The sequence below is a fragment of the Amycolatopsis tucumanensis genome, from assembly GCF_021654135.1.
In the GTDB taxonomy this organism is placed as follows: domain Bacteria; phylum Actinomycetota; class Actinomycetes; order Mycobacteriales; family Pseudonocardiaceae; genus Amycolatopsis_E; species Amycolatopsis_E tucumanensis.
Map to the genome: position 1 here is coordinate 1 of NZ_JAKGSD010000023.1, position 112,983 is coordinate 112,983.

Here is a 112,983-nt window from a genome sequence, read left to right on the forward strand (position 1 = left end):
AGCTAATCAACTGGCTTTAGCTCATCAATACACTGTTGAGTTCTCAAACAACACGAAGCTGCTGCTTCTATAAAGCTTTTGTGTTCTCGCGGAGGGCGTCAGCAACCCTACTGGTTTAGTAGTAGTGGTTGGCGACCCACCCGCGGGCCGACCAAGAACTTTACCCGGTTCGGTTCGCGGTGTCAACACCGCCCGACCCTGGTCCGTCCGCCGGGGCTTTCGGCCCCGTCGTCCCGGTCTCCCTGGCGACGAAGAGAAGATTACATGCCCCGGAACCCCCCTGAAACAGGGGGGTCCCTTAACGGCATTTCCCCTGGTCAGAGCACCGGCAGGAGCGTCTTGAGCTCGTACGGCGTGACCGAGCGCCGGTAGGCGTCCCACTCGGCGCGCTTGTTCCGGAGGAAGAAGTCGTAGACGTGCTCGCCGAGCGCGTCGGGCAGCAGCTCGGACTTCTCCATCTCGGCGAGAGCCTCGCCGAGGTTCTGCGGCAGCTGGTCGTACCCGGCCGCGCGGCGCTCGGCGTCGCTCATCGACCAGATGTTGTCCTCGGCCGCCGGCGGCAGCTCGTAGCCCTTCTCGATCCCCTTCAACCCGGCGGCGATCACGACCGAGTACGCCAGATAGGGGTTGCAGGCGGAGTCGATCGTGCGGATCTCGACCCGTCGCGACGACGCCTTGCCCGGCGAGTAGTTCGGCACCCGCACCAGCGCGGACCGGTTCGCCCGGCCCCACGACACCGTGGTCGGCGCCTCTCCCCCGCTGATCAGCCGCTTGTACGAGTTCACCCACTGGTTGGTGACGGCGGAGATCTCCCGCGCGTGGTGGAGCAGGCCGGCGACGAAGGCCTTGCCCGTCTCGGACAACTCGTACGGGTCTTCCGGGTTGTGGAACGCGTTGCGGTCGCCCTCGAACAACGACACGTGCGTGTGCATCCCCGAGCCGGGCTGCTCGGTGAACGGTTTCGGCATGAACGTCGCACGCACCCCCTGGGTCAGCGCGACCTCCTTGACCACATACCGGAACGTCATGACGTTGTCGGCCATGGTCAGCGCGTCGGCGTAGCGCAGGTCGATCTCCTGCTGCCCCGGCGCGCCCTCGTGGTGGCTGAACTCGACCGAGATGCCCATCGCCTCCAGCGCCTCGATGGCGTGGCGGCGGAAGTGCGTCGCCGTGGCGTGACTGGCCTGGTCGAAGTACCCGCCGTTGTCCGCGGGCTCCGGCTCGCTGCCGTCCGACGGCAACGACGAGAGCAGGAAGAACTCGATCTCCGGGTGCACGTAGCAGGTGAACCCGGCCTCCCCCGCCTTCGACAGCTGGCGCCGCAGCACGTGCCGCGGGTCGGCCCAGGACGGCGACCCGTCGGGCATCGCGATGTCGCAGAACATCCGCGCGGAGTAGTGCCCGCCCTCCGGGGTCTCCCAGGGCAGCACCTGGAACGTCGACGGGTCGGGCTTCGCGACCATGTCCGATTCGTAGACGCGCGCGAAGCCTTCGATGGCCGATCCGTCGAACCCGATCCCGTCGCTGAAGGCGCCCTCCAGCTCGGCGGGGGCCACCGCCACCGACTTCAGGAAACCGAGTACGTCGGTGAACCACAGACGGACGAACCGGATGTCACGTTCTTCCAGCGTGCGCAGCACGAACTCCTGCTGGCGATCCATGGCCGCACCCTACGCATGGCGTGTTAACGGCATGTTTCGTGGTTCCGGTGTTGCCCTGACGGAGGGAATGACCAGCGACATCACCGCAGCCAGCGCGCACAATCCGCCCGAGATGTACCACGCGAGGTCGTAACTCCCGGCGTGGTCGTGGATCAGGCCGGCGCCCACCGCGGCGATCGACGCGCCGACCTGGTGGGACGCGAAGACCCAGCCGAACACGATGGGACCGCTCAGGCCGAAGTGCTCACGCGCCAGCGCCACCGTCGGCGGCACCGTGGCGACCCAGTCCAGGCCGTAGAAGATGATGAAAGCCCACATCGGCGGCTCGGTGGTGGGCGCGAACAGGTGCGGCAGCACGATGAGCGACGCGCCGCGCAGGAAGTAGTACACGCCGAGCAGGATCCGCGGGTTGACGCGGTCGGTGAGCCAGCCGGAGGCGATCGTGCCTGCCACGTCGAAGATGCCGACCAGCGCGAGCAGCGAGGCCGCGGTTGTCGGCGGCATCCCGTGCTCGTGCGCCGCGGGCACGAAGTGGGTCTGGATCAGGCCGTTGGTGGAGGCCCCGCAGATCGCGAACCCGCCGGCGAGCAGCCAGAACGCCCGCGTCTTCGCGGCCTGCCCCAGCACCTGCAGCGCGCGCCGGGCCGCTCCAGTCGACGGCGGCAACTCCTCGGCCTCGGTCGCGCCGTACGCGGTCAGGCCGATCTCGCTCGGGTGGTCGCGCAGGAAGATCAGGGTGATCGGCACGACCGCGAGCGCGGCGAAGGACACCACCAGCGACGCGGTCCGCCAGCCGTCGTTCGTGGCGATCGCGGCGAGCAGAGGCAGGAACACCAGCTGCCCGGCCGCGCCCGCGGCGGTCAGGATGCCGCTGACCAGGCCGCGGTGGCGGACGAACCAGCGCGCGGTCACGGTCGCGACGAACGCCAGCGCCATCGAGCCGGTCCCCAGCCCGACCAGCACGCCCCAGCACAACAGCAGCTGCCAGCTCGCGGTCATGAACACCGTCAGACCGCTGCCCGCCGCGACCAGGACCAGCGCGCCGGTCACGACCTTGCGCATGCCGAGGCGCTCCATCAGCGCAGCGGCGAACGGCGCGGTCAGGCCGTAGAGCAGGAGGTTGATCGACACGGCGGCCGAGATCGTGGCCGTCGACCAGCCGAACTCCTCGTGCAGCGGGTCGATCAGCACGCCGGGGGTGGCGCGGAACCCGGCGGCGCCGACCAGCGCGACGAAGGCCGCGAAGGCGACGAACCAGGCCGGGTGGATGCGCGACTTCGTTCTTGTCACCGGTACATGCTCGCCGACCGCGATCACCCGGACGAGTGGCCGGAGCGCCAATATGTGCAAGAATCCGGCCATGCACCGGGTTGTGGTCCTCGCGGTCTCCGAAGTGGTCGGGTACGACCTGAACATCGCGCCGCTCGTGTTCGGCACCGCGGCACAGGACGGCGAACCGCTCTACGACGTGCGGGTTTGCGGGGTCAACGACCGGCCGGTGCGGGTCAGCCACGGCTACGACGCGCAGCTCGGCCACGGCCCGGAAGCACTGGAGGACGCCGACACCGTCGTCATCCCCGGCACCCGCGTGCACGGGCCGCGGCGCGATGGCGTGCTGCCGCCCGACCTGGCCGCGGCGCTGGCCCGGATCCCGTCATCGGCGCGGCTCGTGTCGATCTGCACCGGCGCCTTCGTGCTGGCCGCCGCCGGCGTGCTCGACGGCCGCCGCGCGACCACCCACTGGGCGCACGCGCCCGCCTTCCGGCGCCTCTACCCGCAGGTCGACCTGGACGAGAACGTGTTGTTCGTGGACGACGGCGACGTTCTGACCTCCGCGGGGCTGGCCGCCGGCGTGGACCTGTGCCTGCACCTCGTGCGGTCCGACCACGGCAGCGCGGTCGCCAACCACGTCGCCCGCTACTGCGTGGTGCCGCCGTGGCGCGACGGCGGGCAGTCGCAGTTCATCGAGCAGCCACTGCCCGAGGCCGACGGCAGCACCGCCGCGACGCGCGCGTGGGTGCTGGAGCGGCTCGGCGAACCGCTCGACCTGGCCGCGCTCGCGAAGCACGCGGGCATGAGCGTGCGCACCTTCAGCCGCCGCTTCCGCGCGGAGACCGGGCAGTCGCCGCGGGCATGGCTGAACCAGCAGCGGGTGCTGCACGCCCGCCACCTGCTGGAGACCACGGATCTGCCCGTCGACCGGGTCGCGGCCGAGTCGGGGCTGGGCACCGCGGCTTCGCTGCGGCAGCACCTCAACGCGGCGATCGGCGTCGCTCCGCTGGCATACCGCCGGACCTTCGCCCGCCGCTGATCGCTACCTTGGACGCATGCTCCGCCGACGCACCGCCGGTGTCCTCGCCCTGGTCCTGGCGCTGTCCACCGCCTGTTCGGCCGCGCCAGAGGAACCGCTCCCCGACGGGCGCGCGCTCGTGGACGCCGCCGAGACGAGCCTGAACGGGATCCGCAGCGTGCGGTTCGACTTCAGCGTCAGCTCGACCATCCCCGGCCTGGACATCCGCGAGGTCAAGGGGCAGGCCAGCAAGGACGGCGGGCCGCACGGCACCGCGATCGGGCAGGCCGACGTGCAGGCCTCGGCGGACCGGTTCGAGCTGGACTACGTGCTCGTCGGTGAGACGCTGTTCCTCACCGACACCAAGGGCCAGCAGCGGCAGGCCCCCGTGCCCGCCGACTACAACCCGATGACGCTGCTCGACTCCGAGCGCGGCCTGCCCAAGCTGATGTCGGAGGCGACCGCGCTGAAGACGGAGACGAAGGAGGACGTCCTCGGCGTCGAGGCCTACCGGGTCACCGGCGAGCTGGCGAAGGACGTCATCTCCAGCGTCATCCCCGGCATCCAGGCCGACGTGGACATCAAGTTCTGGGTCACCAAGGCCGAGCCGCGCAACCTGGTGCGCGTCTGGATCCAGGTGCCGCCGCGGCAGCCGAACGAGGGCGCCATCCAGCTGGAACTGGCGCTGTCCGACCAGAACGTGCCCGTCGGGACGTCCACCGGCGGTTAGGCCTGGCAGCGGGTGCCCGGGGCCGGCTGGGAGCCGTCCACCAGGTAGTCCAGTCCGGCGACGTCGACGCACATGTTGCCGTGCAGGAACGCGGTGTGCTGGGTGCCGTCGACGGTGAGCAGCCCGCCGTGGAAGAGGTTCGCGAGGGTGACGCCGGCCTGGTACGGGGTGACCGGGTCGCCGGTCGTCGAGATGACCAGTGGTGGCGCGGCGGAGGTGACCGTCGGCCGGTGCGGCTGGGACGTGCTGGGCACCGGCCAGCTCGCGCACACGTCGAGTTCGCCCTGGTCGGGGCGGCCCCAGCCGAGGAACGGCGCGGCGTCGACCATCCGCTGCCGGGACACCGCCGGATCGACCGCACGCGGGTTGTCCACGCAGCGCACGGCGTAATAGGCGTCCTGCAGCGACGAGTACCGCCCGTCCGCGTCGCGCTCGTAGTAGCCGTCGGCGAGCCGGAGCAGGACCGAGCCGTCACCGCCGCGCAGCAGGCCGAGCCCGGTGTTGAGGAACGGCCAGGACTGGCTTGAGTACATCGCCTCGACCACGCCCGTGATGGCGTCCCGGTAGGACAGCCGCCTGCCGTCGCCGGTCTTCGCCGGAGCGCCGACCAGCGGCTGGACCAGGTTCTGGAACTCGGCCGCCGCCTTCGCCGGGTCCCGGCCCAGCGCGCAGCCGTCGTGGCGCGCGCACTCGGCGGCGAACTCGCCGAACGCGCGGGAGAACCCGGCGCCCTGCGCGACCAGCGAATCCGGATCGGTCGCCGCCGGGTCGATCGCGCCGTCCAGCAGCAACGCGCGGACCCGCTCCGGGAACGCCTCGGCGTAGCTGTAGCCGATCTGGGTGCCGTAGGAGTAGCCGAGGTAGCTCAGCTTCGCCTCGCCCAGCGCGGCCCGCAGGACGTCGAGGTCTTTGACCACGTCCCGCGTGCCCATGTTCGCCAGCATCGCGTCGCCGTGCTCGGTGCGCTGGGCGCACTTCGCCGCGAAGTCCTTCGCCTCCCCGGTCCACGCGGCGTCCGAGGCGCCCGGGTTGCCCGCCCGTTCGGCGTCGCGTTCGGCGTCGGTCAGGCACTGCACGCGCGGCTGGCTCGCGCCGACCCCGCGCGGATCGAAGCCGACGAAGTCGAACCGCAGGCCGATCGCGTTGTTCGACACCGTCGGCACCAGCCGGGCGGCCGCTTCCATGCCGGAACCGCCAGGGCCGCCCGGGTTCATGACCAGCGAGCCGATGCGGTGGGCCGGGTCGAGCGCCTTGTGCCGCAGCACGCCGACGGTGATCGTCTCGCCGCGCGGGTTCGCGTAGTCCAGCGGAACGGTCAGCCGGGCGCACTCCACACCGGGCGTGCGGAACGCCTCCGCGCTCTGCTGCCCCGTCGCGTACGCCGCGCAGTCACCCCACGCGAGCCGCTGGTCGTAGAAGCGGTCGAGCGCGTGGACGTCCGCCACCGGCGAGGGTGACGGCGGCGGCGCGGTGGCCTGCGTGGTGCACGCAGTCAGCGTGACGGCCAGCAGGCCCGCGGCGAGCAGCCTCCGGCGGCGGGGAAAACGCATCTCTCACATCGTGCCAGTCCGGTCACCGAGAGGTACAGCGCGCGCCTTCCGCAGGCAGGGTCCCGTCGATCAGGTAGGCGGTGCCGATGTCGTCCACGCAGTCGACTCCCTGCAGGAAGACGGTGTGCTGGGTGCCCTCGAACGTCAGCAGCGCGCCCTTCATCGCCTTCGCGAGGTTCACCCCCGCCTGGTACGGGGTGGCTGGATCGTTCGTGGTCGAGATCACCAGGACCGGCGGCACGCCGGCGACGTTCGGCTCGTGCGGCTCCGAGGTGTTGGGCACTGGCCAGAACGCGCACGGGTCGAGCGCGGCACCGTTGGGCCTGCCGTCGTCGAGGAAGGGCGCCACCTGGTCGTAGCGGTTCTCCGCCTCGAGGATCTCGGCGCGGTCGGTCACCGGCGGGTCGTCGACGCAGCGGATCGCGGTGAAGGCGTCCTGCGTGTTGGCGTAGTTGCCGCTGGCGTCGCGCTCGTTGTACTGGTCGGCCAGCGCCATCAACGTGGTGCCCTGGCCGCTCTTCAGCTCGTTGAGCCCGGCGTTCAGCGGCGCCCACAACTGCTGCGAGTACAACGCCTGGATCGCGCCGAGCGTGGCGTCGTCGTAGCTGAGGACCCGGCCGTCGCGGAGGCGGACCGGGTTCTCGATCAGCGGCCGCACCAGGTTCTGGAAGGCCCGGGTCGCGCCGGCCGGGTCGGTGCCGAGCGCGCAGTCGCGGCGGGCGGCGCACCACCTGGCGAAGTCGTTGAACGCGACGCCGAAGCCCTGCCCCTGCGCGACCAGCGACTCGACCTCGTCCTGGCTCGGGTCCAGCGCGCCGTCGAGGACCATGGCGCGCACGTTCTGTGGGAACGCTTCGGCGTAGGTGTAGCCGATCCGCGTGCCGTAGGAGTAGCCGAGGTAGGTCAGCTTCTCCTCGCCCAGCGCCGACCGCAGGACGTCCATGTCCTTGACGACGTCGCGGGTGCCGAGGTTCGCGAGCATCGCGGTGCCGAACTGGGTCCGCTCGGCGCACTTGTCGGCGAATTCCTTGGACTCGGCGTCCTGCCTGGCCACGCCTGCCGGGCTGCCGTCGGCCTCGAGGTCCTCGGCGCGCTGCTCGTCCCGCTCGGCGTCGGTCAGGCAGGTCACGTCGGGTTCGCTGGCGCCGATTCCGCGCGGGTCGAAGCCGACGATGTCGAAGCGCTTGCCGAGGTCGGTGTTCGCGACCCGCGGCGCGAGGCCGGCGGCGGCGTACATGCCGGAGGCGCCGGGGCCGCCCGGGTTGAGCACGAGCGCCCCGAGCCGGTCGCCCGTCGCCTTCTGCCGGAGCACGCCGATCGTGATCGTGTCGCCCTGCGGCTTCGTGTAGTCCAGCGGCACGGTCAGCCGGGCGCACTGGAGAGCATCAGCGCGGAAGGCGGACCTGATGTCGTCCGAAGTCGCGTAAGGTGCACAGTCGCCCCAGGTCAACGGCTGTGCGTAGAACCGCTCCAGCCCGGCGGGCACCACCCCGGCCGGGCCGGCCGACTCGGTGGTCGCCGTCGGCGCGGGAGCCGGCGCGGGCTCCGGCGAGGTGCAGGCCGCGACCGGCACCAGCAGGCAGGCGCCGAGGACGGCGGCTCGTATGGACCGGGACCTGGCTCGCTGAAGGAAGCGCACGTCGTGATCGTGCCATCCTGAGTGGGAACACAGGTGCACCGCCACCTCGTTGGCTGGTGGGTTGCGCGCGAGAAGGACAGGAGACCACGGGTGCCAGCACTGATCAGCCGGATGGGCAAGCGGCTGCGCAAGCTCATCGAGCGGCCAGGCAGCGTCGAGCTGACCAAGTACGAGGCGCTGCTGCCGGACATCGAGGCGCTCGAACCCGAGCTGGAGGCCCTGAGCGACGCGGAGCTGACCGAGCGCGCGGGCAAGCTCCGCCTGGAGGCCGAGCTCGGCGACTCGCAGCTGGTGGAGCTGTGCGCGCTCGGCCGCGAAGCCGCGCGGCGGGCGCTGGACGAGCGCGCGTTCGACGTGCAGCTGCTCGGCACGATGGGCCTGCTGTCCGGGCACGTCGTGCAGATGCAGACCGGTGAGGGCAAGACGCTGGCGGGCGCGCTGGCCGCCGCGGGGTACGCGCTGCAGGGCAAGCGCGTGCACGTCATCTCCGTCAACGACTACCTGGCCCGCCGCGACGGCGAGTGGATGAAGCCGGTGTACGACCTGCTCGGCGTCACCGTCGGCTGGGTCGACGGCAGCCTCACCCGCGAGGAGCGGCGCGCGGCCTACGACGCCGAGGTCACCTACGGCGCGGTCAGCGAGATCGGGTTCGACATGCTGCGCGACCGGCTCGTCACCCGCGCCGAGGACGTCGTCCAGCCCGCCCCGGAGGTCGCGATCATCGACGAGGCCGACTCGGTGCTCGTCGACGAGGCGCGGGTGCCGCTGGTCATGGCCGGTTCGGTGGACCAGGCGGTCGCCGACACCGAGGTCGCCAACGTGGTCCGGCGGCTGCGGCTGGGCCTGCACTACGAGACCGACACCGACGGCCGCAACGCGTGGCTGACCACCGCCGGCGCGTCCGTCGTGGAGAAGGCGCTCGGCGGGGTCGACCTGTACAGCGAGTCCGGCTCCGAGCGGCTGGCGGCCGTCAACGTCGCCCTGCACGCGCACGCGCTGCTCACCCGCGACGTCGACTACCTGGTGCGCGACGGCAAGGTCGAGCTGATCAACGCCTCCCGCGGCCGGGTCGCCGAGCTGCAGCGCTGGCCGGACGGGCTGCAGGCCGCGGTCGAGGCGAAGGAGCAGGTCGCGCCCACCGACCGCGGCGAGATCCTGGACTCGATCACCGTGCAGGCCCTGATCGCCCGGTACCCGCAGGTCGCGGGCATGACCGGCACCGCGGTCGCGGTCGCCGAGCAGCTGCGCGAGTTCTACCAGCTCGAAGTGGCGGTCATCCCGCCGAACAAGCCGAACGTCCGCGAGGACCTCGACGACCGGATCTTCGCCTCGCCGTCGCACAAGCTGCGCGCGATCGTCAAGGAGATCCGCGAGGTGCACGAGACCGGGCGGCCGATCCTCGTCGGCACGCAGGACGTCGCGGAATCCGAGGAGCTCGCCGAGAAGCTGGCGAAGGCCGACCTGCCGTGCGTCGTCCTCAACGCGCGCAACGACGCCGAGGAAGCCGCGATCATCGCCGAGGCGGGCAAGTTCGGCGCGATCACCGTGTCCACCCAGATGGCGGGCCGCGGCACCGACATCCGGCTGGGCGGCGCGGACGGCAAGGACCGCGAACGCGTCGCCGAGCTGGGCGGTCTGCACGTCATCGGCACCGCGCGGTACCCGTCGAGCCGTCTGGACGGCCAGTTGCGCGGCCGGTCCGGCCGCCAGGGCGACCCGGGCAGCGCGGTGTTCTTCGCGAGCCTGAACGACGAGCTGGTCACCTCGAACGCGCCGGACGTGCCCGATGGCATCGACGCGGACGACTCGGGCGAGATCACCGATCCGGCTGCCAAGCGCCACATCGACCACGCGCAGCGCGTCGCCGAGGGCGTGGACCTGGAGATCCACCGCAACACCTGGCGCTACACGCGGCTGATCGAGCACCAGCGGCGCGAGCTGCTGGAGTACCGCGACGAGCTGCTCCGGACCGACGCGGCCGCGGAGGCGCTGTCCGGCGAGAAGCGCTACGACGAGCTGACCGAGAAGGTCGGCGAGGAGAAGGCGAAGCAGGTCTGCCGCGAGATCATGCTGTACCACCTGGACCAGATGTGGTCGGACCACCTCGCGTTCCTCACCGACGTGCGGGAGAGCATCCACCTGCGCGCGCTGGCGCGGGAGACGCCGCTGGACGAGTTCCACCGCATCGCGATCCCGGAGTTCCGCAAGATCGTGCCCGCGATCAAGGAGCGGTCCGCCGAGACGCTCGCCGACGTGGAGATCGGCGACGACGGGATCGACCTGGCGGCCTCCGGCGTGCGGCGGGCCAGCTCGACGTGGACGTACCTGGTGCACGACGCGCCGTTCGACGCGGGCTTCGAGGAGACGCTGCGGCAGGTGCGCAGCCTCTTGCGGCGCAAGAAGAACTGAGCGGGCATCCGGGGCGTGGCCGACAATGAGGTCATGCTCCGGATCGCGCTGGCCCAGGTGAACCCGACCGTCGGCGACCTGACGGCCAACGCGGCGCAAACTGTGACGTGGGCCCGCAAGGCCGCCGAGGCGGGGGCGCACGTCGTCGTGTTCCCCGAGATGTCGCTGACCGGGTACCCGGTCGAGGACCTCGCGTTGCGGCGGACCTTCGCGGAAGCGTCGCGCTCCGCGTTGCGGGCGTTGGCTGCTTCGCTGGCGGACGCGGGTTGCGGCGAGCTGCTCGTGTACGTGGGTTACCTCGACCTGGACGACGTCGGTCCCCGTGACGCGGCAGCCGCCCTGTGGCGCGGCGAGGTGGTCGCGCGCCAGTTCAAGCACCACCTGCCGAACTACGGCGTGTTCGACGAGCAGAGGTGGTTCAAGGCGGGGCGGACGCTGGACGTGCTGCGGTTCCACGGCTGCGACATCGGCATGGTGATCTGCGAGGACCTCTGGCAGGACGGCGGGCCGGTGTCCGCGCTCGGGGCGGCCGGGGTCGGCGTGGTGGTGTCGCCGAACGCCTCGCCGTACGAACGGTCCAAGGACGACATCCGGTTGCCGCTGGTCGCGCGGCGGGCGGCAGAGGCCGGCGCTCCCTTGGTCTACGCGAACCAGGTCGGCGGGCAGGACGACCTCGTGTTCGACGGCGACTCGTTCGTGGTCGGCGCGGACGGCTCGCTGCTCGCGCGGGCGCCGCAGTTCGTGGAGCACCTGCTGGTGGCGGATGTGTCCGTGGACGCGGTGGAGTGCGTGCCGGGGACGTACGAGGGGCTCGAGGTGCGGCGGCGGGTGCTGTCGGCGGATCCGGCGCCGGCGTACGAACCCTTGCCCGCTGCGGTGCGCGAGCCGTTGTCCGACGAGGCGGAGGTGTGGTCGGCGCTGGTCGTCGGGTTGCGGGACTACGTGCACAAGAACGGGTTCCGCTCGGTGATCTTCGGGTTCTCCGGCGGGATCGACTCCGCGGTGACGGCGGCGCTGGCGGTGGACGCGCTGGGGGCGGACTCGGTGCACGGGGTGTCGATGCCGTCGCGGTACTCGTCGGCGCATTCGCGGGACGACGCGGCGGAACTGGCGCGGCGGCTGGGATGCCACTTCCGGGTGGAGCCGGTCGAGGAGATGGTGCGGGTCTACGTGGATCAGCTCGGACTGTCGGGCCTGGCGGAGGAGAACATCCAGGCGCGGGTGCGCGGCATGCTCCTGATGTCACTGTCCAATATGGAGGGACATTTGGTGCTGGCGACCGGGAACAAGACCGAGCTGGCGGTCGGGTACTCGACGATGTACGGGGACGCGGTCGGCGGGTTCGCGCCGATCAAGGACGTGTTCAAGACGCAGGTGTGGGCGCTGGCCCGGTGGCGCAACGCCGCGGCCGAGAAACGCGGTGAGGTGCCGCCGATCCCGGAGAACTCGATCGCGAAACCGCCGTCGGCGGAGCTGCGACCGGGGCAGCTGGACACGGATTCCCTGCCGGACTACGGGTTGCTGGACGACATCCTGGACGACTACGTCGAAGGCGACCGGGGTTACGCGGAGTTGGTCGAGGCCGGGTTCGCGCCGGAAACGATCGATCGGGTGATCCGGATGGTAGACCGTGCGGAGTACAAACGCCGCCAGTACCCGATCGGTACGAAGATAACTTTTAAGGCTTTCGGGCGAGATCGACGGCTGCCCATCACGAATTGCTGGCGCGGAGGGGAGTTCTGAGCCGGAAACTGTCGGACCCGGGTGCCATCATTCCCTCCATGCCCCTCCTGGAAGGAACTGTTGTCATGGCTGGGAATGTCCGTCCGGTGGCCGACGAGCGCGACGGCCTGCTCGCTTTTCTCGCGCAGCAGCGTTATGTCCTGCGTCTCGCGGCCCGTGGTCTGACCGACGCGCAGGCGCGGCTGACGCCCACGCGGAGCGCGCTGAGCATCGGCGGGCTGATCAAACACGTGACGAGCACCGAGCGACGGTGGATGGCGGCGGTGCGCGGTTCCCCTGTGGACAGCGATGGCGTGGCGGATTTCGTTGTGGGTGAAGGGGAAACGCTGTCCGATGTGCTGACCGCGTACGACTCGGCGGCCAGGGAGACCGAGGAGATCGTCGCCGGGATCCCGGATGTCGGGCAGCCGGTGCGGGTGCCGTGGCTCCCGGACGAAGTGGACGCGTGGACGGTGCGGTGGGTGCTGCTGCACCTGATCGAGGAAACCGCGCGGCACGCCGGGCACGCGGACATCCTGCGCGAACACATCGACGGCGCGACCGCGGTGCCACTGATGGCCGCGGCGGAGGGATGGCCCGTCAGACCGTGGCTGACGCCCCGCGCCCCCAGCGGCTGACGACGCTGCTGCGGTTGCGCTCGCTGGCGATGCGCTCGCAACCGAGCGGTTGGCGGCGCCTGTTTCCGCCGCTTCGGTCGCAGGCCCCGCCGGGAGCAACGTGCACCCCTCCCGACACGAGCCCGCCGCACTCGCACGCAAGAACACGCCAGCCGCCCCGACGGATGCGCGCCGAGCGCCCCTTGAAACCCGTACGCGACCGCGGCCACGGATAACCCGTCGGGCCATGACCCGACACGATGCCCGGCACCCTCCCACGGAAGGCTGCCATCCCACGCAAGAGGGTCACGCAAGAACCGAGCCTCCCACCGCCAAGCCCAGGCCCGGGCTTCACGACCCGGTCCCGAGCCAACTCCAAAGGAGATCCCTTGAACCGCAACCCACACGCCAGCCACCCCACCGGACGCACTCCCCCGGGCGCGCCGAATACCCGCTGAAACCTAACGCGAGCGCGGCCACGGATAACCCGTCGGACCGTGACCCGACACGACGCCCTCCCACAGAAGGCCGCCGTCCCACACGAGAAGGCCACGCAAGAACTCGCCTTCCCACCACCGCGCCCAGTCCCGCGCTTCGCAAGCCGGTCCCGAACCAACGTCAAAGGAGACCCCTTGAACAACAACCCACACGCCAGCCACCCCGTCGGGCGCGCTCCCCCGGGCCGGGCGCGCCCGCGTCAGAAGAGGGTCGGCTGGACGTCCGCGCCTTCGATGATGAGCATCTGCCGCTTGGTCTCCACCCCACCGCGTGCGGAGAACCCACCCATGCGGCGCCCGGCGGCCAGCACCCGGTGGCACGGCACGACGATCGGGAAGGGGTTGTGTCCCAGCGCCTGGCCGACGGCCTGCGCCGAACCCGGCATGCCCAGCCGGTGGGCGATGTCGCCGTAGGTGAGGGTCCGTCCGGGCGGGATGTTCCGCGCGATCTCGTACACGCGGCGGTTGAACTCCGGCACGCCCTGGTAGTCGAGAACGATCCCGAGCAGGTCCCGGCGCTCGCCGCGCAGGAGTGCGGTGATCTCGTCGATGGCGGCCTGGATCTCGTCCGGCGGCGTCGACTCGGCGGCCTCGGGGAAGGCGGCCCGGAGGCGGGCCCGTGTGGTGGCGGGGGCGCCGTCGGGCAGGCGGACGCCGGTCACACCGTGCTCGCCCCAGGCGATGCCGCAGTGACCGATCGCGGTGTCGAAGAGCGCGTAACCCAGTGCTGTCATGGTGTCCCCTCAGGCCGGGAGGGCCTGTGCCTCCAGCGTCTCCTTGATGACCGCGGTGCCTTGCTCCATCAAAGCACCGGTGCGGGCCGCGAGGGTTCCGGGGAGGAGGTCGGCGACCCAGACGAACCGGGTCCGGCCCGGTCCGTCGGCGAACACCTGCGAGACGCCGTTGTGGTGGCTGTAGGGCCCGCCGACGACGGACCAGACGAGCCGGTGCGCGTCGTCGTCGAGGTCGACCAGCACCTCGCGCACGACGGTGCCGTCGAAGAAGGTGACGATCCGGTCCGTGCCGTCCAGGCGCGTGTCGGTGACGAAGCCGGGGGCGAGGCGTTCGTGCAGCGCGCCCCAGTCCCGGAGAGCTGCCCAGACCACGGCGAGAGGAGTGTCGATCAGGGTTTCCGTACGTATCGAAGCCATGCGGTCAGCGTGCCGCGCGGCCGGCCCGGGGTCTTGAAGATTCTTGCGCTGCCCGGCGGGTACCCGGCGTCATGGGCACACTGCGGGTCGGCGTGGTCGCGTCGTTCGACTTCACCAGGGACGACGAGATCCGCCGCTGGCTGCCCGACGGAGTCGAGCTGGAGGTGCGCCGGACGGCCGAGGCCCCGGCCGACGACAACCTGACGATGGTGTCCGCGCTGGCCGATCCTGCGTACCTGACGGCCTCGGTCCGCGCGCTGTGCGACACGGGCGCCGCGGCGATCGCCTACGCCTGCACGGCCTGCAGTTTCGTGGGCGGTGAGGCAGGCGAACGCGCCCTGCGGCAAGCCATGGAGGCCGCTGGCGCACCTCGGGCGCTGACCACGTCCGGCGCGGTCGTCGACGCACTGCGGAGCGTCGGCGCGTGGCGGTTGGCCGTGGTGCACCCGTACGCGCCCGCGGTGGGCCGGCGCCTGCACAAGTACCTGACGGCGCACGGGTTCGAGATCACCAGGATCACCGGTTTCGCCCTGGCGGTCGACGAGGTCCCCGACGTCCAGCCCGAGGAGGTGACGGACCTGATCCGCGAGGGCGACACCCCCACGGCCGACGCGGTGTTCGTGAGCTGCACCGGCCTGCCCACTTACGACGTGATCGCGCCGCTGGAGCGGGAGCTGGGCAAGCCCGTGGTCACCGCGAACCAAGCCACGATGTGGGCACTGCTCCACAGCATGGGCGAAAAGGCCCTCGGCCCGGGACAACACCTGCTGGCGAGCTGACCCCAGCCGACGGCGTAGCCCTGAGGCGCGCCGCCGGCCGCGCGCGAACGGCCGGGCGCAACAAAGTGCCACGACGTTGGGGGTAGAGCGTCGGGCACCGGGGCGGGAGGCTGCGAAGGCCGTGTGGTTCGGGCCGCAGAGCGCCGCGGGCCCGGCCCTTTGCACCGCGCAGTGCCCGGGCGCCGGGGCGGCTGGCGCCCTGAGCACCCGGGGCCCCGGGTGCCGGAGCGGCAGGGTGCCCAGCGGACGCCCGGGTGACTGAGCACAGGGAAGCCCCGGATGCCGCGGCCAGGGCCTAGGGTGCCTGGGCGCTGCGGTGCCTGGACCCTGCGGTGCCTGGGCCCTGCAGTGCAGGGGCCTTGCGGTGCCGGGGCGCCTGGGCGGTAGGGCGTCGACCTTCGCGGGGCGCGGCGCCAATGGCGTCGGAACTGCAGAGCGGCAGTGCCTCCAGCCTCGCGCGACGCGGCGCCAAGGGCGCCGGACATGTGCACCGGAGCGGCACAGCGTCCGGGCGTCGAGCCTCAGGGGCGCGGCGGCAAGGGCGCCGGGACAAGAACGCCCGCACCAAGGCGCCCGGAATTGTCGTACCTGCGGGGTACCGTCGCGCGCATGGTGGCCGTTCTCTCGATTGCCTCGCGCGCGGGTGTCGTGGTGCGGCTTGTGCGTTGTGGGGGCGGGCATCGCGGGTGGTCGGCTCCTGAGGGGCGCTCCTCGCCGGAACTGGTGCTCGTTCGGCGCGGCTGGTTCCGGCGCCGGACGTGCGCCGGGGTCTTCGAGGCCGATCCGGCCGTCGGCTACCTCTCGCTGCCCGACGAGGAAGAGACCTTCGCGCATCCCGGCGGCGGTGACGTGTGCACCGCCATCCAGTTCGCGCCCTCGCTGTGGGCCTCGCTCTTCGGGGAACACCGGCCGGCCACCCCGGCGGTCTACGTCGACGCCGCGCTCGAGTTCGCCCATCGGCGGTTCATCGCGTCGACCCGGCAGGCCGACCCCGACTACGCGTTGCCGGAAAGCCTGCTCGCCCTCACCCGGGCCGCCATCGGGCCCGCGCCCCACCTCGGCACCCAGGCCGCGCCTCACCCCGGCGCCCGCGTCACCGACCGGGACATCGTCGCCAGGGCGCGCATCGCCATCGTCGAACGGCACCTGGCCGCCGGCACCCTCCTCTCCCTCGCCGAACTGCTCCACGTCTCACCGTTCCGGCTCAGCCGCGCCTTCACCCGCGAGGTGGGCGTGCCCCTCACCCGCTACCGCAACCGGATCCGCGTCGGCCTGGTGCTGGAACGCCTCGAAGCCGGCGACACGGACCTGGCCGGACTCGCGGCCGACCTCGGCTTCGCCGACCAGGCCCACCTCACCCGCACCGTCAAGGAACACGTCGGCCACCCGCCGGCCGCCCTCCGGCGCCTGCTCGGAACCACCGGCGTGTGAAGCTCATCGCAGCTCCTTGGGCTGCCTCACGTCCTGGTGTCACGCTGGGTTTCCCAGATCCACGACCCGGGGACCCGACGAGGGCCTCGAGGGAAGGACGGTCGACGAAGATGTCCACCACCAGCGGCGAGACCGCGGCCCCGTACGGCTCCGGCCCGGCTTCCGGCGCCCCGGCCAAGAAGGTCCGCATCCCCCACCTGCAGGAACTCAAGCGCCGCGGCGAGCCGTGGCCCATGCTCACCACCTACGACATGTACACGGCCGAACTGTTCGACGAGGCCGGCATCCCGGTGCTCCTCGTCGGCGACTCGGCCGCCAACAACGTCTTCGGCTACGAGACCTCGCTCCCGGTGACCGTCGACGAACTGCTCCCCCTCGTCCGCGCCGTCACCCGCGCCGCGAAACGCGCGCTCGTCGTCGCGGACCTGCCGTTCGGCTCCTACCAGCTCTCCCCCGAACAGGCCCTCGCCACCGCCGTCCGCTTCATGAAGGAAGGCCGCGCGCACGCGGTCAAACTCGAAGGCGGCCGCCGGTTCGCGCCGCACGTCGAGGCCCTCACCGGCGCGGGCGTGCCGGTCATGGGCCACATCGGCTTCACCCCGCAGAGCGAGCACAACCTCGGCGGCTACCGGGTCCAGGGCCGCGGCGAGGCGGGCGCCGACCTGATCGCCGACGCGCTCGCGCTCCAGGAAGCCGGCGCGTTCGCCGTCGTCATGGAGATGGTGCCGGCCGAAGTCGCGAAGCAGGTCACGCACGAGCTGAAGATCCCGACGGTCGGCATCGGGGCCGGCCCGGACTGCGACGCCCAGGTGCTGGTGTGGCAGGACATGGCCGGCCTGCGCCGCGGCAAGGCGCCCCGCTTCGTCAAGCGGTACGCCGACCTCGCCGGTGCACTGTCCGGCGCCGCGGCCGCCTTCGCCGACGAAGTGCGCCGCGGCGAGTTCCCCGCGCCCGAGCACGCCTTCCACTGACGGCCCCTGCCGCCCGCCGTCCGCGGCGGGCGGCAGTCACGCCAGGAAATACGCGAGACTCCCCAATCCGGCGACCACGCAATAAATCGCGAACGGCGTCAACGTGCGGGTCTCGAAATAACGCGTCAGGAATCGCAGCGCCAGATAGGCGGCGACCCCGGCCACCACGCTGCCCACCAGTGCCGGACCGAGGGAGGCCTGGTTCGCCGGCGTGAACAGCGACGGCAGCTTCAGCACCCCCGCGGCCAGGATCACCGGCGTGGCCAGCAGGAACGCGAACCGCGCGGCGTCCTCGTGCGACAGACCCCGCCGCAGGCCGGCCACCATCGTGATGCCGGACCGGCTGATCCCGGGGAACAACGCGAGGATCTGCGCCGCCCCGATCAGCACCGCCTCACCGACGCCGAGCCGCGCCAGGCGGCGGTCGGCGGCCTCCTCGGCGCGGATGATCCGGATGGGCATCGTGATCTCCGCCGAGAAGTCCCGCGTCACCTCGGACGGCTCGGGCACCGGCGTGACCGGGACCGGCCGGCGGGAAGCACGCGCGGACCGCTCCACGGCCAGCAGCACGAGCCCGTTGAGCGCCAGGAACACCGCGGTCGGCACCGGCTTGCCGAGGAAGTCCCGCAACACGCCTTCCAGCAGCAACCCGGCCAGCCCGACCGGGATCGTCGCCAGCACCAGCAACCACGCCAGCCGCTGGTCGGGATCGGACACGCGGCGGTCACGCATCGAAGTCCACAACCCGCGCACGATGCGCGCCCAGTCCCGCCGGTAGAAGACCACCAGCGCCAGCGCGGTCGCGACGTGCATCGCGACCAGCACCGCCAGGTACGGCGACTCGCCGCCCATGCTCAGGTCCCGAGCCCAGGAACCGCCCAGCAACGCCGGGATGAGGATGCTGTGCCCGAGGCTGGACACCGGAAACAATTCCGACACGCCTTGCAAAGCGCCGACGACAATCGCCTCGAAATATGTCACAGCGGACATCGCGGACCTCTTTTCCGACCGCCGGAAACCGTCCGTCGAAAATACCTGAGGCGCTACAGCCGCCCGCCGCTGGCCGTGTCACCGGACAGCCGCTGCGCGAGGTACACCGGGACTGTCGACACCACGATCAGCACCGCGGCGACCACGTTGACCACCGGCGCCTGGTTGGGCCGGAACAGGTTGTCGAGGATCCAGATCGGCAGCGTCTGCAAGCCGGCACCGAGGGTGAACGTGGTCACGATGATCTCGTCGAACGACAACGCGAACGCCAGCAGCCCGCCCGCGAGCAGCGCCGACCGCAGCATCGGGAACGTGACCAGCCGGAACGTGGTGATCCCGTCCGCCCCGAGGTCCATCGACGCCTCTTCGAGGTTCCCGCCCATGCGCCGCAGCCGCGCGACGACGTTGTTGAACACCACGACGATGCAGAACGTGGCGTGCGCGACGATCGCGGTGAACAGGCCGAGGTCGACGCCCAGGATGGTGCGGAACGCGTTGTTCAGCGCGATTCCGGTGACGATCCCGGGCAGCGCGATCGGCAGGATGATCAGCAGCGACACCGTGTCCTTGCCGAAGAACCGGTACCGCTGCAGGGCGAACGCCGCCATCATGCCGAGCACCAGCGCGATCGCGGTGGCCGCCAGCCCCGCCTGCAGGCTGGTCCACAACGCCCGCAGCACACCCTCGTTCTGCGCAGCGCGGCCCCACCACTCGAGCGTGAACCCGGACGGCGGCCAGCCGAACGTGGTGTCGCTGTTGACCGAGTTCAGCAGCACCACCAGCAGCGGCACGTAGATCACGGCGAGCCCGAGCACCAGCGCGGCGAGCAGGACGTACTTGGTCTTCTTGGACAGCATCATCGGAAACCGCCTAGAGGTTGTCCAGCGCACCGGTCCGGCGCACCGCGGCGAGGTAGACGAGCATGATCACGACCGGCACCGTCGCGACCGTCGCCGCGAACGGGAGGTTGTTCGCCGCGCCGATGTTGTCGTAGACGACGTTGCCGAGCATCTGGCCGGCGCCGCCGACGATCTTGACGGTGATGTAGTCGCCCAGCGTCAGCGAGAACGTGAAGATCGACCCGGCCACGATCGCGGGGAACGTCAGCGGCAGCACCACCGAGCGGAACGTCCGCCACGACCGGCCGCCCAGGTCGCTCGACGCCTCGACCAGCGAGTTCGGCAGCCGGTCCAGTCCCGCGTAGATCGGCAGGATCATGTAGGGCAGCCACAGGTAGGACAGCGTGAGGATGGTGGCGGTCAGGCCGTAGCCGGGGGTGGCGCCGAAGAGCCACCCGACCAGCCCGTTGCCCGACAGCATGACCCGCCACGAGTACGCCTTGACGAGGTAGCTGGCCCACAGCGGCGTCATCACGGCGATCACCAGGATCCGCTGCGCCCGTGGCGAGGCGAACTTGGCCATGTAGAAGGCCATCGGGAAGGCGATGACCGCGTCGATCACCGTGACGGCCACCGCGATCCCGAGGGTGCGGAACGTGATCGTGCGGTAGACCTCGTCGGTGAACAGGGTGGCGAAGTTGTCCAGCGACCACTCGGTGACGACCTGGCCGGTGAACGTGTCGGTGTGCCAGAAGGCGGTGACGAACAACGCCGCCAGTGCGCCGAGGTAGGCCAGGCCCAGCCAGAGCAGTGGCGCGCTGAGCAGCATGCCCAGCCGCAACCTGGGTTTGCGGTAGAGGAATCCCGACACACTGGCGGCGATGCTCATGTCAGCCCTTGATCTCCGTCCACGCGCGAGTCCACTCGCCGTAGTCCTTGCACTTGACGTCGGTGCGGCCGTCGACGCACTGGGCGATCGGCGTGGTCCAGTACCAGATCTGGCCGGCGTAGGCGGCGTCACCGGCGTGGTAGGTCTCGCAGTGCTTGGCGTCCGCGGTCAGCGAGCAGGCCTTCGGGTTGGCCGGGGCCTCGCCGAAGTACTCGGCGACCTTCGCGTTGGCCTGAGGGCTGACGATGTGGTCGAGCCACTTGTAGGCGCAGGTCTTGTGCGGCGACTTGGTGGCCACCATCCAGGTGTCCGACCAGCCGGTGGCGCCCTCGACGGGCAGGGTCGACTCCAGCGGCGCGCCCTCGGACTTGGTCAGGTTGACCGTCACCTGCCACGCGGTGCCGATGACGGCGTCGCCGTTCTTCAGCGCCTGGCTTTCCTTGAGGTAGTCCGACCAGTACTCCGACACCAGCGGGCGCTGCTGCTTGAGCAGGTCGACCGCGGCCTGGAACTGCTTGTCGTCCAGTGCGTAGGGGTTCTTGATGCCCAGTTCCGGCTTGGTCTTCATCAGGTACAGCGCGGCGTCGGCGATGTAGATCGGCGAGTCGTACGCGGTGACCTTGCCCTTGTACGGGGAGTTCGCGTCGAACACCACGGACCACGAGGTGGGCGCGGGGCTGACCTTGTCGGTGCGGTAGGTCAGGACGTTGGCGCCCCAGCCGTGGGGCACGCCGTAGGAGACGTTGTTCACGCTGTTCCACGGCTTGTTCTTGAGGAAGTCGAAGACGTCGGCGTAGTTCGGGATGAGGCTGGTGTTGACCGGTTCGGTGTCGCCGGCGGCGATGAGCCGCAGCGAGGCGTCACCCGAGGCGGAGATGACGTCGTACTGGCCGGTCTTCATGAGGCTGACGGCCTCGTCGGAGGTGCCGAAGGTCTTGACGTTGACCTTGCACCCGGTGGCCTGCTCGAACGGGGTCACCCAGTCGACGTTGGGGTCGTTGGACCCGTTCTCCGCGTAACCGGGCCAGGCCAGGATGTTCAGCGCGCCCTCGGGCTGACCGAGCTGGGAGAGGGCTTCGAGCTTGGGCGGGGTGAAGCCCTGCCCGCCCGCGCTGGACGAGCTGGACGAAGTGCTCGACGTGCCGCAGGCCGCGACCGCGGTCCCCGCACACATCAGCCCCGCGATCAAGCGCAGGGTCCGGCTGTTGCGCATCTGGATGGCTCCTTCGGTTGGTTCTTACGGCAGCGCAGGCAACTTGCGCCGCCGCGGGTTTCGAGTCGGATCTGCCGCGCGAAGCGCGTCCGTTGAGGGTTGTGGCGGGTGACGGGCGGGCGGCCTCTCGCGAGGACAGCGCCGACGTGGTGAAGGGCGCTGCCGCGCGGAGCGCGTCCGCAGGGGTGGTGGTCGGGCCGGCGGGCGGGGTTTCATGAGGAGGCGATCCCACAGCGAGAGGCCGTCTCGAAGGGGGCCGCCACGCGAAGCGTGTCCGTTGACGGTGGTGGTGGGCAGGCGGGAGGGGCCGCTACATGCACCGCCACGCAGGCCGCTGCTCATGTGTCTTTGATGCGGAAGTTGTGCTCTTGCCGCCAACACAGGCGGACTCGGTTGTCGGCAAGTTCGAGGGGTGCGCCGGCGTTCTGCCGGACCACCGAGAGCTGCCCGCCGACGTCCAGCGCCACCACGTAGCGAACCGTGGCGCCGGCGTAGGAGGTGCTGGTCACCGTGCCCGTCGCGGAGATCTCGCCGACCGCGGCCGGCTGCGACAGGTCCGGATCGATGCGGATCTTTTCCGGCCGGATGCTGAACACGCCGCGCGTGCCGAGCACCGCCTCGGCGCTGTCGCCGGACAGCAGGTTCGACGTGCCGACGAACCCGGCGACGAACGCGGTCGCCGGCTCCTCGTACACCTCGCTCGGCGTGCCGACCTGTTCGATCCCGCCGGTGTTGAACACGGCGATCCGGTCGCTCATCGTCAGCGCCTCGTCCTGGTCGTGCGTCACGAAGATGAACGTGATGCCGACGTCGCGCTGGATCTGCTTCAGCTCGGTCTGCATGGCGTGCCGCAGTTTCAGGTCCAGCGCGCCGAGCGGTTCGTCGAGCAGCAGCACCTTGGGGCGGTTGACGAGCGCGCGGGCCAGTGCGACGCGTTGCCGCTGACCGCCGGAGAGCTGCGTGGGTTTGCGGCCCTCGAACCCTTCCAAGTGGACGGTCCGAAGCGCCTCGCGGGCGCGTTCCCGGCGTTGCGCGCGGGGCACCTTCTTGACCCGCAACCCGTACTCGACGTTCTGCTGCACCGTCATGTGCGGGAAGAGCGCGTAGTCCTGGAACACGGTGTTGACGTCCCGCTCGAACGGCGCCAGCCGGGTGACGTCGCGGCCGGCCAGTTCGACCGTCCCGGACGTGGGCAGCTCGAACCCGGCGATCATGCGCAGCACGGTCGTCTTGCCCGAGCCGGACGGGCCGAGCATCGAGAAGAACTCGCCCTGCGCGATGTCCAGGTCGACGCCCTCGACGGCGACCACCGAGCCGAACTCCTTGCGCAGGCCACGCAGCCGGATCGCGCTCGTGGTCTCCGCCGGGGCGGTCTTCTCGGCCAGTGCGGGAGCTTGGTTGGGCGACATGTCGATCACCAGGCCGTCATGACGTGCTTGACGCGGGTGTAGTCCTCGAGCCCGTACAGCGAGAGGTCCTTGCCGTAGCCGGACTTCTTGAACCCGCCGTGCGGCATCTCGGCCACCAGCGGGATGTGCGTGTTGATCCACACGCAGCCGAAGTCGAGCTTCGCGGACAGGCGCATCGCGCGGCGGTGGTCGGCGGTCCAGATCGACGACGCGAGCCCGTACTCGACACCGTTGGCGGCGGCCAGCGCCTCGTCGTCGCCGCTGAACCGCTGCACCGTGATGACCGGACCGAACACCTCGTTCTGCGAGATCTCGTCGTCCTGCCGGACCCCCGACACCACGGTGGGTTCGAAGAAGAAACCTTCGTCGCGGGCGCGCTTGCCGCCGGTGTGGACGGTCGCGTGCGCGGGCAGCCGTTCGATGAACCCGGCGACCTTCGCGAGGTGGGCGGCGCTGTTGAGCGGCCCGTAGAGCACGTCCGGGTCGTGCGGCAGTCCGGTCTTCGTCGCCTCCGCGTGCCGGGTCAGCGCGGCCACGAACTCGTCGTGCACGTCGTCGTGGACCAGCACGCGGGTGGCGGCCGTGCAGTCCTGGCCGGCGTTGAAGAACCCGGCGCCGGCGATGGTCTCGGCCGCGTCCTCGATGTCGGCGTCCGGGAAGACGATCACCGGCGCCTTGCCGCCCAGTTCCAGGTGGACGCGCTTGAGGTCGGCGGCCGCGGAGCCGGCGACCTCGATGCCTGCCCGGACCGAACCGGTGATCGACACCATCGCCGGGATGTCGTGCTCGACCAGCGCCCGGCCGGTCGCCCGGTCGCCGCAGACGACGTTGAGCACGCCCGGCGGCAGGAACTCCGCGGCGATCTCGGCGAGGAGCACAGTGGACGCCGGCGTCGTGTCGGACGGCTTGAGCACCACCGTGTTCCCGGCCGCCAGCGCCGGCGCGATCTTCCAGATCGCCATCATCAGCGGGTAGTTCCACGGCGTCACCTGGGCGCACACCCCGATCGGCTCGCGCCGGACGTAGGAGGTGTGCCCGGTGAGGTACTCGCCGGCGGCGCGGCCCTCCAGCGCGCGGGCGGCCCCGGCGAAGAACCGCAACTGGTCGACGAGCACCGGGATCTCCTCGGCCGTGGTCACGGCCAGCGGCTTGCCCGTGTTCGCCGACTCCACGCGGACGATCTCCTCGGCGCGGCGCTCGACGGCGTCGGCGATCTTCAGCAACGCGGCCTGGCGGTCGCCGGGCGTGGTCTCGCGCCACTGCTCGAAGGCCCGGGCCGCCGCACGCAGGGCGCGGTCCACGTCCTGCGCGCCGCCTACCGGCGCGGTGCAGTACGGCCGTCCGGTGACCGGATCGATGATCTCGGCGACGGCGCCGTCCGCGGAATCCGCGGGTTCGCCGTCGATGAAGTGCTTCAGCTGGTGCACGGGCAGGCTCCTGGCTCAGCGGGGACGGTGCGGGTCGGTACCCCGATGGCCGGAAAACATATAAGACCATATTTCATAGGACAAGTCTTTGAGGCAGGATTGTTCGCGGCGGTACCCGAAAGAAGGAGCCCGATGCGAAGGCCGTTGACGTCCCCCAGCGCGCGATCAGTCCTGTTCGCGCCCCTGGACCAGACCGGGCGGGCCGAGCTCGTCGCCCGGCGGCTGGTGGACGCGATCACGCTGGGTGTCCTCGCCGACCAGGAGCAACTGCCGAGCGAGGCCGAGCTCGCCGAGCAGTTCGGGGTGTCGACCGTGACCGTGCGGGAGGCGCTGGTGGCCCTGCGGCAGCAGGGTCTGGTGCAGACGAAAAGAGGCCGCGGTGGCGGCAGCTTCGTCTGCGCGCCGCCGGAGGAGAACGACGAGACGTGGCGGGCGCGCCTGCGCGAGGTCTCGCTCAGCGAGCTGCGGGACATCGGCGACGACTACGTGGCGATCGCGGGCGCCGCGGCCCGGCTGGCGGCCGAGCGCAGCTCCACCGAGGACATCGCGCGCCTCCAGCTCGCCGCCGAGGACATGGACGGCGCGGCCGGCACCGCGGCCGCCCGCGCCGAGCGGCAGTTCCACCTGGAGGTCGCCGCCGCGTCCCAGTCCCCGCGCCTCACGCACCAGGAGATCCGGCTGCAGAGCGAACAGGGCGCGCTGCTGTGGCTGCCGCTCGGGCACCACGATCCGGTGACGGCGTGCACTGAGCACCGGGCCATCGCCGCCGCGATCGCCCAGGCCGACGGCGAACTCGCCCGCAAGCTGACCGAGCAGCACATCCTGGACACCATCGACCGATTGGGTGAGGTGCATCTTGACCTACTCGGGTCCTAAGCTTCGACACCTCGACTACACCAGGGGCGGCAACGTGAACGACACGCTGGCCGGCGAGGACATCGCCGAAGAGGTGTCCGGCATCGTCGAGGGCGTCTTCGGGCGGCTCGCGCCCGCGGTCGCCGCGGCCACCGCGATCCTCGGCAGACCGGGCCCGGTCCGCGCCGCCGACCTGGACGCGCTGCGCCCGGACGTGCTCGCGGCGCTCGGCGAACGGGTGGTGGGCGCCGGTTTCATCGCCGCCCCGGACGCACTCGCCGACCAGCGCTTCGGCTTCGAATGGTGGACCTGCACACCGGGCGGGCCGCCCGCGCAGCTGTTCATCAGCCTCGACCCGGCCAGCGACCACTTCCTGGACTACACGCGGCAGTCGTGGTTCACCGTGCCGCGCGATTCCGGCCGCCGCCACATCACCGGGCCGTACGTCGACTACCTGTGCACCGACGAGTACACGCTGACCTTCACCGTCCCGGTGCTGCGCGACGGCGCGTTCGCCGGGGTCGTCGGCGCGGACGTGTTCGTGCACGAGTTCGAGCGGCTGCTGCTGCCGAAGCTGCGGCGCGTCGACGGACGGGCGGCGGTGATCAACGCGCAGGGCCGCGTGATCGCCGCCAACACCGCCCGTCAGGCGACCGGTTCGCTGGTGCGGGATCCGGACATCGCGTCCTGGTGGAACGGCGGCGCGCAGCCGGTGCACGACGCGGACACGGTGCTGCTGCGCTGCGGGGACGCGCCGATCGCGCTGCTGGTCACCAGGCGCTGAACGCCGCAGACAGCTCGCGGTGGGCGTCCACGAGGGACGGTCCGTACCAGGTCAGGTAACGGCCGGAGACCAGCACGTACGGCACGTCCGGGAACGCCTCGGGGCCGTCGATGTCGGTGAACAGGTACGGCTCGTCGGGCAGCACCAGCAGGTCGGCGCCGTCGGCGAACCGCGCCCGCAGCTCGTCGATCTTCGGGCGCGGGTACCGGTCTTCGTGGTCGGCGTAGACGTTGGCGACCCCGAGGCGGTGCAGCAGGTCGCCGCCGAACGTGTCCCGGCCGAGCACGATCCACGGCTTGCGCCACACCGGAATCACGGCACGCACGCGCTCGGGAGCCGCCTCCCGCCACAGCTCCTCGGCGGTCACCAGCCAGTCCGGTTCGGACACCTCGAACGCCTGGGTCAGCAGGCGGCGCAGCGACGCCAGCGCGTGCGGAACGGTCGCCGGCGCCTCCATCACCCACACCGGAATGCCGTTGGCGCGCAGGCGTTCCACGTCCTCCGGCCGGTTTTCCTCGGAGTTGGCGAGCACCAGGTCCGGACGCAGCGCGAGGACGTCGTCGACCTTCGGGTACTTCGAGCCGCCCACCCGCGACACCTGGAGGCTGTCCGGGTGGGTGCAGTAGTCGGTGGCGCCGGCGATGCGGCCCGGCACGGTCGCCTCGACCGCTTCCGTCAGCGCCGGGACCAGCGAGACCACGCGCTGGGGCGCGCCACGCAGCGGCACGTCCTCGCCGAGGTCGTCGAACAGCGTCATCGGTCTCCTTCGAGGTGTTCCAGCAGGACGTCGCCGTGGCAGGGTTCCGGCGCGCACCAGCAGCCCAGCGCCCGGCCGGACAGCTCGCCGAGCCGGTCCAGCAGGTCCGGCCGCCCGTCCAGGTACTCGCGGTAGTGCCGCACCATGGCGGCGCGGTCGGTCTTGCCCTCCTTGACGAACGGGTTCGCGAAGTCGGACTCCGGCCAGGAGTGCCGGTTGCCCCGGTGCCCGATGTAGGTGATCAGGTCGTTCTCCACGAGCCACGGCACGAGGTGCTTGTGCGGCCCCGATTTCCGCACGTTGACGACCACCGCGTGGCCGTCGCGCACGCGCTGCGCCAGCTCGCGTTCCTCGTCGGTCCAGTCGCTCATGCCCGCTCGAACGACACCTTCCGCTTGTCGACGTCCACCGCGGTCAGCCGGACGCTGATGCGGCGGCCCTCCGGCAGGTTCTCCCCCGCGCACCGCGCCATCACCGGCGGATCGGCCAGCAGGATCTCCGCGCGGTTCTCCTCCGCCCGCAGGACGACCGCCTCGAAGGTCTCGCCGACGCGGTCGGCCAGCATCCACGCCTCGACCTGGTCCAGGCAGGCCTTCTCGACCCGTGCGGCGAGCAGGTCCGACGCGTTCATCAGACCGGGCAGCTCGGTCAGCGCGGCGCGGGCCCACGCGGGAACCGGCTCGCCGGCGTTGACGGCCAGGCAGACCTCGGTGGCGAAGCGGTCGGCCAGTCGCCGGATGGGCGCGGTGACGTGCGCGTACGGGGCGCCGATGCCGGCGTGCGTGACGACCTCGGGCAGTTCGCCGTCGAAGGTGGTGTAGCCGGCGCCGCGCAGCAGGCGGGTGGTGTCGGTGTAGAAGGCCATCGACTCCGGCTGGGCGGGGTCGAGCCCGGCGAGCAGCTCGGCGACGCTCGTCCCGGCGGGCCAGTCGATGCCCAGCGCGCGGGCCGCGCCGCGCAGCCACTGGAGCGTCTCGGCGTCCGGCTCGGGCAGGGTGCGCAGCAGGCCGATCTTCGCGTCGATCATCATCCGCGCCGCGGCCATTCCGGTGAGCAGGGAGATCTCGGCGTTCCAGGCCTCGAGTCTCGTGCGCGGCCGCATGCCGAGCACCCAGTCGCCGCCGTTCGCGCCGATGATCCGGTCCGGCAGCTGCGGTTCGACCGCGCCACGGCGCACCGCCAGTTCACGGCGGAGCGTGCCCAGCTCGGGCAGGGCGGCGATCGACGGGTGCGGCGCGGCCGGGTCCTCGGTCGCGTAGTCGAGTTGGTCGGTGGAGCGGACGAGCGCGCGGCGCACGGTGGCGTGCGTGAGTTCGCCGTCGCGGTCGAGGTCGAGGGTCCACAGCACGGCGGGCCGGACCTCGCGCGGCAGCAGGCTCGCCGCGCCCTCGGACAGCACCGGCGGGTGCAGCGGCACGGTGCCGTCGGGCAGGTAGAGGGTCTGGCCGCGGCGGCGGGCCTCCCGGTCGATCGGGCCGCCCGGCGCGACGAACGCGGCGAGGTCGGCGATCGCGTAGTGCACGAGGAAGCCGCCGAACCGCCGCTCGATGAGGACGGCCTGGTCGAGGTCCTTCGCGCCCGGCGGATCGAGCGTGACCAGGGGCAGGTCGGTGGCGTCGGCGCGGTCGGCGGCCAGTCCGGACGGATCCATCACGACGCCCTCGGCCTCGGCCAGTACGGCCGGGTCGAAGTCCTCCGGCAGCTCGAACTCGGCGCGCAGCCGGGCGAAGCCGCCGTCCGCCGAGTTCGTGCTGGTCACGACGTGGGGCACACCTAGACCCTAACCCGGTATGGCCGTTCCGGTCGCCCGTTCGGGGTTGAGCCGGACGGGTGTATCTTGCCCGCACACCGTCGAAAAGCGATATCGTTTTCATCTATATGAAGGGTGCGCACACTGTGAAAGTCGCCTTTGTCGGCAAGGGCGGAAGCGGGAAGACGACGCTGACCTCGCTGTTCGCCGCTTATCTCTCCGGTTCCGGCCACCCCGTACTGGCCATCGACGCCGACATCAACCAGCACCTCGCCGTCGCGCTGGGCGCGTCCGCGGAGGAGGCGGCCGCGCTGCCGACGCTCGGCGAGCACCTCCCCCTGATCAAGGACTGGCTGCGCGGCGACAACCCGCGGATCACCAGCGCCGAGGCGATGATCAAGACGACGCCGCCGGGGCGCGGGTCGCGGCTGGTGCGGCCGTTCGAGGACAACCCGGTCTTCGCGGCGTGCTTCCGCGACGTCGCCGGGGTGCGGCTGGGCGTGACCGGGCAGTTCACCGAGGACGACCTCGGGGTGGCCTGCTACCACTCGAAGGTCGGCGCGGCGGAGCTGCTGTTGAACCACCTGGTCGACGACGCGGGCGAGTACGTCGTGATGGACATGACCGCGGGCGCCGACGCGTTCGCCTCCGGCCTGTTCACCCGCTTCGACGTGACGTTCCTGGTGTGCGAGCCGACGCTGCGCAGCGTCGGCGTGTACCGGCAGTACGCCGAGTACGCGCGTGACTTCGGCGTGCGGCTCGCGGTGGTCGGGAACAAGGTCACCGACGACGAGGACGTCGAGTTCCTGCGCGAGCAGCTGGGTTCGGACCTGCTGTGTTGGCTGTCCGGGTCGTCGCACGTGCGCGCCGCCGAACGCGGCCGGGCGCGGCCGATCACCGCGCTGGAGCCGCACAATCTGGACGCCCTCGCCACCATCCAGTCCACTGTGGATGCCACGCCGCGGGACTGGGCGAAGTTCCACCGCCAGGCCGTCGAGTTCCACCTGCGCAACGCCCGGTCGTGGGGCAACGAGCGCGCGGGACAGGACCTGGCCGAGCAAGTGGACCCCGAGTTCGTGCCCGGCCCGCCAGCGCTGGCCGGGGCGTAGGAAGAAATCGAAAGGAGCACGATGTCCCTCGATGTACCCGCCGACCTGCTCGCCCGCGCCGAATCCGGTGAGGTGAGCGACGCCGAGTTCGTCGCCTGCGTGCGCGACTCGCTGCCCTACGCGTGGCAGGTGATCAGCGAAGTGGCCGCGGACCTCGAGGGCGGCGCCGCCGACTTCGCCGACCACGCGACCCCGCCGCCGAGCGAGAAGGAGCGGGGCCAGCTGCTGCGGGCGCTGGCTTCGGACGCGATCCGCGGCGGGCTGGAGCGGCACTTCGGCATGAAGCTGGCGTTCCAGAACTGCCACCGGGTCGCGGCCTTCCGCCCGGCCGCCGTGGACAGCGACGCGTACCGGGAGTTCATCTCGCCGGCCGGCCAGCTGCGCAACCAGAGCCCCGCACTGCGCGACTGCTGAGGTTTGTTCGAGAAGGGCCCCGGACCGGTCGCGGTCCGGGGCCCTGTCACGTCAGCGCCACTTGGCGTCTTCCTCGTCGGCCTTCTTGGTGCGCTCACGGGCGATCTCGAGCGCGCGCTTGGCCGTGGCCTCGTCGGGGTAGGGGCCGAGGAGGTCGATGGACCGCGACCGCTCGAGGTGCTCGACCTCGCCGGTGCGGGTGTTGTAGTACCAGCCCTGGTCCGGGTTCGGGTCCTTGCTCTTCGCCATAGAGCGAGCTTCGCACCCGGCGGCGGGCGGCGCCAGCGGCACCGCGCCGGTCAGGGGCGGTAGCGGTACGGCAGCTCCGTCGGCTGGCCGGTCGGGCCGAACTCGTGCTCCGGGTTGTCCGGCTCGAACCAGTCGCGGTTCACCTGCGGCGTGCCGCGCGGCGGCGTCGGCTCCGGGTCGGTGGGCCGGGTGAGCGGGATGCCGGCCGCCGGGGTCGGCTGGGGTTGCGGGGGCAGCGGCTCGGTGAACCGGGGCGGCTCCTCCGGGGGCTCCATCGCGCGCCAGGCCTGCGGGTTCGTCACCCGCTGCGGCTGCTCGGGCGGCGTGCCCGGCATCGCGGCTCCAGCCGGGGCAGCGGCCGGACCGGTCTCGGGCGCGGCGGGGCCGCTTCCAGGCGACGTGCCCTGGCCCGGTGCCGCGCCTCCCGCCGGCGCCACAGCCGGGCCAGTTCCAGGCGACGTGCCCTGGCCAGGCTGCGCACCTCCTGCCGGAACAGCGGCCGGGCCGGGCACCGCGCCTCCAGTCGGAGCGGCCGAACCGGCTTCGGCCGGGCCCGTTCCGGGCGGTGTGCGTGGCGCGGCGAGCTTCTTCGGCGGCTCCGGCAGCGGCGGCACCTCCGGCGACGGCGTGGTCGGCGTGGTCCGCCACACCGGCGCGGGCGGGATGATCATCGGGGCGGCGCGGGGGACGTCCGCGTCCGGGGTGGGCGCCGCCGCGTCCCGGCGGGCCTGTCCGCGCGGCGGGATCGGGTCGAGGCAGGGCACCAGGACGGTCGTGTTCTCCGGCTCCTCGACCTTCCGCCCGCTGCGCTCGCGGTAGACCATGTCGCCGTCGGCGTCGATCTCGACCAGGTAGCCGACCTCGGCGAGCTGCTCCTCGTCCAGGTCGACGAGCTTCTCGTAGCGCGACGGCACGGTGCGGTAGACCGGCCACGACAGCGTCCGGTGCGTCTGGTGGAACTGCGACAGCAACCCGGCCATCTGCTGCTGCCATGGCAGCGACATCGACTCCGCCAGCGAACGCGGCAGCACGACGTAACCCTCGTCCACACCCGGCAACCCCTGCGACAGGTAGTCGGCCAGGGGCGTGCTCGACGCGGGCGGGCCCGGCCGCGGCGGGGGCGGCGGGGCGCCGAACAGGTCGTTGAGTTGCGCCGGCTTCTTGTTGCGCTTACCGAACTTCTTCGCCACGGGGCACCACCTTCTACACGCCGGGCCGGACTGCCTGCGGCACAAGCTCGTCTTCGTTCCAGGAGACCTTCCGGGTGTGCACCGGCACGCCGGTCTGCTGGGCCTCCACGATCTTCCCGTCGCCAAGGTACATCGCGACGTGGTGGATGGTCGCCGGGTTCGACGGGTCGTACGCCCAGAAGAGCAGGTCACCGGGCTGGGCGTCACGCACCGGAAGCATCGCGCCGTTCTTGTACTGGTCCCGCGACACCCGGCTGAGCGTGATGCCCGCCGCCTCGTAGGCGCGCAGCATCAGTCCGGAGCAGTCGTAGGAGTTCGGCCCGGTCGCGCCCCACACGTACGGCTTGCCCTGCTCCCCCAGCGCGAACTGGATCGCGGCGGCCGCGGCGTTGTTGGGCGGCAGCACCAGGCCCGCGCTCTGACCGCAGCCGACCATGTCCGCGACCTGGCCCAGGTTCTCCACCAGGTGGGCCGCCATCTGCTCCCACTTGTGGTAGCGCTCGGGGAACGCCGACCGCTCCACGTCCTGCGCCGACGCGCCGGGACGCTGCTTGTCCCAGTCCGGCACGGTGAGCAGGACGTTGTAGAACTTGTTGATCTGGTACGGGATGTCCTGCAGCTGCGCGGGCGTGCCCCAGCCCATCGACGGGCGCATCTGGAAGATGCCCAGCGAGTCGCGGTCGCCGTAGTTCAGGTTCCGCATGCCGGACTCGGTCATGCCGGCCTGGATCGCGATCTGCCACGCGCGCGGGGAAAGGCCGCGCTGCTTGCCGATCTCGATGATCTGGCTGATGATGTAGCGCTGCTCGTCGTTGAGCTTCGCGGCCTGCGCGGCGCCGTGGTCGGTGCCCGGCACGCTCGGGCCGATCGCCGCGTCGCAGCTGACGTTGGTGTAGGCGGCCTGCATCTGGGCCTGCTGCTGGTCGCTGACGACCTTCGTCACGACACCGACGGTCGCGACCCCGGCGAAGAGAACGGCGACGAGAACGCCGACGAGGACACCCAGCCGCATGGGTCAGCTCGCCTGGTCGTAGCCGGTGACGAGCCAGCCGGACGGGGTCTTCGCGACGGTGATCGACAGCTGCGGGCCGTCGGTCGGCACGAGCACCTCGACGGAACTGGTGTAGGACTTCGTGACGGTGGGTTCGCCGGTGACCCTGGTGGCCGGGATGTTCGCCGGGTCCACAGTGGACATCTCCGGCAGGTACTCCTCCGTCGTGAGTGGACGGAGGCCCTCCAGCCATTGCGCGTTGGTCATGCCTGCCGGGTGGGTGGCCCACGCGGTGGCCCACTGCTTCGCGGTCTGCAGGGCCGCCGGGTCCGGCGCCGCGGAGGTCGGCTGCAGCAGCGGCGCGGTGAGCCGGGTCGACATCGGGGCGGGCGAGGAGCCCGCGCTGGTCGGGCTGCTGCTGGCGCCGGGGTCCTGGATGCGGACCGGCGTCGGCCCGGAGCGGTTCGGGTTGCCCAGGAGCTGCGGCACGACGATGCCGATGGCCACGATCAGCGCGATCACCGCGACGGCGGTGCCGACGAGGTGGGCGGGCGAGCGCAGCGGGAAACCCCAGATGCGGCGGTAGACGGCGGCGCGGCCGCGGTTGGTCCGGATCGGCATCTACATCACCGCACGATCCGGTCGGTGTCACGGGAGTCGTCGCGCACCTCGAGCCCGCGCGAAGGCCGGTACAGCACGTGGACCGGCTTGCCGCCGACGAGTTCCTGCCCGGCGCGGCGCGGTTCCGGCCGCTGGGCGGGGGTGGCGCTCATGCCCGGCCGCGAGATGCGCGACGGGACGACGACGGGGTCGGGTTCGTCCCAGCCGCGGTCGTAGACGGGCGAGGTGTCGACGCGGCGGCTGGGCCGCTGCGCGACCGGCGGCATCCAGCCGTCCGCGCGGCGGGTGGTGCCGGGCGGGGCGGAGTAGACGAACGCGTCCGGGTCCGCGCCTTCCGGTGCGTAGCCGGCGTACGCGGGCTGGTGGCCGCCACCGGCGGGCAGGCCCGGCCTGGTGTGCCCGGGCAAGGCGGGCCCACCGCCGGGCCAAGGCGCGCCGGACCAGGCGGCGGCGGGGCGGGCGGCCATGGCGCCGGCGCCGTCGAGACGCTGGGCCGTGGCGAAGACGGTCGCCTCGGGACGCCCACGGCCCGCCGACCCGGTCGGGCTGGCGACCTCGCTCTCCTCGCCCTCGCGGACGCTCTCCCAGAACTCGTCCTGCGGCGTCGGCCCCTGCTTCTTCCGGAAGCGGCTGAACAGGCCGCCACTCGGGGCCGGAATGGAGGACCCGACCATGCCGACGGACATCTCGACCATCTGCCACAGGCGGCGAACCGGCCTGCCGACGAGGAACAGCAGGATCGTGACGAGACCCGCCAGGATCATCTGCGTCAGGATGGACAACCGGGCGGCCGGCGAGAAGATGGCCTGCAGCAGCAACGCGTGCACACCGGCCAGGACCGACAGCACCAGGAGGTTGAAGCCGACGCCACCGAGCACCCGCGCAACGCGGCGCAGGAGGTCGTGGTGCAGCATCGCGATCAGGCCGATCAGCGGTGCGGTCAGCACGAACAGCCGGATGATCACCTGGGCCAGGAGCACCGAAGCCTTCGCCAGCAGCTGGAACAACGCGTAGGCGAGGCTCTGCCCCAGCGCGAGGAAACCGGAGCCGGTGCGGCTGCCGCCTTCCCCGGTGAAGTACGGGGTGGCGGGGCCGAGCTGGGTCGCGATGTTCTTGTAGGCGGCCTTCTTCGCGTCGACCACGCTCTGGTTCGCGTCGTCGCCGTTGTTGAGCTGGTTCCAGGTGAACGCCTGGGCATCGAGCAGCGGCCGGCCGAACTGCTGCGCCTGCGGGGAGTCCGGCGATCCGAACTCGCCCCGCAGCCAGTTGTTGTAGACGACCTGCGTGTGCAACTCCGTCGGCAGGATCTCCCACGGGTACTGCCCGGAGGAGTCGTCGATGAATCCCGCCTGGATGTTCGTCGTCGTGTCGACGATCGCCTTGTCGAGTGGATCGAGGTAACGCAACATCGCCAGCGAGGAAGCGGCGAGCCAGACCGCGGCCAGCGCGTACAGGCCCCGCTTGCTCAGCGCCGCCAGGTCACCCCGCCAGATGTTCCGGAACATCATGATCGCGAGCAGGAGCGCGACGAGCCCGAACAGCTGCGCGTAGATGTTGTTGTAGACCTTCTCCGCCCCGGCCTTCACGGCACCGTAGATCGGGTCGAGCAACCCACCCTGCAGGATCGTGTAGTGGAGCGAGTTCGTGGCGCCGACCAGGTTCTTGCCGACGTTGAACGCCTGGTTCCCGGCCCACGTGTCGATGGTCGTGTTCGGGCTCGTGATCCCCGACAACGGTCCGCAGTCCGTCTGGTAGACGTGCCAGACCATCCCTGCGTAGCTGTAGTCGAGGTAGGCGCTGCCCGCCAGGCCGTGGCTACGGGACTGGTCCAGCGCGCCGACGAGGCCCGAGCCCGGTCGCTCCGGGATCGGAGCGTCACCACACGCCGCTGCTGAGGCGGATGGCGCCATCACCGTCGTCTGGAAGCCCATCAGCAGTGCGACCGCCACGACGGCCGCCCAGCGGGACGGTCTCTTTCGCCGGCTGCCGCGGTTCTTCAAGCCCCTCCGCAGCGCGTGCCAGCCACCGGCCAGCGCTAGCACGCTCAGGATCGTCACGAGCGTCATGCGGCGTCCCAGCCGCCGCGCTTGCCCGCACCGGCTCGTTCGCCCTCGGCGGAGCCACCGGAGCCACCGGAGCCCGCCGCGCCCGCCGAGCCGCCGGAGCTCCCGGAGCCCGGCACGTCCTCGGCCAGGATCTGCTCCTCCGTCAGCCCCAGATCGCGCTCGGCGGCCAGCTCCAGGTCCGGCTCGAGCTCGTCGTCCGGTGGCGGGGCCGCCACGTGCTGGCGCGGCGGCTCCGCGTCCCGGGCGTGCGTGTCCGCGGGCAGGGCGTCCTTCGAGCCCGGCGTCGTGTCCAGCGACGCGCGCAGGTGGGCCAGGTGCGGCCCGGAGAAGTCCACCCGGATCCGCTCCACGCCACCGGCGCCGTCGCCGAAGATGAACTGCCTCGGCTCGCGGTCGCGCTCCAGGCCGCGCTGCGCGCCGGGCCGCCTGCCCAGCGACGCGACCACCTGCTCGTACCCGACCCCGACCGGCACCTTCAGCAACCGCAGCGCGTCGGCCTGCGCCTCGTCGTCGTCCAGGCGCCCGACGAACACCGAGTCGAGCAGCGCGACGAAACCCTGGATCTTCAGGAAGTCCGCCGGGATCTGCGAGGACAACAGCACCCGGACGTTCCACTTCCGCGAGTCACGCGCGAACCGGTTCATCAGCACGCGACCGGTCGGCACCTCGGACAGGAAGAACGCCTCGTCGATCCACACGCCCTTGCGCAGGTCCTTCGGCTTCTCGTACACCGACCGCTGCGTCAGCCACGCCGCCAGGTTCAGCATCTCGACACCGAGCGCCTCGGCGTCGGTCCAGTGCTCGCGGCCGACGCCGTCCTTGGGCAGCGTCAGCCCGGCCATCGTCAGGACCGTCAGCCGGTCGTCCCGCGTCTCCGAGTACGGGTCGGCGTCGTTCTCGGGGATCAGCAGCGACATGCGCTCGCGCATCTCGTCCAGGAAGTCCGCCACCACGACCGCGTGCTCGTGGTGCTCGCTGGAGTCCCGGCGCAGCGCGTCGATCACCTGGCCGGGGTCGGCGTCGTACCGGCCGCCGACGGCCCGCACCGCCCGCAGCAGCACGATCCGGCTCTGCGGCATCCGCGCGACCTCGTACGGCAGCACACCGGTGAGCACGTCCAGCACGAGCCGCCGCCGGGTCGCGCCGGCCAGCGCCCGCTCGCGCCGCCACGCCCGCTCCGGGTCCTCCTCGTCCATGAAGTGCTCGAGCAGCGGCTCGGCCACCACCCGGTACGGGTTCAGGATGCCGGGTTGTGCATTCAGCAAGTTGATGGGCCGCGCGTACGGCCGGATCTCCGGCAGGTCGCACAACCGGGACAGCGGGCCGGACGGGTCCAGCAGCGTCCAGTGCGCCCCGGCCCGCAGCGTCTTGTAGACGATGCCGCCGCCGAGGAACGACTTGCCGCCACCGAGACCGGCGACCATCGCGGTCAGACCGGAGCCGTCCCGGATCTCCTGCGCCATCCACGGGTCCCAGGCGACCGGGCGCCGGGTGGCGGTGACCGTCTCGCCGAGCAGGATGCCCCGCCGGTCGCCGACCTCGGCCGTCGCCGTCGGCACCGCCGCCGCGGCCCACACCACCGAACCGCGGCGCATGTACGCCGACGAGGACAGCGGCTCGCCCGGGATGAACTCCCGCGCCAGCGCGTACTGCGCCTCCGGGTGCTCGATCGCGATCTTCGGCTTGTACAGGTCGAGCAGCTGCTGGGCCAGCCGCAGCGCCTCGCGCTCGCTGTCACCGGACACCGCCAGCCGCCACCACGACCGCACGCGCGTGGCCAGCGCGGTGAAGCCCGACGTCATCTCGTCGTCGATCTCCAGCACGCGGGTCGCCTGCCGCGCCAGCGACTGCGGCGGCTCCAGCTCGTGCTCGTCGGTGTAGTGCTTGACCTGCGAGCGCACCTTGTTCATCTGGCGCTGCAGCTCGCCGGCCACCTCCTCGGGGCGGCGCACGTAAATGCGGGCCGACCACTCCACCGAGGCGGGCAGCCGGTCCGCGTGCTGCACCCACGGGTCGTCGACCTCGGGGATCTGCAGGCCGTGCATCTGGCCGACGGTCAGCACCGCGAGGTGCCGTTGCACCCCGGCGTTCGACCCGGTGCGGCCGCGCACGGTGAGCGTCGGCGCGTACGGCTCGGCGTGGAAGTCCGCCGCGTCGGTGAAGCTGGCCAGGTCCTCCGGCTCCCACGCCGCGCCGGGCACGGCGGGCAGGTGCCGTGGCGCGGGCAGGCCGAGCGAGCACGAGCGGTGCATCAGCCAGGACATCTCCTCGGCGTGCACCGGGCGGCCCTCCAGGCCGGACGATCCGATCACCTGGTCCAGGTGCTCGACCTCGGAGTCCAGCGCGGCCAGCTCGGCGTCGACGGCCTCGGGCAGGATGCGGCGCAGCAGCGGGGCGGCGCGCTCGACCGCGCGGTCGACGACCCGCCTGGTCTGCACCTGCACCCCGATGTAGACCTCTTTTTCGGCCATCGACCGGCCGAGGAGCTGCTGCTGCTCGCCGATCAGGTAGTCGTCGAACGACAGCGCGCCGGGCACGTCCGGCGGGCGGCGGATGGCGTTGTGGACGTGCGCCTCGGCCCACATCCGGATCGGGTACGGGCGGGTGGTGACGCGCAGGTGCAGCCAGCGGCCCTGCAGCTCGGCGTACTGGCCGGCGATCGCGGCGATCAGGTCGCGCCGCTGCGAGTCCGACCGGAACGACCACCGCTGCGGCGCCAGCCGGTACCAGGCGTAGACCTCGTTCTCGGTGCGCACCAGGTGCCCGTCGATGGTTCGCAGGGAGATCGACGGGGTATAGCTGGGAATCGCCTGCTCACCGGGGAGCCGGCGGCCCTGCTTGCCGGGGGCGCGACCCGGCTGCGGCGGCCACTGCGCAGCCCCGCTCGGGTCGGACTTCCCGGCCTTCCGGCGTCCGCCGCTTCCGAACAACCCCTACCTCCTACCGTGGCGCCGAAGTGCGCGCGCCACGCGGTCGTGCTGGCTGGTGGTGAGGATGCGACCCCGCCGGAGCGAGGTGCCGTTTGTGCTTGGGCAGCGGCCGCTGGTTCCGCACGCGGATCTTCGTGGCCGTGACCGCACCGCCCTCTCCGGAGGTCTTCTCGCGGGGCGTCTGCAGCTCGCGCAGCCACATCGTCATGACGGCTCCGAGCGGACGCTCGTGACTGATCTTGGCGGTGATCATCCGGGTGATCAAGATCGTGATGACGAACGCCCACGCGGTGGAGAAGAAGCCGAACCCGAAGCCGAGCTGCCGCTCCACCGCCAGTACGACGAGGAACACCGGGATGCCGACGCCCCAGGCCACGTAGCGGGCCCGCCACGGGAACGTCGCCTTCGGCGGGCCGAGCCATACCGCGTCGACCCGGTAGACCTCGTCATCGGTTCGAATCCGCACGCGCGCTACCCCGCGCCGTCAGCTGGTGAACAAGCCGGCGATCCACTCGCCGACGTTGACGCCGAGCCCGCTCACGGCGAGGCCGACGATCGCGAGCGCGATCACCACACCGGCCAGGCGGCGCATGACGCCGGCGTTGTCGCCTTTGCCGCCACCGAGCCAGAGCAGCAGCAGCGCGACGGCGAGCAGGACCAGGGGGATGATGTTGTCGAGGAGCCACTGCTGGACTCCACGGGTCCTGATCTCGCCCTGCGCCAGCTGCTGCACAAGTGTCATCATGGTCATCGCGTACTCCCAGGTGCGAGGAGTGTGGGTGTCGGGTGGGTCGGCGCGGGGCAGGCCCACGAGGTCGGAAAGTCCGGTCCGGTCTGTCTAGCCCATCATGGCGTCACAAGCTGTGACGGTCAAAGCGCTCTCTGTCGAACGGCAGTCCATCCACACCAGGCACAGTACGGCCACTTCTCCTGAACTCGTCGCCCTCCATCATCGTGGCAAGACCGCTCAGGGTTAACCCCCTGCACCCGGATTTCCTAGTGTGGGTAGGGACTCACCCACAGGCGCAGTCACGCTTCACTCTGGGTGCGCGGTATCGCTCCTCGATGGCGCGGACAACAGTGTGGCATGCCCCGATCGGCCGCATGGCACGTACCCGGGCGTGACGACTTCTCCGGGCGAGTCGATCATCCGATTCGGCGATCGCGCTCACGCAGCGCCCAGGTGGACCCGTTTTGCCCTCACGATCCGTGATCGGTACGCACTTTCGGGTGGACTCAGGTGTAAGCGCTCACTGCCGGGGGCGCCGCGGTGGGACGCGGTGGTCCGGAGGGCGCGGTGAACAGCGGGTGATCGGGATCTGAACCGAGGTGGCGGACAGTTGGGCAGCGCTTTCCGGCGGCGCGGCGGTGACGGAGGGCGAGCGCGAACGCTTGCTTCCTCACGGAAGGTGAGATTTCAGGGCGGCGGATCGTCGGCGAGCGGTGGCTCGAACCAGGGTCAGGCGCTGTCGCCATCCGGGCAGCGCTGGCGCAACGCCCTGCTGCGGCAGGGCCATTGCCCCAGGGCGGACCCGGGGCCGACTCCAGGGTTCGAGGGGGCCGGCCACTGTGCGCACCCCGGGAAGGTGTCGTGCGGGCGTAGCGCCGGCTCCCGCAGTCACGTGGACGCGCGTTGGGCAGGCCTCAGCGAGGGCAGCCGCGGCCGAGACCGGGCTCAGGCCCGCGCCGTCGCGAAGATTCCGTCCGGGAAGGCTCCGTGGGCGACGGCGTGCCGCGCGAGTTCGCGGGCCAGCTCGTGCAGCCGGGCGGCCTTCTCGGCGCCCAGGTGGCGCCACGGGGCCGTCGCGGAGGCGTTCGTCTGCTCTTCGAGGCTCTGCCGCAGCACGGTGCCCTCCGAGGTGAGCCGGCCGTCGGCGTCCAGCAGGCCCTGCTCGCGCAGCTCCTCGACCCCCGCGGCCCACTGCTCGTCGGACCAGCCGCGCGTCGCCTTCGCCACCGGCTCCACGAAGCCCTTCCCCGTCGCCGTGTAGGTGATCAGCGCGGCCAGCCCGCTCAGCCCGTGCCCGACCAGCGCCGCGATGTGCCCGTCGCCGCGGTACTCCCGCAGCAGCGTCGCCGCGTGCCAGAGGACCAGGTGCGGCTCCGACGGCCACTCCAGCTCCGCGTGCCCGGCGTACAACGGGCGCCCCTCCGGGCTCAACACCGACGCCGCCGAGCGCGCCAGCTCCGCCGCCTCCGCGAGCCGCGGCGAGGTGATCAGCTCCTCGCCCAGCACGCGGCGCAACCCGCCGTCGGCCGCGGCCAGCCGAGCCGCCAAGATCTCCGCCGGCGCGGCGAGCGTCCACGCCCGCGGGATGTGCCTGGCGACCAGCTCCGGGTTGAAGTTGTAGAAGGTGGCGGCGACGACGCCCGGGCCGACCGGGCCCATCGGCGCGGCCCGGCTCGCGAAGTAGCACATCCGGCCCGGCCGCAGCCCGGCCGCGGTCAGCGCCTGCTCCGCCTCGGGCGCGAAGTAGACGAACGAGTGCAGCGGTTCGAGCACCCGGTGGCACCGGAACGCGACGTCGCGGGCTTCTGCGTGATCCACGAGCCCGACCGTAGGCCACCGGCGGGCCGGCGGGAAAGGGGCGGACGAGTTGGCCTGTAAGCCGGATCCTGTTCCGCGGCCGGAACCGCGGCGGCGGCCATCCATCTAGGCCTGCCGTTGCCGGCAGGCTCGAGCGGCCTACCCGCAGGCATCGGACGGGCCGCCCTCGATCGCCTGCGCAGGCGCCTCGCGGCGCCCTCTTGGCCTTGCTCCGGGTGGGGTTTACCTAGCCACCCCGGTCACCCGGGGTGCTGGTGGTCTCTTACACCACCGTTTCACCCTTACCCCGGCGGTGAAGCCGGGGCGGTCTGTTTTCTGTGGCACTGTCCCGCGGGTCGCCCCGGGTTGCGGTTAGCAACCACCCTGCCCTGCGGAGTCCGGACTTTCCTCGAGGGAGTGACCCCTCGCGACCGCCCGGCCAACTCGTCCGCCCACTCAGGGTAACCGTTCCCACGCCGTGGACGTCGGTTGCCCCTCCCCCTGCCCGCCGCTTTACTCGGAATCAGATCGCGCGGCCGTCGACGCACAATTCCCGAAACCATTTCTGTGGAGCCTTCATGCCCGCACCACTCAAATTCGCCTATTGGGTGCCCAACGTCAGTGGCGGACTGGTCACCAGCCGCATCGAACAACGCACCGACTGGGGTTACGACTACAACCGAGAACTCGCCGTGCTCGCCGAGAACAACGGATTCGAGTACGCACTGACCCAGGTCCGCTACACCGCCAGCTACGGCGCCGCCTACCAGCACGAGTCCACCGGGTTCAGCCTGGCGCTGCTGCTCGCGACCCAGCGTCTCAAGGTCATCGCGGCCGTCCACCCCGGACTGTGGCACCCCGGGGTGCTGGCGAAGTTCGTGGCCAGCGCGGACGTCCTGTCCGGCGGCCGGGCCGCGGTCAACGTGGTCAGCGGCTGGTTCAAGGACGAGTTCACCGGACTCGGCGAGCCGTGGCTGGAACACGACGAACGCTACCGGCGGTCCGAGGAGTTCATCCGCGTCCTCAAGGAACTGTGGACCAACGACGCGGCGGAGTTCCGCGGCGACTTCTACCGAATCCACGACTTCGACATCAAACCCAAACCGCTGTCCACACCGGACCGGCCGCACCCGGAGGTGTTCCAGGGCGGCAACTCGACCGCGGCGCGCAAGCTGGCCGGCCGCGTGTCCGACTGGTACTTCAGCAACGGCAAGGACTTCGACGGCTTCAGCGAGCAGGTCGCCGAGGTCCGCGGGTACGCCGCGGAGCACGACCACCACGTCCGCTTCGGGCTCAACGGGTTCGTGATCGCCAGGGACACCGAGGCCGAGGCGCGGGACGTGCTGCGGGAGATCGTGGACAAGGCCGACGTCCAGGCCGTCGAGGGCTTCCGGTCCGCGGTCCAGCAGGCCGGACGGTCGACATCGGACAAGAAGGGCATGTGGGCGGACTCCGAATTCGCCGACCTGGTCCAGTACAACGACGGGTTCCGCACCGGACTCATCGGCACGCCGGAGCAGATCGCGCGCCGGGCGGTGGAGTACAAGCGGCGCGGGGCGGACCTGCTGCTGCTCGGTTTCCTGCACTACCACGAGGACGTCGAGTACTTCGGCCGCGAAGTGCTGCCCATCATCCGTGAGCTCGAAAAGGAGCTCGACGCCACCGCCGCCACCCCCGAACCCGTAGGGAGCTTCTCGTGACCGACTGGATCACCCGCGCCCGCGAGGTCGCCGCCCAGCTGGCGGTCGACGCCGTCGAGCGCGACCGGGCCAACGAGACGCCCTACGCCGAAGTCCAGCTGCTCAAGGACAACGGCCTGGTCACCCTGCTCGGGCCCGCCGAGCACGGCGGCGGCGGGCAGACCTGGGAGACCGCCTACCGCGTGATCCGGGAGATCGCCAAGGCGGACGGCTCGATCGGCCAGCTGCTCGGCTACCACTACCTGTGGGCGTGGGCGGCGCGCCTGGTCGGCACCGACGCGCAGATCGCCGCGGTCGAGGAGCTGTACACGAAGAACAACTTCTTCTTCGGCGGCGCGGTCAACCCGCGCGACTCGGACCTGAAGATCACGCAGGACGGCGACGAGCTCGTCTATCACGGGCACAAGTCGTTCTCCACCGGCAGCAAGGTGTCGGACCTGACCGTGCTGGAGGGCGTCCTGGAAGGGACCGACGAGCACGTCTTCGCGATCGTGCCGTCGAAACAGCCGGGAATCGTGTTCCACGACGACTGGGACAACATCGGCCAGCGGCTCACCGAATCGGGCAGCGTGACCATTTCCGACGTGCGCGTGCCGTGGTCGGATGCCGCCGGATACGTGGACCGGAAATTCCAGCCGCTCGTCTACAACACGCTGAACGTGCCGACGATCCAGCTGGTGTTCACCAATTTCTACCTCGGCATCGCGCAGGGGGCGCTGGAGTCGGCGCTCGCCTACACGCGGGAGCGGACGCGCGCCTGGCCCTACGGCGGGGACGACAAGGCCGCCGCCACCGAGGAGTGGTACGTGCTGGAGGGCTACGGCGACCTGCAGGCCAAGCTGTGGGCGGCGGAAGCACTGGTGGACCGGGCCGGCGCGGCGATCTCGCCGCTCCTGCACGCGCCGCGGGAGGAGCTGACGCCCGAGGCGCGCGGCGAGGTGGCGGTGCTGATCGCCGCGGCCAAGCAGCGGATCGTCGACACCGGGCTGGAGATCGGCACGAAGATCTTCGAGCTGACCGGCGCGCGGGCGAGCGCCACGAAGTACGGGCTGGACCGGTTCTGGCGGAACCTGCGCACCCACTCGCTGCACGACCCGCTGCCGTACAAGCGGCGGGAGGTCGGCGACTACGCGCTGAACGACCGGCTCCCCGAGCCGACCTGGTACACGTAGCCACCTGTTGCCGGAAGGCCACCCCCGCAGCGCTCGGGCGCGGGGGTGGCCTTCACCCGTGAGCGGGGCAGCTAGCGTTGGGGACGTGGTCGCGGCGGTCGGGAGTCTCGGGGCGCTCGCTGCCGTTCTCGGGTTCGCCATGGCGCGCCCGCGCGGCCTGCCGGAGGCGCTGGTCGCCGTGCCCGCCGCGCTCGTCGTGCTCGCCGTCGGGCTGGTCTCGCCCGGTGAAGCGCTGGCGCAGGTCACCGCGATGGCGCCGACGCTCGGGTTCCTCGCGGCGATCCTCGTGCTGGCCGACCTCGCCGACCGCGAGGGCGTGTTCCGGTGGCTCGGCGCCCGGCTGGCCACTGCCTCCCACGGCCGGCCGCGACGGCTGCTGGCGTTGACCTTCGCGGCGGCCGCGGGCACGACCGCGGTGCTGAGCCTCGACGCGACCGTCGTCCTGCTGACGCCGGTCGTCCTGGCCACCACGCGGACGCTCGACTTGCCGCCCAAGCCGCACGTCTACGCGTGCGCGCACCTGGCCAACTCGGCGTCCACGCTGCTGCCCGTCTCGAACCTGACCAACCTGCTGGCCTTCGCGGCGTCCGGGCTGACCTTCACCGGGTTCGCCGCGCTGATGGCCTTGCCGTGGCTGGTCACCGTCGCGGTCGAGCTGGCGGTCTTCGGGTGGTTCTTCCGGCGCGACCTGGCCGGGTTCGCGAAGCCGCCCGCCGTGGACCGGGCCGCGCCGGTCTTCGCGCTGGTCGTCATCGGGCTGACGCTCGCCGGGTTCGGGGTGGGGCCGCTCATCGGGCTCGCGCCGGGGTGGGTGGCCGCGATCGCCGCCGCCGTGCTGGCCGTGCGGGCGCTCGCGCGGCGCGAGACCAGCCCGCGGCAGCTGGTGGTGGCGGCGAACCCGCTGCTCAGCCTGTTCGTGCTCGGGCTGGCGATCGTCGTGCAGGCGGTGTCGGACCACCTGCTCGGTGGCCCGCTGCGGGCGTTGCTGCCGGACACGGCCAGCCTGCCCGGGTTGCTGCTGGCGGCCTTCGTGGCGGCCGCGCTGGCCAACCTGGTCAACAACCTCCCGGCGACGCTGATCCTGCTGGCGGCGCTCGGCCCGCACCCGGCACCCGGGGTGCTGCTCGCCGTGCTGCTGGGCGTGAACATCGGGCCGAACGCCACGTACCTCGGCTCGCTCGCGACGCTGCTGTGGCGCCGCGTCCTCGGCCGGGACGCCCCACCGCTCGGCGAGTTCACGCGACTCGGGCTGGCAACGGTGCCAGTGAGCCTCGCGGCGGCGACCGTCGCGCTGTGGCTGGTGCTCTAGGCACGAGAGCGAAATCGCCGCCCCCATCGTCAGTAGCGCACCGTGCCGGCGGCCAGCGGTGGGTACACCCTCGAGGGCTCTCCGTCGACCGTGGTGCCGGCGAACTGGAGCATCGCCCGCTGCTCGCCGTGCATCGCGGCCGGGTAGGCCAGCTCCGGGGCCGACACCTCGTCCAGGGTGCGCACGTGCTCCGGCGGCAAGGTGACCTCGTCGAGGTTGTCCTCCAGGTGCCCGAGGCGCCGGGCGCCCAGGATCGGCACCACTCCCCGCGCCCGCAGCCATGCCAGCGACACCGCTGCGGACGTCGTGCCCAGTTCCTCGGCGATCGCGGCGACCGCCTCGATCACCGCGTAGTCGGACTCGGCGGGACCGCCGACGAACGCCGCCCGGGCGGAATCGGCCGGTGCGGCGCCGCGGCGGTACTTGCCGGACAGGAAACCGTTCTTCAGCGGGCTCCACGCGACCAGCCCGAGGCCCTGGTCGGCGGCCAGCGGCGCGATCTCGCCCTCGACCGTGCGCGCCAGCAACGAGTACTCGACCTGCAGCGCGATCAACGGCGTCCAGCCGCGCAGCAGCGCCGTGGTCTGCGCCTGCGCGGTGACCCAGGCAGGCGTGTTGGAGAAGCCGATGTAGCGGACCTTGCCGGCCCGGACCAGGTCGTCGAGGGCCCGCAGCGTCTCCTCGACCGGGGTGCTGCGGTCCCAGTTGTGCAGCCAGTACAGGTCCACGTGATCGGTGCGCAGGCGGCGCAGCGACTCGTCGAGCTGGGCGATGACCGACCGCCGTCCGGCACCGCCGCCGTTCGGGTCGCCGGGGTGCATGTTGGTGAAGAACTTGGTCGCCAGCACCACGCGGTCGCGGCGTCCCGGATGGGCGGCGAACCAGTCGCCGAGGATCTTCTCGGAATGCCCGTTCGTGTAGAAGTTCGCGGTGTCCACGAAGTTCCCGCCGCGGTCGAGGTAGGTCGCCAGGATCTTCTCCGACTCCTCGACGCCGCACCCGGCGCCGCCGGGATCGTCGCCGAAGGTCATCGCGCCGAGGGCGTACGGGCTGACCCGCAGGCCGGATCGGCCCAGGGTGACGTAGTGGTCGAGCGGCATGGGAGGTGCTCCTCGTGTCGGTCCGGATGGTCCTCCCATCGAAGCCCGCGCGAGGTGTTTCAAGGTAGACCGATCCGCGCTGCCTCTTGCACGATCCTCTCGGCTCCGCCCGGATCGGGCTTGTGCTTCCTCGGCCCCGGGTGGTTCCGTCGAGAGGTGCTCAACGAGATCCGCGACCTCATCGCGGCCCACGCCCGCCCGGACCTGCGGACGCCGGTCGACGGCCTGCTGCTGTCCCGGGTGGACGACACCGAGCCGGAGCACTCGCTCACCGAACCGCTGCTGGTGCTGATGGCCCAGGGCGGCAAACGGCTGCTGCTCGGCGACCGGGTGTTCGAGTACCGGGCGGGCCAGTTCCTCCTGGTCACCGCCGCGCTGCCGGTCACCGGCCGGTTCCTGGCGGCGCCGTCGCTGGGTGCCGGACTGGTGCTGCGGCCGTCCGCGATCGCGCCGCTGCTGCTGGAGGCGCCCGCCCCGCGCACCCCGGCCGGCCCCGCCATCGCCACCGGGGACGCCGACGCCGACCTGCTCGACGCCGTGACCCGGCTGCTGCGGCTGCTCGACCGGCCCGCCGACGTGCCCGTGCTCGCCCCGCTCATCGAGCGGGAGATCCTCTGGCGCCTGCTCACCGGCCCGTGCGGGGCGACGCTGCGCCAGATCGGCCTTGCCGACAGCAGCCTGAGCCTGGTCGGCCGCGCCATCGCCCGGATCAGGGAGAACTACGCCGAGCCGATCAGGATCGCGGAGCTCGCGCGGCTGTGCGGGCTGAGCGCATCGGCGTTCCACCGGCACTTCCGCGCGGTCACCGCGATGAGCCCGCTGCAGTTCCAGAAGCGGATCCGGCTGCAGGAGGCGCGGTCACTGCTGCTGGCCCGGCCCGACGACGTCGCCGGTGTCGGGCACCTCGTCGGCTACGACAGCCCGTCGCAGTTCAGCCGGGAATACCGCCGCCTGTTCGGCGCGCCACCCGGCCGGGACGCCGCGCGTCTGCGGGCCTCGGCGCCCGCCTTGCCGTGAGAATCAGGCCAAGTGCGAGATGTCGTTGACCAGGCGCACCGACGCGTTGCCGTCCGGGTAGAACTCCACGATCGACAGCGACGCCAGGTCCAGGTGCAGCCGGAACAGCAGCGACGGGCCGGCGTCCAGGCCGAGCCGCAGCAGGGACTTGATCGGGGTGACGTGGCTGACCACGATGATCGTCCGGCCGGCGTGGCTCTCGACCAGCTCGTCCCGCGTGCGGCGGACCCGCTGGTGCACCGCGTCGAAGCTCTCCCCGCCCGGCGCGGGCACCGACGGGTCGCGCAGCCAGCGGCCGTGCAGCTCGGGATCGCGCTGGGCGGCCTCCGTGAAGGTCAGCCCCTCCCACTCGCCGAAGTCGGTCTCCAGCAGGCCGGGGTGGGTCTCCACCCGGGCGCCGAGCGCGTCGGCGACCGACTGGGCCGTCTGCTTCGCCCTGGTCAGCGGGGACGCCACGATCGCGGTGTCCGTGCCGAGGTCGGACAACGCGGCGAGGCGCTTGGCGGCCGCGGCGGCCTGCTGCAGGCCGTGCTCGGTCAGCGGCACGTCGCCGCGTCCCGAGTACCGGCGGTCGACCGACATCGCGGTCTGCCCGTGCCGCAGCAGCATCATCCGCGTCGGTGTGCCCTGCGCGCCGGTCCACTTCTGCGGCGTCGTGCGCTCCGGGCCCGCGCCCTTGCCCGCCTGGGTGTCCATCGCCTCGTTGGCGAGCCGGTCGGCGTGCGCGTTCTCGGCGCGCGGGATCCACTCGTAGCGCACCGCCGCGAAGCCGGCGGCCAGCTCGCGCGCCTGCTCGGCGAGCGGCTTCAGCGCCTCGTGCTTGATCTTCCAGCGGCCGGACATCTGCTCGACCACCAGCTTCGAGTCCATCCGGACGTCGACCTCGGTGGCGCCCGCCTCGGCCGCCGCCCGGAGCCCGGCGATCAGGCCCGAGTACTCGGCGAAGTTGTTCGTCGCCACCCCGAGCCCCTCCTGGCGCTCGGCCAGGACCGCGCCCGTCTCGGCGTCGCGCACGACCGCCCCGTACCCGGCCGGCCCGGGGTTGCCCCGCGAACCGCCGTCGGCCTCGACGACCACCCTCACAGGCCCGACTCCACCGTCCGCACCAGGATCGCGCCGCAGTTCTCGCACTGCACGACCTCGTCCTCGGCCGCCGCCTTGAGCTCGGACACCGTGTTGCGGTCGAACTCCATGTTGCAGGCCAGGCACTTGCGCGCCCGCACCAGCGCGGCGCCGATGCCCTTGTGCGCGCGGACCCGCTCGTACAGCTTCAGCAGCCCCTCCGGGAACCGCGGCACCAGCTTCGCGCGGTCCTCCTCGCGGCGGGCCTTCGTGGTGTCCAGGTCCTTGAGCGTCTCGTCGCGGCGGCCCTCGACGTCGGCCAGCGCCTGCTCGGTCTTGTCGACCTCGGCCCCGGTGCGCTGCACGTCCAGGCCGAGCGCTTCGCGGCGCTCCATCAGCTCCAGCAGGTCGTCCTCGAGCGCGCTCTGGCGCCGGGCCAGTGTCTCCAGCTCGTGCTGCAGGTCCGCGACCTGCTTGGCGGGCAGGGTGCCGCCGTCGATCAGCTTGCGGTCGCGGTCCTCGCGGGCGCGGACGGACTCGATCTCCTTCTCCTGGCGGGCGATCTCGCGGTCCAGGTCGGAGGCGGCGGTCTCGTGCCGGATCGCCGTGTCGCGCAGCTCGCGCAGGGTCTTCTGGATGCCCTCGATCTCGGCGAGCTCAGGCATGGTCCGGCGGCGGTGCTCGACCCGGGACAGCTCGGCATCCACTTTCGCGAGCTCGAGCAGCTGACGCTGGACGGCTGGCTCTGCCTTCACTGGTACTCCCTCGGATTACGCACGGATGGTCCACGGATCGGTTCGGCGCGCGGACACGTGAACGTTGACGTTACCCGCAAAGGCGTCCCGCAGGACGGCCGAGGCTTGACCGCACCACGGCCACTCGCTGGCCCAATGGGTCAGGCCGACCAGTGCGGGCGCGTCCGCGCCGGTTTCCAGGTGCTCGCCGGCGGGGTGGTGCCGCAGGTCGGCGGTGACGTAGGCGTCCACGCCGGCCGCGGTCGCGGCGCCGAGGAAGCTGTCCCCGGCCCCGCCGGACACCGCCACCGTCCTAATCAGACGGTCCGGGTCGCCCGCCCCGAGCACGCCCGGCTCAGTGGCGGGCAGGGCGCCGGCCACCCGGCGCACGAACGCGGCGAACGGCTCCGGCTCGGGCAGCTCGCCGATGCGGCCGAGGCCGGTGGAGCCGTCCGGGTGCGGGTCGAGCGGGCGGAGCACCCGCAGCCCGATGGCCTCGGCGAGCGCGTCGGACACCCCGGGGTTCGCGGAGTCGGCGTTCGTGTGCGCGCAGTAAAGGGCGATGCCGGCGCGGATGAGGCGGTGCACCAGCGCGCCCTTCGGGGTGTCGGCAGGCACGCCGTGCACGCCGCGCAGCAGCAGCGGGTGGTGCGCGACGACCAGCTGGACCCCGGTCTCGATGGCCTCGTCGATGGTGGCCGCGACCGGGTCGACGCAGATCAGGACGTCGGTGACCGGCTCGGCGGGGTCGCCGCAGACCAGGCCGACCGCGTCCCAGCTCTCCGCGAGCGCGGGCGGGTAGGCGTCCTCCAGTGCGGCGATCACTTCGGCGAGGGCGGGCATGGGGGGATCTTCGCATGCGGCGTGGGGCAGACTGCGGGGTGTGACCGAGCCGAGCCTGCACATCTGCTTCGTCTGAGCCAGGCGTCAAGATAACATATTTGGGTGACGCACAAGGTCGGGATCTACTGCCGCATCAGCCGGGACCGCATTGGTGCTGGTCTGGGGGTTGAGCGGCAGGAGGAAGACTGCCGCGAGCTGGCCGAACGGCTGGGCGGGGACGTGGTCGACGTGTACGTGGACAACGACATCAGCGCCTATAGCGGCAAGCGGCGGCCAAACTACGAGCGCCTGTTGGCCGACGTCGAAGCTGGACGGGTGACGGCCGTTGTGGCGTGGCACACGGACCGCCTCCACCGGGCACCGATGGAGCTGGAGCGGTACATCACGGCCTGCGAGCCGAGGAACGTGCCGACCTACACCGTCAAGGCCGGTGAGCTGGACCTCACGACCGCCGCCGGGCGCATGACAGCCCGCATCACCGGCGCTGTCGCGCGTCACGAGAGCGAGCAGAAGAGCGAGCGGCTGGCCCGGCAGCGGCGCCAAGCGATGGAGCAAGGCCGCTGGATCGGCGGACGGCGCCCGTTCGGCTTCGAGGACGACGGGATGACCGTGCGCGCGGTGGAGGCGGACGCCCTGCGTAGCGCGGCCCGCCGGGTCCTCGCGGGTGACACCGTCCGATCGATCTTCCGCGAATGGAACGCCGCTGGCCTCACGACGGTGACGGGCCAGCCGTGGACGGGGTCATCTTTGCGAGAGGTGCTACTCCGGCCACGGAACACCGCCAAGGTCGGCAAGCTTCGTCGGCCATATGGCGATGTCGGCGCGGCCCTGGACAAGATGCCGGACGCCCAGTGGCCCGCGATCCTGGACCGGGAGCTGTACCGGGCGCTGGCACAGAAGCTGGTGGACCCGGCCCGGACCGCCCACAGGGGCGTCTCTCGGCGCCTGGTGGGGTCCTGGCTGTACCGGTGCGAGTGCGGACAGCCGTTACGCTCGGGCGGCCTCAGCAGCACTGGGAAGCCGCGCTACATGTGCTCGGAGATGCACCTGGTGCGGACCGCGCAACCCCTAGATGAGCTGGTGCTGGGCATGACGGCCGCAATCCTCGACCGCGAGGGGACGGCCCTGCTCGCCCCGGCCGTCGACCTCACCCCGCACCGAGAGCGACTGGCCGTGCTCCGCGCGAAGAGCGAAGAGCTGGCGAGCCTCTACGCCGACCCTGACGGGGGTATGACCATCGAACAGTTCCAGGTGGCAAACAAGCGCCTCCAGGGGGGCATCAAGCACCTGGAAACTGAGATCGCGCGCCACACGGCCGGTGATGCGCTCGCCGGTGTCGCGGACGCCGCTAGACCCGGAGAGACGTTCCTGGGCCTGGACATCGACCGGCAACGCGCCATCATCGACTGCCTGATGACGGTGACGGTTAAGCGGATCGGCCGGGGGCGGCCACAGAACACATTCGACCCTGGCTCCGTGGTCATGACTCCGAAGCGGTAGCCACCCCCGGCATCCGTCACGCGGTGATCGGGGCCTGGGCCTCGCCGGTCGGCGCGAGGTTCTGGAACACCACGCGCAGGGACTCCACACCGACGAACGCGGCGGCCTCGAACGTCTCCACGAACGTCTGGAACCGGTTCCGGGCGTTCAGCTCGCTGTCCCGCACCACGCCGAGATCCAGGCGCCCACCGTCGAGGTACAGCCAGTCGCCAGTCCGGAACAAAGCCGTGTCCACCGACGTCGGCCACGCGGGGAGGGGCTGGCCGGCAAGCGCGGCGGGGAACGTCTGCGCGGGGATGGTCAGGGCGCCCACGGTCTGCTGGGGCAGGCCGTCCAGGTGCCACACCGGCGTGACGTGCCGGACCGCGAACCACCGCTCGATCTCCGCATCGGCCTCCGCGAGGGCCTGCGCGGTGTCGGCACTGGCCTGCTGGCGGACGATATCGGCACGGATCTCATCCCGCAGCCACACGGGCGCGATCCACGTCAGCGGCGGCTGGACCGCCAGACGGCGGCGACTGCGGTAGTAGCTCACGGCCTGATCGAGACCGGCCAGAATGTCCCGCGCCGCGCCCAGCCGCTTCGGGACGGTCACCAGCGTGGACCCGGCCAGGATGTCAGCCAGCAGTTCGTTCTCGGCGACGCGGGCAGCCGCGATCAGGCTGGTCTCCACCGCAGCCTGGGCGTACTCCCGGTCGAACCGGGCCATGAAGTTCGCCAACTCCAGCACGGAGTAGATCGCGCGCACCGCCACCGTCTCCACGGGCGGGCAGTCGAACTGCTGGACGGTCTTGCGCGCGCCGTCGGGTGCGTCGGCGGCCACGTCGTCGTCAACGGTCCACACGCCAGCCGTCAGGCTGCTGGCATCGATCGCGCGGCGGAACTCGATACCACCGTGCTCAGCCTGGAACCGGTTCAGCGCGTCCCTGACGGGCCGATCGGCCACGCCCACCACCGGAATGTCGTAGATCGTCTCCAGGGGCGCACAGAGGCCACCAGCGGCCGTCAGCGCGTCCAGGGAGCGCGTCGCGTCGATCCTCGGCATGATGCCTGCGGAGGGCACGCTGGTCTGGAGCATCCGCGCTTCCGGATAGGTGGTGTTCACCCGCATCAGCACATTTCTGCTCGGCGCCGGGGCGCCAGACATCCCTGTTGCCGTGCGCTGGAGGGCGTCCGCCACGTGTTCCACGAGGGCGTCCTGGGTCTTGACGGCGCCCTGGCCGGGGATGATCACCTCCGCGCGGATGGGCGTCTGGGCGGCCTCCAGGTGTGCCTTCTGGGCGAGCACCTCCTGTTTGGTGGCCGCCAACTGCTCCAGCGTCCGCACGGCCTCCTCGGTGTACTGCCCTCGGTACTTAGCCGCCGATCGAGCGAGGTTTGCCAGCACCTCGTCAGCCTGCTTGATAGTCGTCACCCGCATTGGGTGTGCCTCCTTGGTAGGGGTTCCGTGGACTCCCCAGCCGGGCTAGGCCTCCGGCGCTGTGTCTGTCCGTTCGAGGTGAGCCGGGCTAGGCCCTGCGCGCACGCACCCACTGTCGGCCCTACGCGCGATGGACGCGACCAGCACGCCCCCGGCTATCTGTCGTGCTGCACGGATCACACTACGGCCGCGATCGCGTTTTCCCTGGTCACGCACCAGGTTTACCCCCCGATATGGGGTAAACATGTTGTGCCACAAGGGATACCCGGGGAAGGACGGTTGCTGACCGTTCTCTTGTTCCGGAAGGATCAAGACCGTCCGAAGTAAAACAAGCGCACCGGAACGACTGAACAAGGAGAATCCACCGCGCACCGACTGGGCCGGGACACCGGCCCGTGAAGGAGGTGCGGTCTCCTTGACCGTCCGTGGTGATAGCAGCACGATCCATCACCTGCGCGCCCGCGTGGCGAACGCCAAGCGGTGGAACCGACCGGAGGCGGAGGATCTCCAGCGTGAACTCCGCACGGCGATCCTCCAGCGGCACATCACCGATGCCCTGGCGACGTGGCCGCCGCTGACCGACGAGCAGCGCGCCCGCCTGGCGGCCCTGCTTTCCCCCTCGACGGGGGGTGAAATCCGGTGAAGACAAGGGAAAGCCGCCCCGGGGGCAACGGGGCGGCCACGGAAACCCTTGCTGGGAGGACGTTTCCTACCGGAGATTCTACCCCTTCCGGGGGTGCATCGTGAGCTACCAGGCCGTCGAGTGGGTGTTCCGCGAGGCTCCGATGCCCAAGACCGACGCCGGTAAGAACCACACCACCGCACGCCTCGTGCTCGCAGCGCTTGCCGATGCGGCGGATGCGGACGGGACCAACGCCTACCCGGCTGTCTCCGAAATCACCTGGCGCACCGGACTGTCGGACAAGCCTGTCCGCAACGCCCTCAAGACGCTTGAGCAGGCCGGGCTGATCGTGCGGAACGGAACCAAGGGCGACGGAGTCACCAACTGGACGTTGCGGCTCCATCTCAAGCGCCCTCCGGAGGAGCGCGCCGCTCACGACGCCAAGGTCAATGCAGAGCGGGAAGCCGCCCTGGAACGCATGACAGCCGCGCGGAGGAAGCGTGCAACGGACCACCAGGTGAACACGTTCCGGTCGCAGGAACCGGAACCTCGGGGCCACGCTTCCACGGCGTTCCGGTCGCAGGAACCGGAACATGGACTTGGTGAAGGCCGTACGACTGCGTCGTTCCGGTCCCTGCGACCGAACGTTCCGGTTCCTACGACCGAACGTTCCGGTTCTTGCGACGGGGATACCAGTCCTTACCAGTCCAAGGACCAGTCCTTCTCCCCCCTCCGCCCCCCGCTGGGGGGAACGCGCTCCACCGGCCGCGCGGCCTCGTCCACCGCGAGCGGCGGACAGCCGACGGGCGAGGCGGGGAGCGAGGTCGAGCAGGACACCCCGCCGGACGCCTACGACTGGGCGGACGAGCTGGCCGACGCCGAGGCTGACGCGCCCCCCTCACGGTCCGTGCCGTCCCCGACAAAAGACGCTGAGGACGAGAGGGCGACCGACCGGGAGCACCGCTCGGACACCGTGCCGTACCCGATCGAAAAGAGGGCTGAGGACGCCGAGGACGGCCTTTCCGGGCCGGAGTGGACGGAGATCCGGAACACGGATGGTTGGGCGGCTGAGGCACACAAGAGGCTGGCGCCCGCCTACCACCGGCGTTACGCCAAGCCCGAGCCGTTGGCACGCCTCGCTCGACGCGCCAACAAGGGCGATCGGGACGCACGTCGAGCGCTCCACGACCTCGGACTGGTCGCATCATGACCGCCCGCGTCCGCGCCGACATCGCCGAGACCGTCCGCACCGGCCTCGCCGCCCTCGCCGAGATCACCGCCCACTACCCCGAAGCGCTTCCGGCCCTTGCCGAGCAGGCCCGGCAGATCACCGCACAGACAGGAGACCATCATGCCGAAGTCCACCCGTGAACTCGTCCTCGCGCCGTTCCCTGGCCTGATGAGCTACCAGGAGGCCGTGGCTCAGGCGCAGTGCCCGGATTGCGTCAGCACCGTGGAGCCGCACACCAGCGACGACGACGGTCCCGGCGTGGTGTTCGCGGTGCGCCACGACCCGATGTGCGTGCACGGCCGCAAGCTGGACCTCCAGCGGCGGAAGGCCCGCGCCAAGCGCAAGGCGGACAAGGCCAAGCGCACGGCCGCCAAGCGCGCCCGGAAGGCAGCCGGCCAGTGACCGCCCCCGAGATGCCCGAGCCCGACTACCCCGAGCAGTACGGCATGGTGTGCCGCTCGCTGGTGATGTGCCGCGAGGTCGTCTACCCCGCCGCTGTGGTCGAGGACACGCCCGCGCTCACGTTCGCCTACCTGTGCCCGAACTGCGGCACCGAGTGGACCGCCTACTTCCCTCAGGAGCCGACCGATGGTTGAGATCAACCCCTACGCGCAGCCGCAGCAGAACACCCCCCGGCCCAGCACCATCGTGGACGTCATTGCGGAAACCAAGCGCATCGTGGACGCCGCCGCACGGTCGAACCCGCTGCGAAACGCGATCATCGACGACGGGGTGGTGCGCTGGCGTGGCAACTACACCGACGCCACCACGGGCGACCGCTCGTACTACGTGCGCATCGGGGAGCTGGACGACGTGGAGCAGGACCCCGTGTTGGGCAAGCCCCAGCGGGGGTTCAGCATCCGCCGCGACGACCCCAGCGGCAGCATCGCGTTCCAGGTCGCCGACTGGGATGCGAACTGGCGACCCGGCGGCCCCCTCCGGCAGCGGGTCCGCATGTACGACCGCAACGGCAAGCCCATCTTCGAGGAAGGCTTGAACGGGGGCCTGGCGTGGCCGTGGACGTCCGTGTGCCTGTACTCGATGTCCGACACCACCCGGCCGTACACGATCGCCACCACCACGACCGCGTGGCAGCTCGTGGCGTTCGCGGAGGTGTACGCCCACGGCCCCATCGTCGAGGCTATGGGCCAGATCTTGATGGGCTTGAACTACAGCATGGACCTCCGGCTGAGCGTCGGCGCCTTCCTCACCCCCGGCGGGTCCGAAACCATCCAGACCGGCACCATCGCCTCCGGCACCGGGGCGGGAAGCTGGTATCTGAGCCTCGACACCGCCCAGAGCGCCCTGTGGGCGAACAACCTGGGCCGGTACCGCATCTACGTGGAGGCGCGGCTCACCAACGCCAACGGCAACCCCACCGGACCCGACCTGAACGCGTTCCTCCGTCCGAACTGGAGCGGGATCGCGGCATGACCTCCCCCGACCCGCAGCCCGAGCGCACCGAGTTGGTGCGGGACCTCGACGCACCCGGGTGCCCGATCGTGGCGCGGCGGGTCATCGACACCGAGGTACAGCAACTGCTCGCGGTGATCGCCACGGACACGGACCTGGACGACCTGCTGGGGCTGCTCGCGGACAGTTCACCCCCCGACATGGGGTGACCGCGCGAACGTCGTGACCGGAGGGCGCGACAGGCCCCCACCACACCGAAAGCGCCCTCCGGTCCGCACCTGACCAGCGCCGATGCGGTTTACCCCCGCACTGGCGGGACATGGCAGGCGTGCATTCCGTGTGCATCCGCCAATCCGGCCACTCGTAAACAATTAGCCCAGTTCATTTAAACCGCAGGTCAGAGTGATATGGTGCCCGAATGAAGCTCGTCGCCTACCTCCGCGTGTCCACTGCTAAGCAGCTCGACGGGTTCGGCCTCGACGTCCAGCGCAAGGCCATCCAGGAGTGGTGCGCTGCCAACGGCCACAAGGTCGTGGCGTGGTGCGAGGACCCGGCGGTGTCCGGCGCCAAGGACGCTGTGGACCGGCCCGGCCTGACGGAAGCGCTCCAAAAGCTCCGGCATCCGGGCCTGAGTGGCGCACGGCGCGCTCCGGAAGCCGAGGGCCTTGTGGTGGCCCGGCTGGACCGCCTGGCGCGTGCTCTGACCGTTCAGGAGGCAATCCTGGGCCTGGCGTGGCAGCACGGGGCGCACGTGTTCACGGCCGACACCGGCGAGGTGCTGCGGGACGACCCGGACGACCCGATGCGGACCGCCATGCGCCAGATGGCAGGCGTGTTCGCCGAGCTGGACCGCCGGACGACCGTGAAGCGGCTGCGAGACGGGATCAAGGCCAAGGCCGCGTCCGGACGCAAGGCCACGGGCAGCTACGCCTACGGGTACCGGGGCGAGGGCACGGGCAAGAACCGCGACGCTGTCCGGGTGCCCCAGGAACAGCGCGTCATCCGCCGCATGGTGGAGATGCGGCAGGCGCGCATGTCCTACCCGGAGATAGCCGCACGGCTCCAGGAGGAAGGGTTCCGGCCGCGCAAGGCCGCGCAGTGGTCGGCGATGACCGTGCGGAACATCCTCGTGCGCGAGATGGGGCCAGAGGCCGCCGCGCTGTCAGCCTGAGGTCAGCGCGCGTCCTTGTTCGACGCCCAGCGCCAAGCCACCCGGGCGCCGCGACCGGCCGCCTTGGTGCCGCGCCAGAGCTGCTGGGCCGACCACACGATGACCCGTCCGGCCCGGCTGGGTTCCGGCTCCACGCGGATCGTCGGCTGCTTCACGCCGCTGTAGCGCTCCACGTTGATGACGCTGTTGCGCGGGAATGGTTTGGCCGCTTCCTGGGCGTTGCGGGCCTCGACGATGTGCCGCACGGGCTCCTCATCCCAGGGCGGCGGGCGGACCGTCACACGGAACAGCTTGTAGTCGTCGTTCGCCACGGCCGGACAGTAGCGGTTCACCCCCCGGTAGGGGGTTGGAGGCCCAGCCGGTGCGGGGCGTCGGGGATCTCGGGGGAGGCAGCCCGCACCGGCCGGGGGTCGGCAGCCTGCGAACGACGCAAGCGGAGAAGGCACACCGTGCACGGCATTCCGGCCGGGCCGTCCAGCCACTCCAGGTCCCCCGACCAGAACGCCTCGCCGCAGTAGGCCGTCAGGGTGTCGGGGTACCGGCCGGTGCCGGGGAACAGGTGCACCACACGCCTGGACTCGCCGACCACGCCGGGCAGTGGTCGGCCGATCATCAGCCGCACCGTCATCGGGCGGTCCGCTCGCGGTTCGTCAGGCTCATGATCGTCAGCCTGGCGCCGGAGCGGGCACGGATGTTGCCTGCGTGGCAAACACCCGAACGGACTACACGGGCAGACCAGCCCGGTAGGCGAGGCCCCGCAGTTCCCGGCCGACTGCGTCCCGCTTGGCCTTGGCGACCAGCTCCGCCACAACGGACAGCGTGAACGGGTGCCGCCGGACGTGCTCCGGCGAGATCGCCTCGGCCCGGCGCAGCATCATCACGGCGGTGTCCCGCTGACGCGGCAGGCGGGCCAGCGCACGGCCCCTGTCGCGCCAGTACACGGCCTGCCGGGCGCGGACGGTGAGGGCGTCGGGGTTGACGGTCTCGGCGATCCTGGCGGCCTCGGCGTGGTCTCCCGCCTCCAATGCGCCTTGCATCCGCCACACGCCCACGTTGGACGGCCCGAAGCCGAACCCCATGACGTTGGTTTCGCCGGTGCGCTCGGCCAGTTCGGCGGCGTGCTCCAGCGCGGCTGCGCGTTCGGCAGCGTCCTTCTGCGCGGACGCGACCAACGATGACGCCAGCGCGAGTGAGCCGGCCAGTTGCAGATCCTCCGGTGTCACCAGTGGCAGTTCCACGGCGGTGAGGGTCTGCGCGGCGAGGTCGAACGCGCCAGCGGCCAGCAGGCCCATCGACGTCCCGTAGGCCGCGATCGCCAGGGGCGCCGGTTCGTCCAGTTCCTCGGCGGCCTGCCGGGCGAGCGTCGCGGCCTGCCACGCGAGGTCCATCGGGGCGCCGACCATCGCCAGCCACGCCTGGGTGCCCTGCATGTGCGCCAGCGTCAGCAGGTGCAGCACCTCGCGTTCGTGGCGGTGCGCGTTGCGGGTGGTGTGCAGGTCCCGGATCAGCGCGGGCAGCGCGGCGCCGACGGTGTCGGCCTGCGCGTCATTGGTCGCGGCGACGATCCCGGCGACCCGGGCGCGAAGTTGTTCGACCGGCTGGACCTCGCCGCGCGGCTCGTTCAGGCTGACGGCGAGCAGCGCCAGCCTGACCTCCGACAGCGCACGGTCCTCTTCGGCCTCACGCGGGGTGGCGATCGCGGCGCCGGTGATCTCGCTGGGCGCGACCTCCAGCGCGTTCGCCAGCGCCACGATCAGCGACCGGCGGTCCAGGGCGCGTTCGCCGGACTCCAGGCGGGACAGGTACGACGGCGAGATTCCAGCAAGGCCCGCCACCACGGCGAGGGACTTCCCTCGCGCGTGGCGGATCTGCCGGAGTGTGTTCCCGGTCGAGGCCACGGCACCAGGGTAAGCCCCTCGGCGGGGGGTTTCTGGTGATCGTCAGGGAGCGCAGGTAGCCGGGCTGTCGGCGGGCGGGGTGGCCGACTCGGCGGCGGCGAGGCCGATCACGAACGACACCAGGCATGCGATCGCCGCCCACCCCAGCCACCGCAGGGGCCGGAACTCGCGGCTGTGGTTGACCGTGCTCGGGGACATTGCTCCTCCAGTAGTTGTGCGGACCTCCCGGCGGACGCCGGGGAGTCGGAAAACGGGGTCTGTGCGGGCCTGTGCGGACCGATCCGGGCCGGTCGGCACAAGGTCATCGGGTGATCCCGATCGCGGCTGTCTGGGCAGCTCAGCGCTCGTTTCGGGGCGCTCCACGGCTCCGCACAACCCCGGGGGCGGGTCCGCACACCGATGTGCGGACCCTGTGCGGACCTCAGCCGCCGTAGTGGGCCACCACGGCGGCCCGGATGTCGGCGAGGTTCACCACCGCGACGGGGTGCGGTGAGCCGTTGATGCGCTGGCGCGGCGGGGTCGGCGCGGGCACGCCCAGTCGGCGGAGCGCCTGCCCGAGATCCTTGGCCTCCCAGCCGATCCGCTCGGCGAGATCGGCCGTCGCCACCACGCCGTCCTCGTCGTCGTCGATCGCGTCGACCAGGGCACCCAGCGGCTCCGGCAGGTCGTCGTCCACCACCTCGGCGTCCACGATGTCCACGGACGCGGCAACAGTGGCCGGTTCCACCCGGGCAGCCTCTTCGATGCGGGCCGCCACGTGCGCCGGGAGGTCGCCCACCGCGTGGTCCCCGGCTGCGTCACCGGTCAGAGTTCCGGCGTCCTCGCGCAGCGCCCGGCCGCGCTCACACGCCGCGCGGATGTCCTTGATCGGCAGCAGGTGGGTCTTCACGGTGACGGCCTCGCCCGCGTCGAGGTCGGTTTCGCCGTCCGCACCGCGCAGCAGCCCCACACCCTTGTGGCTGGTGAGCAGCTTGGAGGCGTCCATACCCGCCTTGTAGGTGCCCGCGCCGAGGATGGTTTCGGACGCCTGCCACGTCATGACCTTGAGCGCGAACCGGGTCCCCAACTGCCCGCGCAGCTTGTCCGGGATCACCGCACTGTCCGGCTTCTGCGTCGCCAGCACCAGCGAATACCCGGCGGCGGGTCCGGTCTTGGCGATGAACGTCAGCAGCTCCAGCACCCGCTGGCCTCGCTTCTTGCCCTTGGGGTTGCCGGGGTCCAACGGGGTGTCGTCTTCCAGGTAGTTCTGGATCTCGTCGATGCCGATCACGGTCAGCGGCATCCCGTAGCGAGGGTTGCGGGTGATCTCGGGCGTGACCTTGGATTCCGGGCACACCTCGTCGTCCATGTCGGCCAGCCGAGAGAACCGGTCCTCCACGTCGGCGGCGGCTTCCTCCAGCACCGCGATCAGCCGCACCACCGAATCGGCCCGGGCGTCGCGGATGTACCGGTGCGCCACCAGCTCGTACGGCCGGTGATCCTTGCCGCCCTTGCCGTCGGCGACGATCAACCGCACGTGTGGGTCCAGCGCGGCGGCCGTCAGCGGCAGCCGCATCACGTACGTCTTGCCCATGCGGGGGATCGCGCCGACCAGCAGCGACGTCCACACCACCGGCAGCGCCACCGCCGTCCCACGCGCCGTGGTGCCGAACGGCGGGGGCCGCCACAGGTCCCAGCTCTCCGCCTTGGCGAGCGGCGATTCCACCGGTGGCGCGGCGTACGGGTCGCTGTCGCCCACCCACAGCGCCAGCCGTCCGGCGTGGCCGTCGTCCCCGCGTACCCGCTCCAGGATCAGGCGCGACTCGTCCACGGCGAGGGCGCTGGCAAGGTCTTCCCGGTGCGCCACAGCCTGCGACGCGCGGCGCGACGCGGGCAGGTCCACCACCACGTACCACCCGGAGCCGTCACGCTTGGGCAGCCGGACGAACTGCAACCCGTCGTCCTTGCCGATGACCTTGGCCGCGCGGAACGCCTCGACCAGGTGATCCCCGTCCATCGCCCACGCCAGCGTCCGGGCGCCCACGACCGCCTTGCGGCCCCCGGCGCCGTCCTTGCGGCGTCCGGCGATCGCGAGGGCGGCGGAGGCCGCCCCTCCGGCCAGCAGCACCGGGGCGGACCCGACGGCCAGGCTGACGACACCGGAGCCCAGCCCGAGCACGCCCAGCGTCACCAGCGTGATGATGGCCCGCCGACGCCGCAGGGCCGCGATCTCCACCCACTTGTCCGCCAGCTTGTCCCCCGCCTTCGCGGCCTCGTAGAAGTCGCTCACCCGGACCCAGCCCCACCATGCACGGACGGCGATCACCAGGCCCCGGCCCACCGCGCGGGGATAGCGCACAGGCGCCAGCGCAAACTGGCCGGCAAGCGCTCCCGCGACCTGGCGCCTGGACTCGGGCGTCTGCCACTGGACCGGCAGCCGGGACCGGGCCGTCTCCGTCAGGCGGCGTGCCTTGGACCGGCGGTACTCCTCTTCGGTCAGCAGCTCCCCCGTCAGCACCTCAGGGGCCAGCTCCACCGCGTTCTGGCTCATCGCGCACCCCCGTCCGTGCCGGTCGAGACAAGGCGCACGGGTTCGTTCAGGGCGGCCAGCAGCCGCTGTGCACGGCCGGTACCGACGCCCAACGCGGTACGGGTCCGACCGACCGACGGAGGCCCGCCAAGCTCGTCGGCGAGGGCGCGCAGCCGCGTCATCAGTTCCGCGTCCGTGTGACCCGCCGGAACGGGACGGGGACGGCGAGGCCGCTGGTCACGACCGGTACGGGCAGGTTCAGGGGCCGGAACCGGCTCCGGCGCGGCCACGGTCGGCGGCACCTCGGCGACGGGTTCCGGTACGGGGACATCGACCGGCGCCGGTACGGCCGCCGAGACCTCCGGAACGGCGTCGGCGGGACGACCGGTCACCAGTGCCGACAGGTGCGCCACCGCGCCCAGAACGGCGGGGGGAACGGACGCCACCGCCACCACCGCCCACCACGGCGGGAGGATGCCGTACGCGGCCAGCGCGTGATCCGCACCGTTGCCCGCGACGGACAGGACGATCATCGCCAGCGCCAGTGCCCGGGCGAACCGGCGCGCTTCGGCGGGCGTCTCGCCTGACAGCCACAGCCGCGTGGCGACGACGGCGGCAGCGTCGATGCACACCGGCAGCAGCCACGCCAGGCCCGTCGGCGTGCCGCACACGATCGCCAGGTGCCGCAGGGACGCGAACGACAGCACGGCCGCCGCCAGCGCCACCACAGCCAGGCCGCCCCAGTTGATCCAAGCGCGCGTCATCGGGCACCCCCGATCCGGCTGGGGTGGCAACGCGGGCACGGCGTGCACCGGTCGTCGGCGTCCCACACGACGCGGGCGCTCACCGGGTCCGACTCGCGGGCGTCGCACTGGCCGCACACCGGCGGCAGCGGCGAGCGCGCCGTTTCGGGCGCGCGCTCGCGCGCGGGACGGTTCCTGGAAGGGTTATAGGACGGTTCGGGTGTCGTGGTGACACCCCGTTCCCCTGCGGATGACACCCCGTTCGGCGCGGATGACACCCCGTCGAGGTCAGCGGGGTGGCGTGGTGACACCCCGTTCGGGGGGTTATCCACACCCCCCAGCGACAACTGGAGGTCCCATCCCTGCGGGCGCCGGTCGGCCCGCTTGATGTGGGCGGCCACAATCGCGGGGTCGGACGGGGTGATCAGCCCCAGGGCCTCCAACCGGTCCAGGCTGCGCCGGACGGTGCTCTCACTCAGCCGCGTGTACCGCGTCAGCGTCGCGGCGGACGGGAACGCGTTGCGTCCATAGGGATCGGCGTGGTTCGCCAAGCCGATCAACACCACGGCGAGGCTGGACGCGTCCTTGCGGCAGGTTGGGATGGGTGCGCGGTTCAGCGCCCAGGAGATCGCCTCGATACTCACGGGTGCGCCACCGCCCGGGGCGTGATCAGGGATGATGTGGGCACGGTCGGAACCTCGCTTCCGATCGAGGCCCCCGCCTGGTGCTGCAACACCACCGGGGGCCGCCTTCGTTCAGGCCCAGGGCGAGGCGTGGAGACTGTCCCGGTGAGCACCACCGAGAAAAAGTGCATCCATGTGTGCTTCGTCTGTTCCGGCAACATCTGCCGCTCCCCCATGGCGGCCATCGTCTTCCGGGCGCACCTGGAGCGCGCCGGGCTGGCCGACCGGGTGCGCGTCACCAGCGCCGGCACCGGGCCGTGGCACGTCGGCGAACCGGCCGATCCGCGTGCCCGCGAGACGCTGCGCGAGCACGGCTACACCGGCAAGCACGTGGCCGCGCAGGTCGACAGCGACCACCTGTGCGCCGACCTGCTGCTCCCCGCCGACCGGGGCCACCTGCGGGAACTGCGGCGGCTGGTGGACGACCCCTCGCGCGTGCGGTTGCTGCGGTCGTTCGACCCGGAGGCGCCGGAGGGTGCGGAGGTGCCGGACCCGTACTACGGCGGCGACGACGGGTTCGACGAGGTCCTCGCGATGGTCGAACGGACCGTTCCCGCGCTGCTGGACTGGGCGAAGGCGCAGCTCTGAGCTGCGCTCATGCGGTTGCGGCCGCACGCGGTTACCGTGGCGGCGGGCAGACGAAAAGGTGCTGGACATGAGCGTTCGCGAAGCCGTCGAACGGCTGCTGGGAGTTCCGGTCACCGGGGTGCGCCGCAGCAGTGGCGCGGTGTGCCTGGTGACCGCCGAGGGGCGGGGTGTCCTGGTCGCGAAGCAGGGCAGCGGCCCCGGCGCGACCGACGCCGAAGCCGCCGGGCTGCGGTGGCTCGGCGAGCACGGGGACGTGCCGGTGCCGCAGGTCCACGCGCACGACGACGAGTGGATCGTCATGGAGTACGTGCCGCCGACGTACCCCGAGACCGCCGCGGCGGAAGCGTTCGGGCGCGGCCTGGCGCGGCTGCACCTGCGGGGCGCGCCCGCGTACGGTTCGCCGCCGCCCGGCGGACCGGCCGACGCGTGGATGGGCCTCGCCCCGATGCGCAACGAGGAGTGCCCGGACTGGGCGACGTTCTACGGTTCGCACCGCGTGCTGCCGTACGTGCGGATGTGCGTGGACCAGGGCCTGTACGACGCGGGGCAGGCGGAGGTGTTCGAGCGGTTGTGCGCGCGGCTGCCCGAGCTGGGCGGCCCGGCCGAACCCCCGTCCCGTGTACACGGCGACGCGTGGAGCGGCAACGTGCACTGGGGGCAGGGCGCGGTGTGGCTGATCGACCCTGCGGCGCACGGCGGGCACCGCGAGACGGACCTGGCGATGCTGCGGCTGTTCGGCACGCCGCTGCTGGAGCACATCCTGGGCGCGTACGAGGAAGCGGCGAAGGACCTGGACGCCCCACTCGCCGACGGCTGGCGGGAGCGCGTGGAGCTGCACCAGCTGTTCCCGCTGCTCATGCACGCGGCGGTCTTCGGGGCCGGCTACGCGCGGCAGGCGCTGCGCGCGGCGGAGGCAGCGCTGGCGCGCTGAGGTGGGCGCGCGCTGAGGTGGGCGCGCGCCGCGGAGTGCGGGAGCGTGAGGTGCGCGCGGCAACGCGGCGCAGCAACGCGCGGCAGTGCGGTGAGCGCGGTGAGCGCGGCGGGGCCGGCCGCCACGCTGCACGGGGCGCGGCACAGCAGGGCAGCAGCGTGCGGCGAGACAAGGCGCGGGTGCGGGCACGGCGAGCCACGCGGGGCGCGACCAATGTCACCTGCCACACGCTGCGCTGACCTCCCCACACAGCCCCCACCGGGGACGGCCTACCGTAGAGGTGTGCGGCTGAAGTTCCTCCTCCGGCCGAGCTGGCTCGCCCTCGTGGTGGGTGTGCTCGCGTTCGCGTTCGCCTGCTTCACGCTGCTGTCCCCGTGGCAGTTCTCCCGCAACGACGAGCGCGAGGCCCAGAACAGGGCCATCGAGGCCTCCCTCACCGCCGACCCGCGTCCGTTGAACGACGTTCTCCCGCCCGGCGCCGTCCCCGACGCGAACACCGAGTGGACCCGCGTCGAGATCACCGGCTCCTACCTGCCGGAACACGAGGTCGTGGCACGCCTGCGGACCGTGCAGGGGCAGCCCGCGTTCGAGGTGCTCACCCCGTTCCGCGCCACCGACGGCCAGGTCGTCCTTGTCGACCGGGGCTACCTCCAGCCGGACTCCCGCACCGAGGTCCCGCCCTACGCCGCACCCCCGGCGGGCACCGTGACGATCGTCGCGCGGATCCGGGAGGACGAGAACGACCCGAAGAACCGGGACGCCTTCGCCGACGCCTCCACCCACGGCAAGCTGCAGAGCTACAGCGTCGACTCCCGCGTGGTGGCGCGGTCGAGCGGCCTGGACATCCGCAGCGGCTACTTCCAGCTCGACTCCGACCAGCCGGGCGTGCTCAACGCCCTGCCGCTGCCGCAGACCGACGCGGGCCCGTTCTTCTCCTACGCGCTGCAGTGGATCGCGTTCGGGGTCATGGCCATCGCGGGCCTGGTGTACTTCACGGTCCGCGAGCTGAAGCCCGGCGGTGTGCTCAACGAGATGGCCGAAAAGAACAAGCGCAAGCGCAAGTCGGTCGCCGAAATCCTGGCCGAAGACGAGGTCAACGAGACCGGCGGCGAAGACCGAACAGAGCAGCCAGCACAGCGGAACTGACCCCGGCCAGCCACCCCACCACCCGCGACAACTCGACCGCGCGCGTCACGTGCCCGGCGTCCGGGTTCCGGCCGTCGCCCAGCACCGGCAGTTCCTCGACGCCGTGCGGGTAAACCGTGCGGCCACCGAGGCGGATCTCCAGCGCCCCCGCGAACGCCGCCTCCATCCGGCCGGCGTTCGGGCTCGGGTGGGCCGCCGTGTCCCGCCGCCACGCACGCCACGCCCCCGCCGCCGAGCCGCCGACCACCGGCGCGCTCGACACCGTTAATGCGGCCGCGAACCGGGTGGGCAGCAGGTTGACCAGGTCGTCCAGGCGCCGCGCGAACCACCCCGCCGGACGGGTCGGGTCACCCACGGTCCGCAGCACCGACACCGTCCGCGCGGCGAGCAGCCCGGGCATCCCGGCGACCGCGCCCCAGAACAGCGGGCCGACGACGGCGTCCGCGGTGTGTTGCGCGACCGACTCCACCGACGCACGGGACAGGCCGACGACGTTCAGCCCGCCGGTCTGCCTGCTGTCCAGCTCGGACAACGTCTCGCGGGCCGCGTCGAGTTCGCCCTCTTCGAGGTCGCGGGCCAGTTCGGTGCCGTCGGCCGCGAGACCGGCGCCGCCGAGGACGGCCCACGTCGCGACGGCCGTGCCGAGCGCCTGCAGAACGGGACTGCGCCGCAGCGACCGCTCCGCCAGCACCCCGGCCACCACGGCCGAGCCGGCCAGCCCGCCGGCGAAGGCGACGCCCGCCAGGCGGTGCTGGGGCAGGCTCGCGTCGACGGTCCGGACGGCGCGGGTGAACACGGTGACCGGCCGTCCGCGCTTCGGCTCGCCGATCACTCCGTCCGCCGCCGCCCCCAGCAGCAGTCCGATCGCCCGTGCGGCACTCACTCGTGGCTCCCCCCGAGGTCGGTATCCGCCGTGAGGCTACTCGAACTGCTGGGCGACCTCGTCGCGCGCCTGGACCATGATGTCCCGCATCGCGCGCTCGGCCCGGTCGGCGTCCGCCTCGTCGATGGCGCGGGCGACCTCCAGGTGCAGCGCGACCGCCTCCGGCTGCGGTTCCGGCGGCATCAGGCCGTGCTCGGTCCGCCCGGTCAGCACCTCCGCGACGACCGCCGAGAGCTGCGTGAACATCGGGTTGCCCGACGCGGCGAGCACCAGGTGGTGAAAAGCGATGTCGTGCCCGAGGAAGGTGTGCAGGTCCCGCGCGTGTGCGGTGACCTCCAGCCGGGCACCCAGTGCCCGTAGCCGTCCGCGCTCCTCGGGGGTCGCGCGGATCGCGGCGAAGCGCGCGGCGCTCGGCTCGACCGCCCACCGCAGCTCCATCAGGTTGCGCAGGGCGACGGGACGCTGCTCGCCGTCCAGTTGCCAGCGGATCAACCGGGGGTCGTAGTGGTTCCAGTCGGCGCAGTCCCGGACCGTGATGCCGACGCGGCGCTTGCTCGTGGTCAGCCGCATCGCCTCGAGCGCGCGGACGACCTCACGCGCCACGGTGCGCGAGGCGCCGTGGTTCTGCTGCAGCTCTTCCAGCCGCAGCACCGTGCCCGGCGGCAGCTTCCCGCAGGCGATCGCGGTCCCCACCGCGTCGAGCATGCGCTCGTGAATTCCCTCGGCCACGCAGGTGACGCTAGACCACTGATTCGATTAAGTAGTACTTGTGGGTTGAATAAGTAGTACTTTTGCGTTGCACTGATCGAGTGACAGCGAGGTCGGAGGAGCGAAGCCAATGACGGTCATCGTCGTGATGGGTGTCGCCGGTTCGGGCAAGACGACGGTGGGTTCGGCGTTGGCCGAGCGCCTCGGCGTCGAATACGCGGAAGCGGACGCCTTCCACCCGCCGGCGAACATCGAGAAGATGTCGTCCGGCCACCCGCTCGACGACGAAGACCGGTGGCCGTGGCTGCACGCCATCGCGGCGTGGATCTCCGAGCACCAGGCCACGGGCGGCGTGGTGTCGTCGTCCGCGCTGAAGCGACGCTACCGCGACGTGCTGCGGACCGGCGGGGACGTGTGGTTCCTGCACCTCGACGGCCCCCGGGACGTCCTCGCCGAGCGGATGCAGGGGCGCACCGGGCACTTCATGCCGGTGTCGCTGCTGGACTCCCAGCTCGCCGATCTCGAACCCCTCGAAACCGATGAGCGCGGCCTGATCGCCGACATCCTCGAACCCCCGTCGGCGATCGTGGACCGCGCGCTCACCGAGCTGGCAAAGGAGCAGCCGTGAGTACTCTCGCCGCCGCCTGGACCGGGACCGACACCCGGCTGGTCGTCGCGACCCTGATCGGCATCGCCGTGATCGTGGTGCTGATCAGCAAGGCCCGCATGCACGCCTTCCTGTCGCTGATCATCGGATCGGTGGTCGTCGGCCTGCTGGGCGGACTGCCGGTCGACAAAGTGATCAAGAGCTTTTCCAGTGGGGTGGGCTCGACCGTCGCGTCGGTCGGCCTGCTGATCGCGCTGGGCGCGATGCTCGGCAAGCTGCTGGCCGATTCCGGTGGGGCGGAACAGATCGTCGACACGATCCTGTCCCGCACCTCGTCGAAGGCGCTGCCGTGGGCGATGGCGCTGGTCGCCGCCCTGATCGGGCTGCCGATGTTCTTCGAGATCGGCCTGGTCATGCTCATCCCGGTCGTGCTGCTGGTCGCCAAGCGCAGCGGCAAACCGCTGATGCTGGTCGGGATCCCCGCGCTGGCCGGGCTTTCCGTGCTGCACGGCCTGGTGCCGCCGCACCCCGGCCCGCTTGCCGCGGCCGGCGCGCTGAACGCGAGCGTCGGCATCGTGCTCGGCCTCGGCCTGCTGGTCGCGATCCCGACGGTGATCATCGCGGGCCCGCTGTTCGGCAAGCTCGCCGCGCGCTGGGTGCCCGAGGCGCGAGCGCCGGAACACCTGATCCCGTCCGCTGGCGGGAGCGAGGACGAGCGGCGGCGGCCGAGCTTCACGGCGACGCTGGTGACCGTGCTGCTGCCGGTGGTCCTGATGCTGGGCAAGGCGATCGCGGACATCGTCGCCGACAGCGGCAACCCGGTCCGCCGGGTGCTGGACTTCGTCGGTGACCCGCTGATCGCGCTGCTCGCCGCGGTGCTGCTGGGCATGTTCACGCTCGGCCGCGCCGCCGGGTTCACCCGCGACCGGCTGGCTTCGACGGTCGGCGAGTCGCTCGGCCCGATCGCCGGGATCATCCTGATCGTCGCCGCGGGCGGCGGGTTCAAGCAGATCCTCGTCGACGCGGGCGTCGGCAACGTCGTCACGCAGCTCGCCGAGGGCGCCAACATCCCGGCGCTGCTGCTCGGCTGGCTGGTCGCGGTGCTGATCCGGCTCGCGACGGGCTCGGCGACCGTGGCGACGGTGTCCGCGGCCGGGCTGGTGTCCGGCCTGGCGGCGACGATGTCGCCCACCGAGGCGGCGCTGCTGGTGCTCGCGATCGGCGCGGGCTCGCTGTTCTTCTCGCACGTCAACGACGCCGGGTTCTGGCTGGTCAAGGAGTACTTCGGGTTGTCCGTCGGCCAGACCATCCGGAGCTGGTCGATCATGGAGACGGTGATCTCGGTGGTCGCGATCGCGATCATCCTGCCGCTGGGCGCGCTGCTCGCGTGAGGCCGAGGGGCCTTCGGTTGGTGCCGAAGGCCCCTTATGCCGTCCGCGCCGCCGCAGAACGCTTGGCGGCATGACCGAAAAACTCCTGATCGACGAGTACCTGCCTGAATACGAGGCGCACCAGCTGGACGCCGTAGTCGTCGAGGCGCCGCCGGACGCGGCCTATCGCGCGGTCCGCGACCTGGACCCGGACAAGGTCGCACAGGCCGTTCCCCTGCTGCGGGTGCTCGGCCGGGTCCGCGCTTTTCCGGCCGCGATCGCCGACCGGATCCGCGGCGACACCGAACCGCCACCGGAATGCCTGCCCGCCGAGGAGTACCAGGCGGCGTTCGTGCTGCTCGACGAGCGGCCGGGCGCGGAGTTCGTGGTCGGCATGATCGGCAAGTTCATGACGGCGACGCAGCTGGAGTTCCGGCGGTTCGAGCCGGGCGAGTTCACCGGGTTCGAGGAGCCGGGTTACGGCAAGGTGGCGCTGAACTTCGTCGTCCAGCCGTACGGGCCGGGCCGGTCGCTGCTGACGACCGAAACCCGCACGGCGACGACGGATGCGTTGTCGCGCAACCGGTTCGCCCGGTACTGGACCGTGGTCGGACCGTTCGCCGGGTTCATCATGCGGCGATGGCTGCGCCTGGCGAAGCGCAACGCCGAGTCAGCCGAACGCGACGTGGTCCAGCCAGAAGGCCAGCAGTGACGCGTCCCCGGTGACGGCGAGCCCCTCCACCGGCCTGCGGCGGTAGACGAGCAGCAGCAGGTCGGTGAGCGAGCCGCGCACGGTGACCGCCGCGTCGGCGGGGCCGCGGCGCCAGCGGATGACGTCGCCGGTGAGGTCGACGAACCAGGACGCCTCCGGCGCCTGCAACGCGATCGTCCGGCCCGGCCCGAGCAGTTCCCGCTTGCGCGGGTCGATCTCGAAGTGCTGGGGCAGGACGTCCAGCTCCATCCACTCGTCGAGGGAGGCTGCCGCGACGTCCTCGGCGACGGTGAACTCCACGCCGGCGGCGAGGCAGGCGTCGGCACGGTGGACGACCGTCTCGTGCGCGAAGCGGCGCGCGAGGAACTCCGACCGGTTGAAGTCGAACGGCCCCCAGGTGGGTGCGTCGGGGCCGGCGTCGCGCAGCGTTTCCGAGAGCCGGTGCGCTCCCGCCAGCAACCACTGCGTGGGCACTTCGCCGGCGTCGTCACCGTGGAGTTCGCGCAGCTGGTCGTCGGGCAGGTACTCGAGGCTGCGCGTCCGGACGATCTCCTCGGCCCAGCGGTGCCCGCCGCCGATGTGGCGCAGCAGCATGCCCAGCGTCCAGCCGGGGCACGACGGCACCGGCGCGCGCAGGTCCGCGCCTGCGATGCCGGCCGTGAGCAGCTCGGTCTGGGTGACGATCTCGGCGCGGAGCCGGTCGAAGTCCACGGTTTCCCCTTTCGTCGTCTGACGCGAGGAGGTCGGAGCCGCGACCGGCTTTTCGACATCGGGCCGCACTGGCTTCCGGCCGGTGGCGCGCCGACGTGCCCCCGGCCGGGCACCGCGCACGCCCACGAGGAAGCCGACCCTCAGCCCCGTTCCGCGTAGGCCCACGCCTCCAGCATCACGCGTGCGATCGACGAATTACCGGGCAGGATCAGTTCGCTCGTGCCGTCGAGGATGGGGACCGGGCGGCCCTTCGCCTCGAACGCCGCGCGCACCTCGGCGCGCGGCACCCACAGCGCGGCCTCGATCTCGCCGTCGGCCGGGACCAGGGGGCGGGACGCGTCCGCCTTCGCGGCGAAGCCCAGCATGATCGAGCGCGGGAACGGCCACGGCTGGCTGCCCAGGTACCGCACGTCGTGGACGTCCGCGCCGACCTCCTCGCGGATCTCCCGCACACAACAGCCCTCGAGCGACTCGCCGGCCTCGACGAAACCGGCCAGCACCGAGTACCGCCCCGGCGGCCACACCGGCTGCCGCGCCAGCAGGACGTGCGAACCGTTGACGCCCTCCTCGTCGTGCACCAGGCAGATGATCGCCGGGTCCGTGCGCGGGTACTCCTCGCGGCCGCACGCCTCGCACTTCGACGCCCACCCGAACTGCACCAGGTGCGTCGGGCTGCCGTCGCGCACGCAGAACCGCGCCTGCCGGTGCCACACCCGCAACGCCTGCGCCGTGGTGAACAGCCCGGCCGCCGTGTCGTCCAGCTGGTCGCCGTGCGCCCGCAGCGTCACCCACAGCTCGCCGTCGACCCGCGGCGCCTCCTCGGGCATGCCCCAGCTGCCCGGGATCTCGACGATCTCCGGTTCGCCCTCCGGCTCGCCCGGCAGCGACCAGTAGTCGACGCCCTGCCACTCGCCGAGGAACACCGCGTCCGCGGGCGGTTCCTCGCCGAACGTCAGCGCCTTGCGGGTCGCCAGGACCGCTTCTCCCTCGCGCACCGGCGTGCGCAACTGCTTGTCCAGCAGCATGACCTGCGCGTCCGGCCACCGGGCGCGCAGGCGCTCCGGGTTGGTGCGCAACGTCTCCTGCCGGTCCACAGTAGACCGGGAGAGCGTCGGGAGCCGGCCCAGCGTGAACGGTGCGACGGTCACTTGCCGGGCTCCCCCACGGTGACCCCGCCGAGCGCGGTCAGCTGCGGCGCGAGCGTCTCGGCGTCACCGACCACGACACCGGTGAACCGGGCCGGGGCGAAGAAGTCGAGCGCGGCCTGGGCGACCTCCTCCACGGTGACCGCGGCGACCCGCCGCGGGTGCTCGGCCAGCCACTCCACACCGAGGCCGGCCGCGGTCAGCGCGGCGAGCTGGCTGGCCAGCCCGGCCTGCGACGACGTCGCGGTGAGCAGCGAGCCGACGGCGTACTGGCGCACCGACTCGACCTCCTCGGCCGTCGGCGGCACGACCGCGAGCCTGCCCAGCTCGTAGCGGGTCTCCAGCAGCGCGGCCGCGGTGACCTCGTTCGCCGTGTCCGCGTCGACCCCGACGGTCGCCGTGGTGCCGGTGAACTCGAACCCGGAGTGCGCGCTGTAGGTGTAGCCCTTGTCCTCGCGGATGTTCTCCACCAGCCGCGAGGAGAAGTAGCCGCCGTAGGTCATGTTCGCCAGCTGCAGCGCGGCGTACCGCGGGTCCGTGCGCGGCAGCGACTGCGCGATGAGCCGGATCTGCGACTGCACCGCCCCGGCCCGCGGCACCAGCAGCAGGTCGCCGCCGGTGACCTCGGGCAGGCCGGGCATCACGACCGCCGACGCGTCGGACGACCAGCCGCCCAGGACGCGCTCGACGTCGGCCGCGATCCGCTCCGGGTCGATGTCGCCGACGATCACCAGCACCGAACCACGCGGCAGCACCGCGGCGGTGTGCAGCGCGCGGACGGCCTCCGGCGTCACCTGTTCCACATCGGCGGCCTGCGGCACCTCGCGGGTGGCCGGGTGGTCGCCATAGACGTGCCTGAGCAGCGCCTCGCGGGCGATCACCCGCGGCTGCGTGCGCGACACCGCCAGCCGCTCGACCAGCCGGGCCGACTCGCGCGCCACCTCGTCGTCCACATAGGACGCGCCGGTGAGCGCGTCGGCGAGCACGTCCAGCAGCGTCGGCAGGCCGGTCGCCAGTCCGTTGCCGGAGATGGTCAGCCGCTCCGGGTCGACCACGGTGTCCAGCTCGCCGCCGATCAGCGCCAGCTCGGTGTCGATCTCGATCCGGTCGCGCCGGGCGGTGCCGGTGAGCATGGTCTCGGCGAGCACCTCGGCGGTGGCCGCGTGCAGCGGCGCGGTGCCGCCGAACGGGATCCGCAGCCGCAGCTCCACCAGCGGCACGGTCGGCTTGCGGACCGCGAGCAGGCGCAGGCCGTTGGACAGCACGGTGTCCACATGGGACAGATCCGCCGCGGCCTTCTGCGCGCCGAGCTCCGGGACCGGGCGCGGTCCGGTGGCGGTGCGGCCGATCTCCTCGGCGCTGCGGTGGTCGACGGAAGTCACTTCGCTCCCCCTTCGGGCTCGACGAGCAGGACCGCGCGCGAGTCGGGCCGCAGCGCCTTGGCGGCGGCGGCCACGTCCTCGCCGGTGACGGCCGCCATCCGGTCCGGCAGCCGGGACACCAGGGACGGGTCCCCGTAGAGCAGTTCGAACGCGCCGAGCGACAGCGTCCGGGACATCAGCCGGTCGTGCTCGGCGTGCAGGCTCGCGCTCCAGCGCGCGGTGACCTTGGCCAGTTCCTGGGCGTCGGGCGGCGTGGCGGCGAGCTTCTCCAGCTCCTCGTCGACCGCGGCCAGCACCCGGTCGGCCGGGACGTCCGGCGAGTGGATGGCGGTGATCGAGAAGGTGTCGGGGTCGCGCGCCTCGAACGGGCCGAACAGGCCCGCGCCCGCGCCGATGTCGGTGACCAGCGGCTCGCGGTGCACCAGCCGCTGCTGCAGCCGGGAGCCGTCGCCGTCGGTCAGCACACCGGCCAGCACCAGGTTCGCGAGGTAGGCGTCCAGCTCGCCGACCGGGTCCGGCATCCGGTAGCCCACCGCCAGCGCGGGCAGCGGCGCGTGCGGATCGGTGTGCTGGCCGCGGACCTCGCCGGCGGGCGGCGGCTCGGCGAACGAGCGCTTCGGCGGCGCCGGGCGGTGCGGCACGTCGCCGAAGTGCTTCTCGATCAGCTCGCGCGCCCGGTCCGGCTCGAAGTCGCCCGCGACGGTGAGCACCGCGTTGGCCGGCGAGTAGTAGGTGTCGAAGAAGGCCGCGCAGTCGTCCAGGCTGGCCTGCTCCAGGTCGGTGAAGTCGCCGTAGCCGTTGTGCGCGTTGGGGAACGTCGAGTAGAGCACCGGCGGCAGGAGGATCCACGGGAACCCGCCGTAGGGCCGGTTCAGCACGTTGAGGCGGATCTCCTCCTTCACCACGTCGATCTGGTTGGCGAGGTTCTCCTTCGTCAGCTTCGGCGCGCGCATGCGGTCGGCCTCGAGGAACAACGCGCGCTCCAGCGCCGCGGAGGGCAGCACCTCGTAGTAGTCGGTGTAGTCCGGGTGGGTCGACCCGTTGAAGGTGCCGCCGCTGGACTGCACGATCTTGAAGTGCGCGAGCTTCTCCAGGCTCTCGCTGCCCTGGAACATCAGGTGCTCGAACAGGTGCGCGAACCCGGTGCGCCCCTCCGGCTCGGAGCGGAAGCCCACGTCGTAGTGCACGGCGACGCCGACAACCGGAGCGGTCGGGTCCGGCGCGAGCACTACGCGCAGGCCGTTGTGCAGGGTGAAGCGGGAGGTCTCGGCCATGCGCCCCACCATACGGCCATCACGGGGCCGGGGTCCGGCGACGGTCCTGCAGGGCAACGAGGAATTCACCGAGAGCGAACGCGGTGTCCGGCGCCGGCCGTCCGAGGGCCAGTGCGTAGGGCACGAAGCGGTCACCGGCGGGCAGTCCGGCCGGGTCGCGCAGGCGCCGGGCGAGGATGCGGCCGCGGCGGGTGCGATCCGGGAGGAACCGGGCGGCGAGCGCCAGTGCGAGCCCGGTGAGCGTGAGGATCACGCCGAGCTGCGCGTAGCCGGTGGTGAGCGCGAGGACGATCGTCAGGAACAGGCCGTAGCAGGTGATCCGGATGCCGGCCCGGCGCGCGCGGCCGGGTGGGCGGAGCCAGCCGCGGCGGATCGCGTCGGCTTCCAGGTCCTGGAGGGGGTCGTCGCCGTCGAGGACGCGGCGCTCGAAGCCGGTGAGCCGGTCGTCGGGCGGGTGGGCCGGTCCGGCGTCCGGCCCGAGGTAGCCGCGGATGGCCAGGTCGACGGCGGTGACGACCACCGGGTCCGTGCCGCGGAGCAGCGCGATGTGGCCGGGCAGGACGCCGTCCGGGGTGGCGAACGGTTCGGCGGTGAACCCGGCGGGCAGGGGCGGGCGTGGGCGGCGGGCGAGCAGGAGTGACACGGCCCCGGCGAGGAGCAGGAGCCCGAAGGCGGCCCACGCCCACGCGACGGGTGCGGTGAGGACGAACGCGCCGGCCAGGGTCTTCGCCGGCTGGACGCGGGCGTTGGCGGGCACGGTGCCGGGTGGCAGGTCGACCGCGATGTCCAGCGTCTGCCCCGGTTCCAGGCGCTGGCCGGAGAAGCGGGTGAGGCCGGTCTGGTCGTTCTGCGCGGCCGTGCAGCCGGTGCAGCGGACGCCGATCGCGATGCGCGGCGCGGCGAAACTGGCGCGGACGAGGGTGCGGGCGGTGTCCCAGCCCTCCAGGGTCCAGGTCACCTCGAGGTGGTCACCCGCGTCCCGGACGGCACCGTCCACTGTGTACCGCAGGACGGAGGTGCCGGGGTTGAGGGTGACGGTGACGGCGTCCGCGCGCCGCTCGGCCGTGCCGGAGCCCTCGATGCCGAGGTCGCGGAGGGAGTGCACGCGGTCGCGGTGGTCGCCGGCCGGCGTGCGGAGTTCGATGGTCCGGGTGGTGCGCTGCTGCACGTCGACCGCCTCGACGACCGAGAGCGAGCCGTCGGGCTGGAGCCGCATCTCGATCTCGGCGCTGTCCGGCAGCGCCGGCAGCGGCGGGGTGACCAGCAGCAGGGCGGCGCACAGCCATCGCACTCGCGCAGGTTAGCGGGCGAGCAGTCGCGCGATGGCGGCGGTGATGTCGGCGGCGAGGCGGTCGTCGACCGGGGCGTGCCTGCTGAGCAGGCGGTACCACATGGTGCCGAACGCGAAGTCGACGACGAGCGGGAGCGGGACGTTTTCGGCGAGCTGTCCCGCCTCGACGCCCTGTCGCAGGAACCGGTGCAGGACGTCGCGCCGCGGGCCGATGACCGTGCCCTGCAACCGGTCCGACAGCGCCGGGTCGTTCTGGGCGTCGGCCATCAGGCCGACCAGCGCGCGCCCGGTCGACTCGTGGGTGAGCGCGAACGTGCGGGCGAGGATCCGCTCGATGTCGCGCAGGGCGTCGCCGGTGTCCTCGTCGAGCCGCGGTTCGCGTTCGCGGAGGTCGATGAGGGCGTCCAGCAGCACCTGCGCCTTGTCCGGCCACCAGCGGTAGACGGTCTGCCGCCCGACACCGGCCTCGTCGGCGATCGCCTTGATCGTGACCTGCGGGTAGCCGTCGCGGTGGCAGATGCGCAGCGCGGTGTCCAGGATCGCGCGCCGGGCCTCTTCGCTGCGGGGGCGTCCTCTCATGCGGGGCACTTTACAAGACACCGTGACTCGAATATGTTTTCAGTACACAGTGTCTCGAAATTGGAGGAGAGATCGTGACCGAACGAGTCGTGATCCTGGGTGGCACCTCGGGCATCGGGCTGGCGACCGCCCACCGCATGGCCGACAGCGGCCGGGAGGTGATCGTGACCGGGCGCGACGCCGGGAAGCTCGACGCCGCGCTGGCGAAGCTGGGCGACGCGCGGGGCGAGATTGTCGACGCGCGGGACTACGAGGCGCTGCAGTCGTTCTTCGCGTCGACCGGGCCGGTGGACCACCTGGTCGTCACAGTGACCGGGGCGCCGGGGACGACGGCCTTCCCCGACCTGACGATGGACGGCCTGCGCGAGGGCGTCGAGGGGAAGCTGGTGCCGCACACCGCCGCGGCGCGAGCGGCGCTGCCGGTGCTGCGGGGTTCGCTGACGTTCGTGACGGCGGCGTCGGCCGGAGCGGCGATGCCCGGGACGGCCGCGCTGGCCGCGGTGAACGCCGGGATCGAAGCGATGGTGCCGGTGCTGGCGGTGGAACTGGCGCCGGTACGGGTCAACGCGGTGTCGCCGGGTGTGATCGACACGGCCTGGTGGGATTTCCTGGACGCGGACGCCAAGGCGGAGACCTTCACGGCCATCGCGGCCGGGCTGCCGGCGCGCCGGGTGGGCACGCCGGACGACATCGCCTCGGCGATCGCGTTCCTGACGGACAACACCTACACGACCGGAGTGGTCCTCCGGGTGGATGGCGGCGGACGGCTGGCGTCGGCGGCCTGATCCGGGAGCGCGACGGTCGCCGCGGCGGTGGAATCGCCTGGCGCCTGCGGTGGCGGGACTGCCGTTGCCCCTGTGGGTTGGCGGCAGCTCGCGAAACCCGGCTTGATCCGGGATCACCGCGCGAATCGCCGCGGCAGCGGCGGGAGCGCGTGCCAGCGGCGGGAGCGCGTGCCAGCGGCGGGAGCGCGTGGCAGCGGCGGGAGCGCGTGGCAGCGGCGGCTGTGCCGGCAGCCCGATCCGGCCGGCGATCAGCTCGGCGGAGCGAACCCCCGCGGTGGCGTCGGCTCCCCCGGCTCCGCTGTCGGCGGCGGGGCCACCGGCGCAGCGGCGACCGGCGCACCCGGCGCACCCACCTGGGGTGCGCCCACCTGCCGCGCTGGCGCCTGTGGCGCCCCCACCTCCGGCGGGGGTGCCACCACCGGCGGCGCCACCACTTGCTGTGCCCCCACCTCCCGCGCGGGTGCCACCACCGGCGGCGAGGGTGGCACCACCGGCGACGCGCCCGCCTGCTGCGCCCCCATCTGCTGCGCCGCCATCTGCTGCGCCCCCACCGGCGTGCCCACGTATCCCCCGGCCCGGCGCCGCCGCTCGGCCAGTACCGCTTGCAGGTACGCCCACGGCGGCACGCCCCACGGGGGCGGCGCGCCGATGCGAGCCGCGACGTCCTGCACCAGCTGGTGGCCCAACGGGTCCCGCGCGCGGTCGCTCAGCTCGGCGTACCGCGCCAGGTACTGCCGCGCCATCAGGGCCAGCTCGTCGCTCAGCCCGGTCAGGTCGAGCTGCGCCGCCCAGCCCGCCAGCGCCGGCGGCATCGTGATGTGCGGCGCGACCGTCCGCGGCGCCCGCTCCCTGATCACCACCGTGCCGGCCAGGTAGTCGCCGACCCGCTTGGACCGCGGCGAGAACAGCGACACGAACAACGCGACCGCGCTCCACGCCAGCACCGGTCCGAAGTCGACGATCGCGCCGGCCAGCGCGCGCGTCAGGGCCTGCCGGAAGCGGACCGGGCCGCCGTCGTCGCGCACCACGCGCAGCCCCATCGCCATCTTGCCGAGCGTGATCCCCCGGCCGAGCGTCTCGAACAGCACCGAGTACCCGACCCGCACCAGCACGAAGAAACTGAGCGCCAGCGCGGCCAGCAACGCCTCGTCGGTCACCCCGGACACGGTGAGCGCCAGCATGAACAGCAGGAGCGCCCCGGCCTGGACCGCGACGTCGATCGCGAACGCCGCGGCCCGGCTGGCGACCTGCGCTATCGGCAGCTCCAGCACGACGGCCTCGCCGGTCACCAGATCGGGTTCGCCTGTCACCGCCCCACTGTAATCTGCCCCCATGGACGTGGACCTGTTCGTCGCGGCCCACCGCGCCGAATGGGCCCGGCTGGACCAACTGCTGGCCACCCGCAGGCTGACCGGTCCGGAGGCCGACGAGCTGGTCACCCTGTACCAGCGGGCCGCGACGCACCTGTCCGTGGTGCGGTCGTCGGCGCCGGACCCGGCGCTGCTGTCCTGGCTGTCGTCGCTGGTCACGCGTGCCCGCTCGGCCGTCACCGGCTCGCACAACCCAGCCTGGCGGGAGGTCGGGCTGTTCTTCGCGCAGCGCTTCCCGGCCGCGGTCTACACGACGGTCCGGTGGTGGCTGCCCGCCGCGCTGGTGTCGGTACTCGTGGGCGGGCTGATCGGGGCGTGGATCGCGGGCGACCCGCAGGTGCAGGCGAGCATCGCCGCGCCGGAGGACATCCGGGCGCTCACCGAACCGGGCGGGCAGTTCGAGACCTACTACTCCAGCAACCCGGCCGCCTCGTTCGCCGCGCAGGTGTGGACGAACAACGCCTGGGTCGCGGCGACCTGCCTGTTCTTCGGGGTGCTGCTGGGGATCCCGGTGCTGGTCGCGTTGTGGCAGAACGTGCTCAACGTCGGCCTGTCGGCCGGGTTCATGGCGGCGGCCGGGCGGCTGGACGTCTTCTTCGGCCTGATCACCCCGCACGGGCTGCTGGAGCTGACCGCGGTGTTCGTCGCGGCGGGCACCGGGCTCCGTCTCGGGTGGACGGTCATCAACCCCGGTCGGCGGTCCCGAGCGGCGGCGCTCGCGCAGGAAGGCCGGGCGGCGGCGGGGATGGCGCTGGGGCTGGCGTGCGTGCTGCTGGTGTCGGGCGTGATCGAGGCGTTCGTGACGCCGTCCGGGTTGCCGACGTGGGCGCGGATCGCGATCGGGGTGGCCGCCGAGGTGCTGTTCCTGGTGTATGTGTTCGTGCTGGGGCGGCGGGCCGTGCGGGCCGGGGTCACCGGGGACGTGGACTCCCGGCACCGCGGTGACCTGCTGCCCGAGGCCGGCTGACACGCCGCTGCCCGGGATTGTCGGTGGCCGGCTCTATGGTGATGGGCATGCGGCTGGAGCTTTCCGATGACACGTACGCGCAGGTGACGGCCCTCGCCGAGGCGGCGGGGCAGTCCGTGGGCGAGTGGGTCCGGGCTGCCGTGGAGCGCGAGGCGTACCGGCAGCTGTGCGAGCAGCAGGCGCGGTGGAACGCCGAGCACCCCGAGCAGGTGCGCGCCGCCGCGGACGACTGGCGTGCCCGTGGCTCTTCGGCCGCGTAGAGGACAGATCTGGGCGGTCTCCGGCGGCTCGCGGCGGGTGCTGGTCTTCTCGGGCAACATGCTGAACGACATCGACGACGAGCACGTGGTGACGATGGAGGTCATCGAGCACGCCGTGCCGCTCAGCGTGGCCACCGGCGCGGGCGGCTGGGTGCGGTACACGTGGCTGGACCACGTGCCGAAAGAGTCGCTGACGCGGCAGCTCGGCGAGGTGCCGGAGGAGCTCATGCAGCGGCTGAGCACGCGCCTGTTCATGGTGATCGCGACCGACTGACGTCGCCGGCCGGCTCTCGCGCCTGGCGGTGGAACTTGCGCGGCTGAGCGAGCGTGGGATTCACGGTGAGCGCGATGCGGCGGGCGCGAGGCCGTGGGTGCCGGCGCCGGCGCGTAGCCGGCGGGTGCGAGGTCTGCGATCCCGGGGGCGCTTTCTGCGCTCGCGGACGCGAGTCCCGCGTTTACCGGCGCGAGGCCGGCGAGTGCGGGTGCGAGGCCGGCGGCCGCGAGGCGGGATCGGCGGGGGTGCGGCCCTACAACCGGCCCGCGGCCTTCAGCGCCAGGTACCGGTCCGCGAGCGCGGGAGCCAGCTCGTCCGGCACCGCGTCCACCACCTCGACCCCGCGCTGCGCCAGCAAACCAGTCACGTGGCGACGCTCCGCCAGCGTCCGTTCAGCGGCCGCCGCTTCGTAGACCGCTTCCGCGTCGCCGCGGGCGCGGGCCATCGCGGCGACCCGGGGGTCCGCCACGCCCGCCACCAGCAACTGGTGCCGCCCCACCACGGACGGCAGCACCGGCAACAGGCCCTCCTCCAGCGGCGCCGCGTCCAGGCCGGTCAGCAGCACCACCAGCGACCGCCGCCGGACGCGGCGCAGCACCTCGGCCACCATGCCGCGCGCGTCGGTCTCCACCAGGCTCGCCTCGAGTGGCGCCATCGCGTTCACCAGTCCCGGCAGCAACTCCCCCGCCGCCAGCCCGCGCACGTCCGCCCGCACCTGCCGGTCGTAGGCGAGGAAATCCACCCGGTCCCCCGCCCGCGAAGCCAGCACCGCCAGCAACAGCGCGGCGTCCATCGCGGCGTCGAGGCGTGGCGCGTCCCCGACCCGGCCCGCCGACGTCCGCCCGGTGTCCAGCACCAGCAGCACCCGCCGGTCCCGCTCGGGACGCCACGTCCGCACCATCACATCCGCCGCCCGCGCCGACGCGCGCCAGTCGATCGACCGCACGTCGTCGCCGATCACGTACTCCCGCAGCGAGTCGAACTCCGTGCCCTCGCCGCGCACCAGCGCCGCCTGCCGCCCGTCGAGCTGCTGCAGCCGCGCCAGCCGCGACGGCAGGTGCCTGCGGCTGCGGAACGGCGGCAGCACCCGGACACTGCCCGGCACCCGGTGCGAACCCTGCCGCCCGGCCAGCCCGAGCGGTCCCAGCGCGCGCACGGTCACCCGCGCCGAGGACCGGTCGCCGCGCCGAACCGGCGTCATCCGCACCACGACCGACCGCCGCTCCCCCGGCGGCACCGCGATCCGGAACCGGTCCTGCTCCACACCCGCGCTCGGCGGCCACGCGTCCCGCAGCAACCCACGCAGCGCACGGGAACCGGGGTTGGTCACCGACAGCGTCACCTCGACCGGCTCGCCGAGCCGCACCGACGTCGCCCCGGACCGCGCGAACACCAGCCGCCGCACGGACGCCGCGAGCAGCAGGTCCACGGCCACCAGCAACGCGATCACGCCGAGCACCGCGAGCACACCGGTCCACGACGGCGCCCCGAGCGCCACCACGACGATGCCCCCGAGCGCCAGCAGGCCGGCCCGGCCGGTGATCGCCATGTCAGCGCGGGACGGGGACGGTGGCCAGCACGCGCTCGATCACGCCGTCCGCGGTCGCGCCCTCCAGCTCGGCCTCCGGCCGCAGGTCCAGCCGGTGCCGCAGCGCGGGCCGCGCAAGCGCTTTCACGTCGTCCGGCGTCGCGAACCCGCGGCCGGACAGCCAGGCCCACGCCCGCGTCGCGGCGAGCAGCGCCGTGGCGCCACGCGGGGACACGCCGATCCGCACCGACGGCATCGCGCGCGTCGCCCGGCACAGGTCGACGATGTAGCCGAGCACCTCCGGCCCGACCGTCACCCCGGCGACCGCGGCTCGCGCGACGGCGAGCTGCTCCGCACCCGCGACCGGCCGCACCCCGGCGGCGGACAGGTCACGCGGGTCGAACCCCTGCGCGTGCCTGGCCAGCACGCCGATCTCGTCCTCGCGCGTCGGCAGCGGCACGGTGAGCTTGAGCAGGAACCGGTCCAGCTGCGCCTCCGGCAGCGGGTAGGTGCCCTCGTACTCCACCGGGTTCTGGGTGGCGATGACGGTGAACGGGTCCGGCAGCGGTCGCGGCCGCCCGTCGACCGACACCTGCCGCTCCTCCATCGCCTCCAGCAGCGCGGACTGGGTCTTCGGCGGGGTGCGGTTGATCTCGTCGGCGAGCAGCAGGTTCGTGAACACCGGCCCCTCGCGGAAGGAGAACTCGGCCGAGCGCGAGTCGTAGACGATCGAGCCGGTGACGTCGCCCGGCATCAGGTCGGGCGTGAACTGGATGCGCGTGGTGTCCAGGTCCAGCGCGGTCGCCAGGGCCCGCACCAGCAGCGTCTTCGCCACCCCCGGCACGCCCTCGACGAGCACGTGCCCGCGGCACAGCAGCGCGATGATGAGCCCGGTGACCGCGGCGTCGTTGCCGACCACCGCCTTCCCGACCTCGGCGCGCAACGCGACCAACGCGTTCCGGGCGTCCGAAGTGGTGTCCGTGCTGGTCAACTGATCTCCCTCTCGATGCGGTCCAGCTCGTCGGCGAGGCGGACCAGACCGGCGTCGTCCCCCGGCGCCGGACCGTACAGAAGCTCCCCGGCGGCCGCGGCGGGCCGTCCGGTGCGGGCCGCGACCGCGGCGACGACGGCCGCCGGTTCCGCGCCCGCGCCGAGGCCGAGCAGCGGGCGCACGCGGTCGATCGCCGCCTGCCGCAGCGTAGCCGCGGCGTGGCCGGCCGCACCGGCGCGGCGGTAGAGCCGGGCGCGGCCCTCGGTGGTTTCGGCGGCGCGGACGACGACCGGCAGCCGTTCCGCCACGACCGGCCCGAGCCGCCGGGCGCGCCACAGCGCGAACAGCACCGCGGCCACGCCGAGCTGGACCGCGCCGAACAGCCACGGGCGCGGAATGAGGTCGGTGAACGACCGTGCCACGATCCCGGCGCCCGCGTCACCCGGCGTCGGCACGTACCAGACCAGCGTCGCGTGTCGGCCGAGCAGGCGCATGGTCAGCGCCGCGTCGCCGGCCTCATCGAGCCGGTCGTTGGTCATCGGCGCGCCGCCGCCCAGGATCGTGGTGGTGCCGCGGTCGCCGGGCAGCTGCAGCAGCGTGCCGTCGTAGCAGCCGCGGGCCCGGCCGTGCGCCTCGTAGGTGAAACCGTCCAGCACGGCGTTGCCCGCGGCGACCGCGCCGGCCACCGTGCACCCCGGCTCGCGCGCGGCGGGCTCGACCTCACCGTTGACGACCACGCCGGGCGCCAGGATGTCGAGCACCGGATCGTCGGGGCCGACCAGCACCGCGTCCGTGGCGCGGGACCGCAGCGCGGCGAGCCGGCCCGGTTCGACGCGGCCGGGGGCGGTCACGAGCAGGGTAGCGTCGCCCCGCAGCGCCGCTTCGGCCTCGGCGTAGGTCCGCGCGGGGACGATCCGCACACCCTCCCGTTCGAGCAGCCGCGCCAGCGCGCGCGAGCCGCCGGGGGCGGCCGAGTCCGGGTCGAGCGACCCGCGCTGCTCGCCTGCCGAACTCAGCAGCACGATCACCGCGCCGATGAGCACGATCACCGCGATCACCAGGGGCGCGCGAGCCGCCCGCCAGATCCGGCGGGAGTCGGGGGACACGCTGGTCACGCCGGCACCTCAGGACGGGTCCGGCGGACCAGCTCGTCGAGCTCGGCCAGGTGCCGGTAGCCCTCGGCGGTGGCCGGGCGGCCGCCGTAGTGCACGGCGTCGAACAGCTCCGCGCCCTGCCGCAGCGCGTCGCGGGCGGACGGCAGTGGACCGGCCGCCTCGCGGGCCGCCTCGTCCGCGGTGCGCCCGGCCCGTTCGTCGAGCACGCCGCGCTCTTCCAGCGTCCGGACCACGGCGCGGAACCGCTCGCGGACCGCCGTGTCCAGGTCGCCCGCCGCGAAGGCCCGCTCGGCCGCGTCGCGGTAGTCCTGCGCGGTGCGCGACCGGTCCGCGAAGACCACGGCGGGCCGTCGCGCGGACCGGGCGAGCGGCCCGACCCGCAGCCGCACCACCACGATCACCAGCACCAGCACCGCGATCAGCACGAGCACGCCGAAGCCGCCGCCGGGCACCAGACCCGACGCGCTGGTGAACAGGTCGGATATGCGTTCGGCGAGCCACCCGATCGCCCGGTCGAACCAGCTCGGCTGCGCCAGGGCGTAGGCGGGGTCGGACAGCTCGGCCTCGGCGGCGCGGCGCGCGTCGTCGGCGTCGACGACGACCGGGACGTCGGCGAGCCGGATCAAGCGGTGCCCGCCGCCCGCGCCAGCTGGAGGTCCATGCCCTCCTTGCGCATGCGCTGGTCGATGTAGAGCAGGGCGGTGGTGTTCGCGACGAACGGCTGCACGATCGTCTGGGCGATCACCTGTCCGACCGCGACGAGCAGCAGGGCGCCCCAGCCGGCCGGGACGGCCTCACCGGTGAGCACGTCGGTGCCGCCGGCGCCGAGGCTGAACGGGATGTCCACGAGGTACTGCAGCACGGTCGCGATCACGCCGGCCAGCAGCAGGATGCCGAAGCACCGCCACCACGAGCCGGACACCAGCTGCCGGGACCGGGACAGCGCCTGCCCGACCTTCGCGCGCTCCAGCACCAGCGCGGGCGTGGTGAGGCCGAAAAGCGTGTAGAGCCAGATGCCCGGGATCAGGCACAGCACCGAACCGGCGGCGACCAGCAGGACGTAGACGATCGTGGCGCCGAGCAGCGGCAGGAACCGGGGCTTCGCCTCGGCCATCGCCTCCGCGAAGGTCACCGGCTTGCCCAGCACCGCCTTGCCGATGACCACGGTCAGGAAACCGGACAGGAAGGTCTGGGTGAGCACGGTGATGATCACCGCGACGCCGGTGATCAGCGCCGTGTCGCCGAGCACGTCCAGCGCCGCGTCCTGGATCTGCTGGTCGGTGGCGGCCGGGCCGAGGTTCTGCAGCGTCTGGACGTCCGGCAGCAGGTAGCGGCTGGCCAGCAGCTGCAGCACCGCGCCGATCACCGCGACGACCGCCGACGAGCCGAACACCAGCGCCGGGTGGCGGCGCATGGTCGTGATGGCGCCATCGAGGATCTCGCCGACCGTCAGCGGGCGCAGCGGGATCACGCCGGGCTTGCCGTAGCCGGGGCGCGGTCCCCAGCCCTGCTGCTGGTAGGGCGCGCCCGGCGGGGGCGGCGCGGGCGGCATCGGGTTGCCGGCGGGAGGCGTCGGGTCTTCGGGCCGGTCCTTGGGATCGGGGCCGGTCCAGCCTCCGGTGTCGCTCATCGGGTGTTCTCCAACTCGCTGCGGGTCGCTTCGCCGCCCACTCTCGCAGAGCGGTCCGGCACCGGCCACGGGTGGCACGCGGCCGCCGCCGAGTCGTGATCTCACTCGCGCGGCACGCGCGCTGACTATGCTGGCGCCCGATGACGCCTCCGCCGCAGCGCCCACGGGAACCGTTGCCGCCGCCCTCCTCCGCGGCGCGGCACCGGGCACAGCGTCGTTCCTCGCGACCGGTCACCGCGTTCGTGCTGAGCGCGGTCGCGGTGCTGCTGGCCGGGCTGGTGGTGTTCATCGCGGTCGGCAACGGCACGGACCCGTCGTCGCCGACCGTGGCGGCGCCGACGACCACCGCGGTGAGCGGCGGCAACGCGGCGGGCGCGGCGACCGGCTCGGTGGACGGCGAGAAGATCCTGGAGCTGGCGAACCACCCGATCCTGCGCAACCCGGACGACGGCCTGCAGAACTTCGCCTGCGAGCTGCCCGAGTGGCACAGCGACCAGGCCTCGGCCGAAGCCTTTTTCACCGCCGCCGACCAGTGCCTCAACGAGGCGTGGGGCCAGTTCCTGGAGCGGTACAACCTGCCGTTCACGCCGCCGAACCTGCACTTCCCGACCGGCACCCACTTCACCACCGCGTGCGGCACGATCGCGGTGAGCGTGGCGACGGCGGCCTACTACTGCGACGACAACCTGTACGTGCCGTTCCGCGGGCTGCAGACCGACCAGTACGGCGACAACCCAGGGGTTTACCTGGCGCTGTTCGCGCACGAGTACGGCCACCACGTGCAGGAGGTCGCCGGGATCATGGACGCGGTGTGGCAGCAGATCTACGCCGTCGGGCAGAACACCCCGGCAGGCCTGGAGCTGTCGCGGCGCAAGGAGCTGCAGGCGCAGTGCTTCTCCGGGATGTTCCTGGGCGCCGTGGTCGACCGGGGCGGCTCGGTGACGCGCGACATGTATGCCAAGGCCTGGCGGGACCAGGACACCCGCGGTGACAACACCTCGGGCAGCTCCGACCACGGCAGCAACGCGCACTACGCGCAGTGGTGGCGGACGGGCGCGCAGTTCAACCGGATCGCGAAGTGCAACACGTTCGCGGCACCGGCGTCCGAGGTGAGCTGACGCGCCCGGCGGCCGCGCTTCGCGCACGGCGCCTCGACGAGAGGCGTCGCCCAGCGCGGCGGCCGAGGAGGGTGACGCGAAACGAGATGTCGACCGGGCTTTGGGAAGCGGCGGTTCGCGTTGTTGCACGCGCCCGCGGATTCTGGCACTCCCGCCCAACTCCCTGAGGTCTGCCGGCGCTCGACATCGCACCCGCGTCCGAGGTCAGCTAACACGCCTGGTGACGCGCAACCGGTCCGAAGTCAGCCCCCGCGAAGCGACCTCGCCCGACACCCCCGGGATCAGCTGACCGTCGCTGCCCGCCGGGGGCCGCGGTGGACCAGGAACGCGTACGTGCCTCCGCCGAGGCAGCTGAGCGCCAGCAGCGCCAGCCCGATCGGGCGGCGCAGGTCGTCGTGGCCGGTGACGACGTCGGCCAGGTGCACCTGGATGTCCCCGTCCCCCACCGAGGCAGGCACGGTGACGTCGACGCGGTCGTTCTGGTCGTGCCCGCACGCGTCCAGGGTCCCGGTGCGCACCTGCCCGCCGATCGTGATCTCCACCGCCTCCTGCGGGTTCGGCTCGGAGCACTCGGCGCCCTTGGTGACCGTGGCCTGCGCGACCGTGCCCTGCGCGGCGGCCGCGGTGCCCAGCATCCCCGGCCCCGCCCACCACACGGCGGTCACGATGGCGATGCCGACCAGCACGGCGACGGCGAGGGTGTTCCAGCGCAGCACGATCCCCATGCTTCCAGAAGCGCCGGGTGAAGCACAGCCGCCGACGGGCTGCCGAGATCTATCACTCAACCCGGTCGGCCGGGGTCACTTTCTTCACGTAGAGCAACCGGTCCCCGGGTTCGATGGCGTCCACGGCGGCCGCATCCACCCGGTACAGCTCCCCGTCGCGCACCACGCCGAGCACGATGTCCGGCAGGTGCCGCGGCGAGCCGCCCTCCTCGGACTTCTCCGCGGGGCGCTCGGCGATCGCCAGCCCCGACTCGGGCGTGAGCAGGTCCTCGAACATGTCCACGACGACCGGCGTCGACGTCGCCATGCCGAGCAGCCGTCCCGCGGTCTCGCTCGACACCACCACCTGGTTCGCGCCGGACTGCTTGAGCAGGTGGACGTTCTCCGCCTCCCGCACCGAGACCACGATGTGCGCCTTGGGGGCCAGCTCCCGCGCGGTGAGCGTGGCCAGCACCGCCGAGTCGTCCCGGTCCGCGGCGACGACGACCGCGCGCGCCCGCTGCACGGCCGCCACCCGCAGCACGTCCGACCGGGTGGCCGACCCGTGCACGGTGACCAGGCCGAGCGCGGCGGCCGCGTCCAGCGCCTGCTGGTCGGTGTCCACCACGACGATCTTGTTGGGCTCGATCGCCTCGTCCCCGAGCAGGGTCTTGACCGCGGCCCGGCCCTTGGTCCCGAACCCGACGACCACCACGTGGTCCCGCACCTTGGTCCTCCACTTCTGGATCCGGAACGCCTGCCGCGACCGCTCGGTCAGCACCTCGAGCGTGGTGCCGACCAGGACGATGAGGAACAGCACCCGCAGCGGCGTGATCACCAGCACGTTGATCAGCCGGGCCGAGTTCGTGACCGGGGTGATGTCACCGTAGCCGGTGGTCGACAGCGACACCGTGGCGTAGTAGAACGCGTCGAGCAGCGACAGGCCGTCCTCGTTGACGTCCCGGTAGCCGTCCCGCCCCAGGTAGACGATGAACACCGCGGCGACCAGCGCCAGCAGTGCACCGAGGATCCGTCTGCCGATCGACCGGATCGGGCTGAGGGCCGGCTCCGGCATCCGGACGACGCCGACGAGCGAGTGGTCCGGTTCGTCCGCGACACGCACCCGCGGATCGTAAGCGATCATGTGAGGCCTCGCTAGGGCTGTGGCACGCTGCGGAGCAGATCACGCAGACCGTCCGCGTCGAGCAGGTCCACCGGGCGCAGCGTGTGGTCTTCGCGCACGTAGTGGAAGGCGGCCCGCACCTTCTCCAACGGCGTTCCGGACAGCGACGCCCAAGCCAGACGGTACGCCGCCAGCTGCACGGCGAGCGAGGCCATCCGGCCCTCCTCGGGCACGGCGCCGGTCTTCCAGTCCACGACCGTCCAGCCGCCGTCCGGGTCGGCGAACACGGCGTCCATCCGCCCGCGCACGGTCACGCCGTCGACCTCGGTGGAGAACGGCACCTCCACCTCGTGCGGGGTGCGGGCCGCCCACGCGCTGCGGTCGAAGGCCTCCTGCAGCGCTTCGAGTTCGTCGTCGCCGGCCTCGTCGGGGTCGGCGGCGCCGGGCAGCTCGTCGAGGTCGAACAGGCGGTCGCCGGCGAAGCGGCGCTCCAGCCAGCCGTGGAAGGCGGTGCCGCGACGCGCGAACGTGTTGGGGGGCACCGGCAGCGGGCGGCGCAGGCGGCGGGCCAGGCCGGCGGGGTCCGCGGCGAGCTCGACGAGCTGGCTCACCGACAGGTGGTCGGGCAGCGCGACCTGCTCGGCCGTGCCGCTGCGCCGGGCGAACTCGGCGAGCAGGACGTCGGTGTCGGCGATCCAGCCGTCCGGGTCGTCCTCGTCCTCTTCGTCGACCTCGCCCTCGGCCAGCGCGGTGCGCACCAGGTCGGCGCCCTCGTGCACGGCGTCGCGGCGGCCGGTCAGCGGGTCGGACGGCCACTGCGCCGACCGGGCCTGGCTGACCAGCGGATTCTCCTCGTCGGCAGGCGGTTCCTCGGCCCAGGCGGCGACCTTGCCGACGCCCTCCTTCGCCAGTTCGCCGACCTCCAGCAGGAAGTCCGACGGGCCCTTGGGGCGGGTGCTGGTCTCGTTCCACCAGTGCCCGGACACGATGAGCGCGCGCTCGGAGCGGGTCAGCGCCACGTAGCAGAGGCGGCGTTCCTCGTCGGCCTCGCGCTCGGCGAAGTCCTGCTCGTGGATCTCGAAGGCCTCGATGACCTCCTTGCGGTCCATGCCGTCGGACACGCGCAGCTTCGGCAGGTCCGCGGAGTCGCCGCGCAGCGCCGCGGGCAGCGACGTGACCGTGCGCAGCCACGACGAGGACCGCCGCTTGTTCGGGAAGACCTCGCGCGCCAGGTGCGGCACGGCGACGACCTCCCACTCCAGGCCCTTCGCGGAGTGGACGGTCAGCACCTGCACCCGGTCCGGCACCACCTCGACCTCGCCCGGGGTGAGGCCGTCCTCGGCGTGCGCGGCGGTGGCGAGGTAGTCCACGAAGGACATCAGCGTGGCGGTGGGCGAGGTCTCCGCGAAGTCGGTGACCACGTCGGCGAACGCGTCCAGGTGCGCGCGGCGGGCGCTGCCGGGCCGGGCCTGCGCTTCGACGTCCAGCAGCATGGTCCGCTCCACGTCGGCGACCAGTTCGGGCAGCGACTGGTCCAGCCGTCGGCGCAGCGCGGCGAGTTCGTGGCCCAGTTCCCGGATCCGGCGGTAGCCCTCCGGCGAGTAGCGCTTGGGGTCACCCGGGTCGTCGAGGGCGTCGATCAGCCCGGTCTGCTCGGCGCGTTCGGCGAACAGATCGTCCACCTTGGACTCTTCGGTGGGCGGGGGCGCGGAGATTTCGTTGGCGCGCCGCCACAACGCGGCCAGGTCGGCGGCCGCCAGCCGCCAGCGGGCGCCGGTGAGCAGGCGGGCGGCGGCGGTGCCCGCCAACGGGTCGGCGAGGACGCGCAGGGTGGCGACGAGGTCGGCCACCTCGGGTTCGTCGAGCAGCCCGCCGAGTCCGACGACCTCGACCGGCAGTCCGCGGGCCCGCAGCTCGGCGGCGATCGGGGCCATGTCGGCGCGGCGGCGAACGAGGACGGCGGCGGTGGGCGGGGCGCCGTGCTCGGCCTGGTGGGCGAACCACCTCTGCGCCAGGGCATCGGCGACCCACTCGCGTTCGGTCCGGATGTCGGGCAGCAGGGCGACTTCGATGTCGGCGGGCGGTGCGCCGTCGCGGGCGCGGAGCCGTTCGACGCCGAGGCCGCGCTGCCGCAGTGGTTCGGCGATGCCGTTGGCGAGGACGAGGACTTCGGCCGGGTTGCGGAAGCTGGTGAGCAGGCCGTACTCGCGGGCGGGTTCCAGGCCGGGGCGCGGGAAGTCGGTGGTGAAGCGGGGCAGGTTGGCCGCGCTGGCGCCGCGCCAGCCGTAGATGGCCTGCGCGGGGTCGCCGACCGCGGTGACCGGCAGCGGTTCGTTCTCGACGCCGCCGAAGAGGGCGCGCAGCAGGATGCGCTGCGCGTGGCCGGTGTCCTGGTACTCGTCGAGGAGGACGGCGCCGTAGCGGGCGCGTTCGCCCTCGGCGACGGCCGGGTGGTTGTCGGCGAGCGTCGCGGCCAGTGACATCTGGTCGGCGAAGTCGAGTGCGCCCTCGGCCCGCTTGCGGCGCTGGTACTCCTCGATCAGCGGGATGAGCGCGAGGCGGAACTTCTGCGCGGCCACGATGTCGGTGAGCGACTTCGGCATGGCGGCGCGCTGGCCCTTGGCGCGCGGGGCCCGTTCGATGAGGTCGCATAGCCAGCGCGTGTACTCGGCGAGTTTTTCTTCGGTGACCAGGTGTTCGCCGAGTTCGCCGGTGAGGGCGAGCAGTTGCGCGGTGACCGAGGCCGGGACGCGGTCGGTGTCCAGGTCCTCGTCCCAGGTGGAGACCACGCGGTGGGCGAGCTGCCAGGAGCTGGTCTCGGAGAGGAGGCGGACGCCGGGCTGGACGGGCAGGCGGAGGCCGTGCTCGGCGAGGAGGCGGCCGGCGTAGGCGTGGTAGGTGAGGACGGTGGGCTCCCCGGCGACGACCGCGGCCCGGCGCGCGCCGCCCGGGTCGAGGCGGTCGAGGAGGCCCGAGCCGGCGAGGCGGCGCAGGCGCGCGCGCACGCGGTCGGCGAGCTGGCGGGCGGCCTTGCGGGTGAACGTGAGGCCCAGGACGCGCTCCGGGGTGACGAACCCGTTGGCGACCAGCCAGACGACGCGGGCGGCCATGGTCTCGGTCTTGCCGGCCCCAGCCCCCGCGACGACCAGCGCGGGCTCGATGGGCGCCGCGATGACCGCCGCTTGCTCCGGGGTGGGCGGGTGGAGGCCGAGCGCGTGGGCGACTTCAGCTGGGGAGGCGATCTCGGTCATGGGTTGGCGGGTTCAGCTCGTGTGGCGGGTTCAGCTCGGTTGGCGGGCTCGACTCGGTTGGCGGGCTCGACTCGGTTGGCGGGCTCGACTCGGTTGGCGGGCTCGACTCGGTTGGCGGGCTCGGCCCGGGCGGCGGGCTCGACTCGGGCGGCAGGCTCGGCCCGGCCGGCCCGGGCGGCAAGCTCAGCCCGGCCACCAAGTTCGCCCCGGCCGGCAAGCTCAGCCCGGCCGGCAGGCTCAGCCCGGCCGGCAGGCTCAGCCCAGTCGGCGAGCTCAGCCCGGCCAGCGAGCTCAGCCCGGCCAGCCAACTCGGCCCGGCCAGCGGGCTCGCCCCGGCCAGCAAGCTCGCCCGGGGCGGCAAACTCGCCCCGACCAGCAAGCTCGGCCCGACCGGCAAGCTCGGCCCGGCCGGCCCGGGCGGCGGGTTCGGTCATGGGTCGGCTCCCGGGCTGGTGGGCGCCGGCGATTCTCCTCATGGGCCCGTCACCTGCCTGCCCTCCGGGCGCAGCGGGCACGATCCCTTCGCCGGGCAGCGGTCGCAGTCCGGGTTTTCCATCGCGTCGTACTCCGGGCCCGTCGCCGACGCCGCGACCTTGCGCACCAGCTCCAGCCACTCGCGGCCGCTCTCGTCGTCCAGCGGGGGCTGCTCCCGCACCGTCGCGCCGGTCTTGTTGTGCGCCTTCGCCAGGTACACCAGCTTGGCACCGCCCGGGCGCTTCCCCCCGCCGAACGCGCCCAGCAGCACCGACAGCTGGTACGCCGCCAGCTGCGGGTTCAGCTCGGCGTCCGCGGCGCTCACCGCGGTCTTCCCCGTCTTCAGGTCGACGATCACCGGCCGGCCCTCGGCGTCGTGCTCCAGGCGGTCCACCCGGCCGCGCAGCTTGACCAGCAGACCGTCACCACCGACCGGCAGCTCCACCTCGATGTCCTGCTCGATCCCCATCTGCTGCAGCTCGTGCCGCGAATTGTGCAGCCACGCCAGGAAGTTGCGCACCATCTGCTCGACCCGGTTGCGCTCCCGCCGCGAGAACCACGGCGCGCCGGCGTCGACCTTCGCCCACGCGTCGTCCAGCGCGCGGCGCAGCCCCTCGTCGTCCATGCCGTCCGCGGCGGCCTGCGCCAGCTCGTGCACCAGCGTCCCGGTGATCGCCGCCAGCTGGGCCGGGTCGGAGCCACCGTGCCGTTCGATCAGCCACCGCAACGGGCACTTCTTCAGCGTGTCCACAGTGGACGGCGAAATCCGGATCACGTCGCCCTCGCCGTAGAGCGGGGTGTCCGTCGACGTCTCCACCAGGCCGTACCAGGAATCCGGGTGCGCGCCGGGCACCCCGGCCCGCGCCAGCCGCGCCAGCTGCCGCGCCGCCCGCGCCCGCCGGTCCGGCGGCACCTCCGGGTCGCACACCGCGCGCCGCAGGTCGCCGACCAGCTCGGCCAGCACCAGCGACCGGCCCGGCGGCTTGACCCGCGAGTCCAGCCCGGACTCGTCCGCGCTGTTGGCCTCCAGGTCGTCGACGAACCGCGACGGCTGCTCGTCCTCCCCGATCACCGCGCTCACCAGCAGCGTCCGCTTCGCGCGGCCGAGCGCCAGGTAGAACAGCCGCCGCTCCTCGGCGAGGATCGGCGCCGTCGCGGACACCGTCTCCTCCTCCAGCCCGGACAGCAGGTCCACCAGCCGCTCGACGCCGAGCAGCGACCCACGCAGCCGCAGGTCCGGCCAGCTGCCCTCCTGCACGTTCGCCACCGCGACGACCGTCCACTCGCGACCGGCCGCGCCGTGCGCGGTCAGCATCGACACGCCCTCGCCGCGCATCGCCACCGGGGCGAGGCTGTCGCCCGCGATGTTCTGCGACGACAGGTAGTCCGCGAACGCCGCCACGCTCGCCTTCGGCAACCGGTCGACGTAGTTGCCCGCGGCGTGGAACAGCGCCACCACCGCGTCCAGGTCGCGGTCGGCCTGCGCGCCCAGTGTCCCGCCGCGCCCGGACAGCCGCACCCACCGCTTCTGCAGGCCGCTCTCCCGCCACACGTCCCACAGGACCTGCTCGACACCGGCGCCCCTGGCGATCGCCTCGCGCGCGACCGCGATCAGCCCGCCGACCCGGCGGATCGGCGCCGCCTCGGCCTCAGCCAGCCCGCCGAGCTTGTCGTTGTCCCGCAACACTTCCACGAGCAGCTCGTCGCTCGACCGCTCGCCGCCGCCGGCCAGCTCCAGCCGCCGCAGACCGCGCCGCATCCGGCGCAGCGCCAGCGGGTCGGCGCCGCCGAGCGGGGACGCCAGCAGCATCTCTGCGGTGTCGACGTCGAGCAGCTCCGGATCACCGGCGACGCGCAGGACGGCGAGCAGCGGCCGGACCGCGGGCTGGCGGGCCAGCGGCAGCTCGTCGGCCGCTGACGCGATCGGCACGCCCGCGGCGCGCAACGCCCGCTGCAGCACGGGGAACGACCGTCCCGGCGAACGCACCAGCACGGCCATCTCCGACCACGGCACGCCGTCGATGAGGTGCGCGCGGCGCAGCTGGTCGGCGACCCAGCTCGCCTCGGCGGACGGGGTCGGCAGCAGCCGGACCTTGACCTCGCCCTCCTCGGACGACGGGTCGACCTCGATCGCGCGGTGCCGCTGCGCGCCCGGCAGGGTCGCACCGAGCTTCGTCACCGCCTCGTGCACGGCGAGACTCAGCCGGTGGGTCCTGGTCAGGGTCACCGTCCGGCCGCCGTCGGCGTCGGCCCGCGTGAGCAGGCCCGGATCAGCGCCGCGGAAGGAGAAGATCGCCTGGTCCGGGTCGCCGGTCACGACGAAGTCCTCGGCCGCCGTGCCGAGCAGCCGCAGCAGGCGGAACTGCAGGTGGTCCAGGTGCTGGGCGTCGTCGACGAACACGTGCCGGATGCGCGCCTGCTCGCGTGCCAGCAGGTCGGGGTCGCCCTCCAGCTCGACGAGCGCGCTGGCGACCAGCTCGGCGGCGTCCAGCGCGGGCGAACCGGGCGCGCCGAGCGCGTTGCCTCCCGCACCCTGCAGGACGGTGACCTCCTCGTACTGCCGCCAGAACACCCCGGCCGCGACCCACTCCGGACGGTCCTTGCGCCGACCCAGCTTGACCAGGTCCTCCGGGCCCAGACCGCGCTCGGCGGCCCGCAGCAGCAGGTCGCGCAGCTCCTCGGCGAACCCCGGCACGGCCAGGGCGGGCCGCAGTTGCTCGGGCCAGTCCGGTGCGCCCTCGGCGAGGTCGCCTGCCAGCAGGTCACGGACCACCACGTCCTGCTCCGGACTGGACAGCAGCCGCGGCGCCGGCACGTCCTGCAGCCCGGCCTGCAGGCGAAGCAGGGAGAACGCGTACGAGTGGACGGTGCGCACGATCGGCTCGCGGATCGTGCGGGGCACGCCGTCACCCGCGGTGACGCGGCGGGTGATCTCGGCACGCAGGGCGTTGGCGGCGCGGCGGGACGCGGTGAGCACCAGCAGGCTCTCCGGATCGGCGCCGCCGGAGATGCGGGCCGCCGCCGCGCTCGTGATCAAGGTGGTCTTGCCGGTGCCCGGTCCACCGAGGACGCGGACGAACCCGTGGGGCGCCGCCAGCACCGCCCGCGCGTCGGCGTCCCAGCGCTCCGGGCGCGGCTCGGGGACGGGCAGCCGAACCAGCCGCGCGCCCGCCCGGGACCGGGTCCCCTCTCCGCTCACGTCTGGCATGGAATCACGACCGCCCGACAGAACCGGGGACCGGCACACCTTGGCGGTAGTTTGGTCACGTGGACGAGGAGCTGCACGAGCGGGTGCGCGAGGTGGTCGCGACCGTGCCGCCGGGGAAGGTCGCCACGTACGGTGACATCGCGGCGATCGCCGGCGCCCCGTCACCCCGGATGATCGGCCGGATCCTGTCCGAAGACGGCGCGGACCTGCCGTGGCACCGGATCCTGCGCGCCAACGGCACGCCCGCGCCGCACCTCGTGCACCGGCAGCTGGAGCTGCTCCGGGCCGAAGGCGTGCTGGCGGACGGTCAGAAGGTGAACCTCAAGACCTACCGCTGGCAGCCGTAGAGCCGCTGGTCGAAGAACTCGACGAGGCCCGTCCGCTGGAAGTCCAGGCTGTGGGCGGCGTCCACGTCGCCGATCCAGGGCGCGGTGACCGCCGGGTCGACGCCGAGCCGGGGCAGCAGGAACTGGTAGTCGGTGTAGCTGAAGTGCTCCCCGCGTGCCAGGTGCCGCTGCTCGACGGAACCGCGCTGGTTGCTCAGGAACTCCTGCCAGGACCCGTCCGTGGCTGCGCTGTGGTCACCGGCGCTCATCAGCAGGAACGGCTGGTCCAGGCCCTGCTCGACGGCCTGCCCGAAGATCCGGTCGCGCTGCGAGTAGGCCATGCTGCCGTCCAGGTTGGCGCCCGCGTCGATCCGGGGGTCGGCCAGCATCGTCTCGGCCGTGGTGAACCCGCCTGCCGAATGCCCGAACATGCCGATCCGGGTCAGGTCGAGCGAGCGGCCCAGCCGGGCGGGCAACGCACGCCGCGCGACGTCCGGGTTGCCGCCCCGCGCGAGGACTTCGAGCTGGTCGAGGACGAACCGGGCGTCCGCGACGCGGGTGGCGATCATCCGGCGGCCGACCTCGACGCTCTGCGGTGGCAGGGAGCCGTGCACCAGGCGGCCGTCCGGGAACTCCACCACGGACGTCTCGCCGGGGTGGTCGAACGCGACGGTGACGTATCCCCGGCTCGCGAGTTCCTCCAGCTGGGTGGTCGCCAGCGCGCGGGGTTGCTCGGCGCCCGGCGTGTAGAGCACGACGGGCAGCCGCCCCGCGGCGACGGGCGCGCCGGAACGCGCGTTGGTGGCGAAGCCGTAGTCCAGCCGGGCCGGGTCCATGCCGAGCCGGGCGGCGTCGGCTTCGGCGATCACGGCGGCGGCGCCGGGTGTCAGGAAGGGCGCTCGCGGGCCGTGGTCGTGGACGGCGGGGTACCGCACGGTCGCCATCAGCTCGCGGTCGCGGGCCTGGTCGGCCAGGTGCAACTCGGTGACGCCGACGGCGAACGGGCCGGACGGTTCCGGCAGGGCGAGTGCCGTCTCGGCCGACGCCGGGACCACGGTGAGCGCGAAGGCGGCGGCGGTGAGCAGCGCGAGACGGCGGGTTAGCGATCTTGGTTCAACCATGCACCGAACCTACGAACGGGCCCGGCCGGGCACATCCGGATGATCACCGGGAACGGCCCGGAGGTCGGCCCCCTAGGTGCCCAGCTCCGCGACCAGCAGCTTGACCAGCGCACCGAGCCGCTGCCGCTCCGGTTGCAGTGTCGGCACCCCGGCGTCGGTGAACGGCGCGGCCGTCACCGGGCCGACGCAGGCGCACACGACGTCGCCCCGCAGGGCGCGCACCAAGTCGTCGTAGGCGCCGCGCTCCCGGGCCAGGTTCAGCATGTTCGCGCTCGCCGGGGCGCTGGTGAACGCGAGCGCGTCGACCCGGCCGTCGAGCACGCCGTCGAGCAGCTCGTGCGCCGGGTGCAGGTCGGCGGGCCACTCCCACCGGTACGGCTGCACCTCGATCACCCGCGCGCCGGCCTCGCGCAGCGGCGCGGTGTGCTCGGGCAGCGGCGAGCCGTGCAGCTGGACCGCGAGCCGCGCGCCGGCGACACCGGCCTCCAGCAGGTGCCCGAACAGCTGCCGGTTGCTCTCCTCGGGCGCGGCCCACTCCTCGGTGAGCCCGACGCCCCGCACCGCGCCCTTGCCCTTCGGGCCGCGGACGAACACGCGCGCCCTGGTCAGCGACGCGAGCAGGTCGTCGCGCAGTCCCCACCCCTCGGCGGCCTCGATCCAGCCGCGGAATCCGGCGCCGGTGGTGACCGCGAGGACGTCCAGCGGCTCGGCGAGGACCTCCTCGGTCGCGGCACGCAGCCGGGCGTCGTCGGGCAGCGGCACGATGTGGATCAACGGCGCGTGCCGCACCGTGGCGCCGTTGCGTTCCAGCGCGCCGATGAACTCCTCGGCCCGCCGCTCGGCGGTCACCCCGATCGTGACTCCGCTCAGGTCACCCATAGAACGCACCCATCCGGCCCACCGCGGCCGCCACCCGGTCACGCAGGTCCGCGGGCTCGAGCACCTGCAGCTCGGGCCCGAACCGCAACAGCTCCCCGAGCGCCGGGGCGCCGGGTTCCACCGGTAACTCCACGCGCAACCACCCGTCTTCGTCCGGAACCGCACGGCACTCCCGCAGCGCGCGAGCGCCCACCGCTCCCAGGTAGAACGGTACGAGTTCGCGGCCCAGCGGGGAAAGCCGGACGACGGCGACCCGCGGGTACATCCGCCGCTCGAACTGCTCCGACCACTCCCGCCAGTAGGCGGCGAGGTCGAACCCGGCAGGGCGCTCGAACGCGGCGCCGGGTTCGAGCGAGAGGATCCGCGACACCCGGTAGGTCCGGATCGCACCGTCGCAGTGGGCAGCAAGGTACCAGTTCCCGGCCTTGAGGATCAGGCCCAGCGGCTCCAGCAGCCGGTTCGTCTCGCTGTTGTCCCACCGCCGGTACCGGACCGAAACACGGCGCGAGTCCCACACCGCCTGGGCCACCTCGGCCAGGTGCGGCAGGCTCTCGATGCCGCGGAACCAGCCGGGCACGTCGAGCACGAACCGCTCGGCGACCTTGCCCGCGCGGCCGCGCAGCTCGTCCGGCAGCGCGGCGTACAGCTTGAGCTGCGCGGCGGTCAGCACGGTGCCAAGGCCCAGCTCGGCGGCGGCGTCCGGCAGCCCGGCCAGCGGGAGCGACTGCGCCTCCTCCCCGGTCAGCCCGGTCAGGCGGGTGCGGTAGCCGTCGAGCAGCCGGTAGCCGCCGGACCGGCCGCGTTCGGCGTAGACCGGCACGCCGGCGGCGGACAGCGACTCGATGTCCCGGTAAACCGTCCGCACCGACACTTCGAGCTCCTCCGCCAGCTCCTCGGCGGTCATCCGGCCCCGGTTCTGCAGGAGCAGCAGCACCGACAGCAACCTGCTCGCGCGCATGGCTCCAGTATCGCCGGAAACCTGACAGAAGGTGTCAGGCAAGGGCGTCACACTTGGGCCCATGACCAACACTTTCACCATGCGGACCTGGGACGAGAAGGTCGTGAGCGGCCCCGAGGACGGACCCCGGTACGCCCACGCGCACGCCACGTTCACCTACTCCGGGCTGATCGAGGGCGAATCGGCTTGCGACTACCTGCTGTACTACCCGGGAGAGGGCTACACCGGCAGCCCGCAGACCGCGCCGGGGTTCGAGCGGATCGAGGGCAGCGTGAACGGCCGGAAGGGCAGCTTCGTCATCCGGCACGACGTCGCCTACGGTGCGGACGGCATCCAGGGCACGTTCACCGTCGTCGAAGGCTCGGGCACCGGTGAGCTGACCGGGCTGACCGGGACGGGCACGATCGGCGGGGCGAGCGAGACCGTGAACTACACCTTCGACCACCGGCTGTGATGATCGAGGTCGATCGCGAGCAGGTGCTCGCCCACCGGATCGCGGCGCAGGGGCTGCACCGCGACGTCGCGGACCCGGCCGGGCTGGCCGTCTTCGACCTCGGCCTGCAGAGCACACAGCGGGACACGGCGGCGATCGCCCTCGCGGCGCGGCTGCCCGGACCGGTCACCGAGGAGTCCTTTGTGGAGGACCCGCGGTTCGTGCTGGCGTGGACGCACCGCGGCGCGCCGCACTTCCACCGCGCGGACGAGATCGGCCAGGTCACCGCCGCGCTGGTGCCGCTCGACGAGGACGACGCGATGGCGCGGATGGGCTGGCAGCGCAAGCAGGTCGAGGCGGCCGGGATGGGCGCGCTGGACGGGTTGTTCACGGCGGCGCGGGCGATCCGCAAGGTCGTGACGCGGGTGATGACCAAGGGCGCGGTGAGCGAGGCAGTCACGAAGATCATCCCGGAGGGGTTGTCGTACTGGTGCCGCGGCTGCCAGGCCACCCACATCCTGGAGCAGGTCATGCGGCTGGCGGCGATCCACGGCGGGGTGCGCCTGGAGGCCGGTGCGCAGCCCGCGACGCTCGCGCCACTGGCGGGCCGGCCGCGGATGCGCACCACGCCGGATCCCGTGGCCGCGACGGCCGCCGTCCGGGACTACCTGCACCTGCACGGCCCGGCGACGCCCAAGGAAGCGGCCGATTTCGTCGGCACGAAGACGGCGATCGCGAAGCGGATGTGGCCGGACGACCTGACGCCGGTGCGCTTCGCGGGCCGCGTGGTGTGGTTGCCGTCGGGCGATGTGGCGGCCCTGGAGAACCCGCCGGAGCCCGACCTCGTGCGGCTGCTGCCGCCGTGGGACCCGTTCCTGCAGTCGCGCGACCGGGCGGTGCTGGTGCCGGACCGGGCGCGGCAGAAGGAGGTGTGGAAGATCCTGGGCAACCCCGGAGCGCTCCTCGCGGGCGGCGAGGTGGCAGGCGTGTGGCGGACGAAGGGCAGCGGCCGGAAGCGCCTGGACTTCACGATCACCGCCTTCGATCCGCTGCCGCCCGCCGCCCGGAAGGCGGCGGAAGAGGAGGCCGAACGGGTTGCGCGAGCGCGGGGGTTCGCGGATCTGCGGGTGAGCTGGGGCTGACGGCCGGGGTTGGGCGCGGGACCGCTGGGCGGTGCGGGTTGGCCACAGCGCGGGCAGGCCGGAGCTGGCTCCAGCGCGGGCGAGCCGGGGCTGGCCACAGCGTGAGCGGGCAGGGCGCGGCGCGGACAGGCCGCTGCCCGGCCGGACACGGCGAACCACCCGTGAGCTCACCGCAGCGCGCGTGAGCTCAGCGCAACGCGCTGCCGATGCTGATCCCGCCGTCGACGTCGAGCACGACTCCCGTCACGTAGCCGGCCGCCTCGGAGCACAGGTACGCCGCGGCCTCCGCGATGTCCGCCGGGTCGCCGATGTGCCCGGCGGGCACCCGCGCGGCGAGCTTCGCCCGCGCCTTGTCGTCCATGGACGCCAGCATCGGGGTCGCGATGAGCCCGGGCGCGATCGCGTTCGACGTCACGCCGTGGCGGGCTCCTTCGAGCGCGATCGTGCGCGCCATCCCCACCACACCGGCCTTCGCCGCGGCGTAGTTGGCCTGCCCGAAGTTGCCGCGCCAGCACATCGACGAGAACGACAGCACCCGCCCGTACCCCTGCCGCTTCATCACCGGGAACACCGCGCGGCTGCAGTTGAACATCCCGCGCAGGCTGACATTAAGCACCGCGTCCCACTCGTCGTCGGTCATCCGCTCCAGCCGGTTGTCGCGGATCACGCCGGCGTTGTTGACCAGCACATCGACGCGCCCGAACTCGAACAGCGCCTCCGCGACCCACGAGTCGACCTGCTCGGGATCGGACACGTCGACCACCGACGTGCGCACGTCGATGCAGTCGACCGCCGTTTCCTTCAGCGCACCCTCGTTGACGTCGCACAACGCGAGCGACGCCCCCTCGTCGGCGAACCTGTGCGCCATGGCCCTGCCGAGCCCCTGCCCGGCACCGGTGATCAGAACGACCCTGTTCGTGTAACGCATCACAGAAACAGAAATTACTGTTTCAACCAGCGAATCACAAGGGTCAGGCGGCGACCGCGAGCTGCCGCTGCGCCTGCTGGTACCTGGCCAGCACCAGGTCGACCACGTCCGGGTGCACGCCGAGCGGGTCCGCCACCACGTCGGCGCCCGCCTCCAGCACCTTCCGCTGGAACAGCCCCGGCGCGAGCAGCCACGACGCCACTGCCACCCGGCGTCCGCGGCCCCGCGCGCGGGCGACCGCGTCCGCGACCGAGGGCCGCGCCGTCGCGACGTAACCCACCTGCACGGACACACCCAGCAGGACACCGAGCGCATCCGCGGCGACGCGCACCTCGGCCAGCGCGCGCGGATCACTGGAGCCCGCCGCGGCCAGCACGACCGCGTCGCCCGCGCGGTAGCCCGCCCACTCCAGCCGGTCGCGCATCACGCCGACCAGCTCCGGCGCCGGGCCGAACGGGCCGGCCAGCAGGACGTTGCGGTGCCCGCTCGCCGCGATCTGCGCCGGGATGTCGGTGCGCACGTGATACCCGGCCGCCAGGAACGCCGGCACGACGATCGCCTGGTACCCGCGCACCGAGTCGAGCACCGTGGTCACGTCCGGCTGCCGCACGTCGGCGTAGGCCACCCGCACCGGCACCGGCGTCTCGGCCCGCACCCGCTCGGCCAGTTCCTCGATCACCCGCGCGCCCTGCGGGTCCCGCGTTCCATGCGCTGCCAGCACGATCATCGTTCCACCGCCAACCGGTATCCGCGCTTCACCACGGTCTGCACGAGCTTCCCCTCTCCGAGCGACGTGCGCAGCCGCCCGATCGCGGTCTCCACCGCGTGTTCCTCACCGCCGCTGGGCAACGCGGATGTCAGCTCCCGCCGGGAGACCACCCGGCCCGGCTCACGGGCCAGCGCCCGCAGCACCGCCATCGGCGCCGGCGCCACCTCGCACAGCTGACCGTCCACAATGGCCGCCTGACCGCGCAGCTCGATGAGCCGCCCGGCCGCGCACAGCTTCGGTGACCGCTCGACCAGCGCCTGCGCCACCGTCCGCGCCAGCGCGCCGATCCGCGCCCGCTCCGGCTGCACCGTGGGGATCCCGACGGCGGCCAGCGGGGCGGCGGTGATCGGCCCGACGCACGCGACCAGCACCCGGTGCGTCAACGCGTCGACCAGCGCCGCGAGGCGTCCGGTGCGCTTGGCCATCGCCAGCGTGCTCGCCGCGGCAGGCGCGCTGGTGAACGGCAACGCGTCCACCGAGCCGTCCAGCACCGCGTCGATCAGCCGGTCCAGCGGCCCCGGGTCGGACGGCCCGACCCAGCGGTACACCGGCACCTCGATGACCTCGGCCCCGGCCTCCCGCAACGACTCCACGAAGTACGGCAGCGGCTCGCCGTGCAGTTGCACCGCGATCCGCTGACCCTCCACACCGGACTCCAGCAGGTGCTGGAGCAGCTCCGCGCTGCTTTCCGAAGCGGGCGAGTAGCTCTCCGACAACCCGGCCGCGCGGATCGCACCCCGCGCCTTCGGGCCGCGAGCCAGCAGCGACGCCTTGCCGAGCTGGTCGACCAGCGCATCGCCGAGACCCCAGCCCTCGGCCGCCTCGACCCACCCGCGGAACCCGATGCCGGTGGTCGCCACGACCACGTCGACCGGCTCCTCCAGCATCCGCACGGTCGCGGCGTGCAGCTCGGTGTCGTCGGCGAGCGGCACGATCCGGATCGCCGGCCCGTACCGCACGGTCGCGCCCTTGCGCACCAGCAGCGCGCCGAGCTCGTCCGCGCGGCGCGCGGCCGTGATGCCCACCGCGAAACCGGCGAGCGGGAGGATTCCGGAGGAATCGATCATGGTTGGATGTACACCACGCCCTCGATCACCCGCACGGGATACGTCCGCACAGCCACCGTTTCGTCCTCCAGAGAGTAGCCCGTGGCCAGCTCGAAACGGTGTTTCAGCATGGGCGATGCGACGTGCGGCACACCCTTGACGTCGCCGATGATCCCCCGCGACAGCACGGCCGCCTTGGTGAACGGGTCCACATTGGACAGGGCGTAGACGTCGTCGGTCATGGTGCGGAAGATCGCCACCTGCCGCCCGTCCGGCAGCAGCGCGGCCACTCCGCGACCGGGGATCAACCGGTCGAACCGGCAGATCTCGACCACCTCCGTGGCGCGCTTCTCCTCCACCGCGGTCATCGCGAAACCACCTCCGGGACACCCAGCAGGACGGGGACTTTCTGCTCTCGCTCCGCGCGGAACGAGATGGTCGGGTCGGGGGTGCCCGGCGCGTTGACGAACGACGTGAACCGGGCCAGCTTCTCCGGGTCCTCCAGCACGCCGCGCCACTCGTCGGCGTAGTTCTCCACGTGCTTGGCCATCGCGGCGTCCAGCTCCTCGCAGATGCCGAGCTTGTCGTCCACGATCACCGCACGCAGGTGGTCCAGCCCGCCGTCCATCTCCTCGACCCACGGCGCGGTGCGCTGCAGGCGGTCGGCGGTGCGGACGTAGAACATCAGGAACCGGTCGATGTAGGTGATCAGCGTGTCCTTGTCCAGGTCGGACGCCAGCAGCTCGGCGTGGCGCGGCAGGGCCCCGCCGTTGCCGCCGACGTAGAGGTTCCAGCCCTTCTCGGTGGCGATCACGCCGAAGTCCTTGCCGCGGGCCTCCGCGCACTCGCGGGCGCACCCGGAGACACCGGCCTTGAGCTTGTGCGGCGACCGCAGGCCGCGGTAGCGCAGCTCCAGCTCGACGGCCAGTCCGACGCTGTCCTGCACGCCGTAGCGGCACCACGTCGATCCGACGCACGACTTCACCGTGCGCAGCGACTTGCCGTACGCGTGGCCGGACTCCATGCCCGCGTCCACCAGCCGCCTCCAGATGTGCGGCAGCTGGTCCACGGTCGCGCCGAACAGGTCGATCCGCTGCCCGCCGGTGATCTTGGTGTAGAGCCCGAACTCCTCGGCGACCTCGGCGATGACCTTGAGCTTCGCCGGGGTGATCTCGCCGCCGGGGATCCGCGGCACCACCGAGTAGGTGCCGTTGCGCTGCATGTTCGCCAGGAAGTGGTCGTTGGTGTCCTGCAGCGTGGCCTGCTCGCCGGCCAGGACGTGCCCGCCGTCGCGGTCGGTCGTGTCCAGCGTGGCGAGGATCGAGGCCACGGCCGGCTTGCAGATCTCGCAGCCGGCGCCGGTGCCGTGCTTGGCGATCAGCTCGCCGAACGTGGTGATGCGGGTGGCGCTGAGGATCTGGAACAGCTCCTGGCGCGAGTAGGCGAAGTGCTCGCACAGCGCCTTGGACTGCTCGACCCCGCAGGCGTCCAGCAGCTTGGCCAGCATCGGCACGCACGAGCCGCAGGTGGTGCCCGCCTTGGTGCAGCCCTTGATCTTCGCGACGCTGTCGCAGCCCTCGTCGTGGATGGCGCTGGTGATGGCGCCCTTGCTGACCGCGTTGCACGAGCAGATCTGCGCCTCGTCCGGCAGCGCGTCCACACCCACCGCGCTGGAACCGCCCTCGGGAGCCAGCATCGCGGCCGGGTCAGCCGGCAGCGGGCTGCCGACCAGCGGGCGGAGCAGGTTGTAGGCGCTCGCGTCGCCGACCAGCACGCCGCCCAGCAACAGCCGCTTGCCGTCGCTGTCCTCTCCGGACACCACGAGCTTCTTGTAGTAGCCGCCGACGGCGTCGGAGAGCACGACCTCCACCGAGTTCTCCGTGGTGGCGTGCGCGTCGCCGAAGCTGGCGACGTCCACACCCATCAGCTTGAGCTTGGTGGACAGGTCCGCGCCCGGGAACTCGCCGGTCTTGCCGAGCAGCTGCGCGGCGACGATCTCGGCCATCGTGTAGCCGGGCGCGACCAGGCCGTAGCAGCGGCCCTCGACCGCGGCGCACTCGCCGACCGCCCAGATGTCCGGGTCACTGGTGCGGCAGGCCAGATCCGTGATGATGCCGCCGCGCTCGCCGACCTCCAGCCCGGACGAGCGGGCCAGGTCGTCGCGCGGGCGGACACCGGCGGAGAACACCACCAGGTCCAGGTCCAGCTCGGTGCCGTTGGTGAGCTTGGTGAACAGGCGGTCGCCGTCCTGCTCGATCTTCTCCGCCGACGTTCCGGTGTGGACGGTCAGGTCGAGGTCGGTGACCAGCTTGCGCAACAGCCGGCCACCGCCGTCGTCGACCTGGATCGGCATGAGCCGCGGCGCCATCTCGACCACGTGCGGCGACAGGCCCATGTCGCGCAGGGCCTTCGCCGCCTCCAGCCCGAGCAGGCCGCCGCCGACGACCATCGCCGCGGCGCGGCCGCGCTTGGTCGCCTTCGCGTGCTCGACCGCGGCCCGGATCGCGTCCAGGTCCTCGATCGTGCGGTAGACGAAGCAGCCCGGCAGGTCGTGGCCCGGCACCGGCGGCACGAACGGCCGTGAGCCGGTGGCCAGCACGAGCGCGTCGTAGGCCTGCACGTGGCCGGACGCCGTGGTGACCTTCCTGGCCGCGCGGTCGATCGCGGTGACCGGGTCGCCCAGCCGCAGCTCGACGAGGTCGTCACCCGCGTAGTCCGAACCGGACAGGGTGAGCGCCTGGACGTCCCAGCCATCCACGTAGGAGGTCAGGGCCACCCGGTCATAGGCCGGGCGCGGCTCCTCGGCGAGCACGAGCACCCGCCAGGCGCCCTCGGTGTCCTCGGCCCGCAGTGCCTCCACCAGTCGATGGCTCACCATGCCGTTCCCGACGACGACGAGTGTGCGCATTACCGAAACCTCCTGCTTTCTCTTGCTTCAGACCCGGGCGCCGGCCAGAGCCAGCCCGCGCTCGCTCACCGGTGCGTCCGACTTGCGGAGGTACACCGCCCAGGTGAGGACGAAGCAGATCCCGTAGAAGACGAGGAACCCGACGAACGCCGGCACGCCGCTCTTGGTGTCCAGGAAGGACTGCCGGAACGCCAGGTTGATGAACAGACCGCCGAGCGCGCCGACCGCACCGGCCAGGCCGATGAGTGCGCCGGAGCGCTTGCGGGCCTTGAGCAGCTCGGCCGCCTCGTCCGCGCCGGCCGCGATCGCCGCCTTGGCCTTGGTGCGGAAGATGGCCGGGATGCTCTTGTAGGTGGAGCCGTTGCCGACCCCGGTCAGCACGAACAACACGATGAACGCGGTGGTGAACAACGCCAGCGACTGCGTGTTCGACGCGATGATCAGGATGACGGTCATCACCGCCATGCCGACGAACGTGGTGAACGTGACCCGCGAGCCGCCGAGCTTGTCCGCCAGCCAGCCACCGGCCGGGCGGGAGAACGAGCCGAGCAGCGGGCCGAGGAACGTGACTGCGGCGGCCTGCAGCGGGGTGCGGCCGAACTGGTTCTGCAGCACCAGGCCGAAGGCGAAGCTGTAGCCGATGAACGAGCCGAAGGTGCCGATGTAGAGGAACGACATCACCCAGGTGTGGGCGTCGCCGATGATCTCACGCATCGCCTTCTTGTCGTTCTTGACGGACGCGATGTTGTCCATGAACAACGCCGAGCACAGCGCCGCGACGACGATCAGCGGGATGTAGATGAAGAGGATGATCCGCGGCGCGCCGGTGCCCGCCGTGGCGATGATCAGCAGGCCGAGCAGCTGGATCACGGCGACGCCCAGGTTGCCGCCGCCCGCGTTCAGGCCGAGCGCCATGCCCTTGGCCTTCTCCGGGAAGAACGCGTTGATGTTGGTCATCGACGATGCGAAGTTGCCGCCGCCGACACCGCCCAGCGCCGCCACGATCAGGAAGCCCCAGAGCGGGGTGCCGGGCTCCATCACGATCGCCGCGCCGACGCTCGGGATCAGCAGCAGCATCGCGCTGACGATCGTCCAGTTGCGACCGCCGAACTTCGCCACCGCCCAGCTGTAGGGCAGCCGCGCGATCGCGCCGACCAGCGTCGGCGTGGAGGTCAGCAGGAACTTGTCGGCGGCCGAGAACCCGTACTGCGGCCCCATGAACAGGACCATGACCGACCACAGTGTCCAGATGGAGAAGCCGATGTGCTCGGAGAAGATCGAGAACCACAGGTTGCGGTTGGCGATCTTCTTGCCGGTGGACTCCCAGAACGACTCGTTCTCGGGCTCCCAGTGCTCGATCCAGTGCTTGCGCCCAGCGGGCGCGTTCGTCGTTGTCGTCATGTCACTCCTCAGGCGGTGGTGGCGAGCCAGTCGGCGATGCCGCAGACGGCGTCGCGACAGCTGCCACATCCGGTTGTCGCTCGGGTCACGGAAGCGAGCTCGGTGACGTCGGTGGCACCGGCGCGGAACGCCTCGACCAGCCGGCCCTTCGTCACCGAGTTGCACCGGCAGACGACGGCGGCCGCCGGGATGTCGGCGGGGCTCGACGCGACGGTCGCCCCGCCCGGCAGCGCGCGCCCGAGCAGGACGGCGAGCCGGTCTTCGGGAACCGGGACACCCCGGTCGAACAGGTGCGTGATGTTCGCGGCGGCGTCCGGCGCACCCAGCAGGATCGCCCCGGCCACCCGCTCGCCGCGGACGACGAGCTTCGCGTAGCGGCCACGGGTCGGGTCGGTCAGGCACACGACCTCGGCGTCCGGGTCGGCGGCGTCGGTGTGCACGTCGCCGAGCGCGGTGAGGTCGATGCCGCGCGCCTTCAGCTTGGTGATCACCTGCGTGCCGCGGTATCGCGCGGACACGTCGGCGCCGGTCAGCAGGTCGGCCAGCACCTTGGCCTGCTGCCAGGCCGGCTCCACCAGGCCGGACACGGTGCCCGGGTGCTGCGCGCAGTCGCCGATCGCGTGGATGCGGCCGTCGCTGGTGCGCAACGCGTCGTCGACCACGATGCCGCGGTCCACCTCCAGGCCGGCCTCGACCGCGAGCGTGGTTTCGGCCCGCACGCCGGTGCTGACGACGACCAGGTCGGCGTGGACCTTGCTGCCGTCGTCGAGCTTGAGCCCGTCCCCAGGCAGGTACCGGGCCGCGCCCGCGCCGAGCTTGAAGTCGATGCCCAGCTCGCCCAGCGCCTTCGCCAGCACGCCACCGGCGCCCGCGTCGAGCTGGCGTTCCATCACGTGCCCGATCGGGTGCACGACCGTCACCAGGTTGCCGCGACCGGCCAGGCCGCGGGCGGCCTCCAGGCCGAGCAGCCCGCCGCCCAGCACCGCGACCGGCGCGCCGGCCTTGGCGGCGTCCAGGATGCGGTCGCAGTCGTCCAGCGTGCGGAAGGTGACCACGCCCGGCGCGGGCGTGCCGTCCTCCAGGGTCAGGCCCTCGACCGGCGGCAGCCACGGGCGGCTGCCGGTGGCCAGCACCAGCGCGTCGTAGTCCACAGTGGACCCGTCGCTGAGCCGGATCCGCCGGGCGGCGCGGTCGATGTGCTCGGCCTTGACGTCCGTGCGCAGGTCGACGTTGTGCGCGTCCGCCCACCCGGCGTCGTGCAGGCGGACCATCTCCGGGCGCATCGTGCCTGCGACGACGGCGGAGAGCAGCACGCGGTTGTACGCGGCGTGCGGCTCCTCGCCGATGACGGTCAGCGTGACGCGCGTGCCTTCCGGATCGCGGGCCCGGATCTCGTCGGCGAGCCGGGCCCCGGCCATGCCGTAGCCCAGCACCACCACCTTGCGGGTCATTCCGCACCGTCCTTCGTGGTCAGGCGAACCGCGCACACCTTGAACTCGGGCATGCGGCTCGTCGGGTCCAGGGCGGGGTTGGTCAACAGGTTCGCCCGCTGCGCGCCGGGGAAGTGGAACGGCAGGAACACCGTGTCCGGCCGCATCGAGGCGACGCACCGCACCCGTGCGGTGGTCTCCCCGCGCCGGGAGACCACCGCCGCCCAGTCGCCGTCGGCCAGTCCGGCGCGGGCGGCGGTGTCCGGGTGCACCTCGACGTAGGCCTCGGGCACCACGTCGTTCAGCTCGCCGACCAGCCGGGTCTGCGCCCCGGACTGGTAGTGCTGCAGTACCCGGCCGGTGGTCGCGATCAGCGGGAACTCGTCGTCGGTCGGCTCGGCGGGGCCGCGGTGCTCGACCGGGACGAACCGGGCGCGGCCGTCCGGGTGGGCGAAGGAGTCCAGGAACATCCGCGGCGTCCCGGCGTGCTCGGTGCCGGGCACCGGCCAGTACAGGGCCTCGCCGTCGTGCAGGCGCTCGTAGGTGACGCCGGAGTAGTCCGCGAGCCCGCCCCTCGAAGCCTCGCGCAGTTCGGCGAACACCGTCTTCGCCTCGACCGGGAAACGTCCTGCCGGCTGCCCGAGGCGCTGCGCGAGTCCACTGAGGACCTCCAGGTCGCTGCGGACGCCCGCGGGCGGGTCGATCGCCTTCTGCCGCAACAGGATGCGGCCCTCCAGGTTCGTCATCGTGCCGCTCTCCTCGGCCCACTGCGTGACCGGGAGTACGACGTCGGCCATCGCGGCGGTCTCGGACAGCACGAAGTCCGCGACGACGAGGAGGTCCAGGCTGCGCAACCGGTCCGCGACGTGCGCCGAGCGCGGCGCGGACACCACGACGTTGCTGCCGAACACGAGCATCGCCCTGGGGCCGGTCTCGGTGCCCAGAGCGTCGAGCAGTTCGTAGGCCGAGCGGCCGGGTCCGGGCAGCTCGGCGGGGTCGACTCCCCACACGCGCGCGACGTGCTCGCGGGCGGCCGGGTCGTCGATCTTGCGGTAGCCGGGCAGCTGGTCGGCCTTCTGGCCGTGCTCCCGCCCGCCCTGGCCGTTGCCCTGTCCGGTGAGGCAGCCGTACCCGGAGCCTTCGCGGCCGGGCAGGCCGAGCGCCAGCGCCAGGTTGATCCAGGCGCTCACGGTGTCCGAACCGCTGGCGTGCTGCTCGGTGCCGCGCGCGGTGAGGATGTAGGCGTTGCGGGCGTTGGCCAGCAGGGTGGCGACGCGACGCTGGTCGGCGGCGGCGACACCGGTGATCCGCTCGACGCGCTCGGGCCACCAGCGGGCCGCGATCTGCCACACCGCGTCGAAGCCGCGGGTGCGCTGCTCGACGTAGTCGCGGTCGAACAGGCCCTCGGCGACCAGCGCGTGCAGGATGCCCAGCGCCAAGGCGAGATCGGTGCCCGGCGCGGGCGCGAGGTGCAGGCTCGCCTGGTCCGCGGTCGGCGTGCGGCGCGGGTCGACCACGACCAGACCGCCGGTGTCGATGGCCCTGCGCAGGTGCTGCATGAACGGCGGCATGGTCTCGGCCGGGTTCGAGCCGATCAGCAGGACCGCGTCCGCGCCGCCGACGTCGGTCAGCGGGAACGGCAGCCCGCGGTCGAGGCCGAACGCCTTGTTGCCTGCCGCCGCCGCGGACGACATGCAGAACCGGCCGTTGTAGTCGACCTGCGAGGTGCCCAGCGCGACGCGGGCGAACTTGCCGAGCAGGTAGCTCTTTTCGTTGGTGAGGCCGCCGCCGCCGAACAGGGCGACTCCGTCCCGGCCGTGCTCGGCCTGGACCTCGGCGATCCGGCGCGCGACGAGGTCGAGCGCGTCGTCCCAGGTCGCGGGCACCAGCTCGCCGTCGACCCGGACCAGCGGCGTGGTCAGCCGCGCCGGGGTGGTGAGCAGGCTGCCCGACGTCCAGCCCTTCTGGCACAGGCCGCCGCCGTTGGTGGGGAACTCGCGGGGTGCGACGGCGGTGCCGGACAGGCTCATCCCGCACTGCAGGGCGCAGTAGGGACAGTGGGTGGCCACTTTGACCTGGGGTTCCGCGGTGAGCGTCACGCGCACCTCCTTCCGCCTCTGCCCAGAGACGGTAGGAACGGCGTGTTACCTGAAAACTCCCAAATGTTTCAGGCGTTTGACATTGCTACGGCATTTCGGGCGATGCCCGGTGAGAAGTGACGGGCGCTACAGGATCTCACTCACCGCGGCCGCGGCGGCACGCAAACCGTCCAGGGAAGCGGCCGTGGCACGCGGGCTGAGGGCGTTGCCTGCCAGCCGGAACAGCACGGCGCGCAGCAGGAGCTGGGGCCATTCCGGCAGGTGGGACCAGCGCTGGAGGAAGTCGGGGGCGGCGTCACCCCAGGCGACCGCGTCGACGGCGGCGACCGCGGCGCCCCATTCGGCGGGCCGGTAGAACGGGTCGAAGTCGACGATGCCGGGCGGGGCGTCGCCGTCGAAGAGGACGGCGCCGAAGAGGTCACCCGGCACGACCTGGTCCGGCAGCCCCACGGGTCTTCGCGCCACCGCGAGGACCTCGAACCAGCGGCCGCCCTTGGCCTCGTCGACCGGCACCTCGGCCTCACCCCAGGCGACGCGGTCGGCGATCGCGTCGGGGTCGGTCCGGGCGGCGAGGTGCTTCGGGCGCGGCAAGCCGGTGAGGGCGTGGGCCAGTTTGAGGGCGGCGAGCATGATCTCGTCGTGCCGGTGCTCGGGCGCGCCGTCGAGGTAGCGGCGGGCCGCCCAACCCGCGACGATCCACCGCCCGTCCCGGGCGCGCTGCGGCCGGGCGATGCGCAGGTCGGGGACGTCGAGGGCGTGCATGGTGCCGGCGAGCCAGAGCGCCTTCGGCCGGTCGCGGACGGGGGTCAGGACGACGTCGCCGCAGCGGTGCGCCCGCCCACCCGGCAGCGCTTCCGGGGTGGTGTGCTGGAGGCCGAACGCCATCAGGACAGTCGCCGGTGGCTGACCTGCTCTCGGACCGTCGGGCACCGCCCGAGATTACCGCGTGGCGACGACGTTTTTCCGGCGTTCAAGCAGGCGGTTCCGCGGCCGGGAAGAGGATCGGGCTGAGCAGGTAGCGCGCGCGTTGCGCCGTGGGCTCGTTCGCCGGCCACCGGGATGGTGCTGCTGGCCGCAACCGCCCAGCCGATGCACGAGGCCGCGGTCCGCGCCGCGCGGCACCTCGACTCCCTCGGCGGGCTCCCGGGCACCATCGTCCGGCAGGCCACGCTGGTCGGCGGCCCGGGCCGGACCCCGTCGACGACCTGGCCCGCGGGCGCACCGGAACGCCGCGGCGATCGACGCGATCGCCGCTTGGTCGGTGTGACGAAGAAGGCCCGCCGCGGCAAACACCGCGACGGGCCTTCTTCAGTCAGAAACCGCTCAGTACGTCGGCAGGCTCTGGTCGATCTGCCGCGCCCAGGCGAGCACACCGCCGCCGAGGTGCGTGGCGTCCTTGAACCCGGCCCGGTGCAGCGCCGCCAGCGCCTCCGCCGACCGGGCGCCCGACTTGCAGTGCAGCACGATCGGCTTGTCCTGCGGCAGCTCCGCCAGCGCCTCGCCCGACAGGATGCGGTCCTTCGGGATCAGCTTGGCGCCCTTGATGTTCACGATCTCGTACTCGTGCGGCTCGCGGACGTCGATGAGCTCGAAGTTCTCGCCCGCGTCGAACTTGGCCTTCAGCTCCGCCGGGGTGATGGTGCTGCCCGACGCGGCCTGCTGCGCCTCGTCCGAAACGACACCGCAGAACGCCTCGTAGTCGATCAGCTCGGTGATCTTCGGCGTCTCCGGGTCCTTGCGGATCTTGACCTCGCGGTACTTCATCTCCAGCGCGTCGTAGCTGATCAGGCGGCCGAGCAGCGGCTCACCGACACCGGTGATCAGCTTGATCGCCTCGGTCACCATGATCGAGCCGATCGAGGCGCACAACACGCCCAGCACGCCACCCTCGGCGCACGAGGGGACCATGCCCGGAGGCGGCGGCTCGGGGTAGAGGTCGCGGTAGTTCAGGCCCTGACCGTTCGGCGCGTCCTCCCAGAACACGCTGACCTGGCCCTCGAACCGGAAGATCGAACCCCACACGTACGGCTTGCCCAGCAGCACGGCGGCGTCGTTGACCAGGTAGCGGGTCGCGAAGTTGTCCGTGCCGTCCAGAATCAGGTCGTAGCCGCGGAAGACGTCCAGCGCGTTCGCGGTGGTCAGCTGCTCGGTGTGCAGGATGACGTTGACGAACGGGTTGATCTCGGCGATCGACTCCTTGGCCGAAACGGCCTTGGGCTTGCCGATGTCGGACTGGCCGTGGATGACCTGGCGCTGCAGGTTCGACTCGTCGACGACGTCGAAGTCGATGACGCCGAGCGTCCCGACGCCCGCGGCGGCGAGGTACAGCAGCGCGGGGCTGCCGAGGCCGCCCGCACCGATGACCAGGACCTTCGCGTTCTTCAGCCGCTTCTGCCCGTCCATCCCGACATCCGGGATGATCAGGTGCCGACTGTAGCGGGCCACCTCTTCCTTGGTGAGTTCGGCCGCCGGCTCCACGAGCGGCGGCAGCGTGCCTGCCATCGGTCCTCCAAGTTCGCGCGGCTGTCGTTGTCGCTTCCCCAAGTATCCACAACACGGAGCGCGACCGGACTCTTCCCGCCGTCCCAGGATGTGGAACGCGTCAGCCCGCGGGGGCCGAATCGCCGAACTGCAGCACCGGCCAGGCGTTCGGGACACAGGTCTTGCCGTCGGCAGGCACGGCCTTCGAGTTGTACTGGTCGACCGCGTTCAGCTGGGCCACGTAGTTGTTCGACACGCCGAAGGTCTGCTGCATCATCACGGGCGCCAGCGCGCCGTTCTCCTGGCAGCCCACGTGCGATTTCCCCAGCGCGTGCCCGACCTCGTGGTTGATC

At 72.2% G+C, this 112,983-nt stretch carries 107 protein-coding genes and 1 other RNA gene (1 of these 108 only partly in view); 39 read left to right on the forward strand and 69 right to left on the reverse strand.

What is annotated here, in order from left to right; translation table 11 throughout:
* Positions 1-317 precede the first annotated feature (317 nt).
* Entirely contained in the window at positions 318-1,661 is a 1,344-nt protein-coding gene (gene glnA, locus L2C96_RS22395) for a type I glutamate--ammonia ligase (RefSeq protein ID WP_017987056.1), read from the reverse strand.
* Between the two features lie 9 nt (positions 1,662-1,670).
* Positions 1,671-3,023 (reverse strand): MFS transporter, encoded by a 1,353-nt coding sequence (locus L2C96_RS22400; protein ID WP_272883077.1) that lies wholly within the window; start codon positions 3,021-3,023, stop codon positions 1,671-1,673.
* On the opposite strand from L2C96_RS22400, the gene L2C96_RS22405 reads away from it, so the two are divergent.
* Both L2C96_RS22405 and L2C96_RS22410 read left to right on the forward strand, forming a co-directional pair.
* A complete protein-coding gene (locus L2C96_RS22405; protein ID WP_020419695.1) occupies positions 3,022-3,972 on the forward strand; it encodes a GlxA family transcriptional regulator in 951 nt (316 codons plus the stop codon). The genes L2C96_RS22400 and L2C96_RS22405 overlap by 2 nt on opposite strands.
* 16 nt (positions 3,973-3,988) lie before the next feature.
* The gene (locus tag L2C96_RS22410) at positions 3,989-4,681 is read left to right on the forward strand and encodes an LppX_LprAFG lipoprotein (RefSeq protein WP_020419696.1); all 693 of its coding nucleotides are present in this window, start codon (positions 3,989-3,991) and stop codon (positions 4,679-4,681) included.
* Here the strand turns inward: L2C96_RS22410 and L2C96_RS22415 are convergent.
* Both L2C96_RS22415 and L2C96_RS22420 read right to left on the reverse strand, forming a co-directional pair.
* Entirely contained in the window at positions 4,678-6,231 is a 1,554-nt protein-coding gene (locus tag L2C96_RS22415) for an alpha/beta hydrolase (protein ID WP_237337628.1), read from the reverse strand. The two genes, L2C96_RS22410 and L2C96_RS22415, sit on opposite strands and share 4 nt — an antisense overlap.
* Positions 6,232-6,253: 22 nt before the next feature.
* Positions 6,254-7,804 carry an alpha/beta hydrolase gene (locus L2C96_RS22420; RefSeq protein WP_237337697.1) on the reverse strand — a complete coding sequence of 517 codons (1,551 nt, stop codon included), beginning with the start codon at positions 7,802-7,804 and terminating at the stop codon, positions 6,254-6,256.
* 177 nt (positions 7,805-7,981) lie between these two features.
* Between L2C96_RS22420 and secA2 the strand changes: the two genes are divergently transcribed.
* The 3 genes from secA2 to L2C96_RS22435 all read left to right on the forward strand — a co-directional run bounded on the left by secA2 (position 7,982) and on the right by L2C96_RS22435 (position 12,639).
* On the forward strand, positions 7,982-10,279 hold the full coding sequence (secA2, locus tag L2C96_RS22425; RefSeq protein ID WP_272883086.1) for an accessory Sec system translocase SecA2: 2,298 nt from the start codon (positions 7,982-7,984) through the stop codon (positions 10,277-10,279).
* Between the two features lie 33 nt (positions 10,280-10,312).
* Entirely contained in the window at positions 10,313-12,022 is a 1,710-nt protein-coding gene (locus L2C96_RS22430) for an NAD+ synthase (protein ID WP_237337630.1), read from the forward strand.
* 65 nt (positions 12,023-12,087) lie between these two features.
* Positions 12,088-12,639 (forward strand): DinB family protein, encoded by a 552-nt coding sequence (locus tag L2C96_RS22435; protein ID WP_237337631.1) that lies wholly within the window; start codon positions 12,088-12,090, stop codon positions 12,637-12,639.
* A 676-nt stretch (positions 12,640-13,315) separates the two neighbouring features.
* On the opposite strand, the gene L2C96_RS22440 is transcribed toward L2C96_RS22435, so the two are convergent.
* Both L2C96_RS22440 and L2C96_RS22445 read right to left on the reverse strand, forming a co-directional pair.
* A complete protein-coding gene (locus L2C96_RS22440) occupies positions 13,316-13,849 on the reverse strand; it encodes a methylated-DNA--[protein]-cysteine S-methyltransferase (protein WP_237337632.1) in 534 nt (177 codons plus the stop codon).
* Between the two features lie 9 nt (positions 13,850-13,858).
* The gene (locus tag L2C96_RS22445; protein WP_237337633.1) at positions 13,859-14,266 is read right to left on the reverse strand and encodes an SRPBCC family protein; all 408 of its coding nucleotides are present in this window, start codon (positions 14,264-14,266) and stop codon (positions 13,859-13,861) included.
* A gap of 71 nt (positions 14,267-14,337) precedes the next feature.
* On the opposite strand from L2C96_RS22445, the gene L2C96_RS22450 reads away from it, so the two are divergent.
* The 3 genes from L2C96_RS22450 (at position 14,338) to panB (ending at position 17,447) form a co-directional block, all read left to right on the forward strand.
* Positions 14,338-15,045, forward strand: a complete 708-nt coding sequence (locus tag L2C96_RS22450; RefSeq protein WP_237337634.1) for a maleate cis-trans isomerase family protein — start codon at positions 14,338-14,340, stop codon at positions 15,043-15,045.
* A 723-nt stretch (positions 15,046-15,768) separates the two neighbouring features.
* Positions 15,769-16,476, forward strand: a complete 708-nt coding sequence (locus L2C96_RS22455; protein ID WP_237337635.1) for a helix-turn-helix domain-containing protein — start codon at positions 15,769-15,771, stop codon at positions 16,474-16,476.
* A 110-nt stretch (positions 16,477-16,586) separates the two neighbouring features.
* Complete coding sequence (panB, locus tag L2C96_RS22460; RefSeq protein WP_017987043.1) at positions 16,587-17,447, forward strand: 3-methyl-2-oxobutanoate hydroxymethyltransferase; 861 nt, start codon at positions 16,587-16,589, stop codon at positions 17,445-17,447.
* A 36-nt stretch (positions 17,448-17,483) separates the two neighbouring features.
* Here the strand turns inward: panB and L2C96_RS22465 are convergent, their stop codons facing one another.
* The 6 genes from L2C96_RS22465 to L2C96_RS22490 all read right to left on the reverse strand — a co-directional run bounded on the left by L2C96_RS22465 (position 17,484) and on the right by L2C96_RS22490 (position 24,214).
* Positions 17,484-18,437 carry an undecaprenyl-diphosphate phosphatase gene (locus L2C96_RS22465; RefSeq protein ID WP_237337636.1) on the reverse strand — a complete coding sequence of 318 codons (954 nt, stop codon included), beginning with the start codon at positions 18,435-18,437 and terminating at the stop codon, positions 17,484-17,486.
* A 53-nt stretch (positions 18,438-18,490) separates the two neighbouring features.
* Positions 18,491-19,297: an ABC transporter permease gene (locus L2C96_RS22470; RefSeq protein WP_017987041.1), complete on the reverse strand. Its 807-nt coding sequence runs from the start codon at positions 19,295-19,297 to the stop codon at positions 18,491-18,493.
* A 10-nt stretch (positions 19,298-19,307) separates the two neighbouring features.
* Positions 19,308-20,165, reverse strand: a complete 858-nt coding sequence (locus tag L2C96_RS22475) for an ABC transporter permease (protein WP_027932298.1) — start codon at positions 20,163-20,165, stop codon at positions 19,308-19,310.
* Between the two features lies 1 nt (position 20,166).
* Positions 20,167-21,378, reverse strand: coding sequence for an ABC transporter substrate-binding protein (locus tag L2C96_RS22480; RefSeq protein ID WP_020419709.1), 1,212 nt, complete (start codon positions 21,376-21,378; stop codon positions 20,167-20,169).
* 338 nt (positions 21,379-21,716) lie between these two features.
* Positions 21,717-22,787, reverse strand: a complete 1,071-nt coding sequence (locus L2C96_RS22485; protein ID WP_237337637.1) for an ABC transporter ATP-binding protein — start codon at positions 22,785-22,787, stop codon at positions 21,717-21,719.
* Positions 22,788-22,792: 5 nt separating this feature from the next.
* Positions 22,793-24,214 (reverse strand): gamma-aminobutyraldehyde dehydrogenase, encoded by a 1,422-nt coding sequence (locus tag L2C96_RS22490; RefSeq protein ID WP_237337638.1) that lies wholly within the window; start codon positions 24,212-24,214, stop codon positions 22,793-22,795.
* Between the two features lie 132 nt (positions 24,215-24,346).
* Here L2C96_RS22490 and L2C96_RS22495 point away from each other — a divergent pair, with 132 nt between their 5' ends.
* Positions 24,347-25,090 (forward strand): FadR/GntR family transcriptional regulator, encoded by a 744-nt coding sequence (locus L2C96_RS22495; RefSeq protein ID WP_027932302.1) that lies wholly within the window; start codon positions 24,347-24,349, stop codon positions 25,088-25,090.
* A gap of 34 nt (positions 25,091-25,124) precedes the next feature.
* Entirely contained in the window at positions 25,125-25,853 is a 729-nt protein-coding gene (locus L2C96_RS22500; RefSeq protein ID WP_123683775.1) for a cache domain-containing protein, read from the forward strand.
* Here the strand turns inward: L2C96_RS22500 and L2C96_RS22505 are convergent.
* From L2C96_RS22505 to L2C96_RS22515, 3 genes are read right to left on the reverse strand one after another with little or no spacing between them, the layout of a single operon-like run.
* A complete protein-coding gene (locus L2C96_RS22505) occupies positions 25,840-26,610 on the reverse strand; it encodes a helical backbone metal receptor (protein WP_020419714.1) in 771 nt (256 codons plus the stop codon). The genes L2C96_RS22500 and L2C96_RS22505 overlap by 14 nt on opposite strands.
* Positions 26,607-26,981: a DUF4326 domain-containing protein gene (locus tag L2C96_RS22510; protein ID WP_020419715.1), complete on the reverse strand. Its 375-nt coding sequence runs from the start codon at positions 26,979-26,981 to the stop codon at positions 26,607-26,609. The genes L2C96_RS22505 and L2C96_RS22510 overlap by 4 nt, the downstream gene beginning before the upstream one ends.
* On the reverse strand, positions 26,978-28,381 hold the full coding sequence (locus L2C96_RS22515) for an RNB domain-containing ribonuclease (RefSeq protein WP_237337639.1): 1,404 nt from the start codon (positions 28,379-28,381) through the stop codon (positions 26,978-26,980). The genes L2C96_RS22510 and L2C96_RS22515 overlap by 4 nt, the downstream gene beginning before the upstream one ends.
* 125 nt (positions 28,382-28,506) lie before the next feature.
* On the opposite strand from L2C96_RS22515, the gene L2C96_RS22520 reads away from it, so the two are divergent.
* Together L2C96_RS22520 and L2C96_RS22525 are read left to right on the forward strand one after the other, a co-directional pair.
* The gene (locus tag L2C96_RS22520) at positions 28,507-29,469 is read left to right on the forward strand and encodes an ATP-binding protein (protein ID WP_237337640.1); all 963 of its coding nucleotides are present in this window, start codon (positions 28,507-28,509) and stop codon (positions 29,467-29,469) included.
* A 21-nt stretch (positions 29,470-29,490) separates the two neighbouring features.
* Positions 29,491-29,883 carry an SCO5389 family protein gene (locus tag L2C96_RS22525; RefSeq protein WP_017987030.1) on the forward strand — a complete coding sequence of 131 codons (393 nt, stop codon included), beginning with the start codon at positions 29,491-29,493 and terminating at the stop codon, positions 29,881-29,883.
* Positions 29,884-29,934: 51 nt separating this feature from the next.
* Here the strand turns inward: L2C96_RS22525 and L2C96_RS22530 are convergent, their stop codons facing one another.
* From L2C96_RS22530 to rnpB, 10 genes are all read right to left on the reverse strand, one after another.
* Positions 29,935-30,132 carry a hypothetical protein gene (locus L2C96_RS22530; protein ID WP_017987029.1) on the reverse strand — a complete coding sequence of 66 codons (198 nt, stop codon included), beginning with the start codon at positions 30,130-30,132 and terminating at the stop codon, positions 29,935-29,937.
* A gap of 50 nt (positions 30,133-30,182) precedes the next feature.
* Positions 30,183-31,322 (reverse strand): hypothetical protein, encoded by a 1,140-nt coding sequence (locus L2C96_RS22535; protein ID WP_237337641.1) that lies wholly within the window; start codon positions 31,320-31,322, stop codon positions 30,183-30,185.
* A 13-nt stretch (positions 31,323-31,335) separates the two neighbouring features.
* Positions 31,336-32,334: a C40 family peptidase gene (locus L2C96_RS22540; RefSeq protein ID WP_237337642.1), complete on the reverse strand. Its 999-nt coding sequence runs from the start codon at positions 32,332-32,334 to the stop codon at positions 31,336-31,338.
* Positions 32,335-32,337: 3 nt separating this feature from the next.
* The gene (locus L2C96_RS22545) at positions 32,338-32,934 is read right to left on the reverse strand and encodes a hypothetical protein (RefSeq protein ID WP_020419720.1); all 597 of its coding nucleotides are present in this window, start codon (positions 32,932-32,934) and stop codon (positions 32,338-32,340) included.
* 5 nt (positions 32,935-32,939) lie between these two features.
* Positions 32,940-35,000, reverse strand: a complete 2,061-nt coding sequence (locus L2C96_RS22550) for a hypothetical protein (RefSeq protein WP_020419721.1) — start codon at positions 34,998-35,000, stop codon at positions 32,940-32,942.
* Positions 34,997-37,930, reverse strand: a complete 2,934-nt coding sequence (locus tag L2C96_RS22555) for an ATP-binding protein (RefSeq protein WP_237337643.1) — start codon at positions 37,928-37,930, stop codon at positions 34,997-34,999. The genes L2C96_RS22550 and L2C96_RS22555 overlap by 4 nt, the downstream gene beginning before the upstream one ends.
* Before the next feature lie 10 nt (positions 37,931-37,940).
* Complete coding sequence (locus L2C96_RS22560; RefSeq protein ID WP_020419723.1) at positions 37,941-38,396, reverse strand: hypothetical protein; 456 nt, start codon at positions 38,394-38,396, stop codon at positions 37,941-37,943.
* Positions 38,397-38,414: 18 nt separating this feature from the next.
* Positions 38,415-38,681, reverse strand: a complete 267-nt coding sequence (locus L2C96_RS22565; RefSeq protein ID WP_017987022.1) for a hypothetical protein — start codon at positions 38,679-38,681, stop codon at positions 38,415-38,417.
* A gap of 924 nt (positions 38,682-39,605) precedes the next feature.
* Positions 39,606-40,478 carry an SCO6745 family protein gene (locus L2C96_RS22570; RefSeq protein WP_237337644.1) on the reverse strand — a complete coding sequence of 291 codons (873 nt, stop codon included), beginning with the start codon at positions 40,476-40,478 and terminating at the stop codon, positions 39,606-39,608.
* Between the two features lie 41 nt (positions 40,479-40,519).
* An RNA gene (gene rnpB / locus L2C96_RS22575) (RNase P RNA component class A) lies at positions 40,520-40,904 on the reverse strand.
* 131 nt (positions 40,905-41,035) lie between these two features.
* On the opposite strand from rnpB, the gene sfnG reads away from it, so the two are divergent.
* The 3 genes from sfnG (at position 41,036) to L2C96_RS22590 (ending at position 44,638) form a co-directional block, all read left to right on the forward strand.
* Positions 41,036-42,157, forward strand: coding sequence for a dimethylsulfone monooxygenase SfnG (gene sfnG, locus L2C96_RS22580; RefSeq protein WP_020419726.1), 1,122 nt, complete (start codon positions 41,036-41,038; stop codon positions 42,155-42,157).
* A complete protein-coding gene (locus L2C96_RS22585; protein WP_237337645.1) occupies positions 42,154-43,329 on the forward strand; it encodes an acyl-CoA dehydrogenase family protein in 1,176 nt (391 codons plus the stop codon). The genes sfnG and L2C96_RS22585 overlap by 4 nt, the downstream gene beginning before the upstream one ends.
* A gap of 139 nt (positions 43,330-43,468) precedes the next feature.
* Positions 43,469-44,638, forward strand: coding sequence for an SLC13 family permease (locus L2C96_RS22590; protein ID WP_237337698.1), 1,170 nt, complete (start codon positions 43,469-43,471; stop codon positions 44,636-44,638).
* Between the two features lie 29 nt (positions 44,639-44,667).
* Here L2C96_RS22590 and L2C96_RS22595 read toward each other — a convergent pair whose 3' ends face one another.
* Entirely contained in the window at positions 44,668-45,738 is a 1,071-nt protein-coding gene (locus L2C96_RS22595) for an aldo/keto reductase (RefSeq protein WP_237337646.1), read from the reverse strand.
* Between the two features lie 156 nt (positions 45,739-45,894).
* Here L2C96_RS22595 and L2C96_RS22600 point away from each other — a divergent pair, with 156 nt between their 5' ends.
* The gene (locus tag L2C96_RS22600; RefSeq protein ID WP_237337647.1) at positions 45,895-46,755 is read left to right on the forward strand and encodes an AraC family transcriptional regulator; all 861 of its coding nucleotides are present in this window, start codon (positions 45,895-45,897) and stop codon (positions 46,753-46,755) included.
* 3 nt (positions 46,756-46,758) lie between these two features.
* Here L2C96_RS22600 and L2C96_RS22605 read toward each other — a convergent pair whose 3' ends face one another.
* From L2C96_RS22605 to L2C96_RS22615, 3 genes are read right to left on the reverse strand one after another with little or no spacing between them, the layout of a single operon-like run.
* On the reverse strand, positions 46,759-47,832 hold the full coding sequence (locus L2C96_RS22605; RefSeq protein WP_237337699.1) for a bifunctional RNase H/acid phosphatase: 1,074 nt from the start codon (positions 47,830-47,832) through the stop codon (positions 46,759-46,761).
* Positions 47,833-47,834: 2 nt separating this feature from the next.
* Positions 47,835-48,572, reverse strand: a complete 738-nt coding sequence (locus L2C96_RS22610; protein ID WP_020419732.1) for a zinc ribbon domain-containing protein — start codon at positions 48,570-48,572, stop codon at positions 47,835-47,837.
* Between the two features lie 15 nt (positions 48,573-48,587).
* Entirely contained in the window at positions 48,588-49,394 is an 807-nt protein-coding gene (locus tag L2C96_RS22615; RefSeq protein ID WP_020419733.1) for a Nif3-like dinuclear metal center hexameric protein, read from the reverse strand.
* A gap of 102 nt (positions 49,395-49,496) precedes the next feature.
* Between L2C96_RS22615 and L2C96_RS45140 the strand changes: the two genes are divergently transcribed.
* Entirely contained in the window at positions 49,497-50,894 is a 1,398-nt protein-coding gene (locus L2C96_RS45140) for a recombinase family protein (RefSeq protein WP_237337648.1), read from the forward strand.
* A gap of 16 nt (positions 50,895-50,910) precedes the next feature.
* Here L2C96_RS45140 and L2C96_RS22625 read toward each other — a convergent pair whose 3' ends face one another.
* Positions 50,911-52,314: a major capsid protein gene (locus tag L2C96_RS22625; RefSeq protein ID WP_237337649.1), complete on the reverse strand. Its 1,404-nt coding sequence runs from the start codon at positions 52,312-52,314 to the stop codon at positions 50,911-50,913.
* 415 nt (positions 52,315-52,729) lie between these two features.
* Here L2C96_RS22625 and L2C96_RS22630 point away from each other — a divergent pair, with 415 nt between their 5' ends.
* The 8 genes from L2C96_RS22630 (at position 52,730) to L2C96_RS22665 (ending at position 56,751) form a co-directional block, all read left to right on the forward strand.
* The gene (locus L2C96_RS22630) at positions 52,730-52,957 is read left to right on the forward strand and encodes a hypothetical protein (protein WP_237337650.1); all 228 of its coding nucleotides are present in this window, start codon (positions 52,730-52,732) and stop codon (positions 52,955-52,957) included.
* 100 nt (positions 52,958-53,057) lie between these two features.
* Positions 53,058-54,146, forward strand: a complete 1,089-nt coding sequence (locus L2C96_RS22635) for a helix-turn-helix domain-containing protein (protein WP_237337651.1) — start codon at positions 53,058-53,060, stop codon at positions 54,144-54,146.
* Complete coding sequence (locus L2C96_RS22640; protein WP_237337652.1) at positions 54,143-54,307, forward strand: hypothetical protein; 165 nt, start codon at positions 54,143-54,145, stop codon at positions 54,305-54,307. Before L2C96_RS22635 ends, L2C96_RS22640 begins: the two co-directional genes overlap by 4 nt.
* Positions 54,288-54,569: a hypothetical protein gene (locus L2C96_RS22645; RefSeq protein WP_237337653.1), complete on the forward strand. Its 282-nt coding sequence runs from the start codon at positions 54,288-54,290 to the stop codon at positions 54,567-54,569. The genes L2C96_RS22640 and L2C96_RS22645 overlap by 20 nt, the downstream gene beginning before the upstream one ends.
* Positions 54,566-54,763: a hypothetical protein gene (locus tag L2C96_RS22650; protein WP_237337654.1), complete on the forward strand. Its 198-nt coding sequence runs from the start codon at positions 54,566-54,568 to the stop codon at positions 54,761-54,763. Before L2C96_RS22645 ends, L2C96_RS22650 begins: the two co-directional genes overlap by 4 nt.
* Positions 54,756-55,601 carry a hypothetical protein gene (locus L2C96_RS22655; RefSeq protein WP_237337655.1) on the forward strand — a complete coding sequence of 282 codons (846 nt, stop codon included), beginning with the start codon at positions 54,756-54,758 and terminating at the stop codon, positions 55,599-55,601. The genes L2C96_RS22650 and L2C96_RS22655 overlap by 8 nt, the downstream gene beginning before the upstream one ends.
* Positions 55,598-55,789: a hypothetical protein gene (locus L2C96_RS22660; RefSeq protein ID WP_237337656.1), complete on the forward strand. Its 192-nt coding sequence runs from the start codon at positions 55,598-55,600 to the stop codon at positions 55,787-55,789. Before L2C96_RS22655 ends, L2C96_RS22660 begins: the two co-directional genes overlap by 4 nt.
* Positions 55,790-55,998: 209 nt before the next feature.
* Positions 55,999-56,751: a recombinase family protein gene (locus L2C96_RS22665; protein WP_237337657.1), complete on the forward strand. Its 753-nt coding sequence runs from the start codon at positions 55,999-56,001 to the stop codon at positions 56,749-56,751.
* 2 nt (positions 56,752-56,753) lie between these two features.
* On the opposite strand, the gene L2C96_RS22670 is transcribed toward L2C96_RS22665, so the two are convergent.
* The 7 genes from L2C96_RS22670 to L2C96_RS22700 all read right to left on the reverse strand — a co-directional run bounded on the left by L2C96_RS22670 (position 56,754) and on the right by L2C96_RS22700 (position 62,545).
* Positions 56,754-57,062 carry a hypothetical protein gene (locus L2C96_RS22670; protein ID WP_237337658.1) on the reverse strand — a complete coding sequence of 103 codons (309 nt, stop codon included), beginning with the start codon at positions 57,060-57,062 and terminating at the stop codon, positions 56,754-56,756.
* Positions 57,063-57,079: 17 nt separating this feature from the next.
* A complete protein-coding gene (locus tag L2C96_RS22675; RefSeq protein ID WP_308191173.1) occupies positions 57,080-57,364 on the reverse strand; it encodes a hypothetical protein in 285 nt (94 codons plus the stop codon).
* Between the two features lie 109 nt (positions 57,365-57,473).
* Positions 57,474-58,649 carry a helix-turn-helix domain-containing protein gene (locus L2C96_RS22680; protein ID WP_237337660.1) on the reverse strand — a complete coding sequence of 392 codons (1,176 nt, stop codon included), beginning with the start codon at positions 58,647-58,649 and terminating at the stop codon, positions 57,474-57,476.
* Between the two features lie 42 nt (positions 58,650-58,691).
* Positions 58,692-58,847 carry a hypothetical protein gene (locus L2C96_RS22685; protein WP_237337661.1) on the reverse strand — a complete coding sequence of 52 codons (156 nt, stop codon included), beginning with the start codon at positions 58,845-58,847 and terminating at the stop codon, positions 58,692-58,694.
* Positions 58,848-59,070: 223 nt separating this feature from the next.
* Positions 59,071-61,179, reverse strand: a complete 2,109-nt coding sequence (locus L2C96_RS22690) for a cell division protein FtsK (RefSeq protein WP_237337662.1) — start codon at positions 61,177-61,179, stop codon at positions 59,071-59,073.
* Positions 61,176-61,922 carry a DUF2637 domain-containing protein gene (locus L2C96_RS22695; RefSeq protein ID WP_237337663.1) on the reverse strand — a complete coding sequence of 249 codons (747 nt, stop codon included), beginning with the start codon at positions 61,920-61,922 and terminating at the stop codon, positions 61,176-61,178. Before L2C96_RS22695 ends, L2C96_RS22690 begins: the two co-directional genes overlap by 4 nt.
* On the reverse strand, positions 61,919-62,545 hold the full coding sequence (locus L2C96_RS22700; protein WP_237337664.1) for a helix-turn-helix domain-containing protein: 627 nt from the start codon (positions 62,543-62,545) through the stop codon (positions 61,919-61,921). The genes L2C96_RS22695 and L2C96_RS22700 overlap by 4 nt, the downstream gene beginning before the upstream one ends.
* A gap of 144 nt (positions 62,546-62,689) precedes the next feature.
* On the opposite strand from L2C96_RS22700, the gene L2C96_RS22705 reads away from it, so the two are divergent.
* From L2C96_RS22705 to L2C96_RS22715, 3 genes are all read left to right on the forward strand, one after another.
* On the forward strand, positions 62,690-63,172 hold the full coding sequence (locus tag L2C96_RS22705; protein ID WP_308191174.1) for a low molecular weight protein-tyrosine-phosphatase: 483 nt from the start codon (positions 62,690-62,692) through the stop codon (positions 63,170-63,172).
* Between the two features lie 67 nt (positions 63,173-63,239).
* Positions 63,240-64,103 carry a fructosamine kinase family protein gene (locus L2C96_RS22710; protein ID WP_237337665.1) on the forward strand — a complete coding sequence of 288 codons (864 nt, stop codon included), beginning with the start codon at positions 63,240-63,242 and terminating at the stop codon, positions 64,101-64,103.
* Positions 64,104-64,385: 282 nt separating this feature from the next.
* Positions 64,386-65,249, forward strand: coding sequence for an SURF1 family cytochrome oxidase biogenesis protein (locus L2C96_RS22715; protein WP_237337666.1), 864 nt, complete (start codon positions 64,386-64,388; stop codon positions 65,247-65,249).
* On the opposite strand, the gene L2C96_RS22720 is transcribed toward L2C96_RS22715, so the two are convergent.
* Both L2C96_RS22720 and L2C96_RS22725 read right to left on the reverse strand, forming a co-directional pair.
* Positions 65,197-66,132: a cobalamin biosynthesis protein CobD/CbiB gene (locus tag L2C96_RS22720; protein WP_237337667.1), complete on the reverse strand. Its 936-nt coding sequence runs from the start codon at positions 66,130-66,132 to the stop codon at positions 65,197-65,199. The genes L2C96_RS22715 and L2C96_RS22720 overlap by 53 nt on opposite strands.
* A 36-nt stretch (positions 66,133-66,168) precedes the next feature.
* The gene (locus L2C96_RS22725) at positions 66,169-66,837 is read right to left on the reverse strand and encodes a FadR/GntR family transcriptional regulator (protein WP_020419738.1); all 669 of its coding nucleotides are present in this window, start codon (positions 66,835-66,837) and stop codon (positions 66,169-66,171) included.
* A gap of 133 nt (positions 66,838-66,970) precedes the next feature.
* Here L2C96_RS22725 and L2C96_RS22730 point away from each other — a divergent pair, with 133 nt between their 5' ends.
* The 3 genes from L2C96_RS22730 (at position 66,971) to L2C96_RS22740 (ending at position 69,529) form a co-directional block, all read left to right on the forward strand.
* On the forward strand, positions 66,971-67,468 hold the full coding sequence (locus L2C96_RS22730; protein ID WP_020419739.1) for a gluconokinase: 498 nt from the start codon (positions 66,971-66,973) through the stop codon (positions 67,466-67,468).
* Entirely contained in the window at positions 67,465-68,838 is a 1,374-nt protein-coding gene (locus L2C96_RS22735) for a GntT/GntP/DsdX family permease (protein WP_237337668.1), read from the forward strand. Before L2C96_RS22730 ends, L2C96_RS22735 begins: the two co-directional genes overlap by 4 nt.
* A gap of 70 nt (positions 68,839-68,908) precedes the next feature.
* Entirely contained in the window at positions 68,909-69,529 is a 621-nt protein-coding gene (locus tag L2C96_RS22740) for a hypothetical protein (RefSeq protein ID WP_237337669.1), read from the forward strand.
* Here the strand turns inward: L2C96_RS22740 and L2C96_RS22745 are convergent.
* From L2C96_RS22745 to L2C96_RS22770, 6 genes are all read right to left on the reverse strand, one after another.
* The gene (locus L2C96_RS22745; protein ID WP_237337670.1) at positions 69,488-70,240 is read right to left on the reverse strand and encodes a maleylpyruvate isomerase family mycothiol-dependent enzyme; all 753 of its coding nucleotides are present in this window, start codon (positions 70,238-70,240) and stop codon (positions 69,488-69,490) included. The genes L2C96_RS22740 and L2C96_RS22745 overlap by 42 nt on opposite strands.
* A gap of 140 nt (positions 70,241-70,380) precedes the next feature.
* Positions 70,381-71,388, reverse strand: a complete 1,008-nt coding sequence (gene nudC, locus L2C96_RS22750; RefSeq protein ID WP_020419743.1) for an NAD(+) diphosphatase — start codon at positions 71,386-71,388, stop codon at positions 70,381-70,383.
* A complete protein-coding gene (locus tag L2C96_RS22755) occupies positions 71,385-72,767 on the reverse strand; it encodes a M16 family metallopeptidase (protein WP_237337671.1) in 1,383 nt (460 codons plus the stop codon). The genes nudC and L2C96_RS22755 overlap by 4 nt, the downstream gene beginning before the upstream one ends.
* Entirely contained in the window at positions 72,764-74,041 is a 1,278-nt protein-coding gene (locus tag L2C96_RS22760) for a M16 family metallopeptidase (protein ID WP_237337672.1), read from the reverse strand. Before L2C96_RS22760 ends, L2C96_RS22755 begins: the two co-directional genes overlap by 4 nt.
* Positions 74,042-74,060: 19 nt before the next feature.
* Positions 74,061-75,332 (reverse strand): DUF2207 domain-containing protein, encoded by a 1,272-nt coding sequence (locus L2C96_RS22765; RefSeq protein ID WP_237337673.1) that lies wholly within the window; start codon positions 75,330-75,332, stop codon positions 74,061-74,063.
* Positions 75,333-75,341: 9 nt separating this feature from the next.
* Positions 75,342-75,911 carry a TetR/AcrR family transcriptional regulator gene (locus L2C96_RS22770; RefSeq protein ID WP_020419747.1) on the reverse strand — a complete coding sequence of 190 codons (570 nt, stop codon included), beginning with the start codon at positions 75,909-75,911 and terminating at the stop codon, positions 75,342-75,344.
* A gap of 74 nt (positions 75,912-75,985) precedes the next feature.
* On the opposite strand from L2C96_RS22770, the gene L2C96_RS22775 reads away from it, so the two are divergent.
* Positions 75,986-76,696 carry an SDR family oxidoreductase gene (locus L2C96_RS22775; RefSeq protein WP_020419748.1) on the forward strand — a complete coding sequence of 237 codons (711 nt, stop codon included), beginning with the start codon at positions 75,986-75,988 and terminating at the stop codon, positions 76,694-76,696.
* 248 nt (positions 76,697-76,944) lie between these two features.
* Here L2C96_RS22775 and L2C96_RS44610 read toward each other — a convergent pair whose 3' ends face one another.
* The gene (locus tag L2C96_RS44610; RefSeq protein WP_308191175.1) at positions 76,945-78,006 is read right to left on the reverse strand and encodes an RDD family protein; all 1,062 of its coding nucleotides are present in this window, start codon (positions 78,004-78,006) and stop codon (positions 76,945-76,947) included.
* A 22-nt stretch (positions 78,007-78,028) separates the two neighbouring features.
* Here L2C96_RS44610 and L2C96_RS22785 point away from each other — a divergent pair, with 22 nt between their 5' ends.
* The 3 genes from L2C96_RS22785 to L2C96_RS22795 are packed head-to-tail and all read left to right on the forward strand — an operon-like array spanning position 78,029 to position 79,567.
* Positions 78,029-79,033, forward strand: a complete 1,005-nt coding sequence (locus L2C96_RS22785; protein ID WP_237337674.1) for a stage II sporulation protein M — start codon at positions 78,029-78,031, stop codon at positions 79,031-79,033.
* Between the two features lie 47 nt (positions 79,034-79,080).
* Positions 79,081-79,293, forward strand: a complete 213-nt coding sequence (locus tag L2C96_RS22790) for a ribbon-helix-helix protein, CopG family (RefSeq protein WP_157360654.1) — start codon at positions 79,081-79,083, stop codon at positions 79,291-79,293.
* The gene (locus tag L2C96_RS22795; RefSeq protein ID WP_228684924.1) at positions 79,268-79,567 is read left to right on the forward strand and encodes a hypothetical protein; all 300 of its coding nucleotides are present in this window, start codon (positions 79,268-79,270) and stop codon (positions 79,565-79,567) included. Before L2C96_RS22790 ends, L2C96_RS22795 begins: the two co-directional genes overlap by 26 nt.
* 253 nt (positions 79,568-79,820) lie before the next feature.
* Here the strand turns inward: L2C96_RS22795 and L2C96_RS22800 are convergent, their stop codons facing one another.
* Genes L2C96_RS22800 through L2C96_RS22820 form a run of 5 tightly spaced genes read right to left on the reverse strand, consistent with a single transcriptional unit; the run spans position 79,821 to position 84,831 of the window.
* The gene (locus L2C96_RS22800; RefSeq protein ID WP_237337675.1) at positions 79,821-81,116 is read right to left on the reverse strand and encodes a DUF58 domain-containing protein; all 1,296 of its coding nucleotides are present in this window, start codon (positions 81,114-81,116) and stop codon (positions 79,821-79,823) included.
* Position 81,117: 1 nt separating this feature from the next.
* Positions 81,118-82,086 carry an AAA family ATPase gene (locus tag L2C96_RS22805; RefSeq protein WP_027936125.1) on the reverse strand — a complete coding sequence of 323 codons (969 nt, stop codon included), beginning with the start codon at positions 82,084-82,086 and terminating at the stop codon, positions 81,118-81,120.
* Positions 82,083-83,201: a DUF4350 domain-containing protein gene (locus tag L2C96_RS22810; RefSeq protein WP_237337676.1), complete on the reverse strand. Its 1,119-nt coding sequence runs from the start codon at positions 83,199-83,201 to the stop codon at positions 82,083-82,085. The genes L2C96_RS22805 and L2C96_RS22810 overlap by 4 nt, the downstream gene beginning before the upstream one ends.
* Positions 83,198-83,827, reverse strand: coding sequence for a DUF4129 domain-containing protein (locus tag L2C96_RS22815; protein ID WP_237337677.1), 630 nt, complete (start codon positions 83,825-83,827; stop codon positions 83,198-83,200). Before L2C96_RS22815 ends, L2C96_RS22810 begins: the two co-directional genes overlap by 4 nt.
* Positions 83,824-84,831 (reverse strand): hypothetical protein, encoded by a 1,008-nt coding sequence (locus L2C96_RS22820; protein ID WP_020419756.1) that lies wholly within the window; start codon positions 84,829-84,831, stop codon positions 83,824-83,826. The genes L2C96_RS22815 and L2C96_RS22820 overlap by 4 nt, the downstream gene beginning before the upstream one ends.
* A 242-nt stretch (positions 84,832-85,073) precedes the next feature.
* Here L2C96_RS22820 and L2C96_RS22825 point away from each other — a divergent pair, with 242 nt between their 5' ends.
* Positions 85,074-85,949: a neutral zinc metallopeptidase gene (locus L2C96_RS22825; RefSeq protein WP_237337701.1), complete on the forward strand. Its 876-nt coding sequence runs from the start codon at positions 85,074-85,076 to the stop codon at positions 85,947-85,949.
* A 281-nt stretch (positions 85,950-86,230) separates the two neighbouring features.
* Here the strand turns inward: L2C96_RS22825 and L2C96_RS22830 are convergent, their stop codons facing one another.
* The 4 genes from L2C96_RS22830 to L2C96_RS22845 all read right to left on the reverse strand — a co-directional run bounded on the left by L2C96_RS22830 (position 86,231) and on the right by L2C96_RS22845 (position 94,709).
* Positions 86,231-86,674: a hypothetical protein gene (locus L2C96_RS22830; protein WP_237337678.1), complete on the reverse strand. Its 444-nt coding sequence runs from the start codon at positions 86,672-86,674 to the stop codon at positions 86,231-86,233.
* A gap of 52 nt (positions 86,675-86,726) precedes the next feature.
* A complete protein-coding gene (locus tag L2C96_RS22835) occupies positions 86,727-87,797 on the reverse strand; it encodes a potassium channel family protein (RefSeq protein ID WP_020419759.1) in 1,071 nt (356 codons plus the stop codon).
* A gap of 11 nt (positions 87,798-87,808) precedes the next feature.
* The gene (locus tag L2C96_RS22840; protein WP_237337679.1) at positions 87,809-91,027 is read right to left on the reverse strand and encodes an ATP-dependent helicase; all 3,219 of its coding nucleotides are present in this window, start codon (positions 91,025-91,027) and stop codon (positions 87,809-87,811) included.
* Between the two features lie 472 nt (positions 91,028-91,499).
* Positions 91,500-94,709 (reverse strand): ATP-dependent helicase, encoded by a 3,210-nt coding sequence (locus L2C96_RS22845; protein WP_237337680.1) that lies wholly within the window; start codon positions 94,707-94,709, stop codon positions 91,500-91,502.
* Positions 94,710-94,768: 59 nt separating this feature from the next.
* On the opposite strand from L2C96_RS22845, the gene L2C96_RS22850 reads away from it, so the two are divergent.
* The gene (locus tag L2C96_RS22850; RefSeq protein ID WP_020419763.1) at positions 94,769-95,056 is read left to right on the forward strand and encodes an MGMT family protein; all 288 of its coding nucleotides are present in this window, start codon (positions 94,769-94,771) and stop codon (positions 95,054-95,056) included.
* Here L2C96_RS22850 and L2C96_RS22855 read toward each other — a convergent pair.
* From L2C96_RS22855 to L2C96_RS22865, 3 genes are all read right to left on the reverse strand, one after another.
* Entirely contained in the window at positions 95,038-96,156 is a 1,119-nt protein-coding gene (locus L2C96_RS22855; protein WP_237337681.1) for an alpha/beta hydrolase family protein, read from the reverse strand. The genes L2C96_RS22850 and L2C96_RS22855 overlap by 19 nt on opposite strands.
* Before the next feature lie 72 nt (positions 96,157-96,228).
* Positions 96,229-97,035, reverse strand: coding sequence for a uroporphyrinogen-III synthase (locus tag L2C96_RS22860; protein ID WP_020419765.1), 807 nt, complete (start codon positions 97,033-97,035; stop codon positions 96,229-96,231).
* Positions 97,028-97,993, reverse strand: coding sequence for a helix-turn-helix transcriptional regulator (locus tag L2C96_RS22865; RefSeq protein ID WP_020419766.1), 966 nt, complete (start codon positions 97,991-97,993; stop codon positions 97,028-97,030). Before L2C96_RS22865 ends, L2C96_RS22860 begins: the two co-directional genes overlap by 8 nt.
* Positions 97,994-98,054: 61 nt before the next feature.
* Between L2C96_RS22865 and L2C96_RS22870 the strand changes: the two genes are divergently transcribed.
* Together L2C96_RS22870 and L2C96_RS22875 are read left to right on the forward strand one after the other, a co-directional pair.
* Positions 98,055-98,447 (forward strand): DUF3224 domain-containing protein, encoded by a 393-nt coding sequence (locus L2C96_RS22870; RefSeq protein ID WP_237337682.1) that lies wholly within the window; start codon positions 98,055-98,057, stop codon positions 98,445-98,447.
* Positions 98,447-99,568 carry a DNA glycosylase AlkZ-like family protein gene (locus L2C96_RS22875; RefSeq protein ID WP_237337683.1) on the forward strand — a complete coding sequence of 374 codons (1,122 nt, stop codon included), beginning with the start codon at positions 98,447-98,449 and terminating at the stop codon, positions 99,566-99,568. Before L2C96_RS22870 ends, L2C96_RS22875 begins: the two co-directional genes overlap by 1 nt.
* A gap of 187 nt (positions 99,569-99,755) precedes the next feature.
* Here L2C96_RS22875 and fabG read toward each other — a convergent pair whose 3' ends face one another.
* From fabG to L2C96_RS22930, 11 genes are all read right to left on the reverse strand, one after another.
* The gene (fabG, locus tag L2C96_RS22880) at positions 99,756-100,496 is read right to left on the reverse strand and encodes a 3-oxoacyl-ACP reductase FabG (RefSeq protein WP_237337684.1); all 741 of its coding nucleotides are present in this window, start codon (positions 100,494-100,496) and stop codon (positions 99,756-99,758) included.
* Positions 100,497-100,539: 43 nt separating this feature from the next.
* Positions 100,540-101,223 carry a sirohydrochlorin chelatase gene (locus L2C96_RS22885; RefSeq protein ID WP_237337685.1) on the reverse strand — a complete coding sequence of 228 codons (684 nt, stop codon included), beginning with the start codon at positions 101,221-101,223 and terminating at the stop codon, positions 100,540-100,542.
* Positions 101,220-102,332: a uroporphyrinogen-III synthase gene (locus L2C96_RS22890; protein WP_020419773.1), complete on the reverse strand. Its 1,113-nt coding sequence runs from the start codon at positions 102,330-102,332 to the stop codon at positions 101,220-101,222. Before L2C96_RS22890 ends, L2C96_RS22885 begins: the two co-directional genes overlap by 4 nt.
* Complete coding sequence (gene nirD / locus L2C96_RS22895) at positions 102,329-102,679, reverse strand: nitrite reductase small subunit NirD (protein WP_237337686.1); 351 nt, start codon at positions 102,677-102,679, stop codon at positions 102,329-102,331. Before nirD ends, L2C96_RS22890 begins: the two co-directional genes overlap by 4 nt.
* Complete coding sequence (gene nirB, locus L2C96_RS22900; RefSeq protein ID WP_237337687.1) at positions 102,676-105,219, reverse strand: nitrite reductase large subunit NirB; 2,544 nt, start codon at positions 105,217-105,219, stop codon at positions 102,676-102,678. The genes nirD and nirB overlap by 4 nt, the downstream gene beginning before the upstream one ends.
* A 27-nt stretch (positions 105,220-105,246) precedes the next feature.
* Positions 105,247-106,620, reverse strand: a complete 1,374-nt coding sequence (locus tag L2C96_RS22905) for a nitrate/nitrite transporter (RefSeq protein WP_237337688.1) — start codon at positions 106,618-106,620, stop codon at positions 105,247-105,249.
* 8 nt (positions 106,621-106,628) lie between these two features.
* Complete coding sequence (locus L2C96_RS22910) at positions 106,629-108,071, reverse strand: FAD-dependent oxidoreductase (RefSeq protein WP_237337689.1); 1,443 nt, start codon at positions 108,069-108,071, stop codon at positions 106,629-106,631.
* Positions 108,068-110,080 carry a molybdopterin oxidoreductase family protein gene (locus L2C96_RS22915; RefSeq protein WP_237337702.1) on the reverse strand — a complete coding sequence of 671 codons (2,013 nt, stop codon included), beginning with the start codon at positions 110,078-110,080 and terminating at the stop codon, positions 108,068-108,070. Before L2C96_RS22915 ends, L2C96_RS22910 begins: the two co-directional genes overlap by 4 nt.
* Before the next feature lie 195 nt (positions 110,081-110,275).
* A complete protein-coding gene (locus L2C96_RS22920; RefSeq protein ID WP_308191176.1) occupies positions 110,276-111,079 on the reverse strand; it encodes a TIGR02569 family protein in 804 nt (267 codons plus the stop codon).
* A 393-nt stretch (positions 111,080-111,472) separates the two neighbouring features.
* Positions 111,473-112,651 carry an adenylyltransferase/sulfurtransferase MoeZ gene (gene moeZ, locus L2C96_RS22925; protein WP_237337691.1) on the reverse strand — a complete coding sequence of 393 codons (1,179 nt, stop codon included), beginning with the start codon at positions 112,649-112,651 and terminating at the stop codon, positions 111,473-111,475.
* Between the two features lie 100 nt (positions 112,652-112,751).
* Positions 112,752-112,983, reverse strand: partial view of a DUF3152 domain-containing protein gene (locus tag L2C96_RS22930; protein WP_157358642.1) — the 3' end only. The gene runs 887 nt beyond the window's last position; 232 of the gene's 1,119 nt are visible here — the last part of the coding sequence; its start codon lies beyond the right edge, outside the window; it ends in the stop codon at positions 112,752-112,754.

Coding starts and splice junctions, on each gene's coding strand:
- L2C96_RS22830 (WP_237337678.1), bottom strand. CDS start 86,674: ATGGGGATCGTGCTGCGCTGGAACACCCTCGCCGTCGCCGTGCTGGTC.
- L2C96_RS22565 (WP_017987022.1), bottom strand. CDS start 38,681: ATGACCATGATGACACTTGTGCAGCAGCTGGCGCAGGGCGAGATCAGG.
- L2C96_RS22415 (WP_237337628.1), bottom strand. CDS start 6,231: ATGCGTTTTCCCCGCCGCCGGAGGCTGCTCGCCGCGGGCCTGCTGGCC.
- L2C96_RS22640 (WP_237337652.1), top strand. CDS start 54,143: ATGACCGCCCGCGTCCGCGCCGACATCGCCGAGACCGTCCGCACCGGC.
- L2C96_RS22440 (WP_237337632.1), bottom strand. CDS start 13,849: ATGACAGCACTGGGTTACGCGCTCTTCGACACCGCGATCGGTCACTGC.
- L2C96_RS22800 (WP_237337675.1), bottom strand. CDS start 81,116: ATGGCGATCACCGGCCGGGCCGGCCTGCTGGCGCTCGGGGGCATCGTC.
- L2C96_RS22770 (WP_020419747.1), bottom strand. CDS start 75,911: ATGAGAGGACGCCCCCGCAGCGAAGAGGCCCGGCGCGCGATCCTGGAC.
- L2C96_RS22465 (WP_237337636.1), bottom strand. CDS start 18,437: ATGTCCGCTGTGACATATTTCGAGGCGATTGTCGTCGGCGCTTTGCAA.
- L2C96_RS22550 (WP_020419721.1), bottom strand. CDS start 35,000: ATGACGCTCGTGACGATCCTGAGCGTGCTAGCGCTGGCCGGTGGCTGG.
- L2C96_RS22675 (WP_308191173.1), bottom strand. CDS start 57,364: ATGATCGGCCGACCACTGCCCGGCGTGGTCGGCGAGTCCAGGCGTGTG.
- L2C96_RS22785 (WP_237337674.1), top strand. CDS start 78,029: ATGGACGTGGACCTGTTCGTCGCGGCCCACCGCGCCGAATGGGCCCGG.
- L2C96_RS22545 (WP_020419720.1), bottom strand. CDS start 32,934: ATGCCGATCCGGACCAACCGCGGCCGCGCCGCCGTCTACCGCCGCATC.
- L2C96_RS22540 (WP_237337642.1), bottom strand. CDS start 32,334: ATGCGGCTGGGTGTCCTCGTCGGCGTTCTCGTCGCCGTTCTCTTCGCC.
- L2C96_RS22450 (WP_237337634.1), top strand. CDS start 14,338: ATGGGCACACTGCGGGTCGGCGTGGTCGCGTCGTTCGACTTCACCAGG.
- glnA (WP_017987056.1), bottom strand. CDS start 1,661: ATGGATCGCCAGCAGGAGTTCGTGCTGCGCACGCTGGAAGAACGTGAC.
- L2C96_RS22740 (WP_237337669.1), top strand. CDS start 68,909: ATGACCGAAAAACTCCTGATCGACGAGTACCTGCCTGAATACGAGGCG.
- L2C96_RS22865 (WP_020419766.1), bottom strand. CDS start 97,993: ATGCGCGCGAGCAGGTTGCTGTCGGTGCTGCTGCTCCTGCAGAACCGG.
- L2C96_RS22890 (WP_020419773.1), bottom strand. CDS start 102,332: ATGATCGATTCCTCCGGAATCCTCCCGCTCGCCGGTTTCGCGGTGGGC.
- L2C96_RS22430 (WP_237337630.1), top strand. CDS start 10,313: ATGCTCCGGATCGCGCTGGCCCAGGTGAACCCGACCGTCGGCGACCTG.
- L2C96_RS22660 (WP_237337656.1), top strand. CDS start 55,598: ATGACCTCCCCCGACCCGCAGCCCGAGCGCACCGAGTTGGTGCGGGAC.
- L2C96_RS22690 (WP_237337662.1), bottom strand. CDS start 61,179: ATGAGCCAGAACGCGGTGGAGCTGGCCCCTGAGGTGCTGACGGGGGAG.
- L2C96_RS22820 (WP_020419756.1), bottom strand. CDS start 84,831: ATGAGCGACACCGGAGGCTGGACCGGCCCCGATCCCAAGGACCGGCCC.
- moeZ (WP_237337691.1), bottom strand. CDS start 112,651: ATGGCAGGCACGCTGCCGCCGCTCGTGGAGCCGGCGGCCGAACTCACC.
- L2C96_RS22400 (WP_272883077.1), bottom strand. CDS start 3,023: ATGGCCGGATTCTTGCACATATTGGCGCTCCGGCCACTCGTCCGGGTG.
- L2C96_RS22790 (WP_157360654.1), top strand. CDS start 79,081: ATGCGGCTGGAGCTTTCCGATGACACGTACGCGCAGGTGACGGCCCTC.
- L2C96_RS22480 (WP_020419709.1), bottom strand. CDS start 21,378: ATGCGCAACAGCCGGACCCTGCGCTTGATCGCGGGGCTGATGTGTGCG.
- L2C96_RS22510 (WP_020419715.1), bottom strand. CDS start 26,981: ATGAGCGACTGGACCGACGAGGAACGCGAGCTGGCGCAGCGCGTGCGC.
- nirD (WP_237337686.1), bottom strand. CDS start 102,679: ATGACCGCGGTGGAGGAGAAGCGCGCCACGGAGGTGGTCGAGATCTGC.
- L2C96_RS22655 (WP_237337655.1), top strand. CDS start 54,756: ATGGTTGAGATCAACCCCTACGCGCAGCCGCAGCAGAACACCCCCCGG.
- L2C96_RS22645 (WP_237337653.1), top strand. CDS start 54,288: ATGCCGAAGTCCACCCGTGAACTCGTCCTCGCGCCGTTCCCTGGCCTG.
- L2C96_RS22855 (WP_237337681.1), bottom strand. CDS start 96,156: ATGGTTGAACCAAGATCGCTAACCCGCCGTCTCGCGCTGCTCACCGCC.
- L2C96_RS22845 (WP_237337680.1), bottom strand. CDS start 94,709: ATGCCAGACGTGAGCGGAGAGGGGACCCGGTCCCGGGCGGGCGCGCGG.
- secA2 (WP_272883086.1), top strand. CDS start 7,982: ATGGGCAAGCGGCTGCGCAAGCTCATCGAGCGGCCAGGCAGCGTCGAG.
- nirB (WP_237337687.1), bottom strand. CDS start 105,219: ATGCGCACACTCGTCGTCGTCGGGAACGGCATGGTGAGCCATCGACTG.
- L2C96_RS22475 (WP_027932298.1), bottom strand. CDS start 20,165: ATGAGCATCGCCGCCAGTGTGTCGGGATTCCTCTACCGCAAACCCAGG.
- L2C96_RS22435 (WP_237337631.1), top strand. CDS start 12,088: ATGGCTGGGAATGTCCGTCCGGTGGCCGACGAGCGCGACGGCCTGCTC.
- L2C96_RS22405 (WP_020419695.1), top strand. CDS start 3,022: ATGCACCGGGTTGTGGTCCTCGCGGTCTCCGAAGTGGTCGGGTACGAC.
- sfnG (WP_020419726.1), top strand. CDS start 41,036: ATGCCCGCACCACTCAAATTCGCCTATTGGGTGCCCAACGTCAGTGGC.
- fabG (WP_237337684.1), bottom strand. CDS start 100,496: ATGCGTTACACGAACAGGGTCGTTCTGATCACCGGTGCCGGGCAGGGG.
- panB (WP_017987043.1), top strand. CDS start 16,587: ATGTCCACCACCAGCGGCGAGACCGCGGCCCCGTACGGCTCCGGCCCG.
- L2C96_RS22760 (WP_237337672.1), bottom strand. CDS start 74,041: ATGGCCGAGACCTCCCGCTTCACCCTGCACAACGGCCTGCGCGTAGTG.
- L2C96_RS22710 (WP_237337665.1), top strand. CDS start 63,240: ATGAGCGTTCGCGAAGCCGTCGAACGGCTGCTGGGAGTTCCGGTCACC.
- L2C96_RS22835 (WP_020419759.1), bottom strand. CDS start 87,797: ATGATCGCTTACGATCCGCGGGTGCGTGTCGCGGACGAACCGGACCAC.
- L2C96_RS22875 (WP_237337683.1), top strand. CDS start 98,447: ATGATCGAGGTCGATCGCGAGCAGGTGCTCGCCCACCGGATCGCGGCG.
- L2C96_RS22495 (WP_027932302.1), top strand. CDS start 24,347: ATGCGAAGGCCGTTGACGTCCCCCAGCGCGCGATCAGTCCTGTTCGCG.
- L2C96_RS22840 (WP_237337679.1), bottom strand. CDS start 91,027: ATGACCGAGATCGCCTCCCCAGCTGAAGTCGCCCACGCGCTCGGCCTC.
- L2C96_RS22470 (WP_017987041.1), bottom strand. CDS start 19,297: ATGATGCTGTCCAAGAAGACCAAGTACGTCCTGCTCGCCGCGCTGGTG.
- L2C96_RS22445 (WP_237337633.1), bottom strand. CDS start 14,266: ATGGCTTCGATACGTACGGAAACCCTGATCGACACTCCTCTCGCCGTG.
- L2C96_RS22590 (WP_237337698.1), top strand. CDS start 43,469: ATGGCGCGCCCGCGCGGCCTGCCGGAGGCGCTGGTCGCCGTGCCCGCC.
- L2C96_RS22870 (WP_237337682.1), top strand. CDS start 98,055: ATGACCAACACTTTCACCATGCGGACCTGGGACGAGAAGGTCGTGAGC.
- L2C96_RS22730 (WP_020419739.1), top strand. CDS start 66,971: ATGACGGTCATCGTCGTGATGGGTGTCGCCGGTTCGGGCAAGACGACG.
- L2C96_RS22410 (WP_020419696.1), top strand. CDS start 3,989: ATGCTCCGCCGACGCACCGCCGGTGTCCTCGCCCTGGTCCTGGCGCTG.
- L2C96_RS22860 (WP_020419765.1), bottom strand. CDS start 97,035: ATGGGTGACCTGAGCGGAGTCACGATCGGGGTGACCGCCGAGCGGCGG.
- L2C96_RS22905 (WP_237337688.1), bottom strand. CDS start 106,620: ATGACGACAACGACGAACGCGCCCGCTGGGCGCAAGCACTGGATCGAG.
- L2C96_RS22885 (WP_237337685.1), bottom strand. CDS start 101,223: ATGATCGTGCTGGCAGCGCATGGAACGCGGGACCCGCAGGGCGCGCGG.
- L2C96_RS22525 (WP_017987030.1), top strand. CDS start 29,491: ATGTCCCTCGATGTACCCGCCGACCTGCTCGCCCGCGCCGAATCCGGT.
- L2C96_RS22725 (WP_020419738.1), bottom strand. CDS start 66,837: ATGCTCGACGCGGTGGGGACCGCGATCGCCTGCGGGAAGCTGCCGCCG.
- L2C96_RS22615 (WP_020419733.1), bottom strand. CDS start 49,394: ATGCCCGCCCTCGCCGAAGTGATCGCCGCACTGGAGGACGCCTACCCG.
- L2C96_RS22685 (WP_237337661.1), bottom strand. CDS start 58,847: ATGTCCCCGAGCACGGTCAACCACAGCCGCGAGTTCCGGCCCCTGCGG.
- L2C96_RS22665 (WP_237337657.1), top strand. CDS start 55,999: ATGAAGCTCGTCGCCTACCTCCGCGTGTCCACTGCTAAGCAGCTCGAC.
- L2C96_RS22915 (WP_237337702.1), bottom strand. CDS start 110,080: ATGAGCCTGTCCGGCACCGCCGTCGCACCCCGCGAGTTCCCCACCAAC.
- L2C96_RS22530 (WP_017987029.1), bottom strand. CDS start 30,132: ATGGCGAAGAGCAAGGACCCGAACCCGGACCAGGGCTGGTACTACAAC.
- L2C96_RS22505 (WP_020419714.1), bottom strand. CDS start 26,610: ATGACGCTGTTCGACGACCTCGGCGAGGACGTGCCGCTGCGTGGCGCG.
- L2C96_RS22595 (WP_237337646.1), bottom strand. CDS start 45,738: ATGCCGCTCGACCACTACGTCACCCTGGGCCGATCCGGCCTGCGGGTC.
- L2C96_RS22485 (WP_237337637.1), bottom strand. CDS start 22,787: ATGTCGCCCAACCAAGCTCCCGCACTGGCCGAGAAGACCGCCCCGGCG.
- L2C96_RS22625 (WP_237337649.1), bottom strand. CDS start 52,314: ATGCGGGTGACGACTATCAAGCAGGCTGACGAGGTGCTGGCAAACCTC.
- L2C96_RS22910 (WP_237337689.1), bottom strand. CDS start 108,071: ATGACCCGCAAGGTGGTGGTGCTGGGCTACGGCATGGCCGGGGCCCGG.
- L2C96_RS22695 (WP_237337663.1), bottom strand. CDS start 61,922: ATGACGCGCGCTTGGATCAACTGGGGCGGCCTGGCTGTGGTGGCGCTG.